Below are 115,343 nucleotides of genomic sequence, written 5' to 3' on the forward strand. Positions count from 1 at the left end.
GGCGGGCAGTCCGCTCCGGAAAATCCGGGACCGGGTGAATTGCTAGAGGACCTGGGTCCGATCGCCCTCGACTGAACTCCCGATGGATGGCTGACCAGCGCCTGTTTCTTCTTCTGTTCCTTCGGCGGGCTCGGGGTCGGGTGGATAAGGCTTGTAGACCCAGGCGACGAGCACCACCGAGATGATCATCAGGAGGAACCAGGAGACCAGCTTGTCGAGCGACACGAGGTGCCAGCCGTTCACCTGGCTTGGATACAGCCACGCATTGGACCAGGTGGCGATGTTCTCGGCGATCCAGATGAACAGGCTAACCAGCAGAAACGATAGGACCAACGGCATCCTGAAGTGCCTGCGGAACACCCGGAAGCGCATCATGCACCGGCCGAAGATGACAGCAATTGAGGCGAGCAAAATCCACCGGGCATCCGCAAGATAGTGATGGGAGAAGAAATTCACATAGATGGCGCTGGCCAGGACAGCCGTGATCCAGCGCTTGGGATAGCGGGAAAATCGCAGGTCAAAGATGCGGTAAACGCGCACCATGTAGGAGCCCACGGCCGCATACATGAAACCGCTGAAGAGCGGAACGGCTCCGAGGCGGAGAAGACCGTCAGCCTCATAGGACCAGGACCCAACACTCGTTTTGAAGAGCTCCATGCCCGTTCCCACTACGTGGAACAGCAAGATCACCCGCAACTCGCGGAGGGTTTCAAGCCTGGTGACGACCATCAGGACCTGGATGGCTATGGCGGCCAACGTCAGGAAGTCGTTCCTGGCCAGTAGCGCACTGTCCGGATACCAGAGGCGCACCGCCAGGATGACGGCGAGGAGCAGTGCGCCAAAAACACACGCCCAGGCCTGTTTCAGTCCAAAGACTCCGAACTCGACCAGCCCCGAACGTAGGCCCCATGGAGTTACCTTGTCCAGGTACTGGTGAGCCCGTTGATGCAGGAACTGTTCGGTGGAAGTACCGTCGCCTCCGGCAGCAGGCTCAGGCATCTGCCCGGCGTAGATCGGCTGACGGTACGATTGAGCGGGGTGGGTGAGCCACGCTGTCGATTTGGCCCAGATAGTAATCCCTCGGCCAATGCCTGACCCGCTGCGGCAGAAGCGGATTGACCACCGCCAGCAGGCGCACGATCCTTTCGAAGCGCCGACGCCGTCCCTTATTCCAAGGCAGCCTGAAATCCTCCCGAAGCGAGTCAGGCAGGAGGCCAGCGGTCAGGAGCCGGGCCAGGGGCATGGTGAGCCGCAGCCACACCGGTACAGCCGACGGATACAGCAGGTCCCGCGCCACCCGAACAGCAACTTCGTCCACCTTCATGTTGGTAAGGCTTCGGTTCCAGTACTCACGGAACGCTGACCGGTTAGCCGGCCACATCTCGTCCGGGAGCTGCAGGGCTGTCCCGATTTTCGCGTACTCGCGGTAAACGGCATCGGCGGAATCGTCGTCGAGCGGGCCATGGATGCGTTCGTAAACAGTCACCGCTGTGTCGTAAAGGGTGGCCACCACCCAAAGCTGGGACTCGGCGTCGAAAGCGTTGTAGCCCTTGGAATTGGCGCCAGCCTGGCGGCGGACCGGCGCGTGGGCACGGTTGACGCTTCGTCGCATGGCGGCCAGTTGCTCCGGTGAGCCATAGATCACGGCATAGACATAACTCATGGTGGTACGCAGCCGGTCAAGCGGCCGTTCCATGAAATTGCTGTGCTCAGCCACGGCGTGGCCGATCGAGGGATTGGCAATCTGCAGCAGGATGGCACGCCCTGCCCCGGCCAGCAGGACGCCCTCGGCCCCAATATCGGCGAGTCTACGAACCATTCAGACACCATACCCGAGGGCGGCGGAATGGTGTCCCGTCAGCTAGCGTCGAGTGAGCCAGCTTTAGAGCCCGGATTGTTCCTGGCGGTGGGCACGGGCAAGCTCCACGTACCGCTCGGCGTTGCGCCGGACGCCGTCGAACTCTTCCTCGCTCAGTTCCCGCCGTACCTTCGCGGGCACGCCGGCAACGAGCGAACGCGGCGGAATTACCGTCCCCTCCAGGACGACGGCGCCTGCGCCCACGAGAGAACCGCCGCCGATCACTGCCCCGTTCAGGATGGTTGCGCTCATCCCGATAAGGCAGTCATCCTCAACGGTGCAGCCGTGGACGACGGCGCTGTGCCCGACGCTGACGCCCGCCCCGACAGTGCAGGGGAAGCCCGGATCCGCGTGCAGCACCACGTTGTCCTGGAGGTTGCTTCCCGCTCCGACGGTGATCGCGGCGGTGTCGGCCCTTACTGAGACCCCGAAGAATGCACTGGCATTTTCAGCAAGCGATGCCCTGCCGATGATCGAAGCCGTGGGGGCCACAAAAACTGAGTCGTGGACGTCCGGGGTGTTGCCGTCAAAGGTGTAGAGGGGAGCCATGGGTACAGCCTAGAGGACGCCTCTCCAGTGCCGGTCAACGACCGTCAGTTGAAGACAACAGTCCTGTTGCCGTCCAGCAGTACACGGTGTTCGGCATGCCACTGCACAGCCTGCGCGAGTGTGCGGCCTTCCACGTCCCGGCCCATCTGCACGAACTGCTCGGCGGTCTGGCGGTGGTCCACGCGGATGACCTCCTGCTCAATAATGGGTCCCTCATCCAGGGCAGCAGTGACGTAGTGGGCGGTGGCGCCAATCAGTTTCACGCCGCGGGCATGGGCCTGGTGATACGGTTTCGCACCCTTGAAGGAGGGCAGGAACGAGTGATGGATATTGATCGCCTTGCCTGTGAGTTCGGTGCACAAGGAGTCTGAAAGGACCTGCATGTAACGGGCAAGTACCGTGAGCTCGACGTCGTTCGCAGCCATGATGGCCCGCAATGCATCCTCGGCGTCCACCTTGGTTTCAGGGGTGACGGGGATGTGATGGAACGGGATTCCGTAGAAGTCAGCAAGGCCCTCGAGGTCCCGGTGGTTGGAGACGATAGCGGGGATCTCAATCGGCAACGTTCCGGAGCGCTGCAGGAACAGCAGGTCATTGAGGCAGTGCGCAGACTTGCTGGCCATCAGCAGCGTCCGAACCTTGCGTCCGGCCGGGTTGAGCGTCCACTGCATGTCAAAAGCCCGGGCAACGGGATCCAACGATGTGTGCAGCTCTGCCTGGGAGGCGGTGGTGGTGGCCTCCACCCGCATGAAGAACGTTCCGGTTGCCTGGCTTCCGTATTGCTGCGAGTCCTTAATGTTGCATCCGGCCAGCAGGAGAGCGCCGGCGACGGCATGCACAATCCCGGGACGGTCCGGGCAGGAGAGGGTTACAACGTACGAGTCGTTCAGCAGGTCTTCAGTCACGGAGACCAGCCTACCTGCGCGGGCATGGCTCCTGTTGTACGCTTAACCGGTCGCAACTGGCGTTGGGTGGCTAACCACCAGGGAGCGGCACTCACGAAGACCACGGATCGTACGCCTGGGCCGAGGGTCATGTTTTGCCGGATGGCAGTGCACTATGCTGCCGCCTCTTGCTGTGGTTCTCCGTAGCGGCCGTCCTGTGTCCAGGGGACCCGTAACCAACGGGCGGAGCCATTCGCCAGCCGGTAGCCTGACCTTTAGCAGTAACCGTTCCCTAGCCAGGAGTTCTTCGTGACTACTTCCACTCCCACGACCTCGTCAGTGGTCAGCAACCAATCGCTGGCCGAGCTTGACCCCGAAATCGCAGCAGTCCTGGATCAGGAGCTCGGCCGCCAGCGCGGCACCCTGGAAATGATTGCCTCCGAGAACTTCGCCCCCCGCGCCGTGATGGAAGCCCAGGGCTCTGTCCTGACGAATAAGTACGCAGAAGGCTACCCGGGACGCCGCTACTACGGCGGCTGTGAATATGTCGACGTCGCTGAGCAGCTGGCCATCGACCGCGTCAAGACACTGTTCGGTGCTGAGTACGCCAACGTCCAGCCTCACTCCGGCGCCCAGGCCAACGCGGCGGCGCTCTCGGCCATGATCACCCCGGGTGACAAGATCCTGGGCCTGTCCCTGGCCCATGGCGGACACCTCACCCATGGCATGAAGCTGAACTTCTCCGGCAAGCTCTACAACGTGGCCGCTTACCAGGTGGAAGAGGACAACTTCCGCATCGACATGGACAAGCTGCGCGCACAGGCCATTGCAGAGAAGCCGCAGGTGATCATCGCCGGCTGGTCCGCCTACCCCCGCCACCTTGACTTCGCTGCCTTCCGCTCCATCGCGGACGAGGTAGGCGCACTGCTCTGGACCGACATGGCACACTTCGCCGGCCTGGTGGCAGCAGGACTGCACCCGAGCCCGGTGCCGCACTCCGACGTCGTTACCTCCACTGTTCACAAGACGCTTTCAGGTCCCCGCTCCGGCGTGATCCTGGCGAAGCAGGAGTGGGCCAAGAAGCTGAACTCCAACGTCTTCCCGGGCCAGCAGGGCGGCCCGCTCATGCACGTTATTGCCGCCAAGGCTGTCGCGTTCAAGATCGCCGGCACCGAAGAGTTCAAGGAGCGCCAGGAGCGCGTCCTTGAAGGCGCCAAGATCATCGCTGACCGCCTCACCGGGTCCGACGTCGCCGAAGCCGGCGTCTCGGTCCTCACCGGCGGCACCGACGTCCACTTGGTCCTGGTGGACCTCCGCAACTCGCAGCTGGATGGCCAGCAGGCCGAGGATCTCCTGCACTCGGTGGGTATCACCGTCAACCGAAACGCTGTCCCGTTCGACCCACGCCCGCCGATGGTCACCTCCGGCCTGCGCATCGGTACGCCCGCTCTGGCCACCCGCGGCTTCGGCGCGGCGGAATTCACCGAGGTTGCAGACATCATCGCCACCGCCCTCAAGTCCGGTGCTGCCACTGACGTACAGGCACTCCAGGCCCGAGTAGACAAACTCGCCGCCGACTTCCCGCTGTATCCGCAGCATGAGCAGTGGTAAGCGTGGTTTCCACTGGCTCTCAGGGCACTGCCCAGGTTCTTGACGGCAAGGCCGTGGCTGCTGCCATCAAGACGGAACTGACGGAGCGCGTTGCCGCACTCACGGCCAAGGGAGTGGTGCCCGGGCTTGGCACCGTCCTGGTGGGCTCCGATCCCGGAAGCACCTGGTACGTGGCAGGAAAGCACAAGGACTGCGCCGAAGTTGGCATCACCTCCATCCGGCGCGACCTTCCGGATACTGCCACCCAGGAGGAGTTGCTGGAGGTTGTCCGGGAGCTGAATGAGAACCCGGACTGCACCGGCTACATCGTCCAGCTTCCGTTGCCCAAGCACATCGACCAGGACGTCATCCTTGAGGCCATGGACCCTGACAAGGACGCCGACGGCCTGCATCCGATGAACCTCGGACGGCTGGTAGCCAACGTCAGCGGACCGATGAAATCCCCTTTGCCCTGTACGCCCAAGGGCTGTGTGGAGTTGCTGACCCGTCACGGAATCGACCTCAATGGCAAGCGTGTGCTGGTGGTTGGGCGCGGTGTCACCATCGGCCGACCGGTCGGACTCCTGTTGACCCGTAAAGACGTCAACGCCACGGTTATTCTGGCCCACACCGGCACCAGGGACCTGCCCGCCGAACTCCGGCAGGCCGACGTCGTGATTGCTGCTGCCGGCCAGCCGCACATGATCAAGGCGCAGGACCTCAAGCCGGGGGCCATAGTGCTCGACGTCGGCGTGAGCCGTGTGGACGACGGCAACGGTAAGGCTGTTGTCACCGGAGATGTTGATCCCGAGGCCGCCGATGTTGCGGCGTGGTTGTCGCCCAACCCGGGCGGCGTGGGTCCGATGACCCGCGCGATGCTGCTCGAGAACGTAGTGGAATCAGCGGAGCGGCAAGCAGGTTTGGCCTGACCCGCAGGAATCGCCTAAAGCTTGCGAGCTCTGAACGTGAAAGGGTACCCGGCCATTCACTGGCCGGGTACCCCTCGTGTTTAACGACTGGCCCGTATTTGGGCATTCCGGGCAAGCTCTGGACAATATCCCAAATCGAATGAATTTTTCGAGAGAGAACTCTTTCTTTGTTCGAATACGAGTACTAGCGTTAGGTGGGTGCCAGAACTCGTGTCGAAAGAAAAAGCATCCTCCCGCCCTCCCCGTAATGACCGCAAAGACATAGACGAGTACGTCATTTCCGCGCAGAACCTGAGCAAAACCTACGGCGACGTCACCGCCGTCGACGATATTTCCTTCAACGTCCCGGCTGGCGAAGCCTTCGGATTGCTTGGGCCGAACGGCGCGGGCAAGTCGACCACCATGAAGATGATCGGTGGCGTCTCGCAGCGCACATCAGGCCGGCTCACCATCATGGGCCTCGACCCCGACCAGCATGGACCTGAGGTGCGTGCCCACCTGGGGGTTGTGCCGCAACAGGACAACCTGGACGAGGAACTGCGTGTCCGCGACAACCTCCTGGTCTACGGACGCTACTTCGGCCTGCCTATGAGCTACCTGCGGCCCAAGGCCGACGAACTCCTCGAATTTGCGCAGTTGACGGATAAGGCGAAGTCCAAGGTGGATGCCCTGTCCGGAGGCATGAAGCGCCGCCTGACCATTGCGCGCTCACTGATCAATGAGCCGCGGATCCTGTTGCTGGACGAACCCACCACCGGCCTTGACCCCCAGGCGCGGCACATCCTCTGGGACCGGCTGTTCCGGCTCAAGGAACAAGGCGTCACGCTGATCCTGACTACCCACTACATGGATGAGGCTGAACAGCTGTGCGACCGGCTGATTGTGGTGGACAAGGGAAAGATTATGGCTGAAGGATCCCCTGCCAGCCTGATCCGGGAGTACTCCAGCCGGGAAGTGCTGGAACTGAGGTTCGGGTCCGAACGCAACACGTCCATCGGTGCAGAGCTGGAGGGCATCGGTGAACGGATCGAGACCCTTCCCGACCGGGTGCTCATTTACGCCGAGGACGGAGAGGCCGCCCTTGAACAGGTGTCTGCCCGCGGCCTTCATCCACTCACGTCACTGGTCCGCCGGTCATCGCTCGAAGACGTGTTCCTCCGCCTCACGGGGAGGAGCCTCGTTGACTGAACCTAAGGCAGCAACTGCTTCAGGCGGCGGGGCGGGTGCAGCTACACTCCGCCGAGCGCATTCTCCGGAGATCTCGGCCGCCCGCGCCCGTCGCTGGGGTGCTTTCTACTATATGGAACAGGTCCTTCGCGTGATGAAGGGCTACACCTGGACCATCGTGATGTACGGCGTCGGGCAACCCGTCGCCTACTTGTTCGCCATGGGCGTGGGATTGGCCACCCTTGTGGATGCAAACAGCACCTCAGCATTTGGCGGGGTGAGCTACCTTGTGTTCATCGCGCCTGCCCTGCTGGTCTCTGCTTCCGTGATGACAGCAGCCAACGAATTCACTTTCCCCGTGATGGACGGCTTCAAGTGGCGCCGCACCTATTACGGCCCCCATGCTTCGCCGTTGACTCCTTCACAGATCGCAAGCGGGCACGCCATGGCTGTCACCCTGCGCTTTGTGGTCCAGTCCGCCCTCTACTTCGTGGTTGTGGCGCTCTTCGGCGCCTCGCCGAGCGGCTGGGGATGGGTGTCCGTGCTTGTGGCCACTCTCGCCGGATTGTCCTTCGGGCTGCCCCTGATGGCGTATTCAGCTTCGATTAAGGAAGACAAAGGCCAGTTCGCTATAGTCATGCGCTTCATCGTGATGCCGTTGTTCCTGTTCTCCGGCACGTTCTTTCCGCTCGACACCTTGCCGCTGGTGGTGCGGTGGATCGGCTGGATCTCGCCCATCTGGCATGGCACCGAGCTGGGGCGGGTCTTCAGCTACGGCTACGAGGAGGCTCCGCTCCTGACCATCGTCCACATCGTTTTCCTCATCAGCCTGGCAGCCGTGGGATGGGTTCTGACCAAACGTCAGTTCGAGAAAAGGATGGCCTCATGAGCGTCCTCACGGAGGGTCACAGCGTTACCGAGGCCGCTCGCAACAGGTCCTTCGGTCCTCTCTATTCACGCAACGTAAAGGCCGTAGTGGCGCGCGGCCTCATGGCAACCAAGAGCAGCAACTGGATGGTGATGCTCTCCGGCTTCTTCGAACCGGTACTGTTCCTCATTTCCATGGGGGTCGGGCTCGGAGCCATTGTTGGTACTGTCCAGGGGCCGGGCGGTTCCGACATCAGTTACACCGCCTACATAGCTCCGGCGTTGCTGGCGGTTTCGGCCATGAACGGGGCGGTCTACGACTCCACTTGGAATGTGTTCTTCAAGATGAACTTCGCCAAGCTGTACCAGGGGATGCTCTACACCTCCCTGGGTCCCCTGGACGTGGCCATGGGGGAGATCTTCCTGGCGCTGCTGCGCGGGCTGCTGTACGCCACAGGCTTCACCGCCGTGATGGGCCTGATGGGCCTGATCACCACGCCGTGGGCGCTGCTCATGATTCCAGCGGCGGTGCTGATAGCTTTTGGGTTTGCCAGCTTCGGCATGGGTGTTACGAGTTTCATGAAGACCTTCCAGCAGATGGACTGGATCAACTTCGTGATGCTCCCGATGTTCCTCTTCAGCGCCACCTTCTACCCGCTCAGCGTCTACCCGCAGACTATCCAGTGGTTCATCCAGGCGATGCCGCTCTGGCATGGGGTCGAGCTGCTGCGGCAAATCAGCGTGGGCGTGTTCACCCCGGCCACTCCGATCCACATCGGCTACTACCTCGTGATGATCGTGCTGGGTGTACTCCTGACCACCGGACGGCTCCGCAAGTTGTTCCTGAAGTAAGCTCCTCAAGTTGTCCTGAAGCCGTTGGTCCGTTCGCCCGCGGTGGAAGCGGGCATGGAGCCACTGTTGCGTTTGCCATACTTGGTGTATGCGATCTCTGGGCAATCCCGCGTCCCCCTCCCAACCAGGTAACTCCAAACCGGCCAAGCGCGGGTTCAGTATGTTCCGCATCAGCGGACTGGGGATGACGGTTTTCATCATCGCCTTCCTGGTCGCTGTTATTTTCGCAGCAAACCAGAACGACGTCGTGGGCTGGGTTATCGCCATCATCGCCTTCTTCTGGCTGGCCTTGGCGGCCTTCGTGGTCCTCAGCATCCAAAGGGCGGCCAAAAAGGCGGGGGCAAAAATCACAGAGGCGCAGAACGCGTTTAACTCCGCCGCGGGCCTGGCGCCTTCACCGTCCAGCTCCGGCCGCGGTGGAACACGTCTGGTGGCCGAGCGCAGCAATGCCGATGAGGTGCGGGACCTGAAGCTGGATCACTCCTTCAAGATCGTTCAGGTTCAGGTGCGTGTGGTGGAGAAAGAGCGGGAAAAGGGTGCAGCCGCTGATCAGGACACCATTGGCCGTGCCTTGGAGACAATCGAGATCACAGCCACCAATGCAAGGGACATGATCAAGTCCTCGGGCGGTAACGACCAGCCCGTCAGCGGAACCATCATCGACTAGAGTAGTGCGGGTGACCTCGGCTTTGAAGAAGGATTACCTTCGTATCGCATCAGTAAACGTCAACGGACTACGTGCTGCCTATAAGAAGGGCATGTCCGCATGGCTGGAGCCCCGCGAGGTCGACATCCTTTGCCTCCAGGAAGTCCGCGCGCCGGACGCCGTCGTGCGGGAACTCCTCGGCGAGGGCTGGCACATCCTGCATGCTGAAGCCGAGGCCAAAGGCCGTGCCGGTGTCGCGATCGCTTCCCGCACGGAGCCTGTGGCCACGCGTTCAGGTATCGGGGACGATTACTTCGCTACCACCGGCCGCTGGGTTGAGGCGGACTTCTACGTGACCGATACGGCAGGCCAAACGGCGCAGCTGACCGTCGCCAGTGCCTACGTACATTCAGGCGAGGCCGGCACACCCAAGCAGGACGACAAGTACCGTTTTCTGGACGTCATGAGCACCCGACTTCCGGAGCTGGCCAAGCACAGCGACCACGCTTTGGTGGTGGGCGATCTGAACGTCGGACACACCGAACTGGACATCAGGAACTGGAAGGGCAACGTAAAGCGTGCCGGCTTCCTGCCTGAAGAGCGCGCTTACTTTGACCGTTTTTTTGGTGAGGAAATCGGATGGAGGGATGTCCACAGGGGCCTGGCAGGAAATGTTGATGGCCCCTACACCTGGTGGTCACAGCGGGGTAAGGCCTTCGACGCGGACACAGGCTGGCGCATCGACTACCACATGGCTACTCCCGGCCTCGCCGCCGCAGCATTTTCGGCGGTTGTGGACAGGGCCGCTTCATGGGACACCCGTTTCTCCGACCATGCACCGCTGGTAGTGGACTACCGGCTCTAACCCTTAAGGCTTCTCCGAATGACCTCTCCTTCCACCGTGACCAACCCCGGGGCCTCCGCCCAGCCCTTGCCTTCTGCTGACGGTCAACGGAAAACGGCGGCGCGGCACCGCATCCTTTCGGGAATGCAGCCTTCGGCTGATTCCCTGCACCTGGGCAACTACCTCGGCGCGCTGGTCAACTGGGTCCGGATGCAGGATGAATACGACGCCGTGTTCTTCATTCCGGATCTTCACGCCATCACCATCCCGTACGACCCCGCGGAACTTGCCCGACGGACCCGCATTACGGCCGCCCAGTACATTGCCGGCGGCGTCGATGTGGAAAAGTGCACGCTGTTTGTCCAGTCCCAGGTGCCCGAGCATGCCCAGCTTGCCTGGGTGCTGAATTGCATCACGGGCTTCGGCGAGGCTTCGCGGATGACCCAGTTCAAGGACAAGTCGCTGCGGCACGGCTCGGACCAGGCCAACGTGGGGCTGTTTACCTACCCCGTGCTTCAGGCGGCGGACATCCTGCTCTATCAGCCGCACGGTGTTCCGGTAGGCGAGGACCAGCGCCAGCACGTGGAACTCAGCCGCGACCTCGCTAACCGCTTCAACACCCGCTTCGGCGAAACGTTTACGGTGCCCGAACCCTTCATCCAGAAGGCTTCGGCAAAGATCTATGACCTCCAGAACCCGACAGCCAAGATGTCCAAGTCGGCTGAGTCTCCTGCCGGCCTCATCAACCTCCTGGACGAGCCCAAGCTCATAGCCAAGAGGATCAAGTCGGCAGTCACGGATGCCGAAACCGAGATCCGGTTTGACCGGGAAACGAAGCCCGGCGTTTCAAACCTCCTGACTATCTACTCCTCGATCACCGGCCAGAGCGTGGAAGCACTCGTTGAGGCCTACCAGGGCAAAATGTACGGCCATCTGAAGGTCGATCTGGCCGAGGTTGTCACCGAGCATCTGTCACCCATCAGGGAGCGCGCCAACGAGTTGCTCGGGGATCCGGCTGAACTCGATCGCCTGCTGGCCCACGGCGCAGACAAGGCACGGGCCATCGCGGGTGCCACTCTGCAGGATGTTTACACCAAGGTGGGTTTCCTGCCGTACGCCGGAGCCAAAGGAGTCCGCTAACCCGATGGCCGCTGCGAGTAAAGTCTCATCAAACCAAGTCTCCAACACCACAGGACGTGGCGCGGGAAAGTCAGTTGATGACGCTGTGACCCGGAAGAACGCGCAAGGGCGACTTTCGGCGCAGCGTGACGTTGAAGCGCAGCGGGGCCGTTCGACACAGCGTGACCTTGAAGCACAGCGTGATCTTGATACACCGACGGAAGGCATGAGCGTCGGGGTCATCCTGGGCTTTCCGCCGGACATCGCATTGGAATTGCAGCAGTGGCGGGCATCGTTTGGCGACCCCATGGCTGATGTGGTCCCGGCGCACATCACGCTGGTCACCACCACACTGACGGACGACTGGGAAGCGACGCTGAGCCATGTCCGGGAAGTGGCAAGGAACCAGGAACCTTTCACCGTCAGCATCGCCGGAACCGGGTCCTTCCGCCCCGTCTCCCCGGTGGTGTTCCTCAACGTGGAGGACGGGTTCGGGGCTTGTGTGGATCTCCATGAAAGGCTCCAGACCGGCCCTCTTGAGCGTGACCTTCCTTTTGCCTACCACCCGCATGTGACCATCGCCCACGATGTCGCCCCCGAGAGCCTCGACGAGGCCGAAACGGTGTTGAAGGACTACAAGGCCACCTTCCCTGTGGTTAGCATGGGACTCTACGAGCACGACACCAACGGCATCTGGCAGCTACGGGAAGAGTTGGATTTTGGTATCGAAACTGACCACCCCCGAGGGGCTGACAGCTCAGCGCGGTCCCGCTGACCCGACCCCCGCTGACAGGCCCCTGCCCACTAACCTGGCCCAGCTGCAGCTGGAGATTATCCGCAGGAAGCTCGAGTGGGGCAAAACCCGCCGTGCTGGCGGCGGCGCCCTCAAATCCCTGACGGCGATGGTCCAGTGGCTCGTCGCCCGGCTCAACGCCCTTCGCCCCGTACGGGCCATGCAGCAGTACAACCTTCAGCGCGGACCACTCCTGAGCGCCGGTATTGGCTTCAACATGTTCTTTTCCATCACTGGTCTCCTCACTACGGGCTTTTCCATTGCAGGCCTGCTGCTGCGCGGTCAGCCTGTGCTCCTGGACAGAATCGTCAGCAGTGTATCGGCTGCCGCTCCTGGACTGTTGACAAGGGAGGGCAGGGAAGGCCTGGTGGCCCCGGAGGAACTGCTAAACCCTGACGGGCTGGGATGGACAGCCGTCATAGCCGCCGTAGTAACAGTGGTGACGTCCCTCCGCTGGATTGGCGGCATGCGCGGCGGCTTGCGCATAATCCATGAGTTGCCTCCGCTGACGATGAATCCTGTGCTCCTCAAACTCAAAGAGGCAGGAATACTTCTGCTGCTCGGTGTTGCGCTTGTAGTCAGCGCCGGCGCATCCCTGGTCTTCGGCACTGCTGCCGGCTGGGTGACGGAGCAGTTCCGGCTCGACACGCTGCTCTCCGGGCCGCTGACCACCTCCATTAAGATCGGCGTGCCGCTGGTGCTGGCGTGGGTCACGGCCGTCATCATGTTCCGATTGGCAGGCGGGTTGCGGCTGTCCCGCCGGGCGCTGCTGGAGGGAACCATCCTTGCGGCGCTGGGAACCGGTGTCCTGCAGATCTTCAGCACGGAATTGCTCGCAAGCGCCGGCCGGAACCCGATCCTGGCCCCGTTCGCGATCATTATCGGCTTGTTGATCTGGTTCAACCTGGTCAGCCAGGTGTATCTGATGGCTGCAGCCTGGTCCAAGGTACGCGAGGAGGACCTCAAAAGGGCGCCCGCCGGAAAAATAACAGGCTGGGGCCCCCGCCGGGTGCAGCCCGGCAAAACACCGGTCGATCCGGAGCGTGCGCTGGAGGCTACCGTCCGGCGTCGAGGTACTGATCAGCCCAGGCAGAAATAATCCTGCCTGCACGCGCCGCCTGCCCCTTGCCTGTGAGCAGGTGGTCGCTGCCTTCCAGGGAGACGAAGCTGCGGGGGTGCCGTGCCGTCTGGAAGATGGTGCTGGCGTTTTCGATGCCCACGGTGTTGTCGGTGGGGGAGTGGAGGACCATCAGCGGCTTGTGCAGGCGCTTGATGCAGTCGGTAAGGTCGGCGTTTTCAAGATCCTCGACGAAGTGCCGGCGGATTTCCACCCGTTTGCCGCCGAGGTCCACTTCGGCGCTGCCTTCACTGAGGATCTTGTCCAGGGCAGCGTCAAAGACGTGGGCAACATGCTTCGGTGAGAATGGCGCCGCGACAGTAGCGACGGCGTCGAGCTCGGGAATGTGCTGGGCAGCGGCCAGCACGGCGGCACCACCAAAGGAGTGCCCCACCAGAATCGAAATGGTTTTTCCCTGTGCACGCATGAATTCGGCAGCACGGACCGTGTCAGCCACCTTGTGGCTGAAGGATCCTTCAGACCACAACCCCGCTGAATCGCCCAGTCCAAGGTTGTCGAAGCGGAGCATCCCCACGCCGTTATCTGCCAGGGCTTTGCACATCCGCGAGGCCGAAGGGCTGTCCTTGCCGAGCGTGAACCCATGCGAGAACACACCCCACCCTTTAACCTGGCCGTCGGGAACGTCGAGAATCCCGGACAGGATCTCGCCCGTTGTTCCCTCGAAGCTGATTTTCTCCGACCGTGACATCGCTTGCCTTTCAGTTCTGCTGAAACGACGACGGCGCCGGCCCACCGCTGGGGTGAGGGGCGCCGTCGTCGCTATAGAGCCTTGTTAGTAGACCTTGGTACTAAACGCGTCAGATCTTGCGGGACAGGATGGCCTGCTTGACCTCAGCGATTGCCTGCGTCACCTGGATGCCGCGGGGGCATGCCTCGGAACAGTTGAAGGTGGTGCGGCAGCGCCACACACCTTCCTTGTCATTGAGGATCTCCAGACGCATGTCGCCAGCGTCATCGCGTGAATCGAAGATGAAGCGGTGGGCGTTCACGATGGCAGCGGGGCCGAAGTACTGGCCGTCGGTCCAGAAGACGGGGCACGAGGACGTGCACGCGGCGCAGAGAATGCACTTGGTGGTGTCGTCGAACCGCTCGCGGTCTTCGGCGGACTGCAGGCGTTCCTTGGTGGGTTCGTGGCCTCTGTTGATGAGGAACGGCATGACCTCGCGGAAGGACTGGAAGAACGGTTCCATGTCCACGATGAGGTCCTTCTCCACCGGGAGGCCCTTGATGGGTTCCACCGTGATGGGCTTGGACGTGTCCAGGTCCTTCAGAAGCGTTTTGCAGGCGAGGCGGTTGCGGCCGTTGATGCGCATGGCATCTGAGCCACAAACACCATGGGCGCAGGAACGGCGGAAAGAAACGCTGCCGTCGATTTCCCACTTGATCTTGTGCAGGGCATCCAGCACACGGTCGGTCCCGTACATGGTGACCTTGAAGTCATCCCAGGTCGCTTCGGCGGAGACTTCGGGGTTGTAGCGGCGCACACGCATGGTGACGTCGAATGTGGGAATCTCTCCGCCACCTCCAACGTGCGCTGGCAGTTCGATCTTGGAGGCTGGCTCAGCAAGTTCAGCGGACATCTTAGTACTTCCTCACCATCGGCTCGTAGCGCGTGAAGACAACGGGCTTGGTGCCAAGCCTGATGCCGGCGATTGCCTCTGCGGAACCGGTTCCGTCCGCAGGTGCGTGCTCGTCCTTGTACGCCATTGAGTGCTTCATGAATTTGTCGTCGTCGCGCTCGGGGAAGTCCTCGCGGAAGTGACCGCCACGGGATTCTTCCCGGTGGAGGGCAGCCACGGTCATCACCTTGGCGAGTTCCAGCAGGAAGCCAAGCTCCACGGCTTCCAAAAGATCCAGGTTAAACCGCTTGCCCTTGTCCTGGACGCTGATGCGCTTGTACCGCTCCTCGAAGGACGCGATGTCCCGCAGAACCTGGTTCAACGTTTCGGCGGTCCGGAACACCTGCATGTTGGCGTCCATGGTGTCCTGCAGCTCCTTGCGGATCACAGCCACCTTCTCGTCACCGGTCCCGTTGCGGGCGATGTTCAGCAGCTCGATCGTGTACGCCTCCGGATCCTCCGGGAGCTCAACGAAGTCTGCTGTCTTGGCATATTCCGCAGCGGCGATGCCGGCACGCTTGCCGAAGACGTTGATGTCCAGCAGGGAGTTGGTGCCGAGGCGGTTCGAGCCGTGCACCGACACGCAGGCAACCTCGCCCGCGGCGTACAGGCCGGGAACCACGGTGTCGTTGTCCTGCAGGACTTCCGTGGTGATGTTGGTGGGAATGCCGCCCATGGCGTAGTGCGCCGTCGGGAAAACCGGAACCGGTTCGGTGTAGGGCTCCACACCGAGGTAGGTGCGGGCGAATTCGGTGATATCCGGCAGCTTGGCGTCGATGTGCGCCGGTTCAAGGTGCGTCAGGTCAAGGAGCACGTAGTCCTTGTTCGGACCGCAACCGCGCCCTTCACGGACCTCGTTGGCCATGGAACGGGCCACAATGTCACGCGGGGCAAGGTCCTTGATGGTGGGGGCGTATCGCTCCATGAAGCGTTCACCCTCCGAGTTTCGCAGGATGGCGCCTTCGCCACGGGCGGCCTCCGAGAGGAGAATGCCGAGGCCCGCGAGGCCTGTCGGGTGGAACTGGAAGAACTCCATGTCCTCCAGGGGGATTCCGCGGCGGAAGGCGATGCCCATGCCGTCACCGGTGAGGGTGTGGGCGTTGGAGGTGGTCTTGAACACCTTGCCGGCGCCGCCGGAAGCGAACACCACGGACTTGGCCTGGAATACGTGCAGCTCACCGGAGGCGAGGTCGTAAGAGACGACGCCGGCCACGCGCTTCTGCTTGTACGGCGTGCCATCCTCACGGAGGGCGTCTTCTTCGACGGTCAGGAGGTCAAGGACGTAGTACTCGTTGTAGAACTCAACGTTGTGCTTGACGCAGTTTTGGTACAGGGTCTGGAGGATCATGTGCCCTGTGCGGTCAGCTGCGTAGCACGCGCGGCGGACGGGAGCCTTGCCGTGATCGCGGGTGTGGCCACCGAACCTGCGCTGGTCAATCCGGCCCTCAGGGGTGCGGTTGAACGGCAGGCCCATCTTTTCCAGGTCCAGGACGGCGTCAATCGCTTCCTTCGCCATAACCTCGGCGGCATCCTGGTCAACCAGGTAGTCACCGCCCTTAATGGTGTCGAAGGTGTGCCACTCCCAGTTGTCTTCCTCGACATTGGCCAAGGCCGCACACATGCCACCCTGCGCTGCACCGGTGTGCGAGCGGGTGGGGTAGAGCTTGGTCAATACTGCTGTTCGCGCACGCTGACCGGATTCGATCGCTGCGCGCATGCCAGCACCACCGGCACCGACGATAACGACGTCGTACTTATGGACCTGCATACCAGACGCTCTTTCTCTCAAAATTCGCTATAAAGCACGGGCCGGCGGAGCCTGCACCGTAAAACCTGAAACGTGAAATCACTGCCAGCGCCAATGCAGGCAGTAGGGCAGCCCCTAGACTGCGGGGCAGAAGCCACCCTGCAACGGGACGCCGTCGATCATGGGGCACGGGTTGAACGTAAAGATCACCAGGGTGCCCAGGATGATGATGACGGTGGTGGCGGCGTAGAGGACCATCTTCAGCCAGAAGCGGGTGGAGTCCTTTTCCGCGTAGTCATTAATGATGGTGCGGACGCCGTTGGTGCCGTGAAGCATGGCAAGCCACAGCATGGCAAGGTCCCAGACCTGCCAGAACGGGTCCGCCCACTTGCCGGCAACGAAACCGAAGTCGACGGCCTTGATGCCCTCGCCCACGAGCAGGTTGACGAAAAGGTGCCCAAAGATCAGGACAACAAGGACAACGCCGGAGAGCCGCATGAAAAGCCAAGCGAACATTTCAAAGTTGCCGCGGGAGCCGCCTGTTCGGCGGTATTGCGGAGCAACGACGCCGGCAGCAGGCTTGCCACTGATCTGGCCGCTGCGTGGGGGCTGGATCTCTGTTGCAGACATGGCTTAGTGACCTCCGAAGGCGAGGGAAAGGTGGCGGATGGAGAAGGCCACCATGGTGACAACCCAGAGAGCCAGGACAGTCCACAGCATCTGGCGCTGGTACTTGGCACCCTTCTTCCAGAAGTCAACGGCGATGATCCGCAGGCCGTTGAAGGCGTGGAACACAATTGCTGCGACGAGGCCCGTTTCACCCACGGCCATCAGCGGGTTCTTGTAGGCAGCGATCACATGGTTGTAGGCCTCGGGGGACACGCGCACCAGTGAGGTGTCCAGGACATGGACCAACAAGAAGAAAAAGATCACTACACCGGTAATACGGTGTCCTACCCAGGACCACATGCCTTCACGGCCGCGGTACAAGGTGCCAGCTGGTTTTGTCGGCACTGAATAAACCTCCCTGCAACACAGCGGCGCTGGCGTGGGATCCACGCGGGGGGAACGCCTGCTGCGAGAGCACTCGTAGCTCGGGCCTAAATCTAGGCTTCGCTCACAGCTTATTCAATTTAGGCCCTCCTTGGTGGCCAGTAACAGCGCGGATTTCACGAAATGATGAGACAAATGCCACATAATGAGGGGTTGCGCAGGCTTACAAGCAGGGTGCGCGGGTTGCCCTGAGGCGCTTCCGCTAAAGTAGGCCGTGATGAGAGACGACAATGTGACAAACCAGAATTCACCGTTGGACCGTTTTATTGCGGTGATTCCGGCCGGCGGAGTGGGGACCCGCCTTTGGCCCCTGTCACGGGCAGCAGCTCCGAAATTCCTCCACGACCTCACGGGATCCGGCAGCACGCTGCTCCGTGCCACCTACGATCGCTTGGAGCCGCTGGCCGGTAAGCAGGTCCTGGTAGTTACTGGAACAGCGCACCGGACGGCTGTCTGCAGCCAACTGCCCGAACTGCACGACAGCGACCTCGTGCTCGAAAGCGAACCCAAGGATTCTGCCGCAGCCATCGGCCTGGCCGCAGCCATCCTGCACCAGCGGGATCCGGACACCATCATGGGATCCTTCGCCGCGGATCACGTCATCAGCCCTGACGACCTCTTTCAGGACACAGTCCGGCAGGCAATCCACACCGCCGCGGCCGGCAAGATCGTCACCATCGGTATCAAACCAACCCACCCGTCCACCGGCTTCGGCTACATCCGCTCCGGACGTAACCTGGCTGTTCCGTTGGCACCCAGCGCCCAGGCGGTAGTGGAGTTTGTGGAAAAGCCCAGCGAAGAAGTGGCTCAGCAGTATGTGGACAGCGGTGATTACGTCTGGAATGCGGGCATGTTCGTCGCTCCGGTCGCCCTCATGCTCAAGCACCTCGAGGCCAACCAGCCCGAACTTTTCAAGGGCCTGCTGGAAATCGCCCAGGCCTGGGATGGTCCGGAACGTGACGAAGTGACGGCACGGGTCTGGCCGTCACTTCCGAAGATCGCCATTGACTATGCCGTGGCTGAACCTGCCGCGGCGGCCGGGGACGTCGCCGTCGTGCCTGGTCTGTTCCGCTGGGACGACGTCGGAGACTTCGCCTCGGTGGGAAGGCTGAACAGCGCAAAGGAAGTACATGATGTCACCGTCCTCGGCGAAGGCGCCCGGGTGTTCACGGAGAATGCCTCTGGGGTGGTGGTCTCGGATACCAAGCGCGTCATTGCCCTGATCGGCATCAAGGACGTGGTCATCGTGGACACTCCCGATGCCTTGCTGGTGACCACCAAGGAGCACTCCCAGCGCGTCAAGGCTGCTGTTGACGCGCTCAAGGCGAGCGGCGACACCGACGTCCTCTGACGGCCTTCTCTGCCGGCTTCTCCGTCGGCTAAGACCGGCTAAAACCGGCTGTAACCGTAACGGGCCGACGGCGATGCCGCTATTCTTTGTACGCTCGCTAGAGTTATTGCGTGCGCAATTACACTACTGAAGCTGAGCCCACCGACCTGGTGGGGCCATGGCTGGAGTCTCTCCTGCCGGAACTGATCGAATTCCGGCGTGACCTCCATGCGCACCCGGAGCTGTCGTTCAAGGAGTTCCGCACCACCGACAAGCTCGTGGAGCGGCTCGAAGCAGCAGGGCTCAAACCGCGCAGGCTTGAGGGTACCGGGCTCACCGTTGATGTCGGCGATGGGCCCATTGCGACGGCCCTGCGCGGGGACATCGATGCCTTGCCGATCATTGAGGAAACAGGCCTCCCGTTCGCCTCCAAGAACCACGGTGTGACGCACGCCTGTGGCCATGACGTGCACACTGCCACCATGCTCGGGATTGCACTCGTGCTGCACCGGATGCATCTTGAGTCGCCGCTGCGTGGTTCTGTCCGCATCGTCTTCCAGCCGGCGGAAGAGACCATGCCCGGGGGTGCCCACTCGTGCATCGAGCAGGGCGTGCTCGACGGCGTGCCGCGCATCCTTGCGCTTCACTGTGATCCCCGGATCGACGTCGGCAAGATCGGCACACGGATCGGCGCCATCACGTCAGCCTCGGACACCATCAAGATCACCCTTAGTGGCAGGGGAGGGCATACTTCCCGCCCGCACCTCACCGAAGACCTCGTGTTTGCCCTTTCTCAGATCGCCGTCAACGTACCCGCGGTCCTGTCGCGGCGCGTTGATGTTCGTAGCGGGGTCTCAGTTGTCTGGGGCCAGATTTCAGCAGGCTCGGCGCCCAATGCCATTCCGGCCAACGGCTTCATGGCCGGCACCATGCGCTGCCTGGACCGCGACGCGTGGAAGAGCGCCGGCGAACTCCTGGATGAGATTGTCCACGAGATTGCCGCTCCCTATGGGGTTGAGGTCCACCTCGAGCACACCCGTGGGGTCCCGCCCGTGGTCAACTCCGAACACGAAACGGCCCTGATCGAAGCCGCCGCGCGTGCCGAAATCGGCGAAGGCGCCGTTGTGCTCACACCGCAGTCGATGGGCGGGGAGGACTTCGCCTGGTTCCTGGCCGAGCGTCCGGGCGCAATGATGCGGCTAGGCACCAAGACCCCCGGCGGGGAAGAATACGATCTCCACCGCGGCGACTACATCCTGGACGAGCGGGCCCTCGCCTACGGCATCCAGGTGCTCACTGCTGCAGCGCTCCGCACCATCCGCGACCTATAGTCACTTCAGCGCGGACTGGCAGCATCTGCTGCCAGTCCGCGCTTTCCTTTAGTGGTGGTTTGGTGGTTCTTCCGGTAATTGAGTTGTGCACAATCTAATTGTGGGCTACCGTTACGGCATGACCGATGCTCCCAGACTCAACCGCCAGCTGTGCTTCGCCCTTTACTCGGCGTCAAAAGCAGCCACTGCCGTTTACCGGCCCATCCTGGAGGAACTGGGGCTCACTTACCCGCAGTACCTCGTGATGCTGGTGTTATGGGAGAACGAGCCGCGGAGCGTCCGGGAACTGGGGGAGGAGCTCGGCCTGGATTCGGGAACACTTTCACCGCTTCTGAAACGGCTTGAGTCGCTTGAGCTGGTGGAGCGCCGCCGGTCAGCCCTTGACGAGCGCCGGATGGAAATTACGCTGACCGACGCCGGCAGGAACCTCAGCGCGAAGGCAGCCGGGATTCCCCAGCACCTTGCAGATGCCGCCAAGCTCTCTGCCGCTGAGCTGGAACAGCTGCGCGCAACCTTGGACAGGCTGACCTCTGCCCTCCACGGTCATCTCTGAGAATTAACCACCCACAACAGATCGGGTACCACATGAAGACTCTTTACACTGCAGAAGCACTGGCGTCGGGCGAAGGCCGTGAAGGCAGTGCCCGCAGCAAGGACGGCAAGCTGGACGTTACTCTGGCCGCCCCGGTGGAGCTCGGAGGCGACGGCCAGGGGACCAACCCTGAGCAACTGTTCGCCGCCGGCTACGCCGCATGCTTCCACTCCGCACTGCGCACTGTTGGCCGTAAATACCGCGCCGACCTGACCGATTCCGCCGTTGCAGCGAGGATTCACATCGGCGCACTGGAGCACGGACCCGGCTACGGCCTCGCCGCCGAACTCGAAATCGCCCTTCCCGCACTGGATCTTGCAACGGCAGAGGAGCTGGTTGCCAAAGCACATCAGATCTGCCCGTATTCCAATGCCACGCGCGGCAACATCAACGTCGACATCAAGATCCTGGAGGTGGCCGCATGAGCCAGGAAACCGTCACAACCACCCGTGTCATCCAGCTGGCATCCCGGCCCTCAGGCCGTCCCGTGCCGGAGAACTTCCGTCTTGCAGAAGCCGCCGTCCCGCAATTGGCAGACGGCGAGGTGCTGGTGCGGAACCTTTTCATCTCCGTGGACCCCTACATGCGTGGCCGCATGAATGACGTCAAGTCCTACTCGGCACCGTTCGCGGTGGGGGAAGCGCTCGACGGCGGAGCAGTAGGCGAGGTCATCGCGTCCCGGTCCTCTGACCGGAAGGTGGGGGACGTCGTCGTGCATTCACTGGGCTGGCGTGAACACTCTGTTGCGGCGGCGGGCTCCACGACGATTGCCCGCACTGACTTGGCCCCCTCCTCCGCATTCCTTGGCGCCCTCGGGATGACTGGCCTGACTGCGTACGCGGGGCTGTTAAAGGTAGCCGAGTTCAAGGAGGGCGATGCTGTTTTCGTTTCCGGCGCTGCAGGGGCGGTGGGCTCCCTCGTTGGCCAGATAGCCAAAGCAATGGGCGCCTCCCGCGTCATCGGTTCGGCCGGCTCCAAGGAAAAAGTGGACAGGCTGCTTGAACTTGGGTTCGATGCCGCCTTCAACTACAACGACGGCCCGGTGAAAGACCAGCTCAAGGAAGCGGCCGGCGAGGCCGGGATCGACGTGTACTTCGACAATGTGGGCGGCGAGCACCTTGAGGCCGCGTTGTCCGTCCTGAACATCGGCGGACGGGTGGCGATGTGCGGCGCGATTGCCCAGTACAACGCCACCGAGCCAACCCCTGCCCCGCACAACCTGATGCTGGCCATCGGAAAGCAGCTCACTTTGAGGGGATTCCTGGTAGGCGGCCAGCGGCAGCATTCAGCCGAATTTGCCGGCAGGATGGCCGGCTGGCTGGCCGACGGCGCCGTCCGTTATGACGAGACGATAGTGGACGGACTGGAGAACGCGCCGCAGGCATTTATGGATCTCCTTGACGGTGCAAACACCGGGAAAATGCTCGTACGCCTGTAGGTTCCCCCCGTTGACGTTCAGGGACCGGCGTCATGTGACTTGCACTCACCCCTACCCGTAGGTAACAAGTTCTCAACGATATGCCGATATGGCGTCCAGCATGGGCCAGGACGTGTTCCAGGACACTAAAGTTGCTTGTATCAGTGCGCTACGGCGCAGTGCTGCGAACCCATCAGTGAAAACAGAATTTCAGTGTGGAGCATTAGAAACGGACACTCATTGAACCGTCGTAGCGCCTATCTCTTTTTTCCTGGAGGAACATTGAAGAACTCACTGCGTGCAACCGTCAAGCGCGGTTCCATGGTTGGCGTTGCCACCGCAGGTGCGGCCGCTCTCCTGCTGACGGCTTGCGGGGCTCCCCCTGAAGCGGGGGGCCCGACTGCCACGACCAGCGATTACGCCGGCTGTATCGTGTCAGACTCCGGTGGATTCGACGACCAATCTTTCAACCAGTCCTCGTACGAGGGCTTGAAGAAAGCCGAAGCAGACCTGGGCATCAAGGTCAACCAGGTTGAATCCAAGACCAACAATGACTTCGAGCCGAACCTCAACGCCATGGTCACGGCAGGCTGCGACCTCACCCTCACGGTCGGATTCCTCCTGGGCGACGCCACGAAGAAGATCGCCACCGCCAACCCGGACAGCCACTTCGCCATTATCGACTTCAACTACACCCCGGCCATCAGCAACGTCAAGCCGATCATCTACGACACCGCGCAGGCGGCGTTCTTGGCCGGCTACCTGGCTGCCGGAACCACGAAGACCGGAACAGTTGCGACCTTCGGCGGCATCAAGATCCCCACCGTCACCATCTTCATGGACGGCTACGCCGACGGCGTGAAGTACTACAACGAACAGAAGGGCAAGGACGTGAAGGTCCTTGGCTGGGACAAGGCAGCCCAGGACGGCAGCTTTACCGGTGACTTCGAAAAGCAGGACAAGGGCAAGCAGCTGACCCAGAACTTCCTGGATCAGGGTGCGGACATCGTCATGCCCGTCGCGGGTCCTGTCGGTAAGGGCGCTGGTGCTGCGCTGAAGGAAGCCAAGGCCGCAGGCAAGGACGTCAAACTCATCTGGGTTGACTCTGACGGCTTCCGCACCGCTCCTGATTACAAGGACATCATGCTGACTTCCGTGATGAAGCAGATGGGTGATGCTGTCGAGACCGTGGTGAAGGAAGACAAGGAAGGCACGTTCTCCAACACCCCGTACGTCGGCACCCTGGCTAACAATGGCGTCCAGCTTGCTCCCTTCCATGACCTGGAATCGGCCGTCCCGGCAGAGCTGAAGACGGAACTGGAACAGATCAAGAAGGACATTGTGGACGGCAAGCTGAAGGTGGAGTCCACCGCCAGCCCCAAGGTCTGATCCCAACGCCCTGATCCCAACGCAAGGCGCCGCCACCCGGACAGTTACGACTGGACGGGCGGTGGCGCTTTTCGTTGGCATTCTCCTTTTTTCGTTGTGCATGGCTTGGCTCCGCCCACAGCGGCAGGTACTAGGCTGATGCTGCAGCCACATATCCCGTCCGGCCAGAAGCGCCGGACGCTTCGAGATTGGTCAGAGTTTTGAAACTTGAACTCAAGGGGATTACCAAACGCTTTGGCTCCCTGCTAGCCAACGATCACATTGATGTGGTTGTTGAACCCGGTCAGATCCACTGCCTGTTGGGTGAGAACGGCGCCGGCAAGTCCACCCTGATGAACGTCCTCTACGGTTTGTACGAGCCCACCGACGGCGAAATCCTCATTGACGGAAAACCCGTCAGCTTCCGCGGGCCAGGAGACGCCATGGCCGCCGGCATCGGTATGGTGCACCAGCATTTTATGCTGGTGCCTGTTTTTACAGTTGCCGAAAACGTCGCACTGGGCGCCGAAGCCACCAAAGCGGGTGGCTTCCTGAACCTGGACGATACGCGGCGGAAAATCAAGGAAATCTCTGACCGCTACGGGTTCGACGTCGATCCTGACGCCCTCGTGGAAGACCTCCCCGTGGGCGTCCAGCAACGCGTCGAAATCATCAAGGCCCTGGTCCGCGATGCAAAGGTCCTCATCCTGGATGAGCCGACGGCGGTGCTCACCCCGCAGGATACCGACGAACTGCTTGACATCATGCGCCAGCTCAAGAGCGGCGGCACTTCGATCGTCTTTATCTCGCACAAGCTCCGGGAAGTGAAGGCAGTCTCTGACACCATCACGGTGATCCGGCGAGGCAAGGTGGTGGGAACTGCTCCTCCTGGGGCTTCAACCACTGAGCTGGCTTCCATGATGGTGGGCCGCTCCGTGAGCCTCACGCTGGACAAGGAGCCGGCCAGCCCCCAGGAAACCACTTTCGAAGTCCGGAACCTCACCGTGATTGCCCCCAGCGGGCAGCACGTGGTGGACGGAATCAGTTTCAGCATCGCCCGGGGCGAGATCCTTGCCGTGGCCGGTGTCCAGGGCAACGGCCAAACGGAACTCACCGAAGCGATTCTGGGCCTGCAGGAGCGGGTCCAAGGATCCATCCTGCTCGACGAGAAGGAACTCCTTGGCCGCAGCGTCAAGGAAGTGCTCCAGGCCGGCGTCGGATTCGTTCCCGAGGACCGGAAAGTGGACGGACTGATCGGCACCTTCTCCATCGCCGAGAACCTGGTACTGGACCTCTACGATCAGTCTCCCTTCGCCAAAGGAATCGGCATGAGCCCGGCCAAGGTCCTGGAGAACGCCACGTCCAGGATTGGGGAATTCGATATTCGCACCCCGTCCGGAGCTTTGGCCGCCGGCACCTTGTCCGGCGGAAACCAGCAGAAGGTGGTCATGGCGCGCGAGCTGTCGCGTCCGCTTCGTCTTTTCATCGCCTCCCAGCCCACCCGTGGTGTGGACGTAGGCTCCATTGAATTCCTGCACCGGCGAATCGTCACCGAACGCGACAACGGCACTCCGGTCATGATCGTGTCCACTGAACTGGATGAGGTCATGGAGCTGGCAGACCGGATTGCAGTGCTTTACAAGGGCAAGCTGGTGGGGATTGTTCCAGCCGGCACCAGCAGGGACGTGCTGGGCCTGATGATGGCAGGTCTTTCTCCCGATGAGGCAGCCCACGCCGATCGCGCCCATCATCATGGATCACCGGATGATGGATCATCTTCTGAACCCTCCACCTCCCGCGCCGAAGGAGGCGACCATGTCTGAGAAACACAAACACGTGGCGGACAACCATTCGAAGAAGCCGACGAAGTCAACAGACGCCGAGAATTCCGACAACGCCGCTGATGCGCCGGCCCCCGCGGAGGACACAGCCGCTGCCGTATCACTGGACACGGCCGGCGGCGCGATGGGCCCTTCAGCGGTGCCCGTGTCTGCCCAGAGTGGAACGCTGCCCGGCGGACCTGACACCCTCCTCCGTAAGATTTTCACCGGCAGCGGGATGGTTTCCCTCCTGGCCGTTCTCCTGGCGCTGATCCTGGGCGGTTTGCTCATTGCCAGTACGGACAAGCAGGTGGGAGCCACAGCCACCTACCTTTTCGCCCGGCCCAGTGATTTCCTCCTGGCGGTCTGGAATGCAGCCACACGTTCGTATGTCGCCCTGTTCCAAGGGTCAGTGTTCAACCCCCGGGGGAACACGGCTGCTGCCCAGTTCGCGCCGTTCATGGAGACCCTCACCATAGCGACGCCGCTGATCACGGCAGGCTTGGGTGTGGCACTTGCTTTCCGCGCCGGCCTGTTCAACATCGGTGCCCAGGGACAGATCATCATGGCAGGTATCCTTGCGGCCTGGGTCGGCTTCGCGCTGCATCTGCCGCTGGGCCTGCATCTGCTGCTGGTCCTCGTGGCGGGCATTATCGGCGGTGCCATCTGGGGAGGCCTGGTGGGTTACCTCAAAGCACGCACCGGTGCCCACGAAGTGATTCTGACCATCATGTTCAACTACATAGCGCTGTACTTCCTCCGGTACCTGCTGAATACCCCCGCATTTCAGCGTCCGGGGGAGACCAACCCTATTTCCCCCATCCTCGATCCAACGGCCGTCTATCCGCAGATTTTTGGCACGCAGTACCGGCTCCACCTCGGCTTTGTCCTTGCCATCGCGGCCACTGTACTGGTGTGGTGGCTCCTTAACCGCTCCACCATCGGCTTCGAATTCCGGGCAGTTGGCGCCAACCCCAAGGCCGCACTGACTGCAGGAATCAACGTTCCACGCGCCACCATCCTTGTGATGGCCCTCGCCGGGGCCTTGGCTGGCATGTCCGGTGTGGCCCAGGTAGCGGGAACGGAGAAGGTCCTCACCGACGGGGTCGCGGCCACCTATGGTTTTGATGCCATCACTGTGGCGCTGTTGGGGCGTTCGACGCCGTGGGGGACCTTCGCAGCTGGCCTGCTGTTCGGCGCCTTCCGCGCAGGCGCAGTCCAGATGCAGATCCAAACCGGAACCCCTATCGACATTGTCCTGGTGGTCCAGTCGCTCATCGTCCTGTTCATCGCCGCCCCGCCGCTGGTGCGGGCCGTCTTCGGGTTGAACCCGCGGCGGAAGAAAACGGCTACCGCCGGTAAGTCCACAACGGCAGCCACCACCGGAGGTGCAGCATGAGCACAACAACCACAGCACCAAAGCCAGGAACCCCGCAGCCGGGCTCTACCCGGATCCAGGGCTCCTCAGCCAAACCGGTCACCTGGAAAATCCCCATTCTGCTGGCGGCGCTGGGCCTCGTGGCCTTTGTGTTCTTTGGAGTCATGGGTCCCAACCAGACCGCAAAGTTCGGGATCTCCTCGGCGGGCGACTTCTTCCAGCTGCCAGTCATCGAAGTGCCGGCGTTCCTTGCGGGCATTGTGCTGTCCGTGGTCCTTCTCGGCCTGGCCGGATATGCGGTGTATCTGAAGACGAGGAACCAGTCCGCCCCGCGGTGGCTTCCCATTGCGTTCATCGTCGTCTTTGTCGTGGCCTTCCTGATCTGGCTGGTGGGAGGCGCGCGCACGCCGAACATTTCCCTTGCCGGTTTGATCGCCGGATCCGTGACGCTAGCCGTTCCGCTGGTCTTCGGCTCGCTGTCAGGCGTCTTGTGTGAGCGGGTCGGCGTGGTGAATATCGCTATCGAGGGACAACTGCTCGGCGGTGCCTTCACGGCCGCCATCGTCGCAAGCATTACCAAGAACCCCTTTATCGGACTCCTGGCCGCGGCCATTGCCGGCGCCGTCGTCTCCATGGTCCTTGCCCTGTTCAGCATCAAATACCTCGTCAACCAGATCATCGTCGGTGTGGTGCTGAACGTCCTGGTGTCCGGACTGACCGGATTTATGTTCAGCACGGTGATGCAGGCCGACCCGGAGCAGTTCAACTCGCCGGACAGGCTGCCTATTGTGGACATCCCGGTGCTCTCCAGCATTCCCCTGATCGGGCCCATCCTCTTCAGGCAATCCGTGGTTGGCTACCTCATGTACATTGCGGTGATCGTGGTGTGGATTGGATTGTTCAAGACGAAGTGGGGCCTCCGGGTCCGTGCGGTGGGTGAACATCCGGAAGCAGCTGACACCATGGGCATCAAAGTCAACGCCACCCGATTCTGGAACGTCACCCTCGGCGGAGCGATCGCCGGTATCGGCGGCTCGTTCTTTACCCTTGTGGCCATCGACAGCTTCACCAAGGAGATCTCCGGCGGGCGCGGCTTCATCGCCCTGGCTGCCCTGATCTTCGGGCGATGGAACCCCATCGGAGCCTTCTTTGCCGCATTGCTGTTCGGTTTTGCCGACAACCTGCAAAGCATCGTGACCATCATCGGTACCCCCGTGCCGAGCCAGTTCATGGCCATGCTGCCGTACCTGGTAACCGTGCTGGCCGTGGCCGGGTTGGTGGGTCGCTCCAGACCACCTGCGGCCAGCGGCATTCCGTACGTCAAGGGTTGACGGGGATGACCGCCACGGAAGTCGACTGGCAGGCTTTGGAGGCTGCCGCCGTCGCTGCCATGAACAATGCCTATGTCCCCTATTCAAAGTTCCCGGTGGGAGCTGCGGCCCTTACCTCGGATGGCCGGATCGTCAGCGGCTGCAATGTGGAAAACGCCAGTTACGGCCTGACCCTGTGCGCTGAATGTTCGTTGGTGGGCAACCTGCACATGAGCGGAGGCGGCCTGCTGCGTGCCTTTTATTGCGTGGACGCCGACGGCCAGGTGCTCATGCCGTGCGGGCGATGCCGCCAGTTGCTCTATGAGTTCCGCGCACCGGACATGGAACTAATGACCACCCAGGGAATCAGGACAATGGACCAGGTGCTTCCCGATGCATTTGGTCCCCAACACTTGGAGGAAACCCGGTGACACTCACCCCAAACAAAACTGAAGCGTTCGACGCCGTCGACATCATCCGCATCAAGCGGGACAAGGGTGTGCTCAGCCCGGAACAGATCGACTGGACCATCGACGCTTATACCCGGGGCGCCATTGCCGATGAGCAGATGGCGGCACTGAATATGGCCATCCTGCTCAACGGCATGGACCGGGCGGAAATTTCCCGCTGGACTGCCGCCATGATCGCCTCAGGCGAGCGGATGGACTTCTCGGCACTGCGGCGTCCCGACGGCGGCGTGAAGGCTACCAGCGACAAGCACTCCACGGGTGGCGTGGGGGACAAGATCACCCTTCCGCTCGCACCGCTTGTTGCTGTGTTCGGCGTCGCCGTACCGCAGCTCTCCGGCCGTGGGCTGGGCCACACCGGCGGCACCCTTGACAAGCTCGAATCCATTCCGGGCTGGCGTGCCGCGCTCAGCAACGAGGAAATGATGGCCCAGCTACAGGACGTGGGAGCCGTGATTTGTGCAGCCGGTGCCGGCCTCGCCCCTGCGGACAAGAAGCTGTACGCCCTGCGGGACGTGACCGGAACGGTGGAAGCCATTCCGCTCATTGCCTCCTCCATCATGAGCAAGAAGATCGCGGAAGGTACGGGCTCACTGGTACTCGACGTCAAAGTGGGCAGCGGGGCCTTTATGAAGGACGAGGAACGGGCCCGCGAACTGGCCGAAACCATGGTCGCCCTGGGCAAGGACGCAGGCGTCAACACGGTGGCCCTGCTGACCAACATGAATACGCCGTTGGGTCTGACGGCAGGCAACGCAATCGAAGTAGAGGAATCGGTCGAGGTGCTTGCAGGCGGTGGTCCGGACGACGTCGTCGAACTGACCGTGAGGCTTGCCGAGGAGATGCTCGCCTGCGCCGGCATCCACGATGCCGATCCGCGGGCAGCCCTGAAGGACGGCCGGGCCATGGACGTCTGGAACCGCATGATCGAGGCGCAGGGAGGGGATCCCCGTGCGGCGCTTCCGGTGGCCAAGGATTCAGAAGTGATTTACGCGCCTGCCGACGGCGTGCTGGTGGAACTTGATGCCTTGGCTGTGGGGGTAGCCGCATGGCGCCTGGGTGCAGGCCGGGCCCGCAAGGAGGATCAGGTCCAGGCCGGTGCCGGTGTTCGAATGCATGCAAAACCGGGTGCGACGGTGAGGGCAGGAGAGCCGCTGATGACACTGCTGACAGATACCCCGGAAAAATTTGCACGGGCCAAGGAAGCCCTCGAACACGCTGTAACCATCGCCCCCGATGGTTCCCGGCCGGCACAGCAGCTCATTATTGACCGCATAGCATAAGCAGAAGCGAACACGTCCCGGCGGCCATTAGGAAACTGTGCAGGAAATCAACGACTTCATTCTCGCGGCGGCCGGGCAGCCCTGGGTCCTGTTCCTGGTGCTGGCATGTTGCCTGATTGATGGGTTTTTCCCACCCATACCCAGCGAATCCGTGGTGGTTGGCCTTGCTGCTGTTGCGGCCACGGCGGATGTCCCCAATCCTTGGCTCCTCGCCGTGGTCGCAGCACTCGGGGCGTTCCTGGGCGACAATATCGCCTACTTGATCGGCCGGGGCGTGGGAACGAACCGCTGGAGGTGGATGCGTGGCCGCCGAATGCAGAAGGCCTTCCGCTGGGCCGGGCTTGAGCTCAGGAAACGGCCTGCCTCACTGATCCTCGTGGCCCGGTTCATTCCCATAGGCCGTGTGGCAGTCAATCTCACCGCCGGAGCCACACGCTTCGCGCACCTGCGCTTCGTGCTTCTCACCGTGATGTCAGCAATCCTGTGGGCCGCTTACTCCGTAGGAATCGGCCTGTTTTTCGGGCAATGGTTCGAGGACAACCATCTGCTTGGGGCCGTTATCGCCATCATCTGCGCGGTCGGTCTCGGCATTGTGGTGGACCTCGTGATCAGCAGGCTGCGCGGCAAGCTGCCGGAAGAGCCGGATGAAGAATCCGGTGAGCGTGAGGCATCGCGCGAAGCGGGCGCTTGAGGATGAGTCCCCAAGCTGGTTTTCAGCCTTGGGAGGTAGTTTTTGTTGCTGGAATATCAGCCCATGAGTGGATACTTCCAGTCGGTAGATAAAGATACGCTCAAAGTGGTGTTTTCCCCGGTCGGGGCGTAGCGAACGACGCCCCGGCCGTGGGACACTGAAGAGCGATTTCCATCACATGTAGCTGCGAGATTTTTCGTCTAGGAGAACCACCGCGTGGAGTTTATTAATGAGGCCGTGCTCCATGCGGCGGGACAGTGGTGGATCTACCCTGTATTGCTTCTGTTTTTCTTCGTTGACGGCTTCGCCATGGTTGTCCCCAGTGAGACCCTTATCGTGGCGCTCGCGGCCTTCTCCCGGCACAGCGGGGAACCCAATCTCTGGATCCTTGGGGCGACCGCCCTGGTTGGAGCCATCGCCGGCGACAATATGGCTTTCCTCCTGGGGCGGAAGATCGGCCTGGAACGCTGGAAGTGGATGCGCCGGGCGAAGGTCCAAAAGGCGTTCGGCTGGGCGCGCTACGAACTTGAAAAACGCGGCGCTGTCCTGATCTTCACGGCAAGGTACATCCCATGGGGGCGGGTGGCGGTCAACTACGTAGCCGGGAGTACCGGTTTTGCGCACCGCCGCTTTTTCCTGCTGGACGCCTTCGCCTGCATCACCTGGGTGGGCTACTCAATCGGGATCGGCATCCTGGCAAGCTCGTTCCCCTGGCTCCACCACAATCCGCTGCTTAGCGCCGGAATTGCGGTGGTGTTCGCCATCGTGCTGGGAATCCTCATCGACCACGTGCTGCGCTGGTGGCACAAGCACCTCGCACGCAATGATGCCGAAGTGGTTGATGAGTGGCTGGACGGCGGTCCTGCCGGCGCGCAAACCCTGGAATCCGGATCTTCTCCCATCCTCGCCTCTACCGCAGTGGACGCAGAAGCAAGCGGAACGTAGCGGCTGGCATTAGCTGGCCGCCAACCCTAAGGTTGGAACGTGACTGAGCCTATCCTTGACGCTGCCCCTGCCCTCGACTTCGACCTGAAGAGCCTTCCCAAGGTCTCCCTGCATGACCACCTGGATGGCGGATTGCGCCCGTCCACGATTATTGAACTGGCCAACGAAGTGGGGCACACCCTGCCCACAACCGATCCTGTGGCGCTCGGCGAGTGGTTCCGGGAGTCCGCTGATTCGGGCTCCCTTGTCCGCTACCTGGAAACCTTCGACCACACTGTTGCGGTCATGCAGACCAAAGACGGCCTGTTCCGGGTCGCCAAGGAGTTCGTCGAGGATCTGGCGGACGACGGAGTCGTGTACGGCGAAGTGCGCTGGGCACCTGAGCAGCACCTTCAGAAGGGTTTGACCCTGGACGAGACCGTTGAGGCGGTCCAGGCCGGCCTTGAGGCCGGCGTGGACGCCGTTGCTGAAAGCGGCCGCGACATCCAGGTAGGCCAGCTCATCACAGCCATGCGCCATGCTGACCGTGGCCAGGAAATCGCCGAACTTGCCGTGCGGCACCGGGACAATGGCGCGGTCGGCTTCGACATCGCCGGAGCAGAGGACGGCTTTCTGCCATCACGTTTCAAGGATGCCTTCACCTATCTGGCTGAGAACAACTTCCCGGCCACCGTCCACGCCGGCGAGGCCGCAGGACTGGAAAGCATCCAGTCCGCGCTGGTGGATGGCCGGGCCCTCCGCCTGGGCCACGGTGTACGCATTGCCGAGGACATCATGGTTGAGTTCGAAGACGCGGAAGATGCCTCGGACGACGACAACGTGGGCCTCGTGACCCTTGGTAACCTCTCAAGTTGGGTCCGGGACCGCGGCATCGCCTTGGAAATCTGCCCCTCCTCCAACCTGCAGACGGGCGCTATCGCAGGTTTCGGTGACGACCTCGACAGCCATCCGCTGGACATGCTTTACCAGCTGGGCTTCAACGTCACCATCAACACCGACAACCGCCTCATGAGCGGGGTAACGCTCACCGATGAGTTTGAACTCCTGGTTGAGACGTTCGATTACGACCTCGATGACCTGCTTGAACTGACCCTCAACGCCGCCGAGGCCGCCTTCCTGCCTCTCGAAGAGAAAGAAGCCCTCGTCGAATACATCAACCACGCCTACGCCAACCTTGCCTGATAGCGGCGGATCCGTGATGGACGCCGGTCTTCCTGAAAGCAAAGGAACTCCCGTTGCAGAACTGATTGCCGTCGTCGCAGCCCTCCGGGAGCACTGCCCGTGGATGGGGGCGCTGACCCACGAGTCGCTCGTGGAGTATCTGCTGGAGGAAGCCTTTGAGGTCGCCGAGACCATTGAGACGGACGCTGATGAGGCCGAGCTCCAAGGCGAACTGGGCGATGTCCTCCTGCAGGTTGTGCTCCACGCCCGCTTGGCCCAGGAACGCGATGTCTTCGACTTCGACGACGTCGTCCGCAGCATCACGGGCAAGATGATCCGCCGCAACCCGCACGTTTTCCGTCCGGACGGTAGTCTCCAGGACACCTTCCCGGCCACGGTGGCCGAGATCGTGCAGAAATGGGATGCCGTTAAAAGGGCGGAAAAGCCGGCAGGCACGGGTGTCTTCGAAGGCATCCCGCTCGCTTTACCCGCTCTTGCCCGCGCCCAGAAAGCACTGGACCGGGCAGAGCGGGCGGGACTGGACACACCAGCAGTGCCGCCTGTGAAGTTGAGTGAATTAATGCCTGCGGCCGCGCCTGCCGGGTACTCCGAAAAAGAGCTCGGCGAGCTCCTTTTTGGTCTTGTGGCGCGGGCTCGGGCCCACGGTCTGGACGCCGAACGCGCCCTGCGTGGGGCCGTGCGCGAATTCCAGGAACGCCACGGCTCGCCTTCATGACGTCAAGGTGCCGGAGAGGTTTCCGTAACCTGTACCACTCTCGACTACGCTTGTCCTGACGAGTACGTCGAGTTTTCAGCTAGATTCCCAGTAAATCGCTTCACCATAAGGAGCATATTCATGGCGCTTATCGATGCCATCCACGCCCGCGAGATCCTCGATTCCCGCGGCAACCCGACAGTAGAAGTTGAAGTTCTGCTTTCCGACGGCCAGATCGGCCGCGCAGCAGTTCCGTCCGGTGCCTCCACCGGCGAGCACGAGGCCGTCGAACTCCGCGACGGAGACAAGGGCCGTTACCTCGGCAAGGGCGTCCAGAAGGCCGTCGACGCCGTCATCGACCAGATCGCTCCTGCGCTGATTGGCTTCGACGCCACGGACCAGCGCAGCATCGACCAGGCCATGATCGACCTGGACGGTACGCCCAACAAGAGCAAGCTCGGCGCTAACGCCATCCTGGGCGTTTCCCTGGCCGTTGCCAACGCTGCTGCGGCGTCTGCGGACCTGCCCCTCTACAAGTACCTCGGCGGACCCAACGCGCACGTTCTGCCCGTGCCGCTGATGAACATCCTCAACGGTGGCTCCCACGCCGATTCCGACGTCGACATCCAGGAATTCATGGTTGTCCCGCTGGGCGCGGAGACCTTCTCGGAGGGCCTGCGCTGGGGCGTTGAGGTGTACCACGCACTCAAGGCCGTCCTCCAGGAAAAGGGCCTCGCCACCGGCCTGGGCGACGAAGGCGGCTTTGCGCCGAACCTTCCGTCCAACCGCGCTGCCCTGGACCTGATTCAGGAAGCAATTAAGAACGCTGGCTACACCCCGGGTGTGGACATCGCTCTGGCCCTGGACGTCGCCTCCTCCGAGTTCTTCACCGACGGTGCTTACCAGTTCGAGGGCAAGTCCCTGACCTCGGCTGAAATGAGCGCCTACTACGCCGAGCTCGTTGCCGACTACCCGCTCGTTTCCATCGAGGACCCGCTGGATGAGAACGACTGGGAGGGCTGGAAGACACTGACCGATTCGATCGGTTCCAAAGTCCAGCTCGTGGGTGATGACCTCTTCGTCACCAACCCGGTACGCCTCCAGCAGGGCCTGGACACCAGCACGGCAAACTCGCTGCTGGTTAAGGTCAACCAGATCGGTTCACTGACCGAAACCCTCGACGCCGTGTCCCTCGCCCAGCGCGCAGGTTACACCACCATCACCTCGCACCGCTCAGGCGAGACGGAGGACACCACCATCGCTGACATCTCCGTCGCCACCAACGCCGGTCAGATCAAGACAGGCGCGCCTGCGCGTTCGGAGCGTGTTGCCAAGTACAACCAGCTGCTGCGCATCGAAGAAGAACTCGACGACGCCGCACGCTACGCCGGCCGCAGCGCCTTCCCGCGTTTCAAGGGCTAGTAGCCGCAAAATCGCCTGACCGGTGGCTATGGTTGAAAAGACCATGGCCACCGGTTTTTTTAACCGGGAAGGCAGTCAGGCCCGACAGGAGCCGGCAAGAGCAACAAACAGCAAAGCAAGAGCAGCAACCCGCCCGCAAGGACCCCGCCCGCAAGGACAAGGGCATTACAGGAGTGTCATGGCAACCCGACGTCCCAAGGTTCCCAGGATCACCACTGCGGCCCCCACAGCGGAAGGGACCGACGGCGGCGATGTCATTCAGGCGAATTTCGGTTCTACGATCCCAGGGACGAAGCCTGGTTCGGCAAGCCTGGGAGTGCTGGCAGACGAGCGTCAGAAGTCTGCTGCTAAAGCCACCAGCGATAGATCGGGAACGGCCAGAGCCGCAGCTGAGAAGACCGGCACCGCCAAGAGTGGCACGGCCAAATCCGGCACCGCCAAGAGTGGCCCACTCCAGCCGGGCGAGCGGGATGGCGACGACTCTGTGGATCCTGTCCCCGCGCGGGCGTTTTCCGGCCGGTTCCTGGCGCTGGCAGTGGTGATGATAGCCATCACCGTGATGCTGGCTCCAACAGTGAAGATCTGGTTTGAAAAGTCAGCCGAAATAGCGGCCCTCGAAGCGGACATCGCCGCACGCAAGGCAGAGCAAAACAGCCTCAAGCAGCAGGTGTCCCGGTGGCAGGATCCCAACTATGTCAAACAGCAGGCCCGGGACCGCATTAACATGGTTATGCCAGGTGAGACGGGCTACTGGGTTTTTGGCAGCGATCAGCCTGCCGTAACGAGCAGTGGCCAAGCCGGTGCAGGATCAGCAGAAGACCCCGCCAACCTGCCATGGGTGGATGCCCTCTGGGAGTCCATCCGGCGGTCGGCAACAGACTAGAAGCAGAACCGCCATTGGAATGTTCTTGGGACATTCCCCGCCGGGAAGGAAAGCGGCAGCCCGGTGGAATTGAGCGCGCGGAATTGAAAGCAGTGGAACGGAAAGCAGTGGAAACGAATGCAGCGGCCTCGCCCGAGGAACTCCGCCAGCCGTCAGAAAAGGATCTTGACGTCCTCAGCCGCCAGCTCGGCCGGCCGGTACGGGACGTTGTCGAGATCCCGGCGCGCTGCGTCTGTGGCAACCCCCTGGTGGCAGCCACCGCACCCCGGCTCAGCAACGGAACCCCGTTTCCCACCACGTTCTACCTGACACATCCGGTGATCACCGCCGCGGTATCCCGGCTCGAGGCCGCTGGCTTGATGACCACGATGAACGAGCGGCTAGCAGAGGACACGCTCCTCGCAGAGCGGTACCAGTCAGCCCATGAGGCCTACCTGCGCTCCCGGAACGAGATCGGTGCACGCTGCGGAATCGGCGCGGTACCGGAGATCGACGGCGTTTCAGCAGGCGGAATGCCCACCCGCGTCAAATGCCTCCATGTCCTGGTGGGCCACTCCCTGGCCGCAGGCCCCGGTGTGAATCCGCTCGGTGACGAAGCCCTGGCCGCCATCGCCGAATGGTGGACGACCGACCGTTGCTACTGCGATGGAGCCTGGGATACCGCCGGCGAGACGCCCTCACGCGAACTAAGCCGTCACGGCCCCCAGGGCTTGCCTGACATCGTGGGCCGCCCAGCCCCTGTACGCGGCCCGGCCGCACAAAAGGATCTCCCATGACCCGTGTAGCGGCCGTTGACTGCGGTACCAATTCAATCCGCCTTCTGATCGCTGACGCCGCACGCCAGGACGGCACGTTCGCCCTGACCGATGTGGTGCGGGAAATGCGGGTGGTTCGGCTCGGCCAAGGGGTTGATGCCACGGGGGAGTTGGCGCAGGAAGCGCTTGATCGGACCTTCGCTGCGGCGGCAGACTACGCGTCGATGATCAGGGACAAGGGGGCCAGCCACGTCAGATTCGTGGCTACGTCCGCCACCAGGGATGCTGCGAACCGACAGGTCTTCGTTGACGGTATCCGCGAGCTTCTTGGCGTCGAGCCAGAAGTCATCTCAGGAGATGAAGAGGCGGCGCTGTCCTTTGCGGGCGCCAGCAGCGTATTGCCCTCCAGGGGTCAGGATCCTGTATTGGTGGTGGACCTCGGCGGCGGAAGCACGGAGTTTGTGCTCGGCGATGTCTCCGGGGTGATTGCCGCGAAATCAGTGGATATCGGCTGTGTCAGGATGACAGAACGGCACCTGCTCACCGACCCGCCAACAGCCGAAGAAATCGCGGCGGCGGAAGCCGACGTCGACGCCGCCATCAGCCAAGCGGCCCTGATCGTTCCCCTCGAACGTACTGCCGTCGTCGTCGGCGTTGCCGGCTCTATCACCACGATCACCGCGCACGCATTGCGGTTGCCTGCTTACTCACCGGCAGCCATCCATGGCACTGAACTGAGCATCACGGTCATCCGGGAGGCGGCCAGCGACCTGCTGCGAATGACACGTGCGGAAAGGGCGGCCTTGCCCTACATGCACCCGGGCCGTGTTGACGTTATCGGGGCCGGTGCACTGGTGTGGCGCCGCGTCCTGGAACGGATGGCGGAGGTCACCGATGGGCGCATCAGCACGGCCGTCAGCAGCGAACACGATATTCTCGACGGAATTGCCCTCAGTGCCCTCTAGATCAAGCCCTCCGTGCGACGCCCGCCCCTGACCCGGAGCATCTGAAGACCGCCCGTGCAGCCTGACGTACAGCCGATTGGACCAGAATGACCAGAGCAACAGCCCGGTACCGCCGGACCGCCTCCGCACTCATGGCTGTGGCCCTCGCAGGCGGCAGCCTGACCACAGCCCTGGTTGCGGCGCCGGTGGCACATGCCGATAGTTGGCGGGACAAGCAGTACTGGCTGGCCGAATCCGGCATCACGAAGGCCTGGGAGGTTTCCAAGGGCGCCAACGTGAAGGTAGCCGTGATCGACAGCGGCGTGGACGCCGAGCACCCGGACCTCAAGGGAGTGGTTTCGGGTGGCTCTGATGCCTCCGGCGCCGGGAGCCCGGATGGACGGAAAAGCATCGGAGCGAAGCCTGAACACGGGACGCTGGTCGCCACGATGCTGGCAGGCCGTGGACACCAGCCCAAGGATTCAACCGCTAAGCCGACCAGCGGACCGGAACCCGCAACCGGCCCCGACGGGATTGTCGGGGTCGCTCCTGAAGCTCAGATTCTTTCAGTCTCCACCTGGCTCGGTTCGACAAACCCGGGTGGCAGGACTGACCAGGAGCAGATTCCGGACGCAGTCCGGTGGGCGGTGGACAACGGGGCACAGGTCATCAACATCTCGCTTGGCAGCACTTCACCCCAGTGGCCCCAGAGCTGGGACGCGGCCTTCCTCTATGCGGAGCAAAAGGACGTTGTCATTGTTGCAGCGGCCGGAAACCGGGTGGGAGGAAACGTGCAGGTCGGAGCACCTGCCACCATCCCCGGGGTGCTCACGGTGGCCGGATTGGACCGTAAGGGTTTGGCCAGCGTCGATTCGTCCTCACAAGGCATCAGCATAGGCGTGGCTGCCCCCGCTGAAGACCTGCTCGGTGGCATGCCGGGTGGCGGCTATGCGGAATGGGCTGGAACATCGGGGGCGACGCCGATTGTTGCCGGTGTTGCCGCGCTGATCCGTTCCAAGTGGCCGGAGATGAGCGCGAAGCAGGTGATCAACCGCATCGTCACTACGGCGAAAGACGCAGGTGTCCCGGGCAAAGATCCCATCTACGGGTTTGGAGTCCTGAACGCTGAGGCGGCGCTGAAAGCCAACGTGCCGGAGGCCGCTGTTAACCCGTTGGGCACCATTTCAGACTGGATTCGTGTACACCGAAGGGGAGGCGAGGCGCCTGCTGCCCCTGTTCCGAACGAGAGCCCCACGAGCGCTGCTCCCACGCTTCCCGAAGCCACGGTGCCTGCAGCAGAAGCGCCTTCCTCGGGGGAGGCCGTCCTTCCCGCTCTGGTAGTCGTGGGCTTCGGGTTGCTGTTCCTCGCCATCATCGGCGCCGGGACTTTCCAGTTCCTGCGGGCCTACAGGAATCCCATTAAGGCGCCGGAAGAGCCTGATACAGGAGTCCTTGAAGCTGTTCCATCCAGTCAGCGGACAAGTGCAGGACCTAGTTAGTGAAGATTTTCACAAAGTACTGTATTCTTGAAACATGGCATCCACCCCACAGCTCCAGGACCGTCCCAGGGTACTCGTCGTCGGCGGCGGGTACGTCGGCCTGTACGTAGCCCTCAAACTGCAGAAGAAGATCGCGAATGCCGGTGGCATCGTCACCCTCGTTGATCCGCTGCCTTACATGACGTACCAACCGTTCCTGCCGGAGGTCGCCGGCGGAAACATCGAGGCACGCCATGCCGTTGTTTCCCACCGCCAGCACCTCAAGCAGACCGAGCTGATCCAGGGCCGTGTCGTCTCCGTTGATCACGCCAACCGGACGGCCGTTGTGGCGCCGGCAGATGGCGGCGCCAACTTTGAAGTTCCTTACTTCGACGTCGTTGTTGCGGCAGGTGCCATTACGCGCACCTTCCCGATCAAGGGACTCGCTGACAAGGGGATCGGCCTCAAGACCATCGAGGAAGCTGTTGCACTCCGCAACAAGGTTCTAGAGCGGATCGAAGCCGCCTCCGTAATGACTGACCCTGCCGAGCGCGCCCGGGCCCTCACCTTCGTGGTTGTGGGCGGTGGCTTCGCAGGCATTGAGTGCATCACTGAGATGGAAGATCTGGCCCGCGCAGCCGTCCGGAACAACCCGCGCATCAGCCAGGACGAAATCCGCTTCGTGCTTGTCGAAGCCATGGGCCGAATCATGCCCGAGGTCACGGAAAAGCAGGCCGAGTGGGTAGTGGAGCACCTCCGCAGCCGCGGCATCGAGGTGCTGCTGAACACTTCCCTTGACAACGCCGAGAGCGCCCTCAAGCTGATCAACCTGCCGGATAAGACGCTCGCGCAGGAATTCGAAGCTGACACCCTCGTCTGGACTGCAGGTGTGCAGGCAAACCCGATGGTCCGCTCCACCGATTTCCCCTTGGACGAGCGCGGACGTGTCCGCACGCTGCCGGACCTTCGCATCGCCGGAGATGAAGGCATTGTTGAAAACGCCTGGGCTGCCGGTGACGTCGCAGCTGTTCCTGACCTTTCCGGCGGGGGAGTGGGCGGCTTCTGCGTGCCCAACGCACAGCACGCGCTGCGTCAGGCCAAGCTGCTTGCCAAGAATCTGTGGGCCTCCCGGTGGGAGAAGCAGCTCAAGGACTACAAGCACAAGAACCTGGGCGCTGTGGCCGGTTTCGGTGAATGGAAGGGCGTTGCCAACATCAACCTGGTCGGCAGCATTGGCCTCAAGGGCGGACTCGCCTGGCTGGCGCACCGCGGCTACCACGGAATGGCGATGCCTACCTTTGAGCGCAAGTTCCGGGTCATCCTCAACTGGATCGTCGCCTTCTTTGTGGGCCGCGACACCACTCAACTGATCGACCTCGACAACCCGCGCGGGGCCTTCGTTGCGGCAGCCACACCGGCACCTAAGCCGGCCGCTGCCACCCCGCCGGAGATTCCCGCAGGCAAACAGGGATCTCCAGCGGCCAAGGCCAAGGAATCAGTTTCAGCGGAGAGCAAGTAACTGCACTGATACACACTGTGTAAAAGCACGACGGCGGCCGTTCCCTCTGGGGGGACGGCCGCCGTCGTGGTTAACCCGTCGGACACTGCCGTTTCAGCTGGCTTGCCGGGAAGGCGGTTTACGTAGACTGGCCTCATGACAGGCGAAAAAGACCTCCAGGCACTTCTGGCCACAATGCAGCCCGTTCTCCGGCAGGGCGACTATGTTTATGCTCTCTGGCCGCACGGCAAGCCATTGGGAGGCGGAATTGAAGCAGCTGTCCGGGAAGCCGAGGGCCTCACGGTCGTGCTGCCGCGTAGCGAGGCCGATGCGCAGGGACTGAAGTACGACTTCGTGGCATCCTGGATCACCCTCCAGGTGCACTCGGCCCTCGAAGCTGTGGGCCTTACGGCGGCCGTGAGCGCGGCCCTGACAGCAGCCAAGATCAGCTGTAACGTACTCGCCGGCTTCCACCACGATCACCTGCTGGTCCCTGTGGCCGACGCACCCCGAGCCATGGCAGTACTGGCCGAGCTGGCGGCTGAGAACGCCCATGTGCCGGCGCCCCAGCTGCTGCTGCGAGACGAGCAGCCGGAGGACCGGGAAGCGCTGCTGGAGCTCACTGCTGCGGCCTTCGCGGTGTCACCGGCTACGGGCATGCCGGTTGAAGGCGAGCCAATCGAGGTGGAGGTGCTGCGCCAGCTTTTCGATTGTGATGAATACCTGCCGCAGTTCAGCATCGTTGCCGAGCTCGACGGCGAAATTGTGGGCCACGTTATCAGCACCCGGGGTTGGGTTAATGACCTGGAGCTCCTGGGACTGGGCCCCATAGGCGTGGTACCGAAGCTGCAGCGGCATGGCATAGGCTCGGCGCTTATCCACGAGACTGTGGTCCGGGCCAATGCAGCGGGGGAATGGGGCATCGCACTGCTGGGAAGCCCCGTCTACTATGAGCGGTTCGGGTTTGTCCCATCAACCTCCCTTGGTATTGATCCGCCCAGCCCCGAGTGGGGTGACTACTTCCAGTTGCTGCCCCTGGCGGTCTGGCCTGGTGGCATCCATGGGACATTTCGGTATGCCGGGCCACTGGCACGCCTGTGACGGGATAACATTGACCGGGCGCCCCAGTAGCCCAATTGGCAGAGGCAGCGGACTTAAAATCCGCGTGTTGTGGGTTCGAGTCCCACCTGGGGCACTGGCCCGAAATCCCGGTAATTACTGGGATCTTCGGGCCTCCAGTCGGCCCTGGAGACCACGTACTCAGTTAAAGTTTACGAGCCGTTCTCTAAGCGCCACCAGAGGCAACCCGGTATCCGAGGCGCCTAGCATGGGGGCTCGTGGGCAATCGCATCATCTTCTTCCGCCAGGACGGGGTCAACTGTGTACGAAGCCGAGCAGCCGGACCCCTAGAGGGAAAGAAGGTTAGTCGGTCCACGTACGGCCAGGAACCCAAGGTCATCCAAGCGAGACCTGGACGACGCCCCTTATGGGCGCCCACTGTCCCTCACCGTGGCCCGTCATGCCCGTTAGGTTTCCCATAGGCAACGAGTGTTATAAGGATGTGACCGTAGTCACTTATCTTCGGGCCTAAATTGCACTAGCTTGAAAGTTAAACCCAGGAACACCTGGTAATTCGCATCAAAGGCCGTTCGCACCTTTCGATCGAGGAGATTCTAAATGATTGCAATTCCCCAGGCAGCGCCGCGGGTTGCTAAGCTCACAGCGCTTAGCTTCGGTGTCGCTCTTCTGGCTACGGCTTGTGGCGGTTCACCTACCCCCGGGTCGACAGAAACCACCACGGCTCCGTCCGCAGGGATCGCCTGCCCCGCAGGAGCAGGAGGCGGTACCACCACCCCGCCCGCGGCAACAGCCGGTTCCGTCCCTGCATCGACAACGACCACCGATACACCGTTGAAGATCGGCTCGCTCCTGCCGACGACGGGCAACCTGGCCTTCCTTGGCCCACCCGAAATTGCCGGTGTTAACCTCGGCATCCAGGAAGTCAATGCTGCCGGCGGTGTCCTTGGCAAGCCTGTAGAAGTTATCCACCGCGACTCCGGTGACACCAAGACCGATATCGCGACGCAGTCCACTTCGGCTCTGCTCGGCCAGGGAGTCAGCGCTATTGTCGGCGCAGCCTCATCGTCTGTCTCCAAGACGGTTATCAACCAGATCACCGGCGCGGGTGTCATCCACTTCTCGCCGGCGAACACCTCGCCTGACTTCACCACGTGGGATGACAAGGGCCTGTACTGGCGTACTGCGCCTTCTGACGTCCTGCAGGGCAAGGTCCTTGGAAACTACATGGCCACCTGTGGTGCCCAGACCGTGGGCATGATCGTCCTGAACGACGCCTATGGAACCGGCTTGCAGAAGAACGTCAAGGAAGCCTTCGAGGCAGCCGGCGGCAAGGTTGTTGCCGAAGAGCTGTACAACACGGGTGACTCCCAGTTCAGCAGCCAGGTTGACAAGGTCATCGCCGCGAAGCCGGATGCCATTGCTCTGATCACCTTCGACGAGGCAAAGAGCATCATTCCGCTTCTGACGGGCAAGGGTGTCAAGGCAAACCAGATGTTCCTTGTGGACGGCAACATGGCTGACTACAGCAAGGACCTGCAGCCGGGTACCTTGAAGGGCGCCCAGGGAACCATCCCTGGCACGTTCGCCAAGGAAGACTTCAAGAAGAAGCTGCTGGCCATCGATCCGGGCCTGAAGGACTACAGCTACTCCGGAGAGTCCTACGACGCCGTGAACCTGATCGCACTGGCCTCGGAAGCGGCCAAGAGCACCAACGGTGTGGAGATTGCCAAGCAGCTGAAGTCAGTCTCCGAAACCGGTGAAAAGTGCAGCGACTACCCATCGTGCGTCACGTTGCTTCGCGATGGCAAGGACATCGACTACGACGGCCAGTCCGGCCCCGTGACGTTCTCGGACGCTGGTGACCCGACAGAGGCCTACATCGGCATCTACGAGTACCAGGACGACAACAAGTACACACCCGTGAAGGAAGAATTCGGCAAGCTGTAAAGCCGAGCACTAACCGACACCATAGAAGGCCCTCGCCCAGGCAGATTCCACGCCTGGGACGGGGGCCTTCCTGTTGCCCGGGGACGACCGTGTGCGAAGTGAGGCCTGGCCGCCGAACGGTGTAAGGCGCGGCCGCCGTCCCGCAGTGTGGGTCTCCAAAGCAGAAGGGCCGCCACCGGTGGTGACGGCCCTTCTGCTTTGCGGTTTATCTGGTCAGATACTTCTTACTCCACTGTGTCAGCCAAGGTGCCCAGGTAGAGCTGGATAACCTTGGGATCCTTCATCAGTTCGCGGCCGGTACCCGTATAGGCGTCCTTCCCCTGGTCCAGGACATAGCCGCGGTCGCAGATCTGCAGGCAGCGGCGTGCGTTCTGCTCAACCATGATTACGGAGACACCCGCCCGGTTGATCTCGTGGACACGGAGGAACGTCTCGTCCTGCTTGACGGGGGAGAGGCCGGCAGAGGGCTCATCGAGCAGCAGTACAGCCGGTTCCATCATGAGTGCGCGCCCCATGGCAACCATCTGGCGTTCACCACCGGAAAGGGAGCCTGCACGCTGGGCCCGCCGCTTGCCCAGTTCAGGGAACAGGCTGGTTACGAACTCAAACCTTTTCGCGAAGTCCTTGGGCCGCTGGAACATGCCCATCTGCATGTTTTCCTCGATAGTGAGGGTGGCAAACACGTTGTTGTTCTGGGGCACAAAACCGACACCTTGGGTGACCAGCTTGTTCGCCTTGAGCCCAGTGATGTCCTGGCCCCGGACCACAACAGAGCCTGAATGGACCTTGACCAGTCCGAACATGGCCTTCAGAAGCGTGGACTTACCGGCGCCGTTGGGGCCGATGATGCCGATCAGCTCACCCTTACGGGCTTCGATGCTGCAGCCGTTGAGGATGTTTACGCCCGGAAGATAGCCGGCTACGAGGTCGGTAACCTTTACGACGACGTCATCTGTGGACGCCATTTGAGGTGACGTCGCTGCGCTGGTTGCACTCATTCTTTGTCCTTGTCTGTGCGGCCGGGATCAGCCATGCCTGACTCGGGGGAGTTGGGCTCATCGGCGGCCGGAGCCTGGTGGGCTTCGGGGCTGAGGTCGGGTTGTTCGGTGTCAGCCTCCCTGATCTTGGGCCCTACTGAATCAACCGCGATGATGCCGGCGTTTTCGGTACCCACGATGGATTCCTCGTCGGCTTCGAGTACTGCCTCCAGTTCCTTGATGCCTTCGGTGTCACCAAGATCCACATCGTGGTGGGCACCAAGGTAAGCATCGATAACAGCAGGGTTCTTCATCACTTCACCAGGGGGACCTTCGGCCACGATCTTTCCTTCGGCCATGACCACTACCCAGTCGGCGATGTGCCTGACCATGTTCATGTCGTGCTCCACGAACAGCACGGTCATGCCTTCGGCCTTGAGGTTCTTGATGTGGTCGAGCAGCGACTGGGTCAGGGCCGGGTTCACCCCGGCCATGGGCTCGTCCAACATGACCAGCCTGGGCCGGACCATCAAGGAACGGGCCATCTCCAGCAGCTTGCGTTGGCCGCCGGAGAGAGACGCTGCGTAATCGTCCTTTTTGGCGTCGAGCTTGAATTTCTCGAGCAAGGCGTCGGCCTGGGCGGTGAGTTCCTTCTCCCGACTGCCCCAAATTCCTTTGAACAGTGCCTTGGAGAGCCGTTCACCTGGCTGGTCAGCGCCACCAAGCCGCATGTTCTCCATGACAGTGAGCTTGCCCATGACCTTGGTGAGCTGGAAGGTGCGCACCATGCCCATGCGGGCCAGCTTGTACGAGGGCACGCCCTCAATGTTTTTGCCGTCAAACTGCCATTTTCCGGAATTCGGGGTATCGAAACCGGTGAGGAGGTTGAAGAGTGTGGTCTTCCCGGCCCCGTTGGGGCCGATGAGAGCCGTGATCTTGTGCCGCGGGATTTCGAGGTACTGGACGTCGACGGCGTTAATGCCCCCGAAGCTACGGGTCACGTTTTCCGCGACCACGATGGGATCCCTCTTCTTGCAGCCGGGGGCGATTTCACCTGCGGCAATCGGACTGGTATCCGTCATGTAGTCGACGCCTGCGGTGTTCTGCTTGGTGCTGCCTGCGGTGTTGCTTGTTGAATGTGCGCTGTGGCTCATGCGAACGCCAGCTCCTTCTTATTGCCAAAGACACCCTGGGGTCTGAAGATCATTAGCAGCATCAGGGCAATGCCAACCAGGATGTAACGCAGCTGCCCCGCCTGGACCGTGGTCAGCCAGGTCACTGCGCCGGATTCGATGAGACCGTAAAGGATGCCCTGGGTCAGGGACAGGACCACCCAGAAGATCATGGCGCCCACAACGGGCCCCAGGACCGTGGACATGCCGCCGAGCAGGAGGCAGGTCCAGAGGAAGAACGTGAGTTCAGTCCCGTAGTTGGCGGGCTGGACGGCGCCGCGGGGCAAGGTGAACACCATGCCAGCGAAGGCGCCCAGGATGCCACCAATGACCAGCGCCTGCATCTTGTAGGCGTAGACGTTTTTCCCTAGGGAACGGACGGCGTTCTCGTCTTCACGGATACCTTTAAGTACACGGCCCCAAGGGCTGCGCATCAGGAGCCAAACGAGCACGCAACACACGATAACCAAAGCCCAAGCGACTACCCGGATGAAGAAGTCACGATTGTTCATTCCCATGTAGGAACCCTCGGGGAATGGGTTCATTGCGTAGAAACCGCCTTCGAAAGCCCCGAGGCCGTCGGCTGATCCGGTCACTGCATCCAGCTGGTTGGTCGTAACGATGTAGCGCACAATTTCTGCTGCGGCAATGGTCACAATGGCCAGGTAGTCAGCCCGGAGCCGAAGGGTTGGGATACCCAGCAGCAGTGCAAAAAGCGAGGAACAGATGACGGCGATGAGCAGTCCTACAAAGAACGGCACGCCGAAGGTCAGTGTCGAGATGGCAAAGCCGTAGGCTCCCACCGCCATGAAGCCGGCCTGGCCGAAGTTCAGCAGGCCTGAGTAACCGAAATGGACGGCGAGACCGAGGGCGGCGAGGGCGTATGCCGCCGTCGTCGGAGTGAATAGCTCACTGAGGGCACTGGAAAAAATAAATCCGAAGTCCATGGCTGTCTCCTAACCCACACGCTCACGCCGGCCGAGGATACCCTGCGGGCGGAACAAGAGGACAATAATCATGATAAAGAGGGCGCCCACATACTTGAGGTCGGCAGCCAGTCCGAAGACAGTGGTCAGTTCGACGAAGATGCCAACGATGATGGATCCCACCAGGGCACCGAATACGGTTCCCAGACCGCCGAGGGTGACGCCGGCGAAAATCAGCAGGAGGATCTGCGAGCCCATATCGAAGGTGACTCCAGGCCGGTAGTAGGCCCAGAGAATGCCTCCAAGGGCTGCAAGCATTCCACCCGCGACCCACACGATGCGGATAACGCCGTCGACGTCGATCCCTGAGGCTGCCGCCAAGGCGGGGTTGTCAGCCACAGCGCGTGTGGCCTTCCCCAGACGGGTCTTGAGTAGGACGATGCCGATCACGGCGATGACAATCGCACTGATGATCAGCGACCACAGGTTGTTGGGGGAGATGGACACCGGGCCGAGTTGGATCTCGGGGGACTGGGCGAAGGGCAGCTGCTGGGTTGCGCCGCCGAAGTTGAATTGGATGACGTAGCGGACGGCGAGGGCGAGCCCGATGCTCACAATCATCATGGGGACAAGCCCGGTACCGCGTCCGCGCAGGGGCTTCCAGAGGCCGGCATCCTGAACATAGCCGGCGAGCCCACCGAAGATGAGTGCAAGAAGTCCCGCAAGCCAGAAGGGCAGATTCATGGCACTGAGCCCGAACATAACCACTGCACCCAAGGTCACCATCTCGCCATGGGCGAAGTTCGTCAGGCCCGTGGTACCGAAAATGAGTGAAAGGCCAACGGAAGCCAGGGCCAGCAGGAGGCCAAAGCTCAGGCCTGCCACCAGACGGTTGAGGAGATTCTGTGCGAAGTTCTGCTCCTCGATCACGATGCCCTTACCAAAGGCGAAAATCACCGAGAGGTTGGAGGTCTGGCTGAACGTAACGCTGCGTGGGTTCTCCTGGCCTTCCGCCAGTTTGATGCCCTCTGGAAGCGTGGACTCGTCCAGCTCCACTTCGTAGGTTCCCTGAGTAGGCACGCCGATAGTCCAGGCGCCGTTGGCGGCGGACTTTGCGGTTCCCGTGAAATCGCCGCTTGTGGCGGTGATGGTGACATCTGCGATGGGTTTACGCTCGTCATCCCGGAGGAAGCCGCTGATGCTGTTTTGGAACACCGTGGTTGTTGGTGACGGTGTGGGTGAGGGAGTGGTGGCTTGCGATGCCGGTGCGACGACGAGCAGGATTGTGATGATGGCGGCGAACACGGCCCCCACCGCTTTCAATAACCTGCCCCGTCTCCGGTGCAGCGTGCCTCTCGGTGTGCTTCTCAAAATAAAAAACCTCCGCTTGGGGGGTGATCGGGTTGCGCCATTGCAACCACTGCGAACGATGCAGGCAACTAAAGGGTGGTGCGGTACTGCGATGCGCAAACCGTAACGGCTTGTGAGATTCGTCACCTTGCTTGGCCTATGTTACAGCCCGGTAGATGCAAAAAATGCTGGCCTATAGGGGCGGCAACGTCGCAATAAGGTAACAACCGGCGGGGTTGGGCTCCTGATCGGAGGGGCGTGAAGTGAGCGCTGCCAAAACTGCCCGCCTTTCGCTCGGGGGCAGTGCCGGCGTCTGATGTCACGGTTCGGTTGCGGGTAAGCGTTTCCGGGAACAATATCTGCCCACCGCTCGTGGAAATTGATACCTTGATCTTTAAGGATTATTAACCACCCCTTTATATGGAGGACACCCGCAATGGCACTTGGCGGAAACCCGATCTTCAACGGAAAGAATTTCCGTGGAGCCACCCAGGCACCGCCTGTTCCGCAGGCTCCGTATGGCCAGAACCAGTTCGGTCAAAACCCGTATGGCCAGAACCAGTTCGGCCAGGCACAGTATGGCCAGACCCAGTACGGCCAGAACCCTTACGGTCAGCCTCAGAATCTTTCGCAGGACCAGCTCCAGGATATGTACAACGCGCCGGCAGCCGGACGTGCCGATGTCGGACGGATGACTTTCGACGACGTCATTGTCAAGACCGCCGCCTGCCTTGGAGTCCTCGTGGCCGGCGCCGCCGTGACGCTGGTTGTGGGCATGGGGCTTGCGAGCCTGCTGATGATCGTTGGTGCGCTTGGCGGCTTCGTGCTCGCCCTGGTCAACACGTTCAAGAAGCAACCCTCACCGGCACTCATCCTGGCCTATGCAGGCCTTGAAGGACTGTTCCTTGGCGGCCTGACCCGCATCCTGGATGGCATGTATCCGGGAGTTGGCCTGCAGGCTGTCGTTGGCACATTGTCCGTCTTTGCCGTCACGCTCCTGCTTTTCAAGAGCGGCAAGGTGCGCGCCACCCCCAAGGCCATGCGCTTCTTCCTGATTGCAATGGTCGGCTACGCACTGTTCTCCGTGGTGAATCTCGTGATGATGATGACGGGAGTGGTAGATCAGCCCTTCGGATTGCGGAGCGGCATTATTGGGGTCGTCATCGGCGTCCTTGCTATCGGCCTTGCCGCCTTCTCTCTGGTCATGGACTTCACCAGCATCGAGGCAGGCGTCCGCGCCGGAGCCCCGCAGCGGTTCTCCTGGACCGCCGCATTCGGCCTCACAGTGACCTTGGTGTGGCTGTACGTCGAGATCATTCGACTCCTGGCAATTCTCCGCGGCGAAGACTAACCGCAGGCAGATTCCAAACTGAAGCAGGGCCCCGCCATTCGATTAACTTCGAAAGGCGGGGCCCTGCTTTTTGCTGTGCTTCAGCTGAGGCGTTCCACAATCATGGCCATCCCCTGGCCGCCACCGACGCAGAGCGTAGCCAGCCCCAAGGTGCTGTCGGTGGAGGAGAGCCCGTTGAGCAGAGTTGCCGTCATCCGGGTTCCTGTCATTCCGAAGGGATGGCCCAGGGCGATTGCGCCCCCGTGAACGTTAAGCCGGGAGTGGTCGATGCCCAGTTCGCGGGCGCTGGCTACGACCTGGACGGCGAAGGCTTCATTAAGCTCCACGAGGTCTATGTCCCCGATGCACAGCCCGGCAGCCGCGAGGGCACGGCGGGTGGCTTCCACCGGTCCCATGCCCATTAGTTCCGGAGACAGCGCACTTACCCCGGTGGACACGATCCTTGCCAGGGGCTGAAGGCCAAGTTCGCGTGCGCGGGTATCGCTCATCACCACTGCTGCTGCTCCGCCGTCGTTGAGGGGGCAAGCATTGCCTGCGGTAACCGTCCCTTCTTTCCGGAAAACCGGCTGGAGGGCACTGACTGCTTCAAGGGTCACTCCGGAGCGGGGTGAATCGTCCTTGCTGACCACGGTGCCGTCACGCCTTGTGTAAGGGGAGATCTCGCGTGCAAAGAATCCGGAGTCTATGGCAGCCTCGGCACGGTTCTGGCTCAGGACCGCCCACTCGTCCTGTTCGGCCCTGGTGATTCCGTATGTTGTGGCCACATTCTCGGCGGTTTGGCCCATGGAGATATAGATATCGGGCATCCGGTCGCCCATACGGGGATTGGTCCAGGGCGTGTTCGAGGCAGCCCGGGCGGCCGTGCGCTGGCCGGCGGCTCCGAAGAGCGGATTGTGGTTGCGCGCATCCGTTTCGCCGGCTCCCGCCCAGGAGCTGTAGCGGGAAACAGCCTCGACGCCGCCAGCTACGAAAGCCCGCCCCTCCCCGGCCTTGATGGCGTGGAAGGCCATCCTGATGGTTTGGAGGCTGGAGGCACAGAACCTGTTGACCGTTGCTGCCGGTACATCATCCAGGTTTGTCATGATGGTGACCACGCGGGCCATGTTGGAGCCGGCTTCCCCACTTGGCTCGGCACACCCCAGGTAGAGATCGTCCAGGCCCTCCCCATCATTGGCGCGAGGATTGAACTGAGGGATCTTGCCCAAGGCCGCGACGACCATGGCCGCTGCCAGGTCGTCGGGCCGTTCGTCTTTGAGGGAGCCCTTGAATGCTCGGCCGATGGGACTCCTGGCAACGGAAACAATGACAGCTTCAGGCATGGCCCCAGCCTACGCCGCGGTTACGCCAGCCGCATGGCCCCTTCAGCAGGAGTAACAGTGAAAATATCGGGAGCCGTGTAACCCGCGTCCGCGAAAGCCTGCACGACGGCGGAGCGCACCTGTTGCTCGGCTTCCAGGGGAGTGAGTGCTATGGCTGCACCGCCAAAACCTCCCCCTGTCATCCTGGCCCCGATCGCTCCGTTGGAACGGGACGTCTCAACCGCAAGGTCGAGCTCGCGGCAGGAGATTTCAAAGTCGTCGCGCATGGACACGTGGCTGGCATCGAGGAGGGGCCCGATGGCGCGGGGACCTTCGCTGGCCAGGAGCTCAACGGTTTGAAGCACCCGGTCGTTCTCCGTTACCACATGGCGCACGCGCCGGAAGGTTTCTTCATCCAGAAGCCCGCTGGCCTCCTGAAGGTCCTCTACACCAACGTCGCGGAGGGCTTTGACTCCGAGCACGTCGGCCCCGAGTTCACAGGAGGCACGGCGGGAGGCGTATCCGCCGTCGGCATGCGAATGTGAAACTTTGGTGTCAATCACCAGCATTACCAGGCCTGCGGGGTGCGCCTCGAACGGCACCAGCTTGACGGTCTGGTCACGGCAGTCCAGGAACACAGCGTGGTCCTTGGCGCCGCGCAGCGACGCCGACTGGTCCATGATGCCCGTGGGGGCGCCGACGAAATCGTTCTCCGCGCGCTGGGTTGCCAGGACCATTTCCTCGGCTTCCAGGCCCGCACCTGTCAGCTCGTTCAGGGCTGAGATGACGGCGCATTCGATGGCATGGGAGGAGGAAAGTCCTGCACCCAGGGGTACGTCGGAATCGAGCAGCAGATCCATGCCGGGGACCGTGATGCCACGCTGTTGCAGCGCCCAGATCACACCGAGGGGGTATTTGGTCCACCCGCGTGCAGTGGATTTATCGAGTGCAGTCGCGTCCGCCATCGTCATGCCTTGGTCCCCGTAGGTGGAGAGCAGGCGAAGGACGGAGTCCGGCCTGGTCCGGACGGCGATTCTGGCCGTTTTGTCGATGGCGAAGGGCAGGACAAAGCCATCGTTATAGTCCGTGTGCTCACCAATGAGGTTGACGCGCCCGGGTGCCATCCAGACGCCGTCGGGCTCAGCGCCGAATGCCTCGGTGAAGCGGGCGGCCAGCTGGCTGGCGGTCAGGGGAGCAGTCATGCAGGGACACCTTCCGGGGTGTGGTTCAGTGAGGAGGGCTGGGTGCCAACCGCACGCAGTCTCTCGGCAACGAGTTCGGGCGTTGTGTCGTTGATAAAAGCACCCATGGCCGCTTCGGAGCCGGCCAGGTACTTGAGTTTATCGGCGGCCCGGCGGGGTGAGGTTAACTGGAGGTGCAGGTAGCCGGCAGGCCGGAGAATGTCATCCAGAGGCGCCTGGTGCCAGGCCGAGATATACGGTGTGGGAGTGGGGTAGAGGGTGTCGAGCCGTTTCAGCAGATCGAGGTAAACGTGTGAGAGTTCGTCCTTCTCTTCTCCGGTCAGAGCGGCCAGATCCGGCACCTGGCGGTGAGGCACCAAATGGATTTCCAGTGGCCAGCGTGCAGCAAAGGGCACGTAGGCGCTGAAGTTTTCGCCTTCAAGCACCATGCGGCTGCCGTCCTCACGCTCGGAACGCAGGAGCGAACCGGTAAGGGTTTCGCGGCCATCGGCGGCGTCGTAAAACTTCCGGGCGGCTGCACCGAGGACGCCGGCGCGCGGCGTGATGTACGGGTAGGCGTAAATCTGGCCGTGCGGATGGTGAAGTGTCACGCCGATGTCGGCGCCGCGGTTCTCAAACGGGAAGACCTGCTTGATGCCCTTCATGGCGCTCAGGGCTTCCGTGCGGTGGGCCCAGGCTTCAATGACGGTCCGCGCCCGCACCTCGGTGAGCCCGCTGAACGAACCTGTGTGATCGGGGGTGAAGGACACCACTTCACAGCGGCCGTACGCGGGGCCTGTGGTACCCCATTGCGGATTATCCGGGATGGATCCCAATGCCGGGCCCAATGAGGGAAAACGGTTCTCAAACACCACGACGTCGTAGTCCGGGGCCGGGATCTCAGAGGGGTTATTGCTTGTGGTGGGGCAGATGGGGCACTGGTCTGCCGGTGGGAGGTGGGTACGGCTCTGCCTGTGGGCGGCAACTGCCACCCACTCGTCGGTCAGGGCATCAAACCTGACTTCACCGGGCTCGCCGCGGTCTGGCAAGGGTCGGTGGTCAACGGTGTCCGCGGGGGACCGGCGAGAGGCGGTATCGGCAGCGTCGTCGAAGTAGATCAGCTCCCGGCCATCGGCAAGCTGTGTGCTGGTGATAGCTGTCATGCGGCGCGGTCCTTATTTTGGGGTTGGGGTTGAGAACCATTATTTCACAAACGATCAAAAAGTAATAGTTTCTAACAAAAGATAACAAAGGGGGCCGGCAGAGCGAACCTGGTCAGGCGGGAGCCAGCCGTCGTTAGGGGTGCCGGGCACATTAATGACCTGTACGGTGGTGCCATGAATCCCAGCATGGACCCCATCACCGGCATCGCCTGCGGTGTGGCAAGGCGTTGCGCCACCGGACGCCAATATGAACTTCGCCGCGGCGACGCCCTGGCAGTAATAACGGAACTCGCCGCAGGATTGCGGGTGTTCCGCCGCGGGGGGACCCAGCTCACCGAAAGCTACGGCGACGCCCAGATCGCGCCCGGTGCGACGGGCATAACCCTGGCGCCTTGGGCAAACAGGGTTGAAAACGGTGTATGGCAGCTGAACGGGAAAAAACAGCAGCTGGACATCACCGAAGTTTCACGGAACAACGCCAGCCATGGCCTCCTGCGAAACACAGCCTACGAGCTCCTGGAGGAGACGGACTCCTCGGTCACGCTGGAGGGCGTGGTGTTCCCGCAGCACGGATATCCGTTCCTGGTACGGCACCAGGTGCAATACTCACTGACGGACGATTTGGGCCTTCACGTGCGTCAGACACTCGTCAACGACTCACAGGAATCCGCTCCGTTCGTGCTCGGCGCCCACCCCTACCTTCGGTTAGGTGATGTGCCCGCGGAAGATCTGGTCCTCACGGTCAAGGCGTCCACCCGTCTGGTTGCGGATGCGCAGCTCATTCCCCGCAGCTCCGACGCAGTGGAAGGGGAGAACGATTTACGCGGCGCACGCAGGGTGTCTGACCTCGACCTCGATGTCGCGTATACAGATCTGGAGTTCGACGACGGCGTTGCCCGCCACACGCTGGCGGCACCCGATGGCAGCAGTGTGAGTCTCTGGCAGGACGCATCCTGCCGCTACGTACACGTGTTCGTGACCGATACGTTCCCAGGAAGGGCCAAGGCGGTGGCGATCGAACCCATGACCGGGCCGGCCAATGCCTTCAACAGCGGCGACGGACTTCGTTGGCTTGCTCCCGGAGAGACGTTCAGCATGACCTGGGGGATTCATGCCAACCTCGCCGGTGCGCATGGTTCCTCCGACTGAACCCCGCGGCCACGCCTGACACCGCGAAGCCGGCAGGAGTGCGCGGGTTTCCCATCGGCGTCCGGCTGGTGAATCATTAGGCTATGACGCCAGCCAAGGACGCCGTACCCTCCAACAGCCCCGCTACTCCGGTCACGGGAGGATCCCCAGCTGCGGAGGGATCCCTAGCTGCGGAAGGATCCGCAGTTGCGGACGGATCCCCAGCTGCGAACGGATCCTCAGCCGGAGCGCCAGGTGCAAACGCAGCAAACCCGAACGCCGCCGTCGTACCTGTTGCCGTAGGCCCGGAGGCTGTTCCGGCGGACAGCCTGCCTCCGAATGCCGCCACCGTTCCCCAGGCTGGAACGGTTCCGGAAACGGAGACCGCACCGGACGCTGTTCGCGAGCCGCTGCCCGGGGCTGGTTCCGCCGCCGGGGCAAAGCCGCGAACAGACCGGGAACTTGACCAGGACATTCCGTACGGGATCCGGATCGCAGCATCCTGGGCCTGGCGGATTGGCCTGATCCTGCTGGTCAGTTCCGGCCTGATCTGGCTTCTCAGCAGAATCAGTTTCCTCATCATCCCGGTAATGGTTGCTGCCCTTCTTGCAGGCCTTCTTAGCCCGGTAACCCTTTGGCTGAAACAGCAAGGCGTGCCCAATGGGCTGGCCGTGGCCATCACCCTGCTCGGGTTCATCGGGGTCATTGCCGGCGCCCTCGCGCTGGTTGGCAGGCAGCTTGTGACTGGATTCAGCGAGCTGTGGACTGAAGCGCTTGCCGGTGTCCAGAAGGTGCAGACATGGTTGGCGGAGGGGCCTCTTCATCTCTCCGCGGCCCAGATTGACCAGTACCTCAAAGAGGCCACCGATGCACTGCAGAACAACACCAGCAGCATTTTGAGCGGTGCTCTGTCCTTCGGGAATACCGCCGGTCACTTCGCCGCCGGACTCCTTATCGCCCTCTTCGTGACCATCTTCTTCCTCCTTGAAGGCGAAAGAATCTGGGCGTTCCTCGTGAGGCTGTTGCCACGGAAGGCAAGGGCAGCAACCAGCGGAGCCGGACGCAAGGGCTGGGCATCCATGGTCAGCTATGTACGAATCCAGATGTTCGTCGCCTTCGTCGATGCTGTGGGCATAGGCGTGGGTGCGGCCATCATTGGAGTGCCGCTGGCCCTGCCGCTGAGTGTCCTGGTCTTCATCGGCTCCTTTATCCCCATCGTCGGTGCGCTGGTTACCGGCGCTGTTGCCGTGCTGCTGGCGCTGGTGGCCAACGGCGTCGTCAACGCACTCATCATGCTGGGCATCGTGCTCCTGGTCCAGCAACTCGAAAGCCATATCCTCCAGCCGCTCGTCATGGGCAGGGCCGTAGCGCTCCACCCGGTGGCCGTGATTCTGTCAGTTGCTGCAGGTTCCTACCTTGCAGGAATCCCCGGCGCCCTGTTCTCAGTGCCCATCCTGGCCGTAGCAAACTCGGCAATACGCTACATTGCCGGCAGGACGTGGGAATATGAAGGAGTGTTGGCAGGCGCGGACGCCGGGGCAGCCCGCGATACCGCAGACGCCAGCAGGGACAACACCTTCAAGGAAGTTCACCTTCCGGGTGCCAATTCCCGAAACGGCAAAGGCGCCGTGCAGCATTCAGGTATCCACGGCCAGGCCGGACCGGATACCCGAGCCGAAACCCCTAAAGGAGAATAGTTCGTGAAAACCCTCAAGAGCCTGCCCGTCACGCTGGACGATGTCCTGGAGGCGCAAAAGCTGCTTGAAGGAATCATTACGCGGACGCCTGTGGAGTCATCCCGGGCCTTAGGCGGGATGGTCGGCGGAGAGGTCTACTTCAAATGCGAAAACCTGCAGCGCGCGGGTTCCTTCAAAGTCCGCGGCGCGTACGTCCGGATGGCCCGGCTGTCACCTGAGGAAAAGAAGAGAGGCGTGGTGGCGGCATCTGCCGGCAACCACGCGCAGGGTGTCGCGGTAGGCGCAAAGAGCCTGGGAATCAAGGCCCGCATCTACATGCCGCTCGGCGTCGCGCTCCCCAAACTTGCGGCCACCCGGAGCCACGGTGCGGAGGTTATCCTGCACGGTCACAACGTTGATGAAGCCCTTGCCGAGGCCCAACGCTATGCCAACGAAACCGGCGCCGTGTTCGTCCACCCGTTCGACAACGTCGACGTTGTTGCCGGCCAGGGAACGGTTGGACTGGAGATCCTTGAACAGATCCCTAACGTCGACACCATCCTGATGGGCGTAGGCGGCGGCGGTCTTCTGGCTGGTGTGGCAGTTGCAGTGAAGGCCAGGGCCAGGGAACTGGGACGCGATATCCGCATCATCGGCGTGCAGGCTGAAAACGCTGCTGCCTATCCGCCCTCGCTCGCAGCCGACGCACTCGTTCCGCTCAAGAGGGTATCCACCATGGCTGATGGCATTGCTGTGGGCCGTCCCGGGCAGTTGCCGTTCAGCATCATCCGGGAACTCGTCGATGACGTCGTCACAGTGAGCGAGGATTCCCTGGCGCGTGCCCTGATCTTCCTCCTGGAGCGCGCGAAGATGGTGGTGGAGCCCGCAGGAGCTGTAGGGGTCGCGGCGCTCATGGACGGCAAGATCGAGAACCCCGGCAATACCGCAGTGATCCTGTCTGGCGGCAACATCGACCCCATGCTCATGCTCAAGGTGATCCAGCGTGGTCTCTCAGCAGCAGGGCGGTACATGACAGTACGGATGATGCTTGACGACCGGCCCGGCTCACTGGCCACCATTGCCCGGATCATCGCTGAGAACGATGCCAACGTGACAGGTCTGGACCACACGAGAGTGGGAGGCTCCATCAGCATGGGCGACGTCTCCATCACGGTCAACCTGGAGACGAAGGGGCACGAGCACTGCGAACAGGTCCTCAGTGCCCTCCGCGCCGAGGGATTCCAACCGATCGTGGTGCACTAGGGGTCAATGATGCTGGAGGCAGGCGGAAAAGGGCCACGCGGCAGGGGGCTTCAGCCAGGGTTTGACACGCCGGCGGCGCGTGCCAAGAGCGGCCTGCTGGTGGTCGGGTCCTTCGTTGTCCTGCTGTTCATCATCGAAGTGGTCAACCTTTTGATGTTCCACTCGCTGAACCTGACGTTCGGCCTGCGCCCCAGGAGCCCGGACGGCCTTCTGGACATTTTTACGTTCCCGCTGCTGCACGCCAATTTCGGGCACCTGATCTCCAATTCCTTCCCGCTGATCATCTTCGGTTTCCTGGTGCTGATGTCCGGATTACGGGTGTTCCTGACCACCGCTGCGCTGAGCTGGCTGGGATCGGGCCTGGTGGTGTGGCTGATCGGCGACGGTGGAATCACCGTCGGTGCATCGGGCCTGGTCTTCGGTTTTTTTGCTTTCCTGCTGGTTCGTGGCTTCTTTAACCGCAGCTGGTGGCAGATCCTGCTTTCGGCGGTGCTTTTTATGGTCTACGGAGGCATCCTGTTCGGGATCCTTCCCACGGTCGCCCATTTCGTTTCCTGGCAGGCCCACCTGGGCGGCGCCCTGGGTGGCGTTGCGGCCGCCATGGTCTTGAGGCCAAGAACCAATCGATCCCGCCGCGATGCCGCAGACGTCTAAAGGCGCAACCGCTTAAAAGCACGACGCCGGCCCTCCCGCCTAGGGGAGGACCGACGTCGTTCTGTTGATGCCGTCTGGCGCTGCCGTCGTTCCGGCACTGCCGTGCTGAGCCTGAAGGCTTAGCCGACGTAAGGCTTGGCGGAGATGATCTCCACCGTAATTTCCTTGCCGTTGGGGGCAATGTAGCTGAGGCTGTCGCCCTCCTTGTGGCCAACAATGGCAGCACCAAGCGGAGACTTCTCACTGAACACGTCCAGGTCAGAATCACCGGCGATCTCCCGTGAACCGAGCAGGAATGTTTCCTCATCGCCGGCGATCTTCGCGACAACCTGCATGCCGGGCTCGACAATTCCATCGTCGGCCGGTGCCTCGCCTACATGAGCATCGCGGAGCAGTGCCGTCAGCTGGCGGATGCGGGCCTCGATCTTTCCCTGCTCCTCTTTGGCAGCGTGGTAACCGCCGTTTTCCTTGAGGTCACCCTCCTGCCGGGCAGCTTCAATTTTCTGGACGATCTCCGCACGGCCAGGGCCGGAAAGGTGGTCCAGCTCTGCCTTCAGGCGGTCAAAAGCTTCTTGGGTAAGCCAAGCTGCAGGCGCACTGTTGGTGGTAGACACGGACTTCTCCTCTTGTGGATCTGACAAACAAATGCCCCACCGGACAGGCCACTTTCAGGACGCAGTAACCAGCTCAGCAGGGCTAAGGTATTGATCCATTGTAGGCAATCCTGTGGACAAACCCAAGAAGAGTGCGGTGTGGCTCACATATGGGGGAACAGATTTATGTTCCGGCGTCCGGAATCCAGCAGTTGTCCACAACGCCGGAGACAGCCTGGGACTCCGTCCTCAGGACCACGCGGTGGGCGGTCGTCCTGCCGCCGTCAGTTCCGGTGTCAACGCTGTTCGGACCGATGTCCACAACTTCCCATCCCACCACTGCGAACTTGGAATCCAACGCCTTCACGGCGCACTTGACGGAGACGTCCGGACCCTTTGTGACCTGGAAGTCGATCACCGCCTGGGTGGCGTCAGGAGTGCTGTAGCCAACGTCCTTGAAGGTGACGTTGTTGGTGGAAAACGAGGTCGAAATCCACGCCATTAAAGCTATTCCTACGATGAGTGCTGACAGCACAGCAAGCCGCTTGGTCTTGACGGTCCATGCGCGCTTTTGGCCGCCGTACCGATTGGCTAGGCTGGTGTTTGACGGGCGGGCAGAGGCCGGCTGATCCTCGGAAGTCACCCATCCAGTTTAGTGTGGATATGAAGGGGAATTTTCCGGGGGCTTTAATAGCTGGCGACAGTACAGCTGTGGCCCGTCGTGGGGGCTGCGGCGCCTTCAGGCCAAGTGTTGAGACCAGTGCTCAGTGAAGGCCAATGCAGTGAAACCCAATGCAGCGACAACAGAAAGAGGAGCCGTCCGAGATGACAGCGTCCACCTATCCGCCAGCGACTCTCCGCCTGTTGGCCGTCCATGCACATCCGGACGACGAATCGAGCAAAGGGGCCGCCACAATGGCAATGTATGCGGCCTCTGGCGTTGACGTGATGGTGGCGACCTGCACCGACGGCTCACGCGGCGGCATCCAAAACCCTGCAATGGAGACTGCCCCGCATCCGAAACGGGATATGGCCGGCGCCCGATACCTGGAGATGGCGCAGGCAGCCAAAGTACTCGGCATCCGCCAACGATGGCTGGGTTTCGTGGACTCCGGCCTCCCGGAAGGTGACCCGCTTCCCCCTCTTCCCGCAGGGTCGTTCGCTCTTCAACCCCTTGAGCGGGCAGCCGCACCCCTTGTCAGGCTGGTCCGGAACTTCAGGCCCCATGTCATCCTCAGTTACGACGAAAACGGCGGCTATCCCCATCCCGACCACATCATGGCCCACCGCGTGGCCGTTGAAGCTTTCGAAGCTGCAGGGGACCCCGACAGGTATGCCGGTATCGGCGAACCCTGGATGCCGAGCAAGCTCTACTACGATCGCGCCTTCAGCCCTGAACGCTTCCGTGCCCTGCACTTTGCCTTGGAAGAAGCAGGACTGCAGTCGCCGTACGCCGAAAGGCTTGCCGCGTGGCTGGAAACGGACGCGGAAGGCCATACGCCGCCAATGCCGAAGCACCAAACCACCACGCAGATTGACTGCGGCGACTACTTTGAGGCCCGCGACGATGCTCTCAGGGCACACCGCACGCAAGTGGACCCCCTGGGATTCTTCTTCGCCGTTTCAGCCGAAATGCAACGCCGCGCCTGGCCGTGGGAGGACTACACGCTGGTGAAGTCCAGGGTCCAGACCCAACTCCCCGAGAAGGACCTTTTTGCCGGGCTAAGATAGTCTCAACGGGACATTTCTATCCAGCGTAGAAGACATGCCGGCCCGTTCCACAGAAGGTAAATGACAGTGCAACACTTGCTCCTCGTCCTGGCAACCACAACGCCGCCCTCTCCTTCGCCGTCGTTGCGTGCCGGGCTTTCGGAAGACCAGGTGACCCCGGGTCTCTGGGGGTTCATCATGACCGCCTTTTTCGTGGTGGCCACTACCTTGTTGATTGTGGACATGGTCCGCCGCATCCGCAGGGTCAGGTACCGTGCCCAGGTGGAAGAGCAGCGCCTTGCTGCTGCCGCCGCTTCTGATGACAGTGACGCGAACGGGAATGCAGGACCAGCCGGGCGCTGACCGTCCATGGGCGGAATCCGGTCCTGGTGCAGGCAACGCACTGGGCGGGGAACTCTCTGCCTACCTTCGCCAGCATGCGGACAACCCCGTGCACTGGCGTCCCTTTGGTGACGAGGCTTTCGCTGCCGCTGCCCGGCGAGACGTGCCTGTCTTCCTGTCGATTGGGTATGCCGCCTGCCACTGGTGTCATGTGATGGCCCAGGAGTCCTTTGAGGACGAGGAAACGGCGGCCTACCTGAATGCCCACTTTGTTCCGGTCAAGGTGGACCGCGAAGAACGCCCGGACGTGGACAGTGTTTACATGGCTGCCACCCAGGCCATCAGCGGGGAGGGCGGCTGGCCGATGTCGGTCTTCCTCACCCCCGATGGCCGGGCCTTCCACGCCGGCACGTATTACCCGCCGCGTCCCATGCCCGGCCGGCCCTCATTCCGCCAGGTCCTCGAAGCTGTTCGCGACGCATGGACTGAACGACGTGACGCCGTCGAGCAGAATGCGGAGTCGCTCGCCCTGGGACTCGGGCAGGCCACTTCAGCGGGCGTCGTAGAGCTGACGGGTCCAGCGGCAACAGTAGATGCGGAGCTCCTGTCCGATGCCGTCCGCGCCCTGGCCCGCTCTGAGGATCCTGCCGGCGGGTTCGGCAGCGCGCCTAAATTCCCGCCGTCGTCCGTGCTGGAATTCCTGCTCCGCCATGCGGCGGTACCCTCCGAAACAGCGCAGGCTGCTGCCGACATGGCTGGCAGAACACTTGCAGCCATGGCACGCTCCGCTCTTTTTGACCAGCTCGACGGCGGATTCGCACGTTACTCCGTGACGCAGGATTGGTCAGTTCCACACTTTGAAAAGATGCTCTACGACAACGCGCAGTTGCTGCGCGTATACGCCCACTGGCTCCGGCTGGACAACCTTTCCCTCGACTCTGCAGGCTCCCTTTTTCCCTCCGCTGAAGCAGCGGACGTAGCTGAGCGCACCGCGGCGTGGATGATTTCCTCCCTTGGTGTGCAATCCGGGCACGAGTCCTTGCCTGGCTCGCCAGATGGTGCTGATCAGGCATTGGCCTCGTCCTTGGACGCCGACACAGTCATTGACGGGGAGCATCATGAGGGCGCGTCCTACCTCTGGACGGCCGCTGAGCTGCTGCAATTGCTGGGGCCGGATGACGGAGCCGCAGTGGCCCGGATCATGAACGTCCGCGGCGAGGGCACTGTCACAACGGATGCTTCACCGCTGCACCCTGGGCGGGCCCTGGATCCCAGGGAGGCCGCGCTGTGGGAGCGCGTCCGGCCGATTCTGCTGGAAGCACGCTCTGCCCGTCCCCAGCCGGCGCGCGATGACAAGGTGGTTGCCGGCTGGAACGGCCTTGCCGTCGCGGCACTGGCAGAAGCGGGGGCCGTGCTGGGCCGCCCGGAGTTCATCGAGGCCGCGCAGGGGATCGCAAGGTATCTGGAGCGCGTGCACTGGAGGCAGGAGGGAGAAACGGGTATAGGGACGCTGATGCGGGTCTCGCACGCCGGCCAGGCCCGGGGGATCGGAGGCCTGCTCGAGGACTACGCCTTCTGCGCAGACGGTCTCTTGTCGCTTTATGCCGTGACAGGGAATGCCCACTGGTTCCATTTTGCTGAGGCCATCCTGAAAACGGCCGAGGCTCATTTCACGGCAGACGGCACACTGGTGGACACCACAGCTGAATCGGAGCAAGTCTTCAACGCCCAGGGGAGGCGGCATGGGCTGGATCCCTTCGATGATGCCACACCCAGCGGTGCGGCCGCCTTTGCCGGCGCCCTCCTGAGCTATTCTGCGTTGACCGGTTCCCTCTCCCATCGGGAAAAGGCAGGCAGGATCCTGTCACTGGTTGAACCACTCGCCACGCGGGCGCCCCGGGCTGCAGGGTGGATGCTGGCCACGGCGCAAGCTGAACTGGCCGGCCCGGTGGAGGCCGCCGTCGTCGGGCCTCCGGGTCCACAGCGCGATGCGCTGCACAAGGCACTGTTGCAGTCCCCGAGCCCCGGTCTGGTGATTGCCGTTGCAACCGAGGCCGACGACGACGATGACGCCGTTCCGCTTCTTCATGCCCGTACTGCCGGGCCAGACGGAGCACCGCAGGTGTACCTGTGCCGGAACATGGTGTGCGAGCGTCCTGTGGCCGCCGTCCCCGAGCTGATGGATCGCCTGGCCGGAATGACACGATGAGCGCTGGTGGCACCTCAGTTCAGCACGGGCAAGGTGAATCACCGTTCAAGCTGGTGACCTTCGACTGCGACGGCGTCCTGGTCAAGGGTGTCAGCTCAAAACCGCGATAGCGATCGCCACGAAATGGGCGGCAAAGGCCAGAACGGTGAACGCGTGAAAAAGTTCATGAAACCCGAAGTGCTTATAGCTGAAGTTCGGCTTTTTGAGGGCGTAGAAAACGGCGCCGGCGATGTAAAAGACACCACCGACGCAGATCAGCAGGGCAGCAGGGACACTCGCTGTGAAGAAGTCCGGGAGGTAGAAGAGTGATCCGCAGCCAAGGGCAATGTAGATCGGGACGTACAGCCAACGGGGAGCGTTCGTCCACAGCAGCCTAAAAAGAACGCCCAGGATCGCACCGGACCAAATGAGCCAGAGGAGGAAAACCGCCTTGGGCCGTTCCAGGAGGGCCCAGGCCAAGGGTGTGTAGCTGCCGGCGATCACCAGCATAATGTTGGTGTGGTCCAGCCGTTTGAGGACCATTCTTGCCCTCGGAGGCCAGTTCCCGCGGTGGTATACCGCACTGACTCCGAACAGCAGGACCCCTGTCAGCGCATAGATGGCGGAGGTGATCTTGCGGTCATCAGTGGGCGCGATCAGCACCAGCACGACACCGGCGGCCAGGGCCAAGGGTGCCGTGACGGTGTGGATCCAGCCACGCCATTTCGGTTTGATCGTCAGCAGTTCGGCAATCCGGGTTGCGACGTCCTCAGCAGGCCCCGGATCCCGGCCGTTTCCTGGTGGCATGCCACCCTCTGCAGCTGTGCTTCCCATGCCTTCCAGAATAACCTACGCGGCAGTAAGTTACTGGTTGGTAATCGAGCGCCTAAAGGGAAGAGGCCTTTAAACGGTGCCCCGCACCATCACCAGGCAGGTAGCCTAGGACTTGCACTGCCGTCGTAAATCAAGGGAAGTCAGGTGAGTCTCCGGTTGGAAATGCCCGGTATTCTCTACGATTTCTACGAACGCAAATTGCTGCGGTCTCTTGATGCGGACCGGATGCCCAAACATATCGGCGTCATGGTTGACGGCAACCGCAGGTGGGCCAAGCAGTTCAATGCGCCAACGAGCCAAGGTCACCAGGCCGGCGCAGACAAGATCCACGAATTCCTGGGCTGGTGCAAGGAATTGGGCATCAATGTGGTGACCCTCTACATGCTGTCCACAGACAACATGAACCGTTCCGGCGAGGAACTGGACATGCTGATGGGAATCATAGCCAACACATTGGACCAGCTGGACGAAGACGAACACATCTCCGTGCACGCCATGGGAGCACCCGAACTTTTGCCGGACTATCTTGCGGACCGCCTCAACAAACTCACAGCCCGCACACCCGTCCGTGAAAAACTTCATGTCAATGTTGCGGTGGGGTACGGCGGGAGGCGCGAAATCGTTGATGCCGTCCGCGAATTGCTCCACGACGCTGTGGACAAAGGAGCAGACATCGGCAAACTGGCCGACGAGCTCTCCGTGGATGACATCTCTCGGTTCCTCTACACGCGGGGACAGCCAGATCCTGACCTCGTGATCCGGACGTCCGGAGAACAGCGGCTCTCCGGTTTCCTGATGTGGCAAAGCGCCTACAGCGAGTTCTACTTCTGTGAGGCCCTGTGGCCAGCCTTCCGAAAAGTTGATTTCCTTCGTGCGCTGCGGGACTACACCGGCAGGCAGCGGCGCTTCGGGTCCTGAGTCATGGCACTCACCGGGCGTTCACCTGGACACGGCAGGAATCGCCTGCGAATAACGTTGGAAATTTCCCGTCCGCGATTTACGTTAGAAACATCAGCAGGTAAACCGCCCGCTGATCGGGGAGGCCACTACATGGAGCGAATTTTCGCACCGGATGTATGGGGGGCCGCGCCCGGCCTCCGGGCCGAGCCGCCTCACCAATAACAATTCCGGGCATGTGCCCCGGGGCTGGAGTCGATGTGGCTATTTCTGAACAATTGCCCGAAGTCATTACCGATCAGGGTGAGAAGGCTACCTCTCGCGCCAAGCGAGCAAATTCAAAGACCGGTGCAGCGAAAAAAGATGCTGCAGCCGGTCTTTCTGTTTCCAGCAAACAAACCGGGCTCAGGGCCGACGTTTCGACCTTCGTCATTGACACCTCCGTTTTGATCTCCGACCCCCGTGCACTGTTGCGGTTCGCGGAGCATGAAGTGATAGTGCCCATCGTGGTGATCACCGAGCTTGAAGGGAAACGGCACGATCCTGAACTGGGGTACTTTGCCCGGAAGGCGCTAAGGCTCCTTGATGATCTTCGGGTCCAGCATGGTGGACTCAACCGCCCCATTCCTTTGGGTAACGACGGCGGCACGCTTGTTGTGGAGATGAATCACATCTCCAGCGAGGTGCTTCCCGCGGGGTTCCGCAGCGGGGACAACGACAGCCGGATTCTCGCCGTCGCCAAGAACCTCGCCAATGAGGGACGCAACGTGACAGTGGTGTCCAAGGACCTTCCGATGCGGGTCAAGGCATCGGCGATGGGCCTCAACGCGGACGAATACCGCAATGAGCTGGTGAAAGACTCCGGCTGGACAGGTGTCGCCGAGGTGGACGCGAGCGAGGCCGAGGTTGCAACGCTGTACGGGCACGAGCCCGTCTTCATACCGGCCGCAGCAGAAATGCCTGTCAACACCAACCTGGTGCTGCTCTCGACGAGGGGCTCAGCACTTGGCAGGGTGGGAGCGGACAAGCAGGTCCGGCTGGTCAAGGGCGACCGTGACGTCTTCGGACTACATGGCCGCTCTGCCGAACAGCGGTTGGCCATCGATATGCTCATGGACCCCTCCGTAGGGATCGTGTCCATTGGTGGTCGGGCAGGCACAGGAAAGTCCGCGCTCGCTCTTTGTGCGGGCCTTGAGGCAGTTCTGGAGCGGCGCGAACACCGCAAGGTGATTGTGTTCAGGCCGCTCTACGCTGTGGGCGGGCAGGAGCTTGGATACCTGCCCGGTTCCGAATCCGAGAAAATGAACCCCTGGGCGCAGGCGGTTTTCGATACCCTCGGGGCACTGGTCAGCCAGGAAGTGGTGGAGGAGGTGATGGACCGGGGCATGCTCGAAGTCATGCCGCTAACCCACATCCGCGGGCGCTCGCTGCATGACGCCTTCGTGATCGTTGACGAGGCGCAGTCACTCGAAAAGAACGTCCTGCTGACTGTTATGAGCCGGATCGGACAGAACTCGAAGATCGTCCTGACCCACGACGTCGCCCAGCGGGACAACCTCCGCGTAGGGCGGCACGACGGTATCGCCGCCGTGGTGGAGACCCTGAAGGGGCACCCCCTCTTCGGCCACATCACCCTGACCCGCTCTGAGCGTTCACCGATCGCAGCGCTTGTCACTGAACTCCTCGAAGGGGCAGAAGTCTAGGCCGAGGAGCCGCGCGAGGTCACCATCGCGCGGCTCCGGCGTCCCGCCGTCGCTTAGACACCTCCCGACGCGGCGCTCCGGTCGCTGGCGACCTTCGAGCCGCTCTGGTCGGCGATGCGCTCCTTGCGGGAAACCGCAGCCGCGCTATGACGGTGTCTCCAGTTCCTCCGATTAGAGTTTAAGGAAATGGGCCAGGGGCTCGTGGCCTTCTACCTTCAGAGTCCAGTCGGGGCGCTTGAATGTTTCCGGTGTGACCTGCAGCTGGTGGACGATGCGCCGGGTACCGGCCCAGGCTTGGCGACTTGTTCCGTTGGATTCGTAGCCGAGGGAGCGGGACACGCCGAGGGACGGGGCGTTCCAGTCGAGCGCCTCGGATCTGGCAATGTCCGCTTTCAGGTAGTCAAAGGAATAGAGGATCATGGCTGCGCGCATTTCCTTGCCGAAACCGTGGCCCTGTGCGCTGCGTCTGAGCCAAGAGCCGGTCGAGACGGACTTCAACGATGCGAAGTCCTTTGCCTCAACATCCTGGCATCCCAGCAACTGGCCCTCATGCCAGACGCCGAAGAGTAACATCCATGACTCCGGAGAGGTGCCGGCCCGGCACTGCCAATACCACCGGGCCATGTTGGCACCCAGTTCATCAGGCGGAACCTCCGTCCAGGGATTGCTGAACGGGCTGGAGCCCGGATCGTGGATGCCACTGGCGGCCGCTTCCAGAGCGGCGGGGATGTCCTCGTCCCGAATCGGCCGCAGCTCAAGCCGCGGAGTAGTAAGGGTGAGCCCAAAAGCGGGCCAGATGGTGCTCAAAGCAGTCATTCAGGAAGCCTAGTCCGAATGCCAGTGTGCCGGAGAGTCACGCGCCATCGGGGATATCCCAGCTGATGTGGCGGCGGACATCCGTCAGGTTCATGGACTCGGCCAGGAACAGATCATCAAGCATGTACTCATCCACCGCCAGGATCTTCAGCCAATGACCTTCAGCAGGGCCATCCAGCCAACTGGCGGCAACGCACACGCCCGTGCCGACGTCCACCCTCACCAGGTTGCGGCCCTCGCGACAGAGCGGTGCTGACGGATCAGTTGGCCGATAAGCGGCGTTTGGGACCACTATGGCTTGCATGGCCGGCCGCCCCTCATGATCCACTTCAGTGATGGAATGCAGCTCGACAGCATTCAGTTTGGGGAATTCAGCCGGAACCGGGGAATTTCCGGCCAGTTCGACGGGGTCCAAGGCGGCTGCGAAGCGGCCGTTGCCAAAACAGGGCTCACCGTAGGCGGCCTCGGGACGGCGCCGGACCAGCCCGCCGTCGTCGTAAACGGGTGTGACAAGCTGTGGCGGCAGCAGCCAGGACTTCCTGGTGGAACTGACGTAAAGGCCGTCGCGGGAGTCGTTGATGCCGGTGGTGCTGTGCAGGACTGTGCCATCGGCTGATTCGAGGCGCAACGCTCCAGGCCGCCGCAACCATGCCCGGACCATAAGGGCCTCAGGGACTTCGTCCGCTGCCGGGGAACCAGAGGGCTGTTCCCGGTACTCAAAGCGGAGGGTCTGCCACTTCCAGGGCGAGGACCGGCAGAGGTTCCGGAACCGTGTAGGCGCGTCCATGGTGCCATTCTGCTGGGCGGATTCCGCCCGGTGCTGGCTGTCCCACGACCACATATCCACAGTTTACGCGCGGGCGTCGGCCGCCGGCCGTCAAAAGCCGGTAGCATCCGGAGAGTGATCCGACGACTGGACGAACTGTGGGAGGCCACACCGTTGGCCTTCTGGCTGGTGTTGGCAGCATGCGCCTATTTTCTGGTCATGGCGGCGTGGCTCACGGTCATCGACGTGAAACACCACCTGCTGCCGAACAGGATCGTTTTTCCTTCCTATGGTGTGGCCGGCGCCCTCCTGCTGGGAGCCACGACGGTGTATGCGGTGTCGGGGGCACTTGCGGCTTCGGAAGCGCCCGACGACGGCGGAGCTTCCCTTTGGGGGATACCAGGACTGCGCATTCTGGCAGGCGCTGGAGTCATGTGGCTCTTCTATTTCATTCTCCGACTGGTGTACCCGCCGGGCATGGGATTTGGTGACGTCAAGCTTGCTGGAGTGCTGGGAATCTACCTCGGCTATCTTGGCTGGGCGCATGTTTTTGCCGGTACCTTTGCCGCTTTCCTCTTTGGTGGATTGTGGAGTCTCGGGCTGCTGGCCGCCCGACGGGGAACTCTCAAATCAGACATCCCTTTTGGCCCGTTTATGCTGGCCGGGACCGCGACGGCGATGGTGTTTCTTCCGGCCTAACGACTGGCGCTCTGGGTGACCCCGCGGAGTACTGCATCGAGCAGGAGTTGTCGGGTGCCGAAATTGCCGCCAATCCGTTACCGGAACGCCTTTCCTCCATACCTTTGTGGGCGGACACTGGGAACCGCTACACAAGGTCCTAAGGGTGAATTGGGGGAGACTGTGAAAGTGGCGGGCAGCCTTTTGAGCAGGAAGGCGCGGGTACTCCCTCTTGCGGTGGCGTTGGCAGTTGCCTTGGGAGGATGCGGTGATCTGCCCGGGGCACCTGCTGTGAAGCCGACAGTGCCTGTAGCCAGCACGCTCTCCGAACCCCCGGTGCCTCCTGATTCGCTGTCGGAACCCGGCGTGCCCCAGGAGACAATGCCCGCCGGAACGACCACGCCGTATCCGCAACCCAGTTGCGAGGGTGGACCCTTCGGGTGCCGCACGTTTACCTCTGTCGGCGGACGGGATGGCTCCGGCGAGCTCGAGTGGCTTAAAGCCCAGCCCCTTGCGGTGTCCTCCATCTTCGTGAACGGCACCTGGTCCATTGGTGTGCAGACTCCCTGTAATTCGATGGGTGTGGACGTCACCGTCAAAGGAAACCAACTGATTCCCGGTGATATTGTCTCGACGGTGATGGCGTGCCAGGGGCCGGAGGGCGGCTATGAAAACTGGACCCATGAGCTCTTCAATCAAGCCGTGACCTGGGAGCTAACGGGGGAGTCCCTGGTGCTGCGGAACAGCCACGGCACCGTGGAGCTGAAGGATTCCGGGCCCATTGCCTACGGTTAGGCCAGTGCCTTTGATATGTCCCTGCCGTTCACCTTTCCTATCCCTTTCTGTTGTAGATCCTCAGCTAGGCTTGCTTGATGGCGACTCCGGACTACATTCTCAAAATCCGTCAAAAGATCGGCAACGACCCGCTATGGCTGCCGGCCGTCCGGGGCATTGTCTTCGACGATGAAGGCCGGGTGTTGCTGGGCCAGCGGGCAGACAACAGGCAGTGGGCGCTGATTACGGGAATGCTCGAACCAGGGGAGCACCCCGCACCGGGCATCGTGCGCGAGATCTTTGAAGAGACCGCGATCATCGCCGAACCCGAGCGCGTGGTCTCCGTAGGCACTGTGGGCCCGGTGACATTCCCCAACGGCGATGTTTGCGAATTCCTCGACGTAGCTTTCCGCTGCCGCCACGTCGCCGGAGAGCCTCGGGTCAACGACGACGAATCCCTGGCCGTGGGCTGGTTCAGTCTGGACGAACTGCCGGAGCTCATGCCCGGCCATCTGGCGAGTATCCACCTCGCGCTGGATCCTGCCGAGGCCGTTCACTTCGAACCCTAGGGCCGTGCAGTACATGCCGACGTCAGTTGGTGGTGCCTGCGTTGGAACCGCCAAGCCCAATTGCCAACTGTTGCACTCTAATGCTTGTCCCGGCTTCCCGCCCGGCCCTTCTGGTTGGATAAAGCCTCGGCCTGCTTCTGCAGCAAGCGGTGCTCCGGGACTGTATTGACACCCTTACCTGCTGACTGTCATATTTTCCAGTACGCGCTATTTGCATCTTGTTGTGTAATACGCAATTGCAGGATAGGTTCACTTCGCGGCCGTCTCGATCAGACAAGGGATCCCAGCCAGCCCAGGAGCCATCCCTTTGGTGCAGCCAGCCGCCCTTTTGGGTAGCTCAATGCTGGCTCCGCAACTCTTAGGATTTGTTAGTCGGATCGGCGATATTCGTCCGATCAACGAAAGGAACAGAAGTAAATGGTGCACAAAGTAAAGGCCGTTATCTCCAGGACAAAGAACGCTCCCGTTTCTGTAGAGACCATCCTGGTGCCGGACCCTGGTCCTGGCGAGGCCTTGGTGGACATCCTTACCTGCGGGGTCTGCCACACCGACCTGCACTACAAGCAGGGCGGAATCACCGATGATTTCCCCATCCTGTTGGGCCATGAAGCCGCCGGGGTCGTCAGCGCCGTTGGTCCTGGCGTCACCGAGGTTGCAGCCGGGGACCGTGTCATCCTCAACTGGCGGGCCGTCTGCGGCAATTGCCGGGCTTGTGCGAAGGGACAGCCCCAGTACTGCTTCACCACGTACAATGCCACGCAGAAGATGACCCTTGAGGATGGAACAGAACTTTCTCCCGCCCTGGGCATCGGCGCCTTCGCGGAGAAGACCCTTGTAGCTGCCGGGCAGTGCACCAAGGTGGATGAGGACGTCGATCCCGCGGCCGTCGGGCTGCTTGGCTGCGGTGTGATGGCCGGGATTGGGGCCGCCATCAACACTGGAGAGGTCAAGCGCGGCGAGTCCGTCGCCGTGATCGGCTGTGGCGGCGTGGGTATCGCAGCCATCGCCGGCGCGAAGCTGGCAGGTGCCACCACGATCATCGCCGTCGATATCGACGCCAACAAGGTGGAGCTGGCAAGGACCCTTGGTGCCACCCATGGGATTGATTCCTCAAAGGAGGACCCGGTCGAAGCTATTCGGTCCCTGACCGGTGGCAACGGTGCCGATGTGGTGATTGACGCCGTCGGCCGTCCTGAGACGTATAGGCAGGCGTTCTACGCCCGCGACCTTGCCGGCCGCATGGTGCTGGTGGGCGTCCCGACGCCGGACATGAAGCTCGAGCTGCCGCTGCTGGATGTCTTTGGCCGGGGCGGCTCCCTGAAGTCCTCCTGGTACGGGGACTGCCTGCCGTCCCGCGACTTCCCGATGCTGGTCCAGCACTACAAGCAGGGCAACCTGGACCTGGACGCGTTCGTCACGGAACGGATCACCATTGACCAGGTGGAGGAGGCCTTCGAAAGGATGCATGAGGGCAAGGTCCTCCGGTCCGTTGTTGAACTCCCTGCGGCGGTGAAGCTCTGATGGGCGTGACCATTGAGAACCTGGTCACCTCGGGAACTTTTTCGCTCGACGGTGGCACCTGGGACGTGGAGAACAACGTCTGGATCGTGGGGAACGACGACGAATGCGTGATCATCGACTCCCCGCATGACGCTGCCGCAATCATCAGCCAGGTCCGTGGCCGGAAGGTGCTAGCCATCCTCCTGACCCACGCGCACAACGACCACATCGGGGCGGCCAGGGAAGTTGCTGAGGCAGTTGACGCGCCCGTCTACCTGCATCCTGACGACCAGATGTTGTGGGAACATGTCTATCCCGGCGACAGGCCTGAGCGCGATCTTGCCGACGGAGATGTCATCGAGGTGGCAGGGGCCACTCTGCGGTCTATCCACACCCCCGGTCATTCGCCCGGCTCCACATGCTTCCTGTTGGAGAGGGAAGGAACGGTGTTCACTGGAGACACCCTCTTCAACGGCGGACCTGGCGCCACTGGCAGGTCCTACAGTGATTACCCCACCATCCTCACGTCCATCCGGGAGCGCCTGCTGACACTTCCTCCCGAGACTGTGGTGCGCACGGGCCATGGCGACAACACCACCATTGGAGCGGAGCGGGAGACGCTGGCGAAGGTTTCACAGTAACCAGCGAACTCCACTAAGGCGCGTCGGGATTACCTGGCGCGCCTTACTGGCGTCCGGGACAAAGGAGAGTGGGCCGGCTAAGCAGCACTTCTTACACGGGATTGTTTCCTTCGGACTGCTTATCCGGATCCAGGTCACTGCCGTAGCCACTGGCTGAAGCGAGACCCGCCACTTGCTGCCCTGCATTTGTTTGTCCCGGCGCAAAATCATTCTCTGCGGCGTCTTGGGTGTCGCCCACGGACTCGGGGGCCACATCCTTCCGCAGGTGTTCGTCTGAAGGCAGGCTCTCTGGAGATTCTCTGTTTGCCATCCTCATAGGAAATCACCAGTGACAGATAGGGGCAAGGGCCTCTTTTCCGAGGGGGCGGCATTACAGGGGCAAGGTGGTAGGGGCGGCTGCTCAAGCGTCGGCGTGGAGGAACCGATGCAATGAGTACCTTACCTCCGAGTGAAGCCCATGTTCGCGCTGATCTGCATCCCTGCCTGCTTCAGCGCCTCAGCGAGTCCCTGCGTCTTCTCCGGATCGAAACGGAAAGCCGGCCCGGAAATACTGACGGCGCCGATTACGGTTCCCACGTGGTTGTACACCGGAACAGCCATGGAGTTGAGCCCGATCTCGAACTCCTCCCGGGCAACCGCGTAGCCATTGCGCGAAACGTCCAGCAGTTGGCTTTCCAGCTTTCCCCTGTTGGTGATGGTCCGGGGAGTCCTGGCAGGCGTTCCGGTTTCCTTCAGGATCCGGTCCCTCTCTTCGGCTGAAAGCGCCGCCAGCAGGACTTTTCCGCTGGATGTAGCGTGAAGCGGCGTGAGACTGCCCACCCAGTCGTAGGTAGCCAATGTTGAGGGGCCCATTGCCTGATCCACATTCACCGCGTAATTGGATCGCAGAACGGCCAGGTTTACTGTTTCCTTGTATTGCTCGGCCAGGTTCTCCAGCACAGGGCGGGCCTCCCGCACCAGGCTCAGCCTGCCCGGAATGGAGCTGGCCAGTCTCAGGATGCCAAAGCCCAGCTGGTACTTTCCGCGCTCGCTGTTCTGATGGACCATCTCCCTGCTGACCAGAGAGCCGAGCAGCCGTGAAGCAGTGGATTTGTGAATGTGCATCTCTTCAGCGATTTCACTCACGCCGGCATGGCCGTCCCGGGCCAGGATCTCCAGCACAGCAAGTGCCCGGTCTACGGACTGCACGCCACCTTGCTGCCCGCCCTCAGCCTCAATGTCCGATTCAGGGTCAGTGTTCGAAGCCATTTTCCACACTCTCGAGTAGTTTCTGCGGTCCGCATACCCGCCAGACGGCCGCCTGTAGGGTTCTCTCGATTAGTTCCACAGTGTCGATCCTAGACCGGGAAATGTGACCAAGCTGACATTCCATTAAGCGAGTTGGTGCGCAGGTCAAAGCCGGCGTTTCTTTGGTCTCCGACCAGGCATTCCGTCTGGGCCCCGGCCGTGCGACACTTGAGAAATCGATCGGCCTGGGGGACCAAGTCAGGAGATTATTGTGGCTGGATGGGCGTACCTTATAGCCGGAATCATGACCGTGGACGCACTCTTGCTGGCACTGGTGCTGCTGAACGTGAACTGGCCGAAACTCCGGAAGCGCAGGTAGGCACTCGCTACAGAACTTTGCGGATGGTCTGCTCAAAGCTCGTAACATGGTGAAGGGCCAGCTCGCCTGCTTTGTCGGCGTCACCCTCAGCCACTGCCTTGAGTAAGTCCACATGCTCAGTGATGTGGCCACTGACCGACGGGACTTTGTCCAACACCAGGCACCAAATACGTGTCGCGAGATTGTCGTAGCGGATCAGGGTGTCTTCGAGGTGAGGATTTGCAGCGGCCTTGTAGATCAACCGATGAACTGTCAGGTCATACCGCATGAGATCCCGGGACTCCGCGGGGCTGGGGTCCATGGTGGCAATGGTCGTGGCCGTGGCCAGGAGCTCCTGCCGCATTGGGGCACTTGCCCTCTTTGCGGCGCGACGTGCTGCGAGCGGCTCCAGGAGTTCGCGGATCTCGGAGACGTCGGCAAGTTCAGTGAAGTCCACGCTGGTGGCGAACGTTCCTCGCCGTGGGTAGGAGACCACCAGATGGTCGATCTCAAGACGTTTGATGGCCTCCCTTACAGGAGTGCGCCCATAACCAAGCTCAGCTGCCAGCTGTCCGTCATTGATGGGCTCGCCGGGCCTGATTTCCAGCATGATCAGCTTGTCGCGCAACTGCCGGTAGGCTGCCTCTGCCTGGGACAGGACGGTATCTTCTGCCGACGGCAGGACGGGAAGTGCGTTCAAGGGACTCTCCATTCCTCGGTATCTGGCCGAAGCGGAATCTTCGTGAAGCCTACTGACTCTGCTGTGATCCAATCCTAACATCGCGCCTGAGAATTGATATATCAGTCATCTAGCGAAAGGTGCTGCTGCAGATCCTGGCTTAACCCGGTACAGCCCCTACTCTGTCCATAACGACGGCGGCCCGTTACCTTTCGTGCGAAAGATGCCGGGCCGCCGTCGGATTGGTTAAAGCCGTCGAACTCCGCCTGGGGCCTCCGCCGCCGAGGGTTCCCTGGCTGAGCGCAGCGAAGCAAGGGAGGCGGTAGGGACCTAAGCCTTGTGCGGAGGCCTCGTCATGGACATCACGTCGAGGGCCGTGTCCAACTGCTCTTCGGTCAGTTCGCCGCGCTCGAGGAAGCCCATGGCCACCACTGTTTCGCGGATGGTCAGGCCCTCAGCAACCGCCTTCTTGGCGATCTTGGCTGCGTTCTCGTAGCCGATGAACTTGTTGAGCGGGGTGACGATGGACGGGGAAGCTTCCGCGAGGAAGCGGGCACGCTCAACGTTGGCTGTAATGCCGTCGATCATCTTGTCGGCCATCACCCGGCTGGTGTTGGCCAGCAGGCGCACGGATTCCAGAAGGTTGGCAGCCATGACCGGGATGCCGACGTTCAACTCAAAAGCGCCGTTGGTGCCGGACCATGCGATGGCGGTGTCGTTGCCGATAACTTGGGCGCACACCATGATGGACGCTTCGCAGATGACCGGGTTGACCTTGCCGGGCATGATCGAGGAGCCGGGCTGCAGGTCAGGGATAGCGATTTCGCCCAAGCCCGTGTTGGGACCCGAACCCATCCAGCGGAGGTCATTGTTGATCTTCATGAAGGAGATCGCGATGTTGCGCAGCTGGCTGGAAGCTTCGATGAGGCCGTCACGGTTGGCCTGTGCCTCGAAGTGGTTGCGGGCCTCGGTCAGGGGCAACCCGGTGTCGGCGGCCAGCAGTTCAATGACGCGCTCCGGGAAGCCTGCCGGGGTGTTGATTCCCGTGCCAACAGCGGTGCCACCGAGGGGAACCTCGGCAACGCGGGGGAGTGAAGCGTTGATCCGCTCGATGCCGTAACGGACCTGCGCCGCGTAGCCTCCGAATTCCTGGCCCAGGGTGACAGGGGTGGCATCCATCAAGTGGGTGCGGCCGGACTTTACGACGTCCTTGAACTCGACGGCCTTCCGGTCCAGCGAATCGGCCAGGTAGCCCAAGGCCGGGATGAGGTCGTTGATGAGGGCCGAAGTTGCGGCGACATGGACGGATGTTGGGAAAACGTCGTTGGACGACTGGGAGGCGTTGACATGGTCGTTCGGGTGGACCACCTTGTCGCTTCCGGCGGAGGTGAGGGCACGCGAGGCGAGCTCGGCGATGACCTCATTGGTGTTCATGTTCGACGATGTACCCGAACCGGTCTGGAACACGTCAATGGGGAAGTCGCCGTCGTACTTTCCCGAAGCGACCTCATCGGCAGCGTCGGCAATCGCCTGGGCAAGCTCGCCGTCGAGCACTCCCAGTTCTGCGTTCGCCAGGGCTGCAGCTTTCTTGACCCGGGCGAGTGCCTCAATGTGCGCGCGTTCCAGGGTTTTGCCGGAGATGGGGAAGTTCTCCACTGCACGTTGCGTCTGCGCGCGGTACAGGGCGTTCACGGGGACGCGGACTTCGCCCATCGTGTCATGTTCAATGCGGAACTCTTCAGTAGTGGAAGTCATGGGGCTAGCTTAGGTCGCTAGGGCCCTGCACTGAAAACCATGAAGGGCCCCGCTGTCCGCTGCTCCCGCGAGCCGCGCTGGACCCGCCGGAACCCATTTAGAGGTCTCCGACTCCGGAAATAAAGTGAGCGCGGCCTTCTGCAAGACTGTAAGAGAGCCCAATGACCGCCACCCGGCCGGTTTCAATTGCGGTGGAAATCACACGCGAACTATCCACGAGCCGTTGCGACGTCTGCTTGACGTGCTCAACCACCATGTCGTTGACCTCGTGCTGGTCGTTCCGGAGTGACGTCAGCACTGAAGGCGTGATCCGCTCCACGAGGTCGCGGATGAAGCCAATCGGCATTTTGCCGGTCTCGACGGCCGTCTTGGTGGCGCTGACAGCGCCACAGCTGTCATGCCCCAGTACCACGATCAGCGGCACGGCCAGTTCGCTGACGCTGTACTCCAGCGAGCCGAGGACGGCGTCGTCAATGACCTGCCCGGCGGTGCGCACCACAAAGGCATCGCCGAGGCCAAGGTCGAAGATAATTTCGGCAGCAAGCCGGGAATCGGAACAGCCGAAGATGACCGCGAAAGGGTGCTGGTTCTCGACCAGAGAGGAGCGCCGGGATGCGTCCTGGTTCGGATGGGAGGATTGACCGGTTACAAAGCGCTCGTTGCCTTCGCGCAGGCGGCGCCATGCCAGCGCGGGAGTCAGATAAGTAGCCACGGCAAATACCTTACGGCGAAGGTACGGCCGAAGGTGAAACTGTTTCGCGTGGATTACTGTTCAGGGACTGGACGACGGCGGCCGCCAGCACCGAAAACTCGTCCAGCTGGGCAGCGCCGGTCAGCACCACTGTGGTTCCACGGTGGACCAGGACCATGCTTTTCTTTCCTTTTCCGGAATCGCGTAACTCCCAGTCAAGGCCTCCGGCATTGCGTTTTCCTGTTACCGGGGCGTTCTCAACCTGCTGCACCAGCCAGGTCGGATTGGCTTGTGCCGTCTGGGCCAGGCCGATAAACGCCTCTTTAGGCGTGACGTAGCCGATTTCCCAAGTGGGCACTCCGCTTTCCGTTCCGGATTCCCACCGCGCGTAATTGGGGCTGTATGTGTCGCCGGGATTGGGAGCCACCGGTGTGAATCCGGCCACATCCGCAGCATTCTGTGCCACTGCACTGACGTTGATGTCGGGCCGGAAACCGTCACTCTTCGGAGCGGGGTTCATCAGGACGATGGGAAGGAACGCGGCAATGCTCACGGCCAGCGCGATGATCATTCCGATAACCGATGCATTGGCCCGTTTCGCTGCTTCAGCGGGGATTACGGGCTTGATCTGGGTTTGGACGGGGGCGTCGGGAGCGGTGCCCGCGGCTGGTGCCGGGGCATTGCTGACGGGCTTGTCCTGCATATCACTCACCCCTCTATAGTCGCTTATTCGCAGGACGTTCTCACACTCGGTCCGTTTGGCGGTGAGATGCTGCCATATTTCCCGGCCGAGTCATTTCGCGACCTTCGCTTGCGGCCGCGACTATGATCGAAGCAGAGGAATCACCGTACGGACTTCCGGCCGTACGGGTTCAATGATCGCCACTCAAAGAAGAGGTCCACGTGTCACCTGCGTCTATTACCCAGAAGTACTCCACACTTTCTCCGTCGCTCGCCGTCGGGCTGGACGAGCCTGACCGCAACCTCGCCCTTGAACTTGTCCGCGTCACCGAGGCTGCAGCAATTGCCGGCGGCCACTGGGTCGGCTTCGGGGACAAGAACAAAGCGGACGGTGCCGCCGTCGACGCCATGCGTTCCTTCCTTCAGACCGTCCACTTCAATGGCGTTGTGGTCATCGGTGAAGGCGAAAAAGATGAAGCCCCCATGCTCTTCAACGGCGAGCAGGTCGGTGACGGCACGGGCCCCGAGTGTGACGTCGCCGTCGACCCCATCGATGGAACGCGACTGACCGCCCTGGGCATCAACAACGCACTCGCCGTTCTGGCCGTTGCCGAGCGCGGTTCCATGTTCGACCCCTCTGCGGTGTTCTACATGGAGAAGCTGGTCACCGGCCCGGAAGCCGCCGATATGGTTGACCTGCGTTTACCGGTGAAGCAGAACCTGCACCTGATCGCCAAGGCCAAGGGTGTCAAGGTCAACCAGCTTAACGTCATGATCCTTGACCGCGACCGGCACCGCCCGCTCGTGGAGGAAATCCGCGAAGCCGGCGCCCGCACCAAATTCATCATGGACGGAGATGTTGCCGGCGCGATTGCTGCAGTCCGTACCGGCACAGGAGTCGACGCCCTGATGGGCATCGGTGGCACCCCCGAAGGAATCGTCGCTGCCTGCGCCATCAAGTCACTTGGCGGCGTGATCCAGGGCCGGCTGTGGCCCACCAGCGATGACGAGAAGCAGAAGGCCATCGACGCCGGCCATGATCTTGACCGCGTGCTTTCCACGAACGATCTCGTCACCAGCGACAACTGCTACTTTGCCGCGACGGGCATCACCGACGGTGACCTCCTCAAGGGCGTGCGCTACGCCAAGGACAAGGTCCTCACCCAGTCCATCGTGATGCGCTCCAAGTCCGGCACCATCCGCTTCGTAGACGGCGAGCACCAGGCGAGCAAGTGGGAAGGCTACGCCCGCCGCTAGGCGCGCACGCTCTGCCCCTCCGCGAACAGGCAGCTAATGTCCTCCAACCCAACGGTTGCGGTCATTGGCTGCCGTCTCGCGTTAGGGGCCCGGCGTTGAGAGCGGTTCAGCTCCCGGTTCGCGCGGGGACTTTCCTTCGGAGGGCTTTCGCCTTGTCCCGGGCTTTGCGGGCGAGCTGGTAGGCGGAGTAGCGGATTTTCTTGACCGGGAGATCCCACGTGCCGGCGTAGGCAACTTCGTGGCCGCCGAAGGACTTCTTGAAGGCGGTAAAGCCCGCCCACTTGTGGTCAGGTTGGTCCGAGGGGGCCACGCCCCAGAGATCCACGTACTTGAGCCCTTTTTCCTTGGCCTCGGCAATGAGGGTCACCAGCAAGGGGATCCCGGCGCTGAGCTTCCGATGGGTGTCGTCCAGGGCGGCATGGGCGTACGTCCGTGTGTCCGCGGAATCATAGGCCAAGGCAGCTGCGATGGGCCCGCCATGGAGTTCGGCGATGTACAGCGTGGCAGCGCCTGCAGGCATGAGCGAAGCTGCCACCTGCCGCAGGTATTCATCGCTTTGGGGCTTGAAGCCGTTCCGCCTGGCCGTCATGTGGAGGAAGTTAAGAAGCACTCCGATGTCTTCCGGATCCTGCGAACTGCGGAAGGTCACACCCTTTTTGTGGATGTTCCGGTAGAGATTGCGGTTGACCGGCTTCATGGCAGCAAGGATGTCCTTGAAGTCCGGCTCCAGGTCAATAATCCAACTCAGTTCAGGCTGCTGGTTCGTCGGCGCCGGTTCGAGTCCACGACGCCGCAGCAGGGCCTCGGCTTCATCGGAGGGAAGCCCCGCCTTGACGGGCTCGATCCGGACACAGACTGCACCGCACCGCTTGGCCAGCGCCACCAGCGTTGCCAAGGCCTTGTCGAACGACTCCAGAGAATCAGCCACCGGACCGTACGGCGTGTACAGCACCGTCCCGGCCGGATTCTTCTCTTCGATGGCCAGGAAGCTCCAGCCCGGGCCGGACTCCTCATGCACTGCCCTGCCGAGGGAGCGCTGGAAGCCGGCCCACGCAGGGGATTGCAGGAAAGACTCCACGATCACGCCCTCAATGCTGTGGTCACGGCAAAAGCACGGGCAGTTTCCGTCGCCCCGGACACGGGATGGATGTTCACAGGCGCCTCCGCTGCGGGCAGATATGCACTCCCGCCTCGGCCGAGGTGAAGATCTCCCTTGGGGGAGTCGAGCAACACAGAGCCGGAAACCACGATGATCAGGGCCGCCCCGGACTGCGCGACCGGCACGGGCTCGGCCCCTGGTGCAAGCACGACATGCTGTAACTGGAACTCCTTGAACGGCGGGCAGTACAGCTCCTGCCCCAAACCCGACAACTCGGGCGCGAGCATGGGCACCGCAACAGCCGAGAAGTCAATGGTTTTGAGCAGTTCCGGGACGTCAATGAATTTCGGCGTCAGGCCGCCGCGGAGGACGTTGTCTGACGACGCCATGACCTCGATGCCCAACCCGTGCAGGTAAGCGTGGATGTTTCCGGCAGGAAGATACATCGCCTCGCCGGGCCTGAGCGAAATGCGGTTCAGCAACAGAGAAATCAGCACACCAGGATCGCCCGGGTAATGCTCGTTCAGCTCAAGGGCCGTGGTGAGTTCCTTCTCGTAGGGCTTCTGGATCAAGCCCGCCTTTACCGCACCGACAAGGTCCCCGACGGCGTCGGAAACGTCCTGGCCTCCGCTGATCAGGCGCGTAAATGCTGCCCTGAGCCCTTCAGATTCCGGGTTCCCCTTCAAGTCCTCCTTAACGTGGCCTAGAACAGCCGGAACGTCCAACGACAGTTGCTCCATGGAACGCGCAACATGCTCCAGCAAAGCGAGGCTGGAGGGAATCGGACGGAATCCACAAAGTGCCTCGAACCCCGTCACCGCGAAGATCATTTCAGGTTTGTGGTTGTTGTCTTTATAGTTGCGTTCCACAGCATTGCGGTCCACTCCGGCAACTTCCTCCCGGGCAAAACCTTCTCTGGCCTGCTCAAGCGTGGGATGGACCTGCAGGGACAACGGGCTCTCGGCAGCCAGCACCTTCAGGAGGAACGGCAGCCGGGGTCCAAACTCAGCCATGCTTGCAGCGCCGAGGTGGTGCGCGGGGTCGGCGGCGATGAGGGCGTCCAGCCTTTGCATACCTCCGTCGGCCGTCTTCGCGACGGAAGGGGCGCCGGGGTGGGCGCCGAGCCATAGTTCGGCTTCCGGTCCGCCGGACACCGGCCGTCCCAGAAAGCCTGCTATTGCCGTCTTCGAACCCCAAGCGTAAGGGCGGAGGACATTCTCAATTTCGTACAAAACCAGGAATCCCTATCTTTTGCTGCTTCGTATGGCTGCATCGTGTGGCCGGCCTACTGTCGTCGGCGGCCGGGAGGGTTTATAAGGGTGCGCACTGGCCGTTGGTGGCTACGAGCTCACGGATCGACTGTTCGTCGCCGTTGCGTTTGAACTCATTCAGCAGTTCCGCTGTGATCGGTTGCCCGTCGGGCGTTGTGGTCACAGGTGTGAAGTCCGACGGCGCCGGAGCGGGCTGCGTCAGGGGCACCCCAGTGACCGGTCCCGCCGCCATGGGCCAACCGCCGGAGGCGGCCTGCCGGGCCGGAGGGATCATGGCGTCGTCCAGGGCACCAGCCGACGGGGACGCCTGGCTGCCCAGCAGTTGGCGCACTTTGTCGTGGATAATGCCGAAGTCCGGGACAGTGGAGAAGGAGGCATCAAAGTCCGGCGGGCCGATAGTCAGGCGGGCGACGTCCTGCCCCTTGGCCTTCACTGCAAGATCCACAAAGCTCCCCAGCTGGGAAGCCGAGATGTTGGAGTCCACCACCTTGGTTCCGGCCTCGGCGATGTCCTGGAATTTGGACAAGAGGGTAGCCGGGTCCAATTGCTTCAGCATGGCTTGCTGGACACATTGTTGCCGCTGGATGCGTGAATAGTCGTCCACAAATTCCCGCGACCGGCCATACCAGAGCGCGTGGTGACCATCCAGATGCTGTTCACCTGCAGGAATCCACCCCTCCGGCATGCCATGGATCCCGTTCGCCTCGTCCACCATCGGGCCGCTCATGGGAACCCACCCTCCGGCCTTGATCCTGATGCCGCCCATGGCATCGATGAGCTTGGAGAAGCCCTCCATGTCCACGAGGACGTATGCCTGCACCTTGATGCCGAGGGAGCCCGAGACGGCTTCGAGAGTTGCCTGTGCACCTGGGTCGGACACACCGGGATACAGATCCTGGTGTTCATTGGTGACCTCGGTGTTGATGGCGTTGATGAGGCATTCATTGCCGCAGTCATAGCCGTCAGGGTAAATCTGGCGCATCGGCGAGTCTTCGCTGAACTGTGCGTTCTGCAGGTTGCGGGGGATGGAGATAATGGCTGTCTTGCCGGTTTCGGCGTCGACGCTGATCACGGACAGGCTGTCAGGACGTCGTCCGGTGCGGTCCGCACCGGCGTCACCGCCCATCATTAAGAAGTTGTACCTGCCCTCTGAGGGTTCGATGGCGGGCCCTGTTGCATTGAAGATACTGCCGATGGCGTTTCGGCCGACGTTCAGCAGATAGGCAGCATAGCCCAGGGAACCGCTGCTCAGGACCATGGCAAGTACCAACGCAGCGCCGACGACGGGCCGGACGCGGGGCTCAAGAAGGACGGGACGGATCAGCCGGAGGGTATTGATGAACAAAATGGCCCATCCCACCGCCAGTGCAACCAGGAGCAGGATGAGAATCAGGGATGTGACCGGGTTGGTGACGATTCCGATCAACAGCGTCCGGTTCGTGGCTACCAGGACAAGCAGGAGCACAATCAGCGCCCAGGCTGCCAAGGTCACACGCAGGGCACGCCGGCCCAGTCTGCGGTCGCCGGCAACGATCTGCGCGCTGCCGGGCACGAACAATGTCAGCAGGACCAGGACGAAGGCACGCTTGGTCCTGACGGGAGCCGCTGCACTGCCGGGATGACGTACCGGGTCCGTCAGGGCGCCACCTTGCTGCTCATCCCTGTGTAGTTGGGTGTTGGACATCTTGTGCTCCCTAACGGCTGCCCCGGCGAATGACGTTTCCGTCGGAGAACACTTCGCCGGCTTTCTGGCGGAGGGCCTCGCCCTTGCGGGTGGCGACGTTGTTGAGTTCCTGCGCAAATTCCAGCAGCTCGCCGCGGAGACGGAGGGCGAGTTCATCGGTCCCGGAGGCGAGCGTCCGAACAGCGAGCAGCCCTGCATTGCGGGCCCCACCGATGGAGACTGTCGCTACCGGCACTCCGGCCGGCATTTGCACGATGGAGAGCAGGGAATCCATGCCGTCAAGGGTCTTCAGCGGAACAGGGACGCCGATGACAGGCAGGGGCGTCACCGACGCCAACATTCCCGGCAGGTGGGCGGCCCCGCCTGCACCTGCGATGATGACGCGCAAGCCGCGTTCATGGGCGGATTGGCCGTAACGGATCATTTCGAGAGGCATGCGGTGCGCCGACACAACGTCCGCTTCAAAGGGGATTCCAAACTCTGCCAAGGCATCGGCGGCGGCTTCCATGACCGGCCAGTCGGAGTCCGAGCCCATGACCAGGCCCACAATAGGAACGGGCTGTGCGGTGCCGGAAGGAGCCGCAGATTCGCTGGTCATGAGTTCTCCTCGGAAGTTGCAGCTGCTGCCTGGGCAGGACGCCGGCCGTCACGGATGGTGGCGGCGACCGTCGTCGCGCGTTCCCTGAGGGATTCAACATCCGCCGCCGAGGCGCCCACCAGGTTGACATGGCCTATCTTCCTGCCGGGACGCACCGCTTTGGCGTAGCAGTGCACCTTGGCAGCCGGCTCGACGGCGAGGGCCAGGTGATAGGCCGAATATAGGTCCTGGTTCTCTCCGCCCAGGAAGTTTTTCATGACCGCCACTGCGCCAAGGACGTCGGTGGCGCCGAGGGGAAGGTTGAGGACCGCACGGAGGTGCTGTTCGAACTGGCTGGTCACCGATCCGTCCTGGGTCCAGTGGCCGGTGTTATGCGGGCGCATGGCCAGTTCGTTGATCAGGAAACCTGCGCCTACCCCTGGCGTCTCGAACATTTCCACAGCCATGACGCCGGTCACTCCGAGCTCATTGGCGATGCGGACCGCTGCCTCTTCGGCGGCCGCAGCCACATCGAGCGACATGCCCTGGGCTGGGGCGATAACCTCGTCACACACTCCGTCCACCTGCACCGTGTGCACCACAGGCCAGGCCCGGGATTCACCGTCCGGGGTCCGGGCGACGAGGGCCGAGAGTTCCCTGCTGAAATCGACCTTGGCTTCAGCCAGGAGGGGGTTCATGGCGTCGAACCAATCGCCGGCAGCAGCTGCTTCCTCCGGTGTTGCGATAATCCGCACCCCTTTGCCGTCGTAGCCGCCCCGGGGCATTTTCAACACCACGGGCCAGCCGGTTTTGTCACCGAACTCAGTAAGTTCCCCTACATCGTGCACAGCCGCCCACGCCGGATTAGGGAGCTCTAAACGATCGATGGCGGCACGCATGATCAGCTTGTCCTGGGCGTTAACCAAGGCATCGGGTCCGGGTTGAACGTTGACTCCTGCCTCCAGGAGGGCGCGGAGGTGCTCGGTGGGGACGTGCTCGTGATCGAAAGTCATAACGTCAAGGCCGCGGGAGAACTCCAAGAGGGCGTCCAGGTCCTTGTAGTCGCCGACGGGAGCGGTGGGTACCGCCGAGACTGCCGAAACGTCGTCCCCTTCGGCCAGAACGCGGAGTTCGAAACCGAGGGCGGTAGCTGCAGGGGCCATCATGCGCGCTAATTGGCCGCCGCCAACTACGCCGATTACTGGAAAAGTCACATGTGCCAGCCTACAGAACGGGGGGCCGGTTGCGGACTTCCACCCCGCCACGAACGTGTTTTACGCCTCATTCGTCTGCTCCAGGCGCGTAAAAGGAGGATATTCGGAGTAGTCTCCCAGCCTACCGGGCTAAAATGGACTCTCGGCCCAGTGGCCTAATGTTCATTCAGCCATGGAGGGCCATGTTTTACTCAGTTGCAGAGCGTATCCGGGGCCTTGCCTCGCTCTTCTGGCGCGAGGTTGCCAAGTTCGGTGCTGTGGGCGGTGTGGCGTTTGTTATCGACAACGGGCTGACCTACTACCTCATGCACGGTCCGATGATCGACAGCAATGCAAAGGCCCGGCTGGTAGGAGCCACTGTCGCAACCATCTTCTCGTGGATTGCGAACCGCCTCTGGACGTTCCGCCACCGCCGGCAGGACAACGTGACACGCGAGTTCATCATGTTCGCGCTTATCAATGGCATCGGCATCGGGATCTCCACCGGCCTGACGGCTGCGGCGCAGTACGGCCTCAACATCACTGACAAGAACCTCCTCTTCCTGGCAGGAGTCTTTGGCATTCTGGTGGCAACGGTAGTGAGATTCTTTGCTTACCGGTTCCTCGTTTTCAACAAGGAACTCGACGAAGAGCCGGAGTTCTCCCACGATCACGAGCTCATTGAACTGCACCCGCACGCCCACGAGAAGGAAGCAGTCACTGTGCCGGGACAGGATGCCTCGGAAGCGGGTATCCGGAAGGCCGTCAAGGATCCCGACGGGCCAGGAAAAGGTCTCTGAGTACGTCCGTCCACTGAGCTGCTCTGTGAGTTGAGCGCAGTGTCAGCTGCCTTGCACGCGCTCGTTGGCGAGGAGCTTGTCCGTAATCTCCACGTCGGTGTGCACCAGAACGACTGACCCATCCTGCCGCCAGGCTCCCAAGGACTGCATCAGGACCTGCTCCAGCCCCTCGCCCGCCTTCACCAGGAGCCGGGCCCCGTTTTGATGGCTTACGGCGAAGCCGTCGAGCAGGTCAGAGTGACGGTAGGTGGTTCCATCAGCGGATGTGACGGCCGGGTCCGTGGGATCGGGATCGGTATGGGGCATAAAAACGTCCCCGTGGGAGCGGACCTCGGCAGCGTAGTCAACGACGCCCGGTGGCAGGTCACCGGGCCAGCGCATGGCCAATGCCGGCAGAGGAACCGCAACGACGGCGTCGTATGTGGCTGAACCTCGTTGCGCTCCGGGCTCTCCGGTGACAAGAAGGTCCGCTTCGCCGTCGTCCAATACTGTGGTCATCCCGAGCTGCCAGGCAGCCAAGGCCAGAATGACCGATTTCCAGTGCGGCGGCAGGTCAAGCCTGAGGCGGGAGCCGGGGCCGGCATCGAGCTCGTCCTGGAGCAGATTACTGGTTTTAGCCACCCAATTGTCCAGTACCCGGCCCGAAAGCTCCACACGTTCTGAGTCGGGTCCGTACCAGGTAAGCCGCGGTGAGGTGGAATGTCCGGAACGCAGGGCCGTCATCAGTTCAGTCGCCGGGATGCTCATAGCTCCCATCTTGCCACGACCCCTCACGGCGTTGAACCGGGACCCAAGGCGTTGAATCGAGACCTGCTGCGGCTGTATTGGGAGGCTTTCCGGGCCTTTGAACCGGGATGCTGGGAACTTACTGCGTGACCTCCGACACGTTTAACTTAATAACGTTGGTGGTGTTATTTAACCGTGACCGGAACTTCCCCGGGATGTCGGTAAATGCCTCCAAAATAAGTCAGCATGCTGTCAAAATCCTTGATGCTGCGGGGTCCTGGCAAAAAATTCCCGGGCGTGGCGCGGCGCCGAAACGCGCCTGGCGTTGATTATTATCCCGGACGCCGCTTGACGCACCGCTACTTACACACGTGTAATTAGTTATCGAAAGCCCTTGCGCGACTACGTGGCACACAACCGAGTGCCACAGGATGCAGTCAAGGGCGGAAACATCAGGAAGGGACGCCATGGGGCAAGCTGAGCGTATCCAGGAAGATGCCGTCGTCGCCGGTCAGGCAACGGCAAAATACCGTTCAAGGGGGGTACCAAGCGACTGGTACGTGGATCCGGCTGACCCGGATGCCGCGGAACGGTACGACCAAAGCACTAAAGATTCGCTGCAGGATCAGGCCACAGCATTTTTGGCCGCGCACGAGGCACTTCTGGTGGGGACCCAGAAGCAGGACGACGATCCTCTTGACCCGCCTATGGAGCTGCAGACGCTCCATGCGGGAACCACCGCCCAGCCAGTCTGGATCGGCCTACCCTTCGAGCAAGGCTTCGACGACGAAGGCGAACTCGGATGGCAGACCGATGCGTTGTGCGCCCAAACCGATCCGGAAGCGTTCTTTCCTGAAAAGGGCGGATCAACCCGTGACGCTAAAAAGGTCTGCGGAGCATGCAATGTTCGCTCTCAATGCCTGGAATACGCGTTGGCGAACGATGAAAGGTTTGGCATCTGGGGAGGCCTCTCCGAGCGTGAGCGTCGCCGGCTGAGAAAGCGAGCGGTCTGATTCATCAGGACGTACTGGTCACGGCCGTTGTGGTCTCCCACAACGGCGGTGGCTATCTCCCCCGGACCTTGGCTGCGCTGACGCAGCAGACCCGCCCTGTTGATGCCTTTATTGGCGTGGACACCGGTTCCCGTGACAACTCGGCAGCACTCCTGGAAGAAGCCTTCGGGCAGGCGAATGTCGTCTCCTTCAACGGTACAAAAACCGGTATGGGAGGCGCCATCAGGGCCGGCCTGGCTGCTAAGTCGCCGTGGAACCCGGAGAGCCAAACGGCCAACGAATGGATCTGGCTGCTGCACGACGACGCCGCACCCCATCCTGGCGCCCTTGCCGAGCTGTTGTACGCCGTCGAACGTGCGCCCTCGGTGACGGTAGCAGGGTGCAAGCAATTGGATTGGGACGCCGGCCGCCGCCTCATCGACGTCGGGCTTTCCACCAGCCGCTGGGGTGAGCGACTGACACTTATCGAGATTGACGAACTCGATCAGGGCCAGTACGACGGCAGGACAGATACGTTTGCGGTCAATTCGGCCGGCATGCTGGTGCGCCGCGATGTCTGGGAGGACCTTAAGGGCTTCGACCCTGCCCTTCCGGGAACGGGCGACGACGTCGACTTCTGTTGGCGCAACAGACTTGCAGGCCACCGGGTGGTGGTTGTGCCTTCAGCGAAGGTCTTCCATGTGGCCCACCGTCCGCATGCCTTGGGCAATGCCGCGGCGGCGAGAAAGGCCCAGGTCTACCTTCGGCTCAAGCATTCACAATTGTGGAAGGTCCCCGGGCACGCCATCGGTGCATTGCTGGGCAGCCTGTTCAAGTTGGTGTTAAGCATTGCGGTGAAGGATCCCGGTCACGGATTCTCCCAACTGCTTGCCACCCTGGTTTCATTGAGCCGACCGGCTGCCGTACTGCGGGGCCGGCGCGAAGCTGCACGTACCAGGCGTATCCGTCGCTCCGTCATCAAGGGCCTGCAAACGCCCCGCCGCGAGGTATGGTCGCACCGGCGTTCGCTGATGGAAGCGATTGGCTCCCACGATTCCGACGATGCACTCTCCAACGATCCCCTGGACGAGCAGCCAAGCGGAGATTCAACCGATGACTTTGCCGCTCTAACCACCACAAAACGAGGTTGGGTGGGAAACGGCGCGTTGGCCGTGGTCATCCTGGCCGCCGTCGCTTCAGTGACTGGGCTGGTGACCCTGTTCCAGGCTGAAGCCGTTTCCGGTGGAGCCCTCCTCCCTGTCTCGTCAGGCCTTGCCGAGGTCTCGCACCACGCCTCGAGCTGGTGGATAGGACTGGGAGCCGGTATGCCCGGCCACAGTGACCCCTTCGCGTTCCTCCTGTGGGTGCTCAGCGTCCTCGGCGGTGGAAACGGCAATGTGGTTATTACCTGGCTCGTTTTCCTCGCGATGCCGCTTTCCGGCCTGGCGGCCTGGTTTGCGTCCGGGGGATTCACCGCTCGCCGAAGGATCCGCTTCATCGCGGCGCTGCTTTGGGCCGGAGCCCCGGCCGTTCAGGTTGCGCTGAACCAAGGCCGCCTGGGCGCTCTTCTGGCGCACGTAATGCTGCCATTGCTGGTCCTTGCCCTGTTGCGTGCCACGGGCACCGCAATCGGCCGTGGGCCGTTCGGTCTTCCTGCAGAGGGGGAGTCGCGGTTCCGCGAAAATCCGCCCAGCAAGCCCGGAATCAACGGAACTCCCTCCTGGACTGCGGCTGCCGCGGCGGGCCTGGCTTTGGCAGTTGTAACTGCCGCTGCGCCATCACTGCTGTTGCCTTCATGCGCAGTGATAGTCCTGCTGGGCGTCATGTTGCGCGGCCGCGGGAGGACCCTTTGGTGGGCGCTGCTGCCGAGTGCTGTCCTCTTCGTTCCTTTCGGACTTTCTTTGCTGGACCGTCCGCGCGCCCTGTTGGCTGACCCGGGACTGCCCCTTGCATTTGATGCTGCGCCTTTGTGGCAGCAAGTACTGGGACAGCCACTGGAGTTTGACGTTTTTGGCGGACTGTCAGGCCTTCCCGTTTTTTCCGGCTACACCATTCCGTGGGCTCTGCTCCTGGCCATCCTTGTTGGCCTGCCCAGCTTGTTGCTTGCCGTAGCGGCCCTCTTTGTGCGCGGTCCGGGCGCTGCCACAGCCCGAACCCTGTGGGTGGCTGCGCTGATAATGCTCGCGGGAGGCTGGTTGGCTGGCAAGGTTGCAACCGGGGAGTCGACAGGCACCCTCGTGACACCCTTCACTGGCCCGTTTGTTTCTGCCGCTTCCATTGCGTTGCTGGGGGCAGCGGTCATTGGAGCGGAGAGGCTGCTGGCCGTCTCCGAACGAGTGACAGATTTGCGGGGGAGGCGTGTTGCCACCCGTTCGCTGGCCATTCTGACAGCCATCATGCTTCTCGCCGGTCCGCTCGCCGGTCTCACTGCATGGACGGCCCAAAACGTCATGCCCCAGGCCGCCCGTGAGGACGGCCCTGAGCAGGGCCAGCCGCTGGGCACGCCAATGCTGATAGCGGCAACCCAACCACGGATATTGCCTGCGACTGCCATCGACCGCGGTGTGGGGCCGGAACAGACCCGGACTCTCCTGATCAGTACGCAGGAGGACGGCTCCTTTGAGGCCACCCTGATGCGCGGCGCGGGGACCACCCTTGACGACCTATCCACAATCGCGGCCGCCCGTAACATCATGGGGGAGCCTGGGGAGGAAACGGTCAGGGACGACGACGCCGCCACAGCCTCCCTCCGTACAGCCGTTGCCACCATAGTTGCGGCTCAGGGCGTGGATCCCCGTCCTGAGCTGGAGCAGTTGGCCGTCGGCTTTGTGGTTCTCCGTGCCGCCGACACGGCCGCGCAGCTCACGGCCAGCAGAATGGATGCCGTTCCTGGTCTTGTCACTGTAGGCCAGACGGACGTCGGCTGGCTGTGGCGGATCAGTCCGCTGAACCAGCCAGTCATCGATGCCGCCGACATCGCCCACCGGGTGCGCATTGTTGACGGAAAGGGCACAACCGTCGCCATGGTTCCCTCCGGTCTCGAGTCCGTCGACGTTCCGGTATCCCCGGGCGAGGAAGGGCGATTGGTTGTCCTGGCGGAGCGAGCCGATGCCGGTTGGAGTGCGTGGCTGGATGGACGACGCCTGACGTCAACTACCTCCGACTGGGCGCAGGCTTTTACACTGCCGCCGCAAGGGGGGCAATTGACCATCCGCTATGAGAATCCGTGGGCATTCCCTTCCGGGCTGGCCCAGGCGATCGTGATCGGACTGACCATCATTCTTGCCATTCCCGTACCCGCCCGCAGGCTGAACTTCGGCCTTTCACGGGACGAGGGCTCGCTGCGTAAGGAACACCAGAATGCATAAGGATGACGACGACGGCGTGCCGCCCCAGGAATCCCCGGGGCTTCCGCCCCTGCCGCCCAAGCCGGACGGTGCACCACGCAGCGGGCCGGACGCTGATCTGCCGCCCAATCCGGACGGTGCACCACGCAGCGGGCCGGACGCTGATCTGCCGCCCAAGCCGGACGGTGCACCAGGGGCCAAACCGGGGCGGCACAGCAGGGCCGTGCCGTCTGCGAAAGCACCTGGGAAATCGCCCCGCAAGCCCCGCAAGCCCGGCAAGCCCGCGAAGAAGGCACCTCGAGTGGACAGGGACAGCAAAGGATCCCGGCTGAGGGGCTATGGAAGTACGGTGAAACGTGTCCTGTCAGCTGTAGGCGTCCTGGCATGTGCTGCCGGCCTGGTGACTGCGGCGTCCTTCCTTCCTTCCGCCTCAGGGAGCAGGCACATTGACGCGCCGCTCACGGCGGTACCGGCAGGAAGCAAGGTGGAAATCTGTCCGGGACCCGCCCGGCTCCTTGAAGGGACACCGGTAGGAACAGATCCCCAGTTCAGCCCGGAATCCGGTACTGCCAACAGTCAGGTTGACGCTGCCGTTTTGAGCACCAGCGCAGGGAAAGTTCCGGAAAGCCGGTTGGCAGCCCTCGACGGAAAAACTCTGACTGAGGTGTCGAAAGATGCGGAGGCCGCTCTGGCGAAAACGGGTGCTGCTGCCCTCGCGGCCGGTGTTGTGTCCCGGCGGGACGTCGATGCGGTCACTGTGTTGAGCGCCGATGCGCTCAACAACCAGCAGGCGACCGCCAGCGCAGTCATGAGCTACACAGCTACGGACGGAGACCTTCGAGGGTCCGCGGCTGCGGCCTGCCAGGAACCTGCCAACGATTTGTGGCTGGTGGGGGCAAATACGTCGGTGGGCAGGACAGCGGTCCTGAACCTGAGCAATGCTTCCAGCACTCCGGCAACCGTGAGCCTGGATCTGTTTGGCAAGGCAGGGCAAATCCAGGCTCCTGGAAGCCGGGGTCTGCTGGTTCCCCCGGGTAGCACCCGCGCCATCGTCCTTGCAGGACTTGCCGCTGAACAGGACAGGCTCGGCGTCCATGTCCGAAGCGTGGGCGGTCCTGTCACCGCCGTAATCCAACAAAGCGTCCTCCGTGGATTGACCCCAGGCGGTGTGGACTTCATAGCGCCAGGAGCGCCCCCGTCAGCCCGGCAGGTGGTGTCCGGCGTGTCCATTCAGGACCCCGCCGACATTAAATCCCAGACGTCAAAGAGCGGCTATGCGGATGCCGGACCTGCGCTTCAATTGGCTGTTCCCGGACCCGTGGACGCCGTGGTGGAGGTCAAGCTCTTTGGCCGTGACGGCCAAAAAGCCCTTCCCAACGGAGGTGTGGTCACCGCGAAGGCCGGCTCAGTAACGGAGGTTTCCCTCGCCGGGGTTCCGGCCGGCCAGTACACGGTGTCAGCCACCTCTGATGTCACCTTTGCCGCTGCCGCACGGGTAACCCGCGGGACCAGATCGGGTGGAGCGTCCGACGTCGCATGGTCACCGTCTTCAGCCAGGCTTGGCAGCGAGCATGTGGTGCCGGTCCCTCGCACGGGGGAGCGGATTCTTGTGTTCGGAGCGCCAGAGGACCGGGCAAAGATCACATACACGCCCATCACCGAGGACGGAAAGATCCGTAAAGCGGGCACCGCAGACATTGCAGGGGGCACGACGGCGAGTATCAAGGTTCCCGACAAAGTGGACGGGGCCGCGGTGCTGGGTTACGTCATCTCCGCTTCCGGTGACCCTGCTTACGGCGCCGTCCTGCTGGGGCAGGATGAAGGTACTGACGTCTCCGTGGTCGCTTTTGCCCCCGGTGCAGCCGGCCAGGAAGAAGTTCCGGTAACCCTGGGTTACTAGTGCTGAACTGCCTCCTGACACCGCATTATTGGCTGCTGGCGTTCGCCATCACCTGCCGGTGTATAGACCTGGAGGCTCAGTACCGCCGCCGATAAACGGGGTCCAATGTCTCGGGCGCCACGCCAAGCATTTCTGCCGTATGCTCCACCACCACGTCGTGAACAAGATCCTGCAGCTCTTCCCTGCTGGTGCAGGCCTGCTCCACAACCCGACGGTAAACAGTGATAACGGGGCCTTCATCCTCTGTGGCGGGTTCGTAGGAGCCCATGGGCGCGGGAGCAGAATCGGCCACAAGTTGTTCGAGCCCTGGCGGGATTTCATCCACTGCAAAGCGGACGCCGTCGAGCGGCTTTCCCCAGATATCATGCAGTCGCTGGGCTGAATCGAGGACCAGCTCATCAAAGCGTTCGGAGCGGGTGCGGTAACCGGGCAGTGTCGGAAGCATCAGTTCCCCGCGGAGGCCGCGCCCGTGCCGGTTCCGGTGCCGCTGCCGGAAGCCCTTGCTGCCGACGGTTTTGCCCCTTGGGTTGGTGGCGCTGGAATCCTGAAGGCTGGCGTCCTGAGGGCTGGCGGCCTGGTCAGCCAACCGGACCGTAAAAGCCGGATCGTGGTTCGATGACTGCATACACTGACTGTAAACCCGCGGAATGAAATTCGCGACAAAAACGTCACAGTCACGGCCACTGGATTTATCAGGCGGAACGGCCGGCACGGCACGGTGGCAGCCGCGGCGTCGCAATGCAGGGAGCTGGGCTGAAGGGGGAGTAGTCTGTGATGTCGTGGGTGCAATTCGTCAATGTTCAAGATCAGCCTGCCGCCAGTCCGCGGTGGCTACTTTGACGTACGTCTATGCAGACTCAACGGCCGTCCTGGGTCCTTTGGCCACGTACGCTGAGCCGCATTGTTACGACCTTTGCGAGCAGCACGCCGGATCCTTGACCGTTCCGCGCGGCTGGGAAGTACTGAGACTGGCAATGCCCACCCATCCACCCCAACCAGGTCCGGATGACCTCTTGGCGCTGGCACATGCTGTCCGGGAGGCGGCTTCCCGCCCTTCGGAAAAGGAAACGACGCCCGGCCACCGTTCATCCCCAGGCCTCCTTGAAGCTCCCGCTCCCCCAGAGGGTACCCGCCGGGGACATTTGCGAATCCTCCGCGAACCGTCCTGAGGGCAACTGGCGGTACGCTTGAAGCTGCAAATCCGTCAGCTAACTGCGCCCCGCTGCGGCGCCCGCCAGGAGCATCCACCATGCCAAAGATCAGTGCTGAACTGCTGTCTGTCCTGCGTTGCCCCGTCACGGGATCCTCACTCGTACAAGAAGGCGATGAACTCGTATCGACGATGCCAGGGGAAACCGGCGAAATGCTCCGCTATCCCATCGAGGATGGCATCCCGTTGCTCTTGCCGCCCGAACTTCTGCCAGCGGCGACTGCAGCACCGTCGGACCAGCATGACGCCGTCCTTCACACGGCGACTGGGCGCCCGGACGAGCACTAACAGAGCGCCGTGCCTCCTGGCCCCGCCCGGCCACCAACTTTTCCAGTACGTCTCTCCGGCTTTACCAAAGGATCCACATGACTCTCGACTACAAAGTTGCTGATATTTCCCTCGCTGAGGCAGGGCGGCACCAAATACGCCTGGCGGAGCATGAAATGCCCGGGCTCATGTCCCTGCGCGCAGAATTCGGCCCCACTCAGCCCCTCAAGGGCGCCAGGATCGCCGGATCGCTGCACATGACGGTCCAGACCGCCGTTCTGATCGAAACACTGACGGCGCTGGGTGCCGAGGTCCGCTGGGCCTCCTGCAACATCTTCTCCACACAGGACGAAGCGGCAGCGGCTGTAGTCGTAGGCAAGGGGACCGAAGATGATCCCCAAGGCGTCCCTGTATTCGCCTGGAAGGGCGAAACCCTCGAGGAGTACTGGTGGACCGCCGAGCAGATCCTCACCTGGCCGGGCGCAGACACTGATCCGGAGCTGGGACCGAACATGATTCTCGACGACGGCGGTGACGCTACGCTGCTGGTTCACCGCGGTGTGGAGTTTGAGGCTGCCGGAGCAGTCCCGTCGGCTGGCGCGGACGATCCTGAGGAATACGCAATTGTCCTGGACCTGCTCAAGAGGACCCTCACCGAGGATCCGCAGAAGTGGACCAGGATGGCTGCCCGGATCCATGGCGTCAGCGAAGAGACCACCACCGGGGTCCACCGCCTGTACCAGTTGGCGGAGCAAGGAAAGCTGCTGTTCCCGGCCATTAACGTCAATGATTCGGTCACCAAGAGCAAGTTCGATAACAAGTACGGGATCCGCCACTCACTGCCGGACGGACTCAACCGGGCAACGGATGTCCTCATAGGCGGCAAAGTCGCCGTCGTCTGCGGTTATGGGGACGTCGGCAAGGGGGCGGCGGAAGCCCTGCGCGGCCAGGGTGCCCGTGTCATTGTCACCGAGATCGATCCCATCTGCGCCCTTCAGGCGGCAATGGACGGATACCAGGTGGCCAAGCTCGAATCTGTGTTGGCACAGGGTGACATCTTCATTACCACCACGGGTAACAAGGACGTCATCATGGCCGAGCACATGGCGGGCATGAAGAACAAGGCCATTGTGGGGAACATCGGCCATTTCGACAACGAAATCGATATGGCCGGACTGGCCCGGATACCAGGCATCCGCAAAGTGGAAATCAAGCCCCAGGTGCACGAGTGGGTCTTCGCTGATGACTCCTCAGGGGAAGAGAATGGCCGGTCGATCATTGTCTTGTCCGAAGGCAGGCTCCTGAATCTGGGCAACGCCACTGGCCACCCGTCCTTTGTGATGAGCAACTCGTTCGCGAACCAGACCATCGCTCAGATCGAGCTCTTCACGAAGAAGGATCAGCCCGAGGGGCAGCGGGAATACGAGAACCGGGTGTACGTCCTCCCCAAGATCCTTGACGAAAAAGTGGCCCGGCTCCACCTTGGTGCCTTGGGAGTTGAACTGACCGAGCTCTCGAAGGACCAGGCTGAGTACCTGGACATCGACGCTGCCGGTCCGTACAAGCCTGAGCACTACCGCTACTGATCCCGATTCCAGCAATGGCCCCGGACCGATCCGGGGCCATTGCGGTTTAGGCGCAACGCTGGTGCCGGTTTCCCGTTTTGGTCTTGGGCAGTTTGGACGTGGGATAAAATTGGTTCGTCGGCAGTGCACGCTGGACAGATGAGACGGGGGCTGACCATGGGCCTGTCGGGGGACACGGAGAATTTGGCATGACTGAGATCAGCAACCGGAAGACCGGGAAAATCATTGCCGTTGTGGCGATGTGTGCGGCTGTGGCCGCGGGCGGAATAGGAGTCGCAACGGCTCCCAGCTGGGCCGGCCAGGCTATCGCCTCCGAATCCGCCAGCCCCGTCCGCAACACCCCGGGCCTTGCCGCGCCTGTCGTGAAGGCCGTTGAGCTGGGCGTCACTCCCACCGACGGCGCGCAAAGCGTCAATCCTGCTGCGGCCCCGTCCGTGAAAGCCATCAACGGGCAGGTAAAGGATGTAGTCCTGGTCCCCGCCGAGGGCGGGACGCCTCTTGAAGGTTCAGTGAGCGCGGACGGCACCACCTGGACGGCCGTTGACCCCCTTACCTTCAATACTGCCTACAACTACAGTTTCACGATTGTTGATGAGGCCGGCCGTGAGACCAAAAAGACCCAGACGTTCGCCACGGTAGCGAAGGCGAATGAAGCTGACGCAGCCGTCTATCCGGAGAACGGCGCCACCGTGGGTTCAGGCCAGCCCATCGAAATCGTGTTCAGCGAACCTGTCATCAACAAAGAAGCCATGGAAAAGGCAGTCACCGTAAAGGCCTCCTCCGGGCAGGCCGTTGCCTGGCACTGGTACTCGGACCAGCGCGTCCGCATCCGGCCGGAAACCTTCTGGGCCTCGAACAGCAAGGTCTCTGTGGACATGAAGCTGTTCGGTGTGGATTTCGGGAACGGAATGATCGGCAACTTTAACTCCACGGTTTCCTTCACTACAGGGCCACAGCGCCTCGCCGTCGTGGATGACATCACCAAAACCATGAAGGTCTATTTTGACGGGCAGCTGGTCAAAACGGCTCCCGTGACCCTTGGCGATCCCGAGTGGCTTTCGCCCACCGGATTTGCCGTCATCATGGAGCAGGAGCGCCACTCAAAGTTCAACGCGGGCAGCATCGGGCTGAAGCCCGGCGACAAGGGCTACTACCCGCCGCTAACCGTGGAGTACGCCAACCGGCTGACATCCTCCGGCGTCTATGTCCATCAGGCTCTTGAGTCTGCCTGGGGAGCTGTCGGGAGATACAACGTGTCCCACGGCTGCGTGGGTCTCCTTCCCGAGGACGCTGCCTGGTTCTTCAACAACATGAAGACCGGCGATGTTGTGCAGACCCTCAACACCGGAGCGCCGGCAGTGGAACCGCTTGAAGGCTATGGCGACTGGAACATCCCTTGGGCGCAGTACGCCAAGCGCTGACTGGCGCTCCCTGAGGCGATAACTGACCTGCCTCGGTGAACCGCCGGCTCGTACGATTTCCGCAAACCCATCGGCGGCCACCTGCGGGGTCCAGCCTAGCTGCTGTCCCGCCCGTAGGGCAGGCGGTGAAGCCGTTCTCCGATCCTGTTACTGCGTTCCCGGGCCTTGACCAGGCGGTTCATCTCCCGCTCCCGGCGCTCGGCAAGGACTGCAGCGAGGTAGTCCTCCGGATATGTTCCCGGGGGAGGGGCCGGCGCCACATGCTCTGCAATTTCCGTTGCAAGGGAGGCAGCCATGCCAATGCGTGAGGCCGGCGCCATTCTTCCGGCCTGCCGCATAAACTGGGCTGCCCGACGAGCTGAGCCATCGGGAATCCGGCCAATATCAGCCAAAGCCACCCAAGACTTCAGATGAGGCGGAACGAACAAGGGCAGGGCCGGCTCGGCGGGTACTCTTCGACGCAATGAGTAAGTACCGGCAAGGATGTCACCGAGGCGTTTGGATTTCTCGTTGAACAGAGCGACGGCGATGGCCAGGCCACCAAACGTCAGGTAGATCTCGATGAATCCGGTCAATCCCCGGATGACGGCGTGCCGGAAGCGGATGGCTCCGCCGTCGTCGCGCACGATCCTTAGTCCAGCCGCCAGCTTACCCAGCGACAGTCCGCGCGTCACCGTCTCAATGGCCACCGGGACCATCACAAAGCAAAACACAACGCTGACCAGAACGACAGTCCGCATAGCAGCTTCGTCGATTTCGCTCCAGAGGGAGGAGATCAGGATGAGGATCAGAATGAACAACACTACGTTGACCAGAACGTCGAGCAGCAAGCCCAAGGAGCGAGCCGCGAAGGACGCCGGACGCAACTCCAGGACGACTGCCTCGCCCGTGATGATTGAACTCAAAGCCGGGCCCCATCCCTATTAGCAAATCCTGACTCAGCAAAGATCCTGATGTTGACAGTCTATTGCGCAGGCTAGGGTGGTCCCGTGGACATTGATGCGTTTTCTGCGGTCAACAGTGACAAGTGGTCAAGACTTCATGACCTCGCGTACAAACGCAGTCTGACCGGCCAGGAGGCGGACGAACTTCTGCGCCTCTATCAGGTGACGTCGTCGCATCTTTCCCTGCTCCGCTCGGTAGCTCCGGAAAGCGGGCTGTCCGCCACCCTCTCCGCGACCCTCGCCCAGGCACGCACCAGGTTTACCGGTGCTCGGTCGAACTTTATGGACGACGTCGCGAACTTCTTTGTGATTGCACTCCCTGCAGCCTTCTACCGTCTCCGCTGGTTGACCCTCTGGTGCGGAATCGCCTTCTGTGTGGTCGCTGCAGCCTACGCCTGGTGGATCGGCTCCTCGCCCGAAGCCCTCCGGGCCGCTTTTGGCAGCGACGAGAGGGTGAGGCAGTACGTGGAGGAGGACTTCATCAACTACTACTCCGAGAACCCTGCAGCCTCCTTTGCGGGTGCCGTATGGACCAACAACGCCTGGATCTGCGCCCAGGCGGTGGCGCTCGGTATTACGGGCTTCTGGGTGCCGATGATTCTCTTCGCGAATGCCCAGGGCGTCGGAGTTGCTGCCGGCGTTTTTGCCTCCGTAGGAAAGCCGGACGTGTTTTTCAGCTACATTCTTCCGCACGGAATGATGGAACTAACGGCGGTCTTCATAGCTGCAGCAGCGGGTCTCAAAATCTTCTGGGCCTGGATCGTCCCCGGTCCCCGCACGCGGAGCCAGGCGGTAGCCAGGGAAGGCCGCTCGTTGATCACGGTGGCCCTGGGGCTTGTCCTGGTCCTGTTTATTTCCGGAATCGTGGAGGGCTTTGTGACGCCCAGTTTCTTGCCTGTGTGGGCAAAACTGGGAATCGGTGCTGCAGTACTGGCCGGCTACTGGCTGTACACCCTTCTGCTGGGGAAGAGGGCTTACCAGTCAGGCGCACGCGGGGATCTCAATGATCAGGATGCCGGCTACTCCGAAATCACCGCTTGATCCTTTTGGGCGCGTGGCCTGCAGCAGGGCGCAATCGCCGCCGCCGGCGTAATCGTTGCCGGAGCGTAATGGTCCCCGAAGGGGTGGCATCTCGCCGGGCGGAAGCCCCTAACGGTAGGCTCGTCAGGAGATAAGTAGCGTTGCCGATTCCCCCGACAGGTAACGCGGAGCCCTATGGAAGCGATGCAGCAGTGACTGAAAAGACACCCACCCCTCCTAACCGCCAGGATCACCATCTTGACTCCTCAGCGGATTCCGACGAGCCCGCGTTCGACTGGATGAAGCCGGCAACGCCAGCTCAGGCAACTCCAGCTCAGGCAACTCCAGCTCAGGCATCTCCAGCTCAGGCAACGCCAGCAAGCGCAGATCCGGCACAGGCTGCTGGCGGTAGTGGAGCCATTAGCGCACCCAAGACCGGTGACCCCGTAACGGACGGATTCCCCCAAGCGGGCAGCAGGGCCGATCGTAAGGCAGCCGAGTCTGCTGCCGAGCCTGTGGCACCAGGCAAGGGCAGCGCGGCTGCCAACGGTGTGGCGACCGCCAACGGTGCGGCATCCGGCAAGGGCAGTGCCCCAAGCAGGGCAGGGTCGCACTTCCGGGAGCCCCTGCCCACCTCCGCGCTGCAAGTCCGTCCTCCCGAGGAAGAAGTACAGCGCAGGAATGCGGAGCGGGAACAGGCGGCGAAGTCCAAGCCCGTGTTGCCCCGCGTCATGCAGGTGGCACTGGCGGTTTTCTACCCTGTCATTCTCCTGGTCCTGGCGGTCCGGGCTGTCACCAGCCCTTTGTTCCTGTGGGTGGAGTACAACAGGCCCGGGTTTCCGGGTGACGGCTATGGCTTCAGCACTGATGACCGGATGACGTACGGTTCCTACACAGTGGACTACCTCGGGAACTGGGCCGGTCCCAGGTATCTCGGCGAACTGGTAAGCCGCAGCGGGGACCAGCTGTTCAAAGACGGCGAGGTCAGCCACATGGCCGACGTCAAACTCGTGATCCTGTCAGCTTTCGGCGCCGGGATTCTGCTGACGCTGCTTAGCATCATCGCCATCATCTACCTTCGCCGCCGCAGCACCGGGGGAGTTCGCCGCGGATTGTTTGCCGGGTCGATTCTCACCCTGGTGATCATCATCGGTCTCGGCGTGCTGGCGTTTCTGGGCTGGGAACAGTTCTTCACCGAGTTCCACCGGATATTCTTCGCCAGCGGATCCTGGACTTTCGCGCTGGAAGACACCCTTATCCGCTTGTTCCCCGGCCAGTTCTGGATAGATGCCGGGATCGTCATCGCGGCCCTGGTCCTGCTGACAGCCATCATCACCTTGATCCTGACCTGGCCAACACGCAAGCGCCGCGGACTGGTGTCGGAAGATAAGCCCGCTGTAAACGGAGTGGATGACTCGGCAGGCGCGACGGAGTCCAAGGCCTCAGTAAAAGGCTCCTCGGTGGTCTCCTAGATCCAGGACGGCATCCACATCCGGAACCGCCATTGCTGGTAGGAAATGACCTCGGCGGTCCACACCGGATAGAAGAAGGCGGACAAAAGCACGGCACAGACCAGGAACAGCGCCACGAAGTAGAGACCGGACGTCCTCCTGAGCAGGCTGTCCGTGCGCTTGCCGAGCATCAGGCCCAGGCAATAGACCAAGGCCAGAACCAGGAACGGCTCGAAGGACACGGCGTAGAAAAAGAAGGTGGTGCGCTCCGGGTAGAGGAACCAGGGAAGATAACCGGCGGTAACGCCGGCAAGGATGCCTCCTGCCCTCCAGTCCCGTCTGCCCACCCACCAGAAAAGCAGAATCACGACGGCGATCGCCGCACTCCACCAGATCAGCGGATTGCCCACGGAGAGTATGGCAGACGTGCAATTCGGCCCATCACAGCCGGGCGTTCCGGCTTTGGGTGACTCGTAAAAGAACGAAGTGGGCCGTCCCATGACCAGCCATGTCCAGGGACTGGCCTCATACGGATGATCCGAGCTCAGTCCTTGATGAAATTTGTAGGCTTCAAGGTGGTAGTGGGCCAATGACCGGGCCCACCCGGGGAGCAAGCCCCACTCGCTTGAAGGATGGGTGTCCGCCCACCGTCGGTAGTAGGCGTCTTTGGAAAGCAGCCAGCCCGTCCACGTCCCCAGATACACCACGGCCGCCACAGGGACGATTCCGAGGAAGGCAGGGATGCCGTCCTTGATCATCCCGCCGCTGATCCAGCCGCGGATTCCGGCGATGCGTCTGGCATTGAGGTCCCAGAAGACCGTCAACAGGCCAAAGGCTGCAACGAAGAAGAGGCCCGACCACTTGGTGCCCACGGCCAGCCCCAGGCACACGCCGGCAGCCACCCGCCACCAGCGGACGCCCAGCCAGGGACCGGACAAGAGATCGAGTGTGGATGGCCTGCCGTCTTTGGAGGCTGCCGCCTGCCTTCCTAGCCGTACCGCCAGCCGCCGTCGGCCGTCGTCGCGGTCCATCAGCAGGGCGCCGAAAGCGGCAAGGATCCAGAACATCAGGAAAATATCCAGCAGTGAGGTCCTGGACATGACGAGGTGGTGTCCGTCGACCGCGAGGAGGATTCCCGCCACGGCGCCCAATGTCAGGGAACGGAACAGCTTCTGCGCAATCAGGGCGATCAGGAACACCGAGAGAGTTCCCGCGAGAGCGGCCCCGAACCGCCAGCCGAAGGGGTTATCCGGGCCGAAAAGCCACATTCCTGCTGCAATCATCCATTTACCGACCGGCGGATGGACCACATATTCGGGGGTCTCCAGCAGCACTCCCGGGTTCCCGGCGTTGAACGAATCGTTGGCTTTGTCCGGCCAGCTCCGTTCATAGCCACTGATCAGGTACGAATAACCGTCTTTCACATAGTAGGTCTCATCGAAGACCAGGCTCCGGGGAGATTCCAGGCGGACGAACCTCAGGACCCCGGCAACGGCTGCTGTCAGGGCCGGGATCAGCCAGTACCAGAGGCGGAGCGACGGCGGGTAGTCCCGCCAGCTGCGGATCTCCCCAATCAGCCGTTGCCTCAAGGCATGAGGAGTAAAGGCTTCCGAGGGCCGGGCGATCCAATGGTGACCTTCCAGGTTGCGGCCGCCGCCAGGGGGAGTCGTGGCTGTTGGAGCCGCGGGTTCGGCCTCGACGGGCTGCTGCAGGGAGGTCTGAGTCACGTGCCCCATGCTACCTTTTACGGCTGTACTCCTTGGCGGCAGTAGGCTGGTTGATGTGGATCCTCAACTCAGCAATTCTCCCCTCAGCCCTGCGCCAACGGATGCATCTGACGCAGCCAATGAACCGGGCAGCGAAGCCGGGGGCGTGGGCCGAATCGTACTGGCGGCCACGCCTATCGGAAACGTGGGCGACGCATCCTCGAGGCTGATAGAGCTGTTGGGTACGGCTGACGTCGTCGCCGCTGAGGACACCAGGCGCCTGCACCGTCTCGTCCAGAGTCTGAACATCACCGTCGCCGGCAGGATCATCAGCTACCACGAGCACAATGAAGCCATAAAGACCGGAGAGCTTCTTGAGCATGTGAAGGCGGGCAAGACCCTGGTGATGGTTACAGATGCCGGCATGCCGTCCGTCTCAGATCCTGGCTTCCGCCTGGTGGAGGGAGCGGTTGCCGCAGGGCTCACCGTGACGGCTGTTCCGGGCCCGTCCGCAGTGTTGACTGCGCTGGCCCTGTCCGGGTTGCCTACGGACAGGTTCTGCTTCGAAGGCTTTCTGCCCCGCAAGTCGGGGGAGCGTGCGTCCCGGCTCGCTGAGCTCGATCAGGAACGCCGGACCATGGTCTTCTTCGAGGCACCGCACCGGCTTGAGCCAATGCTGCGTGCCCTGCATGAACGGTTTGGTGCTGAACGGCAGGCGGCCGTCTGCCGTGAACTCACCAAGACGTACGAGGAAGTGATACGCGGGACCCTGCGCGAGTTGCTGGAGTGGGCCGAGACCCAGGAAGTCCGGGGAGAAATAGCTGTGGTGGTGGGCGGGGCGCCGGAAAAAGCACCCGGACAGCCTGAAGACCATGTTGCCGCAGTCAACGAACTGATCTCCCAAGGCATCCGCCTCAAGGAAGCAGTGGCAGCTGTAGCTGAGGACGTCAGGGTCAGTAAACGTGAGCTGTATTCGGCCGTGTTGGCTGCCCGCTGACTGCTGTGCAGGTGCACAGCAGTAGCCGCTTCGCACAGTGCGCAATTTCGTAGACACCCCCGAGAACCGGGCAGTACGGTGGCAGTAATCCAGCTTCTGGCTGAACCCATACCCAACTGCTGACGAGGGAGTCATCGTGACTGTCACTGCACACCACACTGTAACCGCGGAGCGTGAGCGCGAGTTGCTGTCCTCTGTTCCTACTGGACTTTTGATCAATGGCGAGTGGCGTCGGGCTGCGTCCGGGAAGACGTTCGACGTCGAGGATCCCTCCACCGGGAACACCCTGGTCAGCATCGCCGACGCCGGACCAGAGGATGGCGCGGCAGCACTTGATGCCGCCGCTGCTGCCCAGGAATCCTGGGCCAAGGTTCCTGCCCGCGAGCGCGGGGAAATTCTGCGTCGCGCGTTCGAGCTTGTGACGGAACGCGCCGATGACTTTGCCCTGTTGATGACCCTCGAGATGGGCAAGCCCCTGGCCGAAGCCCGCGGCGAGGTCACCTACGGTGCAGAATTCCTGCGCTGGTTCTCTGAGGAAGCAGTCCGGGCTTTCGGACGCTATTCAGTCTCCCCTGATGGAAAGTCCCGGCTCCTGGTCCAGAAGAAGCCGGTAGGGCCGTGCCTGCTGATCACGCCGTGGAACTTTCCGCTGGCCATGGCTACCCGAAAGATCGCCCCGGCGGTCGCTGCCGGCTGCACGATGGTGCTCAAATCGGCGAACCTCACCCCGCTCACCTCCCAGCTCTTCGCAGCCGTCATGATGGAGGCAGGGCTGCCGGCAGGCGTCCTGAACGTCATCCCCACCTCGACGGCGGGAGCCACCACAGGCCCCCTGATCAAGGACTCCCGCCTCAGGAAGCTCTCCTTCACCGGCTCCACTGAGGTTGGCCGCCGTCTGCTTTCGGACGCATCGGAGACCGTCCTCAGGACGTCCATGGAGCTCGGTGGGAACGCACCCTTTGTGGTGTTCGGGGATGCCGACGTCGACGCAGCAGTGGCAGGGGCAATGCTCGCCAAGCTGCGGAACATGGGCGAGGCTTGCACTGCTGCCAACCGTTTCATTGTGCACGAGTCAGTGGCTGATGAATTCGCGGAAAAGTTTGCGGCAAAAATGGCCGGAATGACCACAGCGCGTGGAACCGAAGAAAACTCGAAGGTCGGCCCCCTCATCGACGCCAAGAGCAGGGACAAGGTGCACGAACTTGTGTCCGACGCTGTTGCTGCCGGAGCCGTTACCGTAACGGGCGGCGCCCCGGTGGATGGCCCCGGCTACTTCTACCAGCCCACCATCCTAAAGGGCGTCACGGAGGGCACCCGGATCCTGTCTGAAGAAATCTTCGGACCGGTAGCCCCGATCATCACGTTCGACTCCGAAGATGAAGCCGTCCGTCTTGCCAACAACACCGAATACGGGCTGGTGGCCTACGTATACACGAGGGACCTCAACCGCGGTATTCGGATGGGAGAACGCCTCGAGACGGGAATGCTGGGCCTGAACGCCGGCGTCGTCTCCAATGCCGCAGCTCCCTTTGGCGGCGTGAAGCAGTCCGGTCTCGGGCGGGAAGGCGGTCTCGAAGGCATCGAGGAGTACCTCTACACGCAGTACATCGGCATTGCTGATCCCTACGCGGGATAGCCTCTTCCGCTCCGGCTTCCAGTATCAGGCGTTCCAGCCAGCCTTCCCTGGCTAGCCTTCCCTGAGCCGGCGCAGGTCGTCGCGCGTCCTTACCAATGTTCGTGCGGCGGCCCGCCGCCAGGAGGCAACGTTCCGGGAGACTGCACGGAATGGCGTGCCGAGGGTGGACAGCCAGCGGTCCATCACGGCAGGCGGGAGCCACGATGCCCGGAACCTCACCAGCCGCCGCGCATTAGCCCGCAGGGCAGCGATGATCAGGTCTATCCGGGCGGCAGCTATTGCCGCAGGAGTTCCACCGGGCCGGGACTCGCCGGGTGCAGCTTGTGACCGCAGGGGCCGCCCATACTCCCGGCGCTCAAAATCCTGCACCAGCGAATCAACGGCCCGATGGGCTGCACCGTCCCTGCCGTCTTCCTCGCCCAGCGCTCCTGATCGGCGTAGGCGGGCGGAGAAATGGCGGGGAGTCTCACTGGGCCGCGGCGGTACACCGTAGTCAATGGCCAAATCGCGGAGCTCGGCCCAGGACTGCAGTGCAGCGTCGTCGCTGGCCGCAGGGCCTGGCCTTAGCCGGCGGGAGCGCAGCCCCGTGCGGATCAGCCGCGGCGAAGCCAGGAGCAAGCCGAGCAGCAGGACGCCCAAGGCACCATAGAGAAACGGCAGCAGTTGGAAGCCGGCAGTCCCAGCGGCCCCGCCGCTGGGAAGAGGCACCGGTGCGGTGCTGGGAAGCGGTGCGGCGCTGGCAGCGCCTGACGGGATCAGGTCGTCATTGTTTTGGTTCGTACTGGCCCCGCCGGAGATGCTTGTCTCCGAGGCGTAAGCCGGAACCACTCCGCGTGAGGGTGTCGGTTCGAACGGAACCCAGCCCAGGCCTTCGAAGTACAGCTCTGGCCACGCATGCGCATCCCGGGCGTCCACCTCATACTCAGGCACGGCGCCCTGCCCTGCCAGCGAAACTGTCTGCCCGGTTGGCCTGCCCGGGGCATAACCCACGGCGATACGGCTGGGGATACCCTCAAGCCGGGCCATGACAGCCATCGCGGACGCGTAGTGGATGCAGTAGCCGCTCTTTTGGGCGAGGAAATCGGCCAGGACGGACAGCCCGTTGCCGTCATAGCCACCTTGGACAGGCGATTCCAGCGAATAGGTGAACTCTGATGAACGAAGGTATCTCTGGATTGCCAGGGCCTTGGAATACGATGTGTTGCTTTCCCGGGTAATTGTGTCGGCCGTGGTCCGGACGATGTCCGGGACCCCTGCCGGCGGGCGGATGAAATCGTCTGAAATCCCCCGTACAGGAGCGGACGACCTGGCCAGCCGGTCTGCTGTCAAGGTGGGCATGCTGGAGACCACCACGTACTGCTGGCCCCGGGAATTGGTGTCAACGCCCTTGATGCTCAGTGTGGAAGGATCCCAGCTCCACCTGCCATCCAGGCCGTTCACACCCGCAGGTGCATATGGCACAGGAAGATACGGGCTGGTGAATTGCCCTGCGTTGATGACCGTAATGCTGCGGGCCATCTCGGTGGCGCTGATCTCGTAGCCCGGATCCAGCCTTGCCACGCCTCCCCGACGCGTGTCATCACGGTCATCAGGCGCCCACGACTCCCCGTCGAACCGGTCCACCGTTACTGATCTGAGATACAGCGGCGAGGTAGCCGTGGAGGCATACGTAATCCGTCCCTCCCCGGTCGGGCTTCGAAGGCTGTTGCCCAGGCTGATCATGGGGTTAAGGCCACTTGATGAACCCCACGGGTTCAAACGTGAGCCTTGCGGAAACGTGCCCCTCTCGAACCCTGGAATCAGTGGTTGCATCAGGAGCGTGGCAAGGAGCGCCACACCGCCTGTCATGGCAGCGCGCTTGAACTGCCCCGGATTCCTGCCCGCTCCCACCTGTAGGCGGTTGGCTGAGAACCACTGGCTGCAACCCACGATCATCAGGTAGCCAGCTGCGGTGACGATGAACGCCAGAAGCCCGACGCTCTGGGGCTTGATCATGGCCGGAACCACCAGGACCGCAAGCAATCCGAGACCGCTCGTGGCGGGCATCCCGAGGGGGACGGCAAGCGCATCGACCAGGATTACCACCAGCCCCAGAACAGCGCAGGTGACCAGTACGATGCCAACGTTGGGGGCGACGGGGGCACTTTCGGCGAGGACTGTTTCCGTGGCCCTGCGCACGTACAGCCCCAGCATCTCCGTCGTTTCGCCGGATGGAATGAATCCGGCGATGCTGTTCCTTCGGAAAAAGGTGAAGGTCAGGATAAGGACCAGGGAGACGAAGCCGCCTGCAGCAACCAGCAGCGGTTGGGCCCGGACCGCGCGCAGCAACGCCATGGCAACCACCACAACAATCACGGTGGTCACGACAGGCATGTACCAGGCCCAGCCGCGCAACACCCCGTTAAGTGACAAGGCGGCACCACTCACGGCCAGCGCCACGGCCGCCGCCATCGCCCAAGGGTAGGGGCCTACACGGCGAGGGGCACCTCGGCCGGGCTCGGTTGGAGCCAGGACCAGCGCCGGTGCTGAGGTGTCTGCCCGTTGTGGCGTCAAGGTCATCGGTCTACTCCTGCTCCACGCCGTACATCAGCGGCCGCGGTGGAGCCTGCGGCATCGCCCTCATCGAATGAGACCCAGGCTGCGGGCAGGGACGTAGTTGCCTTGACCGCGATGGCCCGCCAGCCGCCAAGCCGCAGCGCCTCCAGTGCATCGTGTGAAGCCTCCGGATGATCGGTGATGACGATGGCGAAGGCGTTGGCGCCGAAGGCCGCTGCCTGTGACAGCGATCGGGCTTCCTGCAGGGTCACCTTTCCCAGGATGGCCAGGAGAGGTCCCCGGAGGCGGTGGGCGGAAAGCTTGTCGATCAGTCTGTCGTCAAATGGGCGGGGACCGGTCTCAACCGGGAGGGAGTTTTCCCGGGTTTCCCGGTTCTCGCCATCCGTGTCACTCTCCCTGCGGTCCCCATTTCTTCTCCCGCTTTCCCTTCGGCCGGAGTCCCGGCGGATGTGATGGGAACCTGAAAGCTGGATTGCTGCGAGGCTTTCTGCGACGGATTGCAGTCCGGCGGCTCCGCTGAAGTCCTCAGACTCCGGGTCGGGCGCCGAAGGGGAGTGAAGGAAGGCAGGATCCCCGTGCGCATCAAGGAACCGAAGCACGTAGTTTCGCTCAGCCAGGTGGGCGCTGATGGACATTGCCGCTGTAACGGCCCATTCAAAGGTGTCGCTGGTGACGAGTTCCTGGCCGGGATCTCCATGTGCTCCACTGAAGACCGAACCAAGACCGTTGTGGAAAGCGGTGTACCTCTGATCGAGAATGACGGTGGCTTCCGGCGTCGTGACTGATTCCTCCTGCCGCACCATCAGCTCGCCGTGCCGCGCTGTTGCTGCCCAGTGCACCCTCCGCATGGGGTCACCGTGGCGGTACTCCCGTGTCATGACGTCATCATCACTCGGATTGGCCCGGATCCGCGTGGCGGTCACTCCGTCGCTGCCGCGGGCACCCGCGAGCCCAGTCATGGGCAGTTCGACGGCGGCGGGAGTCACGGTGAGCGTGTCGCCGTCGTCAATGGAATGGCGGTGGAGGGAGAGCCCAAAGGGATCACTGAATTCCGCTGTGACCGGGCCGATGGTGAATTGGCCGCGCTTCCCGGACCGCAGGTGGTACTCGTAGCGGCTGGTTCCGCCGACTGCGGAGCGGGCAGGGAACCGGAATGCCGGGGACTCCCCGAACCGCGGCGGAAGCTTCTCCTCCATGATCACAACACCCGCGCCTGCCCCGGTCCGCGCCACGGCAAGCCTGACGGTTGTGGTGGCGGAGGTTTCAACGGTGGAGGGGTTGAACTCCCGGTAGACCTGGAACCTAGGCTTCAGGATCCTGACTCCGAGCAGCGCCACAAGCGGCAACAGGATGAGCAACAGGGCCAATGTGAGGAGATCGCGCCGCCCCATCACTTGCGCGAGCAGGAGTGCCAGAACGCCGGTGGCCAGGAGGCCCCAGCCGCGGGTACTGAAAATGTGCTTGGGAAGGTGATCGAGGAGAGCCAACGTGCGTTCCTGCTAACTGCGGTTCCGCAGGGTTTGCCCCGGATCCAGTCCGCGTTGCCCAGCCAACCTCGCCGCGGAGAGGGCAACATCCTGTTCGACCGGAATTTTGGCGAGGATTCCCCGGATGACGCTTTGCGGGCTTTCGCCGGTGCTGGCCGCTTTCCGGTCCAGGATGATCCTGTGCGCGAGGACCGATTCGGCAATACTCATCACATCATCCGGAAGAACAAAGTCCCTTCCTTCCAAGGCGGCTGTGGCCTTGGCGGCCCGCAGCAATTGAAGCAGGGAGCGGGGGCTCGCTCCGAGGCGCAGAAGGGCGCTTTCCCGGGTGGCCCGCCCGATGGCAACCGTATATTCCTTCACGGCCTGGGAAACATACACCTGCTGCACCGTGGTGATCATTGCAGCGACGTCAGCCGCCGTAACCACAGCTGAGACCTTGGCCAGGGGAGACGTTGCCTGATGCGTCTCCAGCATCTCTATTTCGGAGTCTTTATCCGGGTATCCCATGGAAATTCGTGCCATGAACCTGTCCCGCTGCGCTTCGGGAAGGGGATAGGTTCCCTCCATCTCGATCGGATTTTGAGTTGCCACCACCATGAACGGCTCATCCAGATGGTACGAATCGCCGTCCACCGTGACCTGGTGCTCCTCCATGCACTCCAGAAGTGCCGACTGGGTTTTGGCAGATGCCCGGTTGATCTCATCGCCGATCACGATGTTGGCGAACACCGCTCCCGGCCGGAACTCGAAAAGCCGTGAGGCCTGGTTGTAGATCGACACGCCCGTGACGTCCGAGGGCAGGAGGTCCGGGGTGAACTGAATGCGGCTGACGGAACAGTCAATGGTGCGCGCCAGCGTCTTGGCCAGGAGCGTCTTGCCTACTCCCGGCACATCTTCCAGCAGCAGGTGGCCCTGGGCCAACAAAACGGTCAGGGCGAGCTTGGCGGCGTCTGCCTTCCCGTCGATCACAGTGTTGATGGCCGTCAGAATCCGCTCGCTGGCAGCGTGGAAGGCCTCGGCCCGCATCGCTGCGGGCCGGTGTCCGTTCACGTGCCCGGCCGCTGCCGCAGCAACAGCCAGGCCCTGCCTTTCGGGAAGCGCTTCATCTACGGTGATGTGTCGCTGGGGGTCCATCGGCAACCTTTCAGCCCTGGGGGAACTCGACGGGACGGCTGGGACAGCCGGCGCCCGCCAACGGGTGTGTGCCTGTCTTGGTACCAGACTACTAACACAACTGCCGGGCCTAACAGAGAGTTCCGGGTAAATCTGGGGACTTGGCCCGGTTAAGGTAGAGGGATGCTCAACCCGCTGACTCCCGTGCCCTTCCGCGAGCCTGGCAGCGACGGTTCCGGCAGACACGGCTACCCGCCCGCGCCCGAACCGCTCCCCGTACCAGTCATGGACAATCACACGCATCTGGATTTCCGTTCGGGATCCCTGACAGTGGATGTCTCTGCCGCCCTGGATGCGGCCGCAGCTGTTGGGGTCCAGGGCGCTGTCCAGGTGGGATGCGATCTTGAGTCCTCACGGTTTACCGTTCAGGCAGTGGAAGGGGATTCCCGCCTCCTGGGGGCGGTGGCGATTCACCCCAATGACGCACCCGAGTACGCCCGGAAAGGGGAACTCGAGGATGCCCTTTCGGAAATAGAAACGCTTGCTTCGCATCCCAGGATCCGCGCTATCGGTGAGACAGGACTGGATTTCTACCGTACGGAGGGGGAAGGCCTTGCCCATCAGCGTTACTCCTTCCGACGCCACATCGATATCGCCAAGCGGCTGGACCTCACGCTGCAGATTCACGACCGTGATGCCCATGACGACGTCGTTCAGGTCCTGAAGGAAGAAGGCGCCCCGTCACGGGTGGTTTTCCACTGCTTTTCCGGCGATGAGGACCTCGCGCGAATCTGCAACAACGAGGGCTGGTACATGTCCTTCGCCGGGACGCTGACATTCAAGAACGCCCGCGATCTCCAGAGGGCACTTGCAATAGCCGAACCGGAGCGGGTGTTGGTTGAAACCGATGCCCCTTACCTGACCCCACACCCGTTCCGTGGCCGCCCGAATGCCAGCTACATGATTCCTTACACAGTCCGCGCGATGGCGGAATTGACAGGCTCCGAGCTGTCCGGGCTGTGCTCTGGAATTGCTGCAAATACCTTGCGGGCTTACGGCTCTTGGGACTGAACTGCCTGCCCTCCTGACGGGATGGTGACTATACCGGGTATGCAAAATTCTTGGTTGCTTTATAACGCTTCGGTTACAGTGGACAACTATTAGCCGGGGTCGGGGAAGGCCTTCGGATAATTCACTACTCTCCGTGCCGCACCGTTCGCGCGCGCGGGGAGCTCAAGTGTGGCGGCGCACAGGCGTGCTGCAAGCTTTCGGACGATGTCCGGCTTTGCCCTGAGGGCAATCGAGTTTGCAATAGGCCTGTGCGTTATTCCCCGTGCCCGGATGGTTCAAAAGTTACGGGCAATCGTGGTCAAACTATTCACTTCCGACGGCAAGCTAAGCGTCGTCAAGGTCGGTACACAGCTGGTGGTGCTTGCTGCACTCGTTCTGGGACTCGTGGCCTTTGTCGGCAACAACAAAACAATCACACTGAACGTTGACGGCCAGGTAAGCTCCGTCCAGACGTTCGGAGGCACTGTCGGTCAAGTGGTAAAGGCCGCCAAGGTGGAACTGCAGGCAGCAGACCGTGTATCCCCCTCGGCGGATGCAATGGTTGAAAACGGCTCAGTCATCAACGTCAACCGCGTCAAGGCAGTGAAGATCAACCTGGACGGCGCGGAAAAGACAGTCAGCACCACTTCTGCAAACGTCGAAGGCCTCGTCACCGAGCTTGGGGTGGCCAGTTCATCCTCCGTGTCTGTTCCGAAGGACTCGCAACTGGCCGTCTCTGGATCGTTTGTCACTATCTCCACACCAAAGAACGTAAGCATTGTGGCAGACGGCAAAGCGAGCAAAACCACCACGACAGCCCCCACTGTCGCCGACGTTCTCGAGGATGCAGGCATCGTCCTCGGCGCAAGCGATCGCAGTTCGCAGCCCGCCCACGCCCCGGTTGTGAGCGACATGGTCATCAAGGTTTCCCGGGTTGACGCCAGCAAGACTGCCACCACCTCCGAAGAGATCCCTTTTGAGACCCTGTCTTCGGAAAGCGCTGACCTGCCCAAGGGGGAGAAGAAGGTCACCCAGGCCGGCACCGCCGGCAAGGTTGACAAGACCTTCAAGCTGGTTCTTGTTGATGGACGCGAAGCCTCCCGGACCCTCGTCTCCGAGAACGTCACTTCCCAGCCCGTCACTGAAAAAGTGACGGTAGGGACCAAAGTGGCAGCACCTGTAGCAGCCCCGGCCGGCACCAGCACCGGGGCAGCGGCTCCGGCAATGATGAATGAAGCGATGTGGGACAAGATCGCCCAGTGCGAGTCCGGCGGAAACTGGTCCATCAACACCGGAAACGGCTACTATGGCGGACTTCAGTTCGATATCCAGACCTGGATCGGTTCGGGCGGCGGGGCCTACGCGTCAAATGCCAGCCTGGCAACAAAAGCCCAGCAGATCGACATCGCCAACCGCGTCTATGCGCAGCGTGGACTCCAGCCTTGGGGTTGCGGCTGGGCAGCCACCAGCTGACAAGCTCAAGCAAGTAAAGAAGGCAGGTCCCTTACCGCAGCTGACCACAGCGGTAAGGGACGCAAGGCCGGGCCGGGATCAATCCGGGCCCGGCCTTTCCCGTCTCCACGGCCACGGCCTGCCTGGCCTGACGGGATAGGATACCTAGGTGACTGAACCGACTCCCGCTACGCCCGGCACCGCGGCGCCCGCACCCCTTTTGGGCGCCTCCGACATCCGCAGGCTTGCTGAGGAGATCGGGGTCCGTCCCACCAAGACCCTCGGTCAAAACTTCGTCATTGACGGAAACACCATCCGCCGGATCGTTTCTGTGGCCGACATTCATGCTGATGAAACAGTGCTTGAGGTTGGCCCCGGACTAGGCTCACTGACCCTGGGTTTGCTGGACTCAGCCAAAGCCGTTGTCGCCGTCGAAATCGATCCTCTGTTGGCCGGAAAACTGCCGGAAACCGTGAAGGCGTGGCGCCCGCATGCCGCCGATGACTTTCACCTGGTACTTGCGGACGCCATGAAGGTGACAAGCCTGCCGGTGGAACCGACCGCGCTGGTGGCCAACCTGCCCTACAACGTGGCGGTCCCCGTCGTGCTTCACCTCCTGCAGCACTTCCCAAGCCTTGGGCACGGCCTGGTGATGGTCCAGGATGAAGTGGCGGACCGTTTGGCTGCCGGCCCTGGCTCGAAGACCTACGGCGTGCCGTCTGTGAAGGCTGCCTGGTACAGCAGCATGCGGAAGGCCGGCGTCATCGGCATGAACGTTTTCTGGCCCGCTCCAAAGATCAGTTCGGGCCTCGTATCCTTCACCCGCCGGGAAGCCCCCGTCACGACAGCCAGCCGGGAACAGGTGTTCGCAGTCATTGATGCCGCATTCGCCCAGCGCCGCAAAACACTTCGCGCTGCCCTCGCCGGATGGGCCGGAAGCGCGGTGGAAGCCGAACGGTGCCTGCGGGCGGCAGGCATCGACCCGTCAGCGCGTGGCGAGGTCATAGATATCACTGGCTTTGCCAGGATCGCAGAAGCCCATGCGATCCAGGAAGTGTGAGTTCCTGCGCCCCGGTGTTTCTTGGAGCGCCGCCCTGCCATGCCATAGCTTGGACTCATGAACGCAGTGAGAGGGCGCTTTGCAGCACGTACTGTTCGGGCCAAGGCTCCGGGCAAGGTCAACGTCTCACTGGGTGTGGGACCGCTGCGGGAAGACGGCTATCACTCAGTCGCAAGCGTCTACCTGGCTGTTTCCCTCTATGAAGAAGTAGCCGCCACCAGTACCGCAACCCCTGGGATTACAGTCAGTATTGCCCCCGCCAGCACCCTGGACCTTGACGACGTGGACATTCCTCTCGACGGGCGGAACCTTGCCTATAAGGCTGCGGCGATCATGGCCGATGTGTCCGAGCACTCCACCGGCGTGCATCTGGAAATCACCAAGCGGGTACCCGTTGCAGGCGGAATGGGAGGCGGTTCTGCCGATGCCGCAGCCACCCTGGTGGCCTGCGACGCACTGTGGAACAGCGGACTTTCCCGTGACGAACTCGCTCACTTGGCAGCTGAGCTCGGCGCTGACGTCCCGTTTTCGCTGCTGGGCGGAACAGCTGTGGGGCTCGGCGTGGGCGATGAACTCTCGCCAGCCCTCGCCAAGGCGCAAACGGACTGGGTGCTCGTAACAGCGGATTTTGGCCTGCCGACTCCCGAGGTTTTCCGGACCCTGGACAAGTTGCGCGACGCGGAAAGACTCCCGATTGACGAGCCCACCGCCGTCGATCCCAAGATCCTTAAGGCGCTGCGGAGCGGCGACGCCGACGCCCTCAGCCGGGTGATGGTCAATGACCTGCAGCGCGCCTCGTTTGAACTGGCGCCCGGGCTGCGGGATACCCTTGGACTCGGTGAATCCCGTGGCGCCATCGCCGGCCTCGTATCCGGTTCCGGCCCAACGGTGGCGTTGCTGGCCCGTAATCCCACAGCAGCAGAGGGCCTCGCGGAAGACCTTCGCCACCATGGCCTCAATGCCCAGGCTGTCCATGGCCCGGTATCTGGTGCCAGGATCATCTCCGATACGCTCCTTTAGTAGCTTTTTGACAGTTTTGACCTTTTCCTAAGAAAGCAGTTCCCAGTGGCACACCTGCTCGGCGGCGAGAACCTCACGGTCTCGTATGCAACCCGCACCGTTCTCGACGGCATTACCCTCGGCCTGGAGGAAGGCGACCGGATCGGCATGGTAGGCCGGAACGGTGACGGCAAATCGACCCTGATGCGCCTGCTCTCGATGCGCTCGACCCCCGATTCAGGCCGGGTGACCAAGCGTGGCGACGTCAACGTCGGTTACCTGGACCAGAGTGACGTGCTCGACGGCGACCTGACGGTGGGTGCCGCCATAGTGGGGGATCAGGCCGACTACGAGTGGGCCCGCAACCCCCAGATCCGCGAAGTCATGGGAGGACTCGTCTCGGACGTCGACTGGCACGCAAACGTCCATGCCCTGTCCGGCGGACAAAAGCGGCGAGTGGCACTGGCGAAGCTGCTGATCGAAGACCACGACGTCATCATGCTCGACGAGCCCACCAACCACCTCGACGTCGAAGGAGTCGCCTGGCTCTCCCGGCACCTCAAGACCAGGTGGCGGACCAACCAGGGCGCGTTCCTGGTGGTTACCCACGACCGCTGGTTCCTTGACGAAGTCTGCACCAAGACCTGGGAAGTCCATGACGGCATCGTGGACCCGTTTGACGGCGGCTACGCGGCTTATGTCCTGGCACGCGCCGAACGCGACCGGTCCGCCTCCGTCATGGAAAGCAAGCGGCAACAGCTCGTAAAGAAGGAACTTGCCTGGCTGAGGCGCGGTGCGCCGGCCCGGACCGCCAAGCCCAAGTTCCGGATCGAAGCAGCCAATGAGCTGATCGCCGACGTCCCTGAGCCTCGGGACTCCATGGCCTTGAGCAAGATGGCCACCGCCCGCCTGGGCAAAGACGTTCTGGATCTGGAGAACGTCACCCTGGACTTCCTGGGCGGGGAACCCGGCCAGAAACTCTTTGACAACATCACCTTGCGGCTTGCTCCTGGAGAGCGGCTCGGACTCGTAGGCGTAAACGGGGCAGGGAAGACCACTCTCCTGAAGCTGCTCAGTGGAGAGATCCAGCCGACTTCTGGAAAGGTCAAGCGCGGCAAGACAGTAGTCACGGCCGTGCTGAGCCAGGAGGTTAAGGAGCTCGACGACGTCGCCGACCTTCGCGTGATCGAGGTAATTGAGCGCGAAAAGCGCTCCTTCAACGTCGGCGGCAAGGAATTCACGGCCGGACAACTCGTGGAGCAGTTGGGCTTCACCAACCAGAAGCAGTGGACACCGGTGCGCGACCTCTCCGGTGGAGAACGACGACGTCTGCAGCTCCTGCGGCTGCTGGTGGGCGAGCCCAACGTCCTCATGCTGGATGAGCCCACCAACGACCTCGATACCGATACTCTCGCCGCCGTCGAGGATGTCCTGGACGGCTGGCCAGGAACCCTCGTCGTGGTCAGCCACGACCGCTATCTGCTGGAGCGCGCCACCGATCACCAGATGGCACTGTTGGGCGACGGCA

106 protein-coding genes and 1 tRNA gene (2 of these 107 only partly in view) are annotated in these 115,343 nt (G+C 62.2%); 68 read left to right on the forward strand and 39 right to left on the reverse strand.

The features are described from left to right. Positions 1–75, forward strand: the 3' end of a protein-coding gene (locus tag M1D88_RS05550) for a flavin monoamine oxidase family protein (RefSeq protein ID WP_458113572.1). The gene continues 1,641 nt to the left of window position 1, outside the view; 75 of the gene's 1,716 nt are visible here — the last part of the coding sequence; its start codon lies beyond the left edge, outside the window; its stop codon occupies positions 73–75. On the opposite strand, the gene M1D88_RS05555 is transcribed toward M1D88_RS05550, so the two are convergent. The 4 genes from M1D88_RS05555 to purU all read right to left on the reverse strand — a co-directional run bounded on the left by M1D88_RS05555 (position 43) and on the right by purU (position 3,312). After that, on the reverse strand, positions 43–999 hold the full coding sequence (locus M1D88_RS05555) for a DUF817 domain-containing protein (protein WP_458113573.1): 957 nt from the start codon (positions 997–999) through the stop codon (positions 43–45). The two genes, M1D88_RS05550 and M1D88_RS05555, sit on opposite strands and share 33 nt — an antisense overlap. Further along, positions 992–1,819, reverse strand: a complete 828-nt coding sequence (locus tag M1D88_RS05560) for an oxygenase MpaB family protein (RefSeq protein WP_458113574.1) — start codon at positions 1,817–1,819, stop codon at positions 992–994. Before M1D88_RS05560 ends, M1D88_RS05555 begins: the two co-directional genes overlap by 8 nt. 63 nt (positions 1,820–1,882) lie before the next feature. Next, positions 1,883–2,407, reverse strand: a complete 525-nt coding sequence (locus M1D88_RS05565; RefSeq protein WP_458113575.1) for a gamma carbonic anhydrase family protein — start codon at positions 2,405–2,407, stop codon at positions 1,883–1,885. Between the two features lie 44 nt (positions 2,408–2,451). Continuing rightward, entirely contained in the window at positions 2,452–3,312 is an 861-nt protein-coding gene (gene purU / locus M1D88_RS05570; RefSeq protein ID WP_458113576.1) for a formyltetrahydrofolate deformylase, read from the reverse strand. Positions 3,313–3,600: 288 nt separating this feature from the next. On the opposite strand from purU, the gene glyA reads away from it, so the two are divergent. From glyA to M1D88_RS05620, 10 genes are all read left to right on the forward strand, one after another. Next, positions 3,601–4,902, forward strand: coding sequence for a serine hydroxymethyltransferase (gene glyA / locus M1D88_RS05575; RefSeq protein WP_458113577.1), 1,302 nt, complete (start codon positions 3,601–3,603; stop codon positions 4,900–4,902). A gap of 2 nt (positions 4,903–4,904) precedes the next feature. Beyond that, positions 4,905–5,810 carry a bifunctional methylenetetrahydrofolate dehydrogenase/methenyltetrahydrofolate cyclohydrolase gene (locus M1D88_RS05580; RefSeq protein WP_458113578.1) on the forward strand — a complete coding sequence of 302 codons (906 nt, stop codon included), beginning with the start codon at positions 4,905–4,907 and terminating at the stop codon, positions 5,808–5,810. A gap of 261 nt (positions 5,811–6,071) precedes the next feature. Beyond that, complete coding sequence (locus tag M1D88_RS05585; protein ID WP_458114437.1) at positions 6,072–6,998, forward strand: ABC transporter ATP-binding protein; 927 nt, start codon at positions 6,072–6,074, stop codon at positions 6,996–6,998. Beyond that, positions 6,991–7,866, forward strand: a complete 876-nt coding sequence (locus M1D88_RS05590) for an ABC transporter permease (protein ID WP_458113579.1) — start codon at positions 6,991–6,993, stop codon at positions 7,864–7,866. Before M1D88_RS05585 ends, M1D88_RS05590 begins: the two co-directional genes overlap by 8 nt. After that, positions 7,863–8,696 (forward strand): ABC transporter permease, encoded by an 834-nt coding sequence (locus M1D88_RS05595; protein WP_458113580.1) that lies wholly within the window; start codon positions 7,863–7,865, stop codon positions 8,694–8,696. The genes M1D88_RS05590 and M1D88_RS05595 overlap by 4 nt, the downstream gene beginning before the upstream one ends. Positions 8,697–8,784: 88 nt before the next feature. Continuing rightward, positions 8,785–9,363 (forward strand): hypothetical protein, encoded by a 579-nt coding sequence (locus tag M1D88_RS05600; RefSeq protein ID WP_458113581.1) that lies wholly within the window; start codon positions 8,785–8,787, stop codon positions 9,361–9,363. Between the two features lie 10 nt (positions 9,364–9,373). Next, complete coding sequence (locus M1D88_RS05605; RefSeq protein WP_458113582.1) at positions 9,374–10,207, forward strand: exodeoxyribonuclease III; 834 nt, start codon at positions 9,374–9,376, stop codon at positions 10,205–10,207. An 18-nt stretch (positions 10,208–10,225) separates the two neighbouring features. Continuing rightward, the gene (gene trpS / locus M1D88_RS05610; protein ID WP_458113583.1) at positions 10,226–11,326 is read left to right on the forward strand and encodes a tryptophan--tRNA ligase; all 1,101 of its coding nucleotides are present in this window, start codon (positions 10,226–10,228) and stop codon (positions 11,324–11,326) included. A gap of 205 nt (positions 11,327–11,531) precedes the next feature. After that, a complete protein-coding gene (locus M1D88_RS05615) occupies positions 11,532–12,080 on the forward strand; it encodes a 2'-5' RNA ligase family protein (protein ID WP_458114438.1) in 549 nt (182 codons plus the stop codon). Beyond that, entirely contained in the window at positions 12,025–13,197 is a 1,173-nt protein-coding gene (locus M1D88_RS05620) for a YihY/virulence factor BrkB family protein (RefSeq protein WP_458113584.1), read from the forward strand. Before M1D88_RS05615 ends, M1D88_RS05620 begins: the two co-directional genes overlap by 56 nt. Here the strand turns inward: M1D88_RS05620 and M1D88_RS05625 are convergent. From M1D88_RS05625 to sdhC, 5 genes are all read right to left on the reverse strand, one after another. After that, the gene (locus M1D88_RS05625; RefSeq protein ID WP_458113585.1) at positions 13,154–13,924 is read right to left on the reverse strand and encodes an alpha/beta hydrolase family protein; all 771 of its coding nucleotides are present in this window, start codon (positions 13,922–13,924) and stop codon (positions 13,154–13,156) included. The genes M1D88_RS05620 and M1D88_RS05625 overlap by 44 nt on opposite strands. A gap of 109 nt (positions 13,925–14,033) precedes the next feature. Then, on the reverse strand, positions 14,034–14,816 hold the full coding sequence (locus M1D88_RS05630) for a succinate dehydrogenase iron-sulfur subunit (RefSeq protein WP_458113586.1): 783 nt from the start codon (positions 14,814–14,816) through the stop codon (positions 14,034–14,036). Position 14,817: 1 nt separating this feature from the next. Next, positions 14,818–16,623, reverse strand: coding sequence for a succinate dehydrogenase flavoprotein subunit (sdhA, locus tag M1D88_RS05635; protein WP_458113587.1), 1,806 nt, complete (start codon positions 16,621–16,623; stop codon positions 14,818–14,820). A 114-nt stretch (positions 16,624–16,737) separates the two neighbouring features. Further along, a complete protein-coding gene (locus tag M1D88_RS05640) occupies positions 16,738–17,232 on the reverse strand; it encodes a succinate dehydrogenase hydrophobic membrane anchor subunit (RefSeq protein WP_309106176.1) in 495 nt (164 codons plus the stop codon). Positions 17,233–17,235: 3 nt separating this feature from the next. Further along, positions 17,236–17,571, reverse strand: coding sequence for a succinate dehydrogenase, cytochrome b556 subunit (gene sdhC / locus M1D88_RS05645; protein WP_458114439.1), 336 nt, complete (start codon positions 17,569–17,571; stop codon positions 17,236–17,238). A gap of 301 nt (positions 17,572–17,872) precedes the next feature. On the opposite strand from sdhC, the gene M1D88_RS05650 reads away from it, so the two are divergent. The 24 genes from M1D88_RS05650 (at position 17,873) to M1D88_RS05765 (ending at position 43,470) form a co-directional block, all read left to right on the forward strand. Continuing rightward, positions 17,873–19,006 (forward strand): mannose-1-phosphate guanylyltransferase, encoded by a 1,134-nt coding sequence (locus tag M1D88_RS05650; protein WP_458113588.1) that lies wholly within the window; start codon positions 17,873–17,875, stop codon positions 19,004–19,006. A gap of 110 nt (positions 19,007–19,116) precedes the next feature. Beyond that, a complete protein-coding gene (locus M1D88_RS05655; protein WP_458113589.1) occupies positions 19,117–20,316 on the forward strand; it encodes an amidohydrolase in 1,200 nt (399 codons plus the stop codon). A gap of 118 nt (positions 20,317–20,434) precedes the next feature. Further along, a complete protein-coding gene (locus tag M1D88_RS05660) occupies positions 20,435–20,869 on the forward strand; it encodes a MarR family winged helix-turn-helix transcriptional regulator (RefSeq protein ID WP_458114440.1) in 435 nt (144 codons plus the stop codon). A 32-nt stretch (positions 20,870–20,901) separates the two neighbouring features. Further along, positions 20,902–21,333 (forward strand): organic hydroperoxide resistance protein, encoded by a 432-nt coding sequence (locus tag M1D88_RS05665; RefSeq protein ID WP_458113590.1) that lies wholly within the window; start codon positions 20,902–20,904, stop codon positions 21,331–21,333. Further along, positions 21,330–22,346, forward strand: coding sequence for an NADP-dependent oxidoreductase (locus M1D88_RS05670; protein ID WP_458113591.1), 1,017 nt, complete (start codon positions 21,330–21,332; stop codon positions 22,344–22,346). The genes M1D88_RS05665 and M1D88_RS05670 overlap by 4 nt, the downstream gene beginning before the upstream one ends. 261 nt (positions 22,347–22,607) lie before the next feature. After that, a complete protein-coding gene (locus M1D88_RS05675; protein WP_458113592.1) occupies positions 22,608–23,714 on the forward strand; it encodes a BMP family lipoprotein in 1,107 nt (368 codons plus the stop codon). A 200-nt stretch (positions 23,715–23,914) separates the two neighbouring features. After that, on the forward strand, positions 23,915–25,516 hold the full coding sequence (locus tag M1D88_RS05680; RefSeq protein WP_458113593.1) for an ABC transporter ATP-binding protein: 1,602 nt from the start codon (positions 23,915–23,917) through the stop codon (positions 25,514–25,516). Continuing rightward, the gene (locus M1D88_RS05685) at positions 25,509–26,912 is read left to right on the forward strand and encodes an ABC transporter permease (protein WP_458113594.1); all 1,404 of its coding nucleotides are present in this window, start codon (positions 25,509–25,511) and stop codon (positions 26,910–26,912) included. Before M1D88_RS05680 ends, M1D88_RS05685 begins: the two co-directional genes overlap by 8 nt. Next, complete coding sequence (locus tag M1D88_RS05690) at positions 26,909–28,222, forward strand: ABC transporter permease (protein ID WP_458113595.1); 1,314 nt, start codon at positions 26,909–26,911, stop codon at positions 28,220–28,222. Before M1D88_RS05685 ends, M1D88_RS05690 begins: the two co-directional genes overlap by 4 nt. A 5-nt stretch (positions 28,223–28,227) precedes the next feature. Then, the gene (locus M1D88_RS05695) at positions 28,228–28,632 is read left to right on the forward strand and encodes a cytidine deaminase (protein WP_458113596.1); all 405 of its coding nucleotides are present in this window, start codon (positions 28,228–28,230) and stop codon (positions 28,630–28,632) included. Next, positions 28,629–29,951: a thymidine phosphorylase gene (locus tag M1D88_RS05700; RefSeq protein ID WP_458113597.1), complete on the forward strand. Its 1,323-nt coding sequence runs from the start codon at positions 28,629–28,631 to the stop codon at positions 29,949–29,951. Before M1D88_RS05695 ends, M1D88_RS05700 begins: the two co-directional genes overlap by 4 nt. A gap of 37 nt (positions 29,952–29,988) precedes the next feature. Continuing rightward, positions 29,989–30,642 (forward strand): DedA family protein, encoded by a 654-nt coding sequence (locus M1D88_RS05705; RefSeq protein ID WP_458113598.1) that lies wholly within the window; start codon positions 29,989–29,991, stop codon positions 30,640–30,642. A gap of 216 nt (positions 30,643–30,858) precedes the next feature. Continuing rightward, positions 30,859–31,587 (forward strand): DedA family protein, encoded by a 729-nt coding sequence (locus M1D88_RS05710; RefSeq protein WP_458113599.1) that lies wholly within the window; start codon positions 30,859–30,861, stop codon positions 31,585–31,587. Between the two features lie 39 nt (positions 31,588–31,626). Further along, the gene (locus M1D88_RS05715) at positions 31,627–32,769 is read left to right on the forward strand and encodes an adenosine deaminase (protein ID WP_458113600.1); all 1,143 of its coding nucleotides are present in this window, start codon (positions 31,627–31,629) and stop codon (positions 32,767–32,769) included. Positions 32,770–32,785: 16 nt separating this feature from the next. After that, complete coding sequence (locus M1D88_RS05720; RefSeq protein WP_458114441.1) at positions 32,786–33,484, forward strand: MazG family protein; 699 nt, start codon at positions 32,786–32,788, stop codon at positions 33,482–33,484. Positions 33,485–33,604: 120 nt separating this feature from the next. Further along, positions 33,605–34,885: a phosphopyruvate hydratase gene (gene eno / locus M1D88_RS05725; RefSeq protein WP_458113601.1), complete on the forward strand. Its 1,281-nt coding sequence runs from the start codon at positions 33,605–33,607 to the stop codon at positions 34,883–34,885. Positions 34,886–35,063: 178 nt separating this feature from the next. Continuing rightward, complete coding sequence (locus M1D88_RS05730; protein WP_458113602.1) at positions 35,064–35,768, forward strand: FtsB family cell division protein; 705 nt, start codon at positions 35,064–35,066, stop codon at positions 35,766–35,768. A 107-nt stretch (positions 35,769–35,875) separates the two neighbouring features. Continuing rightward, a complete protein-coding gene (locus M1D88_RS05735; protein ID WP_458113603.1) occupies positions 35,876–36,544 on the forward strand; it encodes a DUF501 domain-containing protein in 669 nt (222 codons plus the stop codon). After that, positions 36,541–37,488: a Ppx/GppA phosphatase family protein gene (locus M1D88_RS05740; RefSeq protein ID WP_458113604.1), complete on the forward strand. Its 948-nt coding sequence runs from the start codon at positions 36,541–36,543 to the stop codon at positions 37,486–37,488. The genes M1D88_RS05735 and M1D88_RS05740 overlap by 4 nt, the downstream gene beginning before the upstream one ends. An 86-nt stretch (positions 37,489–37,574) precedes the next feature. Beyond that, entirely contained in the window at positions 37,575–38,966 is a 1,392-nt protein-coding gene (locus M1D88_RS05745) for a S8 family serine peptidase (RefSeq protein ID WP_458113605.1), read from the forward strand. A gap of 34 nt (positions 38,967–39,000) precedes the next feature. Beyond that, on the forward strand, positions 39,001–40,464 hold the full coding sequence (locus M1D88_RS05750) for an NAD(P)/FAD-dependent oxidoreductase (RefSeq protein ID WP_458113606.1): 1,464 nt from the start codon (positions 39,001–39,003) through the stop codon (positions 40,462–40,464). A 135-nt stretch (positions 40,465–40,599) separates the two neighbouring features. Further along, the gene (locus M1D88_RS05755; RefSeq protein WP_458113607.1) at positions 40,600–41,544 is read left to right on the forward strand and encodes an N-acetyltransferase; all 945 of its coding nucleotides are present in this window, start codon (positions 40,600–40,602) and stop codon (positions 41,542–41,544) included. Positions 41,545–41,564: 20 nt separating this feature from the next. Further along, positions 41,565–41,638: transfer RNA gene (locus tag M1D88_RS05760), tRNA-Leu, on the forward strand. Positions 41,639–42,120: 482 nt separating this feature from the next. Beyond that, complete coding sequence (locus tag M1D88_RS05765; protein WP_458113608.1) at positions 42,121–43,470, forward strand: ABC transporter substrate-binding protein; 1,350 nt, start codon at positions 42,121–42,123, stop codon at positions 43,468–43,470. Between the two features lie 224 nt (positions 43,471–43,694). Here the strand turns inward: M1D88_RS05765 and M1D88_RS05770 are convergent, their stop codons facing one another. The 4 genes from M1D88_RS05770 to M1D88_RS05785 are packed head-to-tail and all read right to left on the reverse strand — an operon-like array spanning position 43,695 to position 47,859. Continuing rightward, complete coding sequence (locus M1D88_RS05770; protein WP_309106198.1) at positions 43,695–44,468, reverse strand: ABC transporter ATP-binding protein; 774 nt, start codon at positions 44,466–44,468, stop codon at positions 43,695–43,697. Further along, entirely contained in the window at positions 44,465–45,601 is a 1,137-nt protein-coding gene (locus M1D88_RS05775; RefSeq protein ID WP_458113609.1) for an ATP-binding cassette domain-containing protein, read from the reverse strand. Before M1D88_RS05775 ends, M1D88_RS05770 begins: the two co-directional genes overlap by 4 nt. Further along, a complete protein-coding gene (locus M1D88_RS05780) occupies positions 45,598–46,566 on the reverse strand; it encodes a branched-chain amino acid ABC transporter permease (protein WP_458113610.1) in 969 nt (322 codons plus the stop codon). Before M1D88_RS05780 ends, M1D88_RS05775 begins: the two co-directional genes overlap by 4 nt. Before the next feature lie 9 nt (positions 46,567–46,575). Further along, positions 46,576–47,859 (reverse strand): branched-chain amino acid ABC transporter permease, encoded by a 1,284-nt coding sequence (locus tag M1D88_RS05785; protein ID WP_458113611.1) that lies wholly within the window; start codon positions 47,857–47,859, stop codon positions 46,576–46,578. 472 nt (positions 47,860–48,331) lie between these two features. Between M1D88_RS05785 and M1D88_RS05790 the strand changes: the two genes are divergently transcribed. Continuing rightward, positions 48,332–49,246 carry a Bax inhibitor-1/YccA family membrane protein gene (locus M1D88_RS05790; protein WP_458113612.1) on the forward strand — a complete coding sequence of 305 codons (915 nt, stop codon included), beginning with the start codon at positions 48,332–48,334 and terminating at the stop codon, positions 49,244–49,246. A gap of 80 nt (positions 49,247–49,326) precedes the next feature. On the opposite strand, the gene M1D88_RS05795 is transcribed toward M1D88_RS05790, so the two are convergent. Genes M1D88_RS05795 through galT form a run of 3 tightly spaced genes read right to left on the reverse strand, consistent with a single transcriptional unit; the run spans position 49,327 to position 52,888 of the window. Then, a complete protein-coding gene (locus tag M1D88_RS05795) occupies positions 49,327–50,565 on the reverse strand; it encodes an acetyl-CoA C-acetyltransferase (RefSeq protein WP_458113613.1) in 1,239 nt (412 codons plus the stop codon). Between the two features lie 20 nt (positions 50,566–50,585). Next, the gene (gene galK / locus M1D88_RS05800) at positions 50,586–51,746 is read right to left on the reverse strand and encodes a galactokinase (RefSeq protein ID WP_458113614.1); all 1,161 of its coding nucleotides are present in this window, start codon (positions 51,744–51,746) and stop codon (positions 50,586–50,588) included. Continuing rightward, positions 51,743–52,888, reverse strand: coding sequence for a galactose-1-phosphate uridylyltransferase (galT, locus tag M1D88_RS05805; protein WP_458113615.1), 1,146 nt, complete (start codon positions 52,886–52,888; stop codon positions 51,743–51,745). The genes galK and galT overlap by 4 nt, the downstream gene beginning before the upstream one ends. Before the next feature lie 174 nt (positions 52,889–53,062). Between galT and M1D88_RS05810 the strand changes: the two genes are divergently transcribed. The 4 genes from M1D88_RS05810 (at position 53,063) to M1D88_RS05825 (ending at position 57,609) form a co-directional block, all read left to right on the forward strand. Beyond that, a complete protein-coding gene (locus M1D88_RS05810; RefSeq protein WP_458113616.1) occupies positions 53,063–54,037 on the forward strand; it encodes an aldose 1-epimerase family protein in 975 nt (324 codons plus the stop codon). A gap of 83 nt (positions 54,038–54,120) precedes the next feature. Further along, positions 54,121–55,713 carry an AI-2E family transporter gene (locus M1D88_RS05815; protein ID WP_458113617.1) on the forward strand — a complete coding sequence of 531 codons (1,593 nt, stop codon included), beginning with the start codon at positions 54,121–54,123 and terminating at the stop codon, positions 55,711–55,713. A 3-nt stretch (positions 55,714–55,716) separates the two neighbouring features. Beyond that, positions 55,717–56,955, forward strand: coding sequence for a threonine ammonia-lyase (gene ilvA / locus M1D88_RS05820; RefSeq protein WP_458113618.1), 1,239 nt, complete (start codon positions 55,717–55,719; stop codon positions 56,953–56,955). 6 nt (positions 56,956–56,961) lie between these two features. Then, positions 56,962–57,609, forward strand: a complete 648-nt coding sequence (locus M1D88_RS05825; RefSeq protein ID WP_458113619.1) for a rhomboid family intramembrane serine protease — start codon at positions 56,962–56,964, stop codon at positions 57,607–57,609. 119 nt (positions 57,610–57,728) lie between these two features. Here the strand turns inward: M1D88_RS05825 and greA are convergent, their stop codons facing one another. Together greA and M1D88_RS05835 are read right to left on the reverse strand one after the other, a co-directional pair. Continuing rightward, entirely contained in the window at positions 57,729–58,223 is a 495-nt protein-coding gene (gene greA, locus M1D88_RS05830; protein ID WP_309106209.1) for a transcription elongation factor GreA, read from the reverse strand. A gap of 163 nt (positions 58,224–58,386) precedes the next feature. Next, positions 58,387–58,845: a DUF4307 domain-containing protein gene (locus M1D88_RS05835; RefSeq protein ID WP_458113620.1), complete on the reverse strand. Its 459-nt coding sequence runs from the start codon at positions 58,843–58,845 to the stop codon at positions 58,387–58,389. Positions 58,846–59,027: 182 nt separating this feature from the next. Between M1D88_RS05835 and mca the strand changes: the two genes are divergently transcribed. From mca to M1D88_RS05850, 3 genes are read left to right on the forward strand one after another with little or no spacing between them, the layout of a single operon-like run. Further along, on the forward strand, positions 59,028–59,933 hold the full coding sequence (gene mca, locus M1D88_RS05840; RefSeq protein ID WP_458113621.1) for a mycothiol conjugate amidase Mca: 906 nt from the start codon (positions 59,028–59,030) through the stop codon (positions 59,931–59,933). 60 nt (positions 59,934–59,993) lie between these two features. Continuing rightward, positions 59,994–60,275, forward strand: coding sequence for a hypothetical protein (locus tag M1D88_RS05845; RefSeq protein WP_375164722.1), 282 nt, complete (start codon positions 59,994–59,996; stop codon positions 60,273–60,275). Then, entirely contained in the window at positions 60,232–62,463 is a 2,232-nt protein-coding gene (locus tag M1D88_RS05850) for a thioredoxin domain-containing protein (RefSeq protein WP_458113622.1), read from the forward strand. The genes M1D88_RS05845 and M1D88_RS05850 overlap by 44 nt, the downstream gene beginning before the upstream one ends. A gap of 90 nt (positions 62,464–62,553) precedes the next feature. On the opposite strand, the gene trhA is transcribed toward M1D88_RS05850, so the two are convergent. After that, positions 62,554–63,195 (reverse strand): PAQR family membrane homeostasis protein TrhA, encoded by a 642-nt coding sequence (gene trhA, locus M1D88_RS05855; RefSeq protein ID WP_458114442.1) that lies wholly within the window; start codon positions 63,193–63,195, stop codon positions 62,554–62,556. 237 nt (positions 63,196–63,432) lie between these two features. Here trhA and M1D88_RS05860 point away from each other — a divergent pair, with 237 nt between their 5' ends. After that, positions 63,433–64,194 (forward strand): isoprenyl transferase, encoded by a 762-nt coding sequence (locus M1D88_RS05860; protein WP_458114443.1) that lies wholly within the window; start codon positions 63,433–63,435, stop codon positions 64,192–64,194. A gap of 239 nt (positions 64,195–64,433) precedes the next feature. Beyond that, the gene (locus M1D88_RS05865; protein WP_458113623.1) at positions 64,434–65,876 is read left to right on the forward strand and encodes a PhoH family protein; all 1,443 of its coding nucleotides are present in this window, start codon (positions 64,434–64,436) and stop codon (positions 65,874–65,876) included. Positions 65,877–66,047: 171 nt separating this feature from the next. Here the strand turns inward: M1D88_RS05865 and M1D88_RS05870 are convergent, their stop codons facing one another. Together M1D88_RS05870 and M1D88_RS05875 are read right to left on the reverse strand one after the other, a co-directional pair. After that, complete coding sequence (locus M1D88_RS05870; RefSeq protein WP_458113624.1) at positions 66,048–66,692, reverse strand: GNAT family N-acetyltransferase; 645 nt, start codon at positions 66,690–66,692, stop codon at positions 66,048–66,050. Positions 66,693–66,729: 37 nt separating this feature from the next. Continuing rightward, a complete protein-coding gene (locus M1D88_RS05875) occupies positions 66,730–67,533 on the reverse strand; it encodes a hypothetical protein (RefSeq protein ID WP_458113625.1) in 804 nt (267 codons plus the stop codon). Between the two features lie 60 nt (positions 67,534–67,593). Here M1D88_RS05875 and M1D88_RS05880 point away from each other — a divergent pair, with 60 nt between their 5' ends. The 5 genes from M1D88_RS05880 (at position 67,594) to M1D88_RS05900 (ending at position 71,620) form a co-directional block, all read left to right on the forward strand. After that, a complete protein-coding gene (locus M1D88_RS05880; RefSeq protein WP_458113626.1) occupies positions 67,594–68,157 on the forward strand; it encodes a prepilin peptidase in 564 nt (187 codons plus the stop codon). A gap of 168 nt (positions 68,158–68,325) precedes the next feature. Then, positions 68,326–68,931, forward strand: coding sequence for an META domain-containing protein (locus tag M1D88_RS05885; protein WP_458113627.1), 606 nt, complete (start codon positions 68,326–68,328; stop codon positions 68,929–68,931). Between the two features lie 77 nt (positions 68,932–69,008). Then, positions 69,009–69,479: an NUDIX hydrolase gene (locus M1D88_RS05890; RefSeq protein ID WP_458113628.1), complete on the forward strand. Its 471-nt coding sequence runs from the start codon at positions 69,009–69,011 to the stop codon at positions 69,477–69,479. Positions 69,480–69,896: 417 nt separating this feature from the next. Continuing rightward, on the forward strand, positions 69,897–71,000 hold the full coding sequence (locus M1D88_RS05895; RefSeq protein WP_458113629.1) for an S-(hydroxymethyl)mycothiol dehydrogenase: 1,104 nt from the start codon (positions 69,897–69,899) through the stop codon (positions 70,998–71,000). After that, positions 71,000–71,620, forward strand: a complete 621-nt coding sequence (locus tag M1D88_RS05900) for an MBL fold metallo-hydrolase (RefSeq protein ID WP_458113630.1) — start codon at positions 71,000–71,002, stop codon at positions 71,618–71,620. Before M1D88_RS05895 ends, M1D88_RS05900 begins: the two co-directional genes overlap by 1 nt. A gap of 91 nt (positions 71,621–71,711) precedes the next feature. Here M1D88_RS05900 and M1D88_RS05905 read toward each other — a convergent pair whose 3' ends face one another. The 6 genes from M1D88_RS05905 to M1D88_RS05930 form a co-directional block, all read right to left on the reverse strand. Next, positions 71,712–71,930 (reverse strand): hypothetical protein, encoded by a 219-nt coding sequence (locus M1D88_RS05905; RefSeq protein ID WP_458113631.1) that lies wholly within the window; start codon positions 71,928–71,930, stop codon positions 71,712–71,714. Positions 71,931–72,058: 128 nt separating this feature from the next. Further along, complete coding sequence (locus tag M1D88_RS05910; RefSeq protein WP_458113632.1) at positions 72,059–72,868, reverse strand: IclR family transcriptional regulator; 810 nt, start codon at positions 72,866–72,868, stop codon at positions 72,059–72,061. Between the two features lie 365 nt (positions 72,869–73,233). Further along, positions 73,234–73,917, reverse strand: coding sequence for a GntR family transcriptional regulator (locus M1D88_RS05915; RefSeq protein WP_458113633.1), 684 nt, complete (start codon positions 73,915–73,917; stop codon positions 73,234–73,236). 297 nt (positions 73,918–74,214) lie between these two features. Then, positions 74,215–75,639, reverse strand: coding sequence for a class II fumarate hydratase (locus M1D88_RS05920; protein ID WP_309106882.1), 1,425 nt, complete (start codon positions 75,637–75,639; stop codon positions 74,215–74,217). A gap of 97 nt (positions 75,640–75,736) precedes the next feature. After that, complete coding sequence (locus tag M1D88_RS05925) at positions 75,737–76,351, reverse strand: carbonic anhydrase (protein WP_458113634.1); 615 nt, start codon at positions 76,349–76,351, stop codon at positions 75,737–75,739. A 10-nt stretch (positions 76,352–76,361) separates the two neighbouring features. Next, positions 76,362–77,033 (reverse strand): DUF4245 domain-containing protein, encoded by a 672-nt coding sequence (locus M1D88_RS05930; RefSeq protein ID WP_458114444.1) that lies wholly within the window; start codon positions 77,031–77,033, stop codon positions 76,362–76,364. A gap of 200 nt (positions 77,034–77,233) precedes the next feature. On the opposite strand from M1D88_RS05930, the gene glpX reads away from it, so the two are divergent. Further along, positions 77,234–78,268 (forward strand): class II fructose-bisphosphatase, encoded by a 1,035-nt coding sequence (gene glpX, locus M1D88_RS05935; protein WP_309106884.1) that lies wholly within the window; start codon positions 77,234–77,236, stop codon positions 78,266–78,268. A gap of 106 nt (positions 78,269–78,374) precedes the next feature. Here glpX and M1D88_RS05940 read toward each other — a convergent pair whose 3' ends face one another. The 5 genes from M1D88_RS05940 to M1D88_RS05960 form a co-directional block, all read right to left on the reverse strand. Next, the gene (locus M1D88_RS05940) at positions 78,375–79,346 is read right to left on the reverse strand and encodes a lipid II:glycine glycyltransferase FemX (protein ID WP_458113635.1); all 972 of its coding nucleotides are present in this window, start codon (positions 79,344–79,346) and stop codon (positions 78,375–78,377) included. A gap of 2 nt (positions 79,347–79,348) precedes the next feature. Then, the gene (gene manA / locus M1D88_RS05945) at positions 79,349–80,599 is read right to left on the reverse strand and encodes a mannose-6-phosphate isomerase, class I (RefSeq protein ID WP_458113636.1); all 1,251 of its coding nucleotides are present in this window, start codon (positions 80,597–80,599) and stop codon (positions 79,349–79,351) included. A gap of 79 nt (positions 80,600–80,678) precedes the next feature. Then, on the reverse strand, positions 80,679–82,322 hold the full coding sequence (locus M1D88_RS05950; protein WP_458113637.1) for an LCP family protein: 1,644 nt from the start codon (positions 82,320–82,322) through the stop codon (positions 80,679–80,681). Between the two features lie 10 nt (positions 82,323–82,332). Then, the gene (gene purE, locus M1D88_RS05955) at positions 82,333–82,920 is read right to left on the reverse strand and encodes a 5-(carboxyamino)imidazole ribonucleotide mutase (RefSeq protein ID WP_458113638.1); all 588 of its coding nucleotides are present in this window, start codon (positions 82,918–82,920) and stop codon (positions 82,333–82,335) included. Then, a complete protein-coding gene (locus M1D88_RS05960; RefSeq protein WP_458114445.1) occupies positions 82,917–84,065 on the reverse strand; it encodes a 5-(carboxyamino)imidazole ribonucleotide synthase in 1,149 nt (382 codons plus the stop codon). The genes purE and M1D88_RS05960 overlap by 4 nt, the downstream gene beginning before the upstream one ends. 230 nt (positions 84,066–84,295) lie before the next feature. Between M1D88_RS05960 and M1D88_RS05965 the strand changes: the two genes are divergently transcribed. Then, entirely contained in the window at positions 84,296–84,892 is a 597-nt protein-coding gene (locus M1D88_RS05965; protein WP_458113639.1) for a GtrA family protein, read from the forward strand. Between the two features lie 42 nt (positions 84,893–84,934). On the opposite strand, the gene M1D88_RS05970 is transcribed toward M1D88_RS05965, so the two are convergent. Next, a complete protein-coding gene (locus M1D88_RS05970; RefSeq protein WP_458113640.1) occupies positions 84,935–85,639 on the reverse strand; it encodes a TIGR03089 family protein in 705 nt (234 codons plus the stop codon). A 446-nt stretch (positions 85,640–86,085) separates the two neighbouring features. Between M1D88_RS05970 and M1D88_RS05975 the strand changes: the two genes are divergently transcribed. The 3 genes from M1D88_RS05975 to M1D88_RS05985 are packed head-to-tail and all read left to right on the forward strand — an operon-like array spanning position 86,086 to position 91,857. Continuing rightward, positions 86,086–86,631, forward strand: coding sequence for a WhiB family transcriptional regulator (locus M1D88_RS05975; protein WP_458113641.1), 546 nt, complete (start codon positions 86,086–86,088; stop codon positions 86,629–86,631). A 29-nt stretch (positions 86,632–86,660) separates the two neighbouring features. After that, positions 86,661–89,978 carry a glycosyltransferase gene (locus M1D88_RS05980; protein ID WP_458113642.1) on the forward strand — a complete coding sequence of 1,106 codons (3,318 nt, stop codon included), beginning with the start codon at positions 86,661–86,663 and terminating at the stop codon, positions 89,976–89,978. Further along, entirely contained in the window at positions 89,971–91,857 is a 1,887-nt protein-coding gene (locus tag M1D88_RS05985; RefSeq protein ID WP_458113643.1) for a DUF5719 family protein, read from the forward strand. Before M1D88_RS05980 ends, M1D88_RS05985 begins: the two co-directional genes overlap by 8 nt. 76 nt (positions 91,858–91,933) lie before the next feature. Here the strand turns inward: M1D88_RS05985 and M1D88_RS05990 are convergent, their stop codons facing one another. Continuing rightward, a complete protein-coding gene (locus M1D88_RS05990) occupies positions 91,934–92,482 on the reverse strand; it encodes a metallopeptidase family protein (protein WP_458113644.1) in 549 nt (182 codons plus the stop codon). 154 nt (positions 92,483–92,636) lie between these two features. On the opposite strand from M1D88_RS05990, the gene M1D88_RS05995 reads away from it, so the two are divergent. The 4 genes from M1D88_RS05995 (at position 92,637) to M1D88_RS06010 (ending at position 96,341) form a co-directional block, all read left to right on the forward strand. Then, on the forward strand, positions 92,637–93,026 hold the full coding sequence (locus tag M1D88_RS05995; protein ID WP_458113645.1) for a DUF3499 domain-containing protein: 390 nt from the start codon (positions 92,637–92,639) through the stop codon (positions 93,024–93,026). A gap of 80 nt (positions 93,027–93,106) precedes the next feature. Continuing rightward, the gene (locus M1D88_RS06000; RefSeq protein WP_458113646.1) at positions 93,107–93,355 is read left to right on the forward strand and encodes a Trm112 family protein; all 249 of its coding nucleotides are present in this window, start codon (positions 93,107–93,109) and stop codon (positions 93,353–93,355) included. A gap of 77 nt (positions 93,356–93,432) precedes the next feature. Beyond that, on the forward strand, positions 93,433–94,920 hold the full coding sequence (ahcY, locus tag M1D88_RS06005; RefSeq protein ID WP_458113647.1) for an adenosylhomocysteinase: 1,488 nt from the start codon (positions 93,433–93,435) through the stop codon (positions 94,918–94,920). Positions 94,921–95,108: 188 nt separating this feature from the next. Continuing rightward, on the forward strand, positions 95,109–96,341 hold the full coding sequence (locus M1D88_RS06010) for an Ig-like domain-containing protein (protein WP_458113648.1): 1,233 nt from the start codon (positions 95,109–95,111) through the stop codon (positions 96,339–96,341). Positions 96,342–96,436: 95 nt separating this feature from the next. Here M1D88_RS06010 and M1D88_RS06015 read toward each other — a convergent pair whose 3' ends face one another. Next, positions 96,437–97,246: an RDD family protein gene (locus tag M1D88_RS06015; RefSeq protein WP_458113649.1), complete on the reverse strand. Its 810-nt coding sequence runs from the start codon at positions 97,244–97,246 to the stop codon at positions 96,437–96,439. A gap of 84 nt (positions 97,247–97,330) precedes the next feature. Between M1D88_RS06015 and M1D88_RS06020 the strand changes: the two genes are divergently transcribed. Both M1D88_RS06020 and M1D88_RS06025 read left to right on the forward strand, forming a co-directional pair. Next, positions 97,331–98,326, forward strand: coding sequence for a stage II sporulation protein M (locus M1D88_RS06020; protein ID WP_458113650.1), 996 nt, complete (start codon positions 97,331–97,333; stop codon positions 98,324–98,326). A 191-nt stretch (positions 98,327–98,517) separates the two neighbouring features. Continuing rightward, on the forward strand, positions 98,518–99,777 hold the full coding sequence (locus tag M1D88_RS06025) for a TIGR01906 family membrane protein (RefSeq protein ID WP_458113651.1): 1,260 nt from the start codon (positions 98,518–98,520) through the stop codon (positions 99,775–99,777). On the opposite strand, the gene M1D88_RS06030 is transcribed toward M1D88_RS06025, so the two are convergent. Continuing rightward, positions 99,774–101,492 (reverse strand): dolichyl-phosphate-mannose--protein mannosyltransferase, encoded by a 1,719-nt coding sequence (locus M1D88_RS06030; protein WP_458113652.1) that lies wholly within the window; start codon positions 101,490–101,492, stop codon positions 99,774–99,776. The genes M1D88_RS06025 and M1D88_RS06030 overlap by 4 nt on opposite strands. 136 nt (positions 101,493–101,628) lie before the next feature. Between M1D88_RS06030 and rsmI the strand changes: the two genes are divergently transcribed. Both rsmI and M1D88_RS06040 read left to right on the forward strand, forming a co-directional pair. Then, on the forward strand, positions 101,629–102,459 hold the full coding sequence (gene rsmI, locus M1D88_RS06035) for a 16S rRNA (cytidine(1402)-2'-O)-methyltransferase (protein WP_458114446.1): 831 nt from the start codon (positions 101,629–101,631) through the stop codon (positions 102,457–102,459). 136 nt (positions 102,460–102,595) lie between these two features. Continuing rightward, positions 102,596–104,095 (forward strand): NAD-dependent succinate-semialdehyde dehydrogenase, encoded by a 1,500-nt coding sequence (locus tag M1D88_RS06040; protein WP_458113653.1) that lies wholly within the window; start codon positions 102,596–102,598, stop codon positions 104,093–104,095. Between the two features lie 51 nt (positions 104,096–104,146). On the opposite strand, the gene M1D88_RS06045 is transcribed toward M1D88_RS06040, so the two are convergent. From M1D88_RS06045 to M1D88_RS06055, 3 genes are read right to left on the reverse strand one after another with little or no spacing between them, the layout of a single operon-like run. Beyond that, positions 104,147–106,654: a transglutaminase TgpA family protein gene (locus M1D88_RS06045; protein WP_458113654.1), complete on the reverse strand. Its 2,508-nt coding sequence runs from the start codon at positions 106,652–106,654 to the stop codon at positions 104,147–104,149. Beyond that, positions 106,651–108,138 (reverse strand): DUF58 domain-containing protein, encoded by a 1,488-nt coding sequence (locus tag M1D88_RS06050; protein WP_458113655.1) that lies wholly within the window; start codon positions 108,136–108,138, stop codon positions 106,651–106,653. The genes M1D88_RS06045 and M1D88_RS06050 overlap by 4 nt, the downstream gene beginning before the upstream one ends. Positions 108,139–108,150: 12 nt before the next feature. Further along, entirely contained in the window at positions 108,151–109,275 is a 1,125-nt protein-coding gene (locus M1D88_RS06055) for an AAA family ATPase (protein WP_458113656.1), read from the reverse strand. 162 nt (positions 109,276–109,437) lie between these two features. Between M1D88_RS06055 and M1D88_RS06060 the strand changes: the two genes are divergently transcribed. The 5 genes from M1D88_RS06060 to M1D88_RS06080 all read left to right on the forward strand — a co-directional run. Continuing rightward, complete coding sequence (locus tag M1D88_RS06060) at positions 109,438–110,325, forward strand: TatD family hydrolase (protein WP_458113657.1); 888 nt, start codon at positions 109,438–109,440, stop codon at positions 110,323–110,325. Positions 110,326–110,619: 294 nt separating this feature from the next. Then, positions 110,620–111,777 (forward strand): ubiquitin-like domain-containing protein, encoded by a 1,158-nt coding sequence (locus tag M1D88_RS06065; RefSeq protein ID WP_458114447.1) that lies wholly within the window; start codon positions 110,620–110,622, stop codon positions 111,775–111,777. A 148-nt stretch (positions 111,778–111,925) separates the two neighbouring features. Then, positions 111,926–112,816 (forward strand): 16S rRNA (adenine(1518)-N(6)/adenine(1519)-N(6))-dimethyltransferase RsmA, encoded by an 891-nt coding sequence (gene rsmA / locus M1D88_RS06070; RefSeq protein WP_458113658.1) that lies wholly within the window; start codon positions 111,926–111,928, stop codon positions 112,814–112,816. Positions 112,817–112,873: 57 nt separating this feature from the next. Next, positions 112,874–113,836: a 4-(cytidine 5'-diphospho)-2-C-methyl-D-erythritol kinase gene (locus tag M1D88_RS06075; protein ID WP_458113659.1), complete on the forward strand. Its 963-nt coding sequence runs from the start codon at positions 112,874–112,876 to the stop codon at positions 113,834–113,836. Between the two features lie 45 nt (positions 113,837–113,881). After that, positions 113,882–115,343 carry the 5' portion of an ABC-F family ATP-binding cassette domain-containing protein gene (locus M1D88_RS06080; protein WP_458113660.1) on the forward strand. It continues 365 nt past the right edge of the window, so only the first 1,462 of its 1,827 coding nucleotides appear in the window; it begins with the start codon at positions 113,882–113,884; its stop codon lies beyond the right edge, outside the window.

The sequence above is a fragment of the Arthrobacter sp. R1-13 genome, assembly GCF_054161475.1.

Bases quoted from the DNA above. Each gene is read 5' to 3' on its own strand.
- M1D88_RS05765 (WP_458113608.1), top strand. From the start codon at position 42,121: ATGATTGCAATTCCCCAGGCAGCGCCGCGGGTTGCTAAGCTCACAGCG.
- M1D88_RS06010 (WP_458113648.1), top strand. From the start codon at position 95,109: ATGACTGAGATCAGCAACCGGAAGACCGGGAAAATCATTGCCGTTGTG.
- eno (WP_458113601.1), top strand. From the start codon at position 33,605: ATGGCGCTTATCGATGCCATCCACGCCCGCGAGATCCTCGATTCCCGC.
- M1D88_RS05560 (WP_458113574.1), bottom strand. From the start codon at position 1,819: ATGGTTCGTAGACTCGCCGATATTGGGGCCGAGGGCGTCCTGCTGGCC.
- M1D88_RS05730 (WP_458113602.1), top strand. From the start codon at position 35,064: ATGGCAACCCGACGTCCCAAGGTTCCCAGGATCACCACTGCGGCCCCC.
- M1D88_RS05780 (WP_458113610.1), bottom strand. From the start codon at position 46,566: ATGGACTTCGGATTTATTTTTTCCAGTGCCCTCAGTGAGCTATTCACT.
- trpS (WP_458113583.1), top strand. From the start codon at position 10,226: ATGACCTCTCCTTCCACCGTGACCAACCCCGGGGCCTCCGCCCAGCCC.
- M1D88_RS05985 (WP_458113643.1), top strand. From the start codon at position 89,971: ATGCATAAGGATGACGACGACGGCGTGCCGCCCCAGGAATCCCCGGGG.
- M1D88_RS05965 (WP_458113639.1), top strand. From the start codon at position 84,296: ATGTTTTACTCAGTTGCAGAGCGTATCCGGGGCCTTGCCTCGCTCTTC.
- M1D88_RS05555 (WP_458113573.1), bottom strand. From the start codon at position 999: ATGCCTGAGCCTGCTGCCGGAGGCGACGGTACTTCCACCGAACAGTTC.
- purE (WP_458113638.1), bottom strand. From the start codon at position 82,920: ATGACCAGCGAATCTGCGGCTCCTTCCGGCACCGCACAGCCCGTTCCT.
- M1D88_RS06000 (WP_458113646.1), top strand. From the start codon at position 93,107: ATGCCAAAGATCAGTGCTGAACTGCTGTCTGTCCTGCGTTGCCCCGTC.
- M1D88_RS06075 (WP_458113659.1), top strand. From the start codon at position 112,874: ATGAACGCAGTGAGAGGGCGCTTTGCAGCACGTACTGTTCGGGCCAAG.
- M1D88_RS05970 (WP_458113640.1), bottom strand. From the start codon at position 85,639: ATGAGCATCCCGGCGACTGAACTGATGACGGCCCTGCGTTCCGGACAT.
- M1D88_RS05755 (WP_458113607.1), top strand. From the start codon at position 40,600: ATGACAGGCGAAAAAGACCTCCAGGCACTTCTGGCCACAATGCAGCCC.
- M1D88_RS05670 (WP_458113591.1), top strand. From the start codon at position 21,330: ATGAGCCAGGAAACCGTCACAACCACCCGTGTCATCCAGCTGGCATCC.
- M1D88_RS05720 (WP_458114441.1), top strand. From the start codon at position 32,786: ATGGACGCCGGTCTTCCTGAAAGCAAAGGAACTCCCGTTGCAGAACTG.
- M1D88_RS05975 (WP_458113641.1), top strand. From the start codon at position 86,086: ATGGGGCAAGCTGAGCGTATCCAGGAAGATGCCGTCGTCGCCGGTCAG.
- M1D88_RS05905 (WP_458113631.1), bottom strand. From the start codon at position 71,930: ATGGCAAACAGAGAATCTCCAGAGAGCCTGCCTTCAGACGAACACCTG.
- M1D88_RS05690 (WP_458113595.1), top strand. From the start codon at position 26,909: ATGAGCACAACAACCACAGCACCAAAGCCAGGAACCCCGCAGCCGGGC.
- M1D88_RS05915 (WP_458113633.1), bottom strand. From the start codon at position 73,917: ATGGAGAGTCCCTTGAACGCACTTCCCGTCCTGCCGTCGGCAGAAGAT.
- M1D88_RS05775 (WP_458113609.1), bottom strand. From the start codon at position 45,601: ATGAGCCACAGCGCACATTCAACAAGCAACACCGCAGGCAGCACCAAG.
- M1D88_RS06055 (WP_458113656.1), bottom strand. From the start codon at position 109,275: ATGGACCCCCAGCGACACATCACCGTAGATGAAGCGCTTCCCGAAAGG.
- M1D88_RS05875 (WP_458113625.1), bottom strand. From the start codon at position 67,533: ATGTGGTCGTGGGACAGCCAGCACCGGGCGGAATCCGCCCAGCAGAAT.
- M1D88_RS05930 (WP_458114444.1), bottom strand. From the start codon at position 77,033: ATGCAGGACAAGCCCGTCAGCAATGCCCCGGCACCAGCCGCGGGCACC.
- galT (WP_458113615.1), bottom strand. From the start codon at position 52,888: ATGACAGCTATCACCAGCACACAGCTTGCCGATGGCCGGGAGCTGATC.
- ahcY (WP_458113647.1), top strand. From the start codon at position 93,433: ATGACTCTCGACTACAAAGTTGCTGATATTTCCCTCGCTGAGGCAGGG.
- M1D88_RS05920 (WP_309106882.1), bottom strand. From the start codon at position 75,639: ATGACTTCCACTACTGAAGAGTTCCGCATTGAACATGACACGATGGGC.
- M1D88_RS05990 (WP_458113644.1), bottom strand. From the start codon at position 92,482: ATGCAGTCATCGAACCACGATCCGGCTTTTACGGTCCGGTTGGCTGAC.
- M1D88_RS05695 (WP_458113596.1), top strand. From the start codon at position 28,228: ATGACCGCCACGGAAGTCGACTGGCAGGCTTTGGAGGCTGCCGCCGTC.
- M1D88_RS05625 (WP_458113585.1), bottom strand. From the start codon at position 13,924: ATGTCACGGTCGGAGAAAATCAGCTTCGAGGGAACAACGGGCGAGATC.
- M1D88_RS05870 (WP_458113624.1), bottom strand. From the start codon at position 66,692: ATGACTGCTTTGAGCACCATCTGGCCCGCTTTTGGGCTCACCCTTACT.
- M1D88_RS05910 (WP_458113632.1), bottom strand. From the start codon at position 72,868: ATGGCTTCGAACACTGACCCTGAATCGGACATTGAGGCTGAGGGCGGG.
- M1D88_RS05745 (WP_458113605.1), top strand. From the start codon at position 37,575: ATGACCAGAGCAACAGCCCGGTACCGCCGGACCGCCTCCGCACTCATG.
- M1D88_RS05890 (WP_458113628.1), top strand. From the start codon at position 69,009: ATGGCGACTCCGGACTACATTCTCAAAATCCGTCAAAAGATCGGCAAC.
- sdhA (WP_458113587.1), bottom strand. From the start codon at position 16,623: ATGCAGGTCCATAAGTACGACGTCGTTATCGTCGGTGCCGGTGGTGCT.
- M1D88_RS05600 (WP_458113581.1), top strand. From the start codon at position 8,785: ATGCGATCTCTGGGCAATCCCGCGTCCCCCTCCCAACCAGGTAACTCC.
- M1D88_RS05740 (WP_458113604.1), top strand. From the start codon at position 36,541: ATGACCCGTGTAGCGGCCGTTGACTGCGGTACCAATTCAATCCGCCTT.
- M1D88_RS05665 (WP_458113590.1), top strand. From the start codon at position 20,902: ATGAAGACTCTTTACACTGCAGAAGCACTGGCGTCGGGCGAAGGCCGT.
- M1D88_RS05660 (WP_458114440.1), top strand. From the start codon at position 20,435: ATGACCGATGCTCCCAGACTCAACCGCCAGCTGTGCTTCGCCCTTTAC.
- M1D88_RS05810 (WP_458113616.1), top strand. From the start codon at position 53,063: ATGAATCCCAGCATGGACCCCATCACCGGCATCGCCTGCGGTGTGGCA.
- M1D88_RS05845 (WP_375164722.1), top strand. From the start codon at position 59,994: ATGACAGTGCAACACTTGCTCCTCGTCCTGGCAACCACAACGCCGCCC.
- M1D88_RS05815 (WP_458113617.1), top strand. From the start codon at position 54,121: ATGACGCCAGCCAAGGACGCCGTACCCTCCAACAGCCCCGCTACTCCG.
- M1D88_RS05640 (WP_309106176.1), bottom strand. From the start codon at position 17,232: ATGTCTGCAACAGAGATCCAGCCCCCACGCAGCGGCCAGATCAGTGGC.
- mca (WP_458113621.1), top strand. From the start codon at position 59,028: ATGACAGCGTCCACCTATCCGCCAGCGACTCTCCGCCTGTTGGCCGTC.
- M1D88_RS05900 (WP_458113630.1), top strand. From the start codon at position 71,000: ATGGGCGTGACCATTGAGAACCTGGTCACCTCGGGAACTTTTTCGCTC.
- M1D88_RS06030 (WP_458113652.1), bottom strand. From the start codon at position 101,492: ATGGGGCACGTGACTCAGACCTCCCTGCAGCAGCCCGTCGAGGCCGAA.
- M1D88_RS05795 (WP_458113613.1), bottom strand. From the start codon at position 50,565: ATGCCTGAAGCTGTCATTGTTTCCGTTGCCAGGAGTCCCATCGGCCGA.
- M1D88_RS05850 (WP_458113622.1), top strand. From the start codon at position 60,232: ATGACAGTGACGCGAACGGGAATGCAGGACCAGCCGGGCGCTGACCGT.
- M1D88_RS05950 (WP_458113637.1), bottom strand. From the start codon at position 82,322: ATGTCCAACACCCAACTACACAGGGATGAGCAGCAAGGTGGCGCCCTG.
- M1D88_RS05895 (WP_458113629.1), top strand. From the start codon at position 69,897: ATGGTGCACAAAGTAAAGGCCGTTATCTCCAGGACAAAGAACGCTCCC.
- M1D88_RS05565 (WP_458113575.1), bottom strand. From the start codon at position 2,407: ATGGCTCCCCTCTACACCTTTGACGGCAACACCCCGGACGTCCACGAC.
- sdhC (WP_458114439.1), bottom strand. From the start codon at position 17,571: ATGTGGTCCTGGGTAGGACACCGTATTACCGGTGTAGTGATCTTTTTC.
- M1D88_RS05770 (WP_309106198.1), bottom strand. From the start codon at position 44,468: ATGAGTGCAACCAGCGCAGCGACGTCACCTCAAATGGCGTCCACAGAT.
- M1D88_RS05650 (WP_458113588.1), top strand. From the start codon at position 17,873: ATGAGAGACGACAATGTGACAAACCAGAATTCACCGTTGGACCGTTTT.
- M1D88_RS05685 (WP_458113594.1), top strand. From the start codon at position 25,509: ATGTCTGAGAAACACAAACACGTGGCGGACAACCATTCGAAGAAGCCG.
- M1D88_RS06045 (WP_458113654.1), bottom strand. From the start codon at position 106,654: ATGACCTTGACGCCACAACGGGCAGACACCTCAGCACCGGCGCTGGTC.
- M1D88_RS06060 (WP_458113657.1), top strand. From the start codon at position 109,438: ATGCTCAACCCGCTGACTCCCGTGCCCTTCCGCGAGCCTGGCAGCGAC.
- M1D88_RS05595 (WP_458113580.1), top strand. From the start codon at position 7,863: ATGAGCGTCCTCACGGAGGGTCACAGCGTTACCGAGGCCGCTCGCAAC.
- M1D88_RS05615 (WP_458114438.1), top strand. From the start codon at position 11,532: ATGAGCGTCGGGGTCATCCTGGGCTTTCCGCCGGACATCGCATTGGAA.
- M1D88_RS05750 (WP_458113606.1), top strand. From the start codon at position 39,001: ATGGCATCCACCCCACAGCTCCAGGACCGTCCCAGGGTACTCGTCGTC.
- galK (WP_458113614.1), bottom strand. From the start codon at position 51,746: ATGACTGCTCCCCTGACCGCCAGCCAGCTGGCCGCCCGCTTCACCGAG.
- M1D88_RS05825 (WP_458113619.1), top strand. From the start codon at position 56,962: ATGATGCTGGAGGCAGGCGGAAAAGGGCCACGCGGCAGGGGGCTTCAG.
- M1D88_RS05630 (WP_458113586.1), bottom strand. From the start codon at position 14,816: ATGTCCGCTGAACTTGCTGAGCCAGCCTCCAAGATCGAACTGCCAGCG.
- M1D88_RS05960 (WP_458114445.1), bottom strand. From the start codon at position 84,065: ATGATGGCCCCTGCAGCTACCGCCCTCGGTTTCGAACTCCGCGTTCTG.
- M1D88_RS05790 (WP_458113612.1), top strand. From the start codon at position 48,332: ATGGCACTTGGCGGAAACCCGATCTTCAACGGAAAGAATTTCCGTGGA.